This window comes from Undibacterium hunanense, from assembly GCF_014284335.1.
In the GTDB taxonomy this organism is placed as follows: Bacteria; Pseudomonadota; Gammaproteobacteria; order Burkholderiales; family Burkholderiaceae_D; genus Undibacterium; species Undibacterium hunanense.
This window is the reverse complement of record NZ_JACOGF010000014.1, coordinates 1-115,343: the sequence shown is the minus strand read 5'-3', so window position 1 is coordinate 115,343 and position 115,343 is coordinate 1. Positions and strand designations below refer to the sequence as shown.

The 115,343-nt window shown below is 52.6% G+C and carries 114 protein-coding genes, 2 tRNA genes and 1 riboswitch; of the genes, 25 read left to right on the top strand and 91 right to left on the bottom strand.

The features are described from left to right. Positions 1-5: 5 nt before the first annotated feature. Positions 6-1,058 carry a hypothetical protein gene (locus H8L32_RS22555; protein ID WP_186949620.1) on the bottom strand — a complete coding sequence of 351 codons (1,053 nt, stop codon included), beginning with the start codon at positions 1,056-1,058 and terminating at the stop codon, positions 6-8. 7 nt (positions 1,059-1,065) lie between these two features. Next, positions 1,066-2,469 carry an MBOAT family O-acyltransferase gene (locus H8L32_RS22550; RefSeq protein ID WP_186949618.1) on the bottom strand — a complete coding sequence of 468 codons (1,404 nt, stop codon included), beginning with the start codon at positions 2,467-2,469 and terminating at the stop codon, positions 1,066-1,068. A 293-nt stretch (positions 2,470-2,762) separates the two neighbouring features. Here H8L32_RS22550 and H8L32_RS22545 point away from each other — a divergent pair, with 293 nt between their 5' ends. The 3 genes from H8L32_RS22545 (at position 2,763) to H8L32_RS22535 (ending at position 5,987) form a co-directional block, all read left to right on the top strand. Further along, a complete protein-coding gene (locus H8L32_RS22545) occupies positions 2,763-3,221 on the top strand; it encodes a (2Fe-2S)-binding protein (protein ID WP_186949616.1) in 459 nt (152 codons plus the stop codon). 14 nt (positions 3,222-3,235) lie between these two features. Next, a complete protein-coding gene (locus H8L32_RS22540) occupies positions 3,236-5,488 on the top strand; it encodes a xanthine dehydrogenase family protein molybdopterin-binding subunit (protein WP_186949614.1) in 2,253 nt (750 codons plus the stop codon). Positions 5,489-5,552: 64 nt separating this feature from the next. Continuing rightward, positions 5,553-5,987, top strand: a complete 435-nt coding sequence (locus tag H8L32_RS22535) for a DUF3052 family protein (RefSeq protein ID WP_230412367.1) — start codon at positions 5,553-5,555, stop codon at positions 5,985-5,987. Positions 5,988-6,062: 75 nt separating this feature from the next. Here the strand turns inward: H8L32_RS22535 and H8L32_RS22530 are convergent, their stop codons facing one another. From H8L32_RS22530 to H8L32_RS22520, 3 genes are all read right to left on the bottom strand, one after another. Then, positions 6,063-7,181 (bottom strand): carbonic anhydrase, encoded by a 1,119-nt coding sequence (locus H8L32_RS22530; protein ID WP_186949613.1) that lies wholly within the window; start codon positions 7,179-7,181, stop codon positions 6,063-6,065. 111 nt (positions 7,182-7,292) lie between these two features. Then, a complete protein-coding gene (locus H8L32_RS22525; protein ID WP_186949611.1) occupies positions 7,293-7,595 on the bottom strand; it encodes a DUF1330 domain-containing protein in 303 nt (100 codons plus the stop codon). A 31-nt stretch (positions 7,596-7,626) separates the two neighbouring features. Next, complete coding sequence (locus H8L32_RS22520) at positions 7,627-8,637, bottom strand: NAD(P)H-dependent flavin oxidoreductase (RefSeq protein WP_186949609.1); 1,011 nt, start codon at positions 8,635-8,637, stop codon at positions 7,627-7,629. Between the two features lie 94 nt (positions 8,638-8,731). Between H8L32_RS22520 and H8L32_RS22515 the strand changes: the two genes are divergently transcribed. After that, positions 8,732-9,586: an enoyl-CoA hydratase-related protein gene (locus H8L32_RS22515; protein ID WP_186949607.1), complete on the top strand. Its 855-nt coding sequence runs from the start codon at positions 8,732-8,734 to the stop codon at positions 9,584-9,586. 948 nt (positions 9,587-10,534) lie between these two features. Here H8L32_RS22515 and H8L32_RS22510 read toward each other — a convergent pair. The 7 genes from H8L32_RS22510 to H8L32_RS22480 form a co-directional block, all read right to left on the bottom strand. Continuing rightward, on the bottom strand, positions 10,535-10,912 hold the full coding sequence (locus H8L32_RS22510; RefSeq protein ID WP_186949605.1) for a VOC family protein: 378 nt from the start codon (positions 10,910-10,912) through the stop codon (positions 10,535-10,537). A gap of 60 nt (positions 10,913-10,972) precedes the next feature. Then, complete coding sequence (locus H8L32_RS22505; RefSeq protein WP_186949603.1) at positions 10,973-11,881, bottom strand: MBL fold metallo-hydrolase; 909 nt, start codon at positions 11,879-11,881, stop codon at positions 10,973-10,975. After that, entirely contained in the window at positions 11,878-12,516 is a 639-nt protein-coding gene (locus H8L32_RS22500) for a 2-hydroxychromene-2-carboxylate isomerase (protein ID WP_186949601.1), read from the bottom strand. Before H8L32_RS22500 ends, H8L32_RS22505 begins: the two co-directional genes overlap by 4 nt. A 48-nt stretch (positions 12,517-12,564) precedes the next feature. Next, the gene (locus H8L32_RS22495; RefSeq protein ID WP_230412366.1) at positions 12,565-12,780 is read right to left on the bottom strand and encodes a DUF1289 domain-containing protein; all 216 of its coding nucleotides are present in this window, start codon (positions 12,778-12,780) and stop codon (positions 12,565-12,567) included. Further along, positions 12,777-13,268 (bottom strand): YbaK/EbsC family protein, encoded by a 492-nt coding sequence (locus H8L32_RS22490; protein ID WP_186949600.1) that lies wholly within the window; start codon positions 13,266-13,268, stop codon positions 12,777-12,779. Before H8L32_RS22490 ends, H8L32_RS22495 begins: the two co-directional genes overlap by 4 nt. Positions 13,269-13,419: 151 nt before the next feature. Next, positions 13,420-13,746, bottom strand: a complete 327-nt coding sequence (locus H8L32_RS22485) for a hypothetical protein (RefSeq protein ID WP_186949598.1) — start codon at positions 13,744-13,746, stop codon at positions 13,420-13,422. Positions 13,747-13,889: 143 nt separating this feature from the next. Then, entirely contained in the window at positions 13,890-15,146 is a 1,257-nt protein-coding gene (locus tag H8L32_RS22480; RefSeq protein ID WP_186949596.1) for a TIGR03862 family flavoprotein, read from the bottom strand. A 151-nt stretch (positions 15,147-15,297) separates the two neighbouring features. On the opposite strand from H8L32_RS22480, the gene H8L32_RS22475 reads away from it, so the two are divergent. Then, positions 15,298-16,470 carry a GGDEF domain-containing protein gene (locus H8L32_RS22475; RefSeq protein WP_222619461.1) on the top strand — a complete coding sequence of 391 codons (1,173 nt, stop codon included), beginning with the start codon at positions 15,298-15,300 and terminating at the stop codon, positions 16,468-16,470. Between the two features lie 128 nt (positions 16,471-16,598). On the opposite strand, the gene H8L32_RS22470 is transcribed toward H8L32_RS22475, so the two are convergent. From H8L32_RS22470 to H8L32_RS22445, 6 genes are all read right to left on the bottom strand, one after another. Further along, a complete protein-coding gene (locus H8L32_RS22470) occupies positions 16,599-17,624 on the bottom strand; it encodes a substrate-binding domain-containing protein (protein WP_186949592.1) in 1,026 nt (341 codons plus the stop codon). Positions 17,625-17,990: 366 nt separating this feature from the next. Beyond that, entirely contained in the window at positions 17,991-18,800 is an 810-nt protein-coding gene (locus H8L32_RS22465; protein ID WP_186949591.1) for a head GIN domain-containing protein, read from the bottom strand. Positions 18,801-18,870: 70 nt separating this feature from the next. Beyond that, complete coding sequence (locus tag H8L32_RS22460) at positions 18,871-19,689, bottom strand: DUF1700 domain-containing protein (RefSeq protein ID WP_186949589.1); 819 nt, start codon at positions 19,687-19,689, stop codon at positions 18,871-18,873. A 227-nt stretch (positions 19,690-19,916) separates the two neighbouring features. Then, positions 19,917-21,488 (bottom strand): glycerol-3-phosphate dehydrogenase, encoded by a 1,572-nt coding sequence (gene glpD, locus H8L32_RS22455; RefSeq protein WP_230412365.1) that lies wholly within the window; start codon positions 21,486-21,488, stop codon positions 19,917-19,919. Between the two features lie 14 nt (positions 21,489-21,502). After that, positions 21,503-22,633 (bottom strand): SMP-30/gluconolactonase/LRE family protein, encoded by a 1,131-nt coding sequence (locus H8L32_RS22450; RefSeq protein ID WP_186949588.1) that lies wholly within the window; start codon positions 22,631-22,633, stop codon positions 21,503-21,505. Positions 22,634-22,864: 231 nt separating this feature from the next. Then, the gene (locus H8L32_RS22445; protein WP_186949586.1) at positions 22,865-23,368 is read right to left on the bottom strand and encodes a hypothetical protein; all 504 of its coding nucleotides are present in this window, start codon (positions 23,366-23,368) and stop codon (positions 22,865-22,867) included. A 347-nt stretch (positions 23,369-23,715) separates the two neighbouring features. Between H8L32_RS22445 and H8L32_RS22440 the strand changes: the two genes are divergently transcribed. After that, a complete protein-coding gene (locus H8L32_RS22440; RefSeq protein ID WP_186949584.1) occupies positions 23,716-24,372 on the top strand; it encodes a thiol:disulfide interchange protein DsbA/DsbL in 657 nt (218 codons plus the stop codon). A 122-nt stretch (positions 24,373-24,494) separates the two neighbouring features. Here H8L32_RS22440 and H8L32_RS22435 read toward each other — a convergent pair whose 3' ends face one another. The 7 genes from H8L32_RS22435 to H8L32_RS22405 form a co-directional block, all read right to left on the bottom strand. Beyond that, on the bottom strand, positions 24,495-24,890 hold the full coding sequence (locus H8L32_RS22435) for a YccF domain-containing protein (protein WP_186949582.1): 396 nt from the start codon (positions 24,888-24,890) through the stop codon (positions 24,495-24,497). Positions 24,891-24,925: 35 nt separating this feature from the next. Next, positions 24,926-26,149, bottom strand: a complete 1,224-nt coding sequence (locus tag H8L32_RS22430) for an ABC transporter permease (protein WP_230412364.1) — start codon at positions 26,147-26,149, stop codon at positions 24,926-24,928. After that, positions 26,146-26,901 (bottom strand): ABC transporter ATP-binding protein, encoded by a 756-nt coding sequence (locus tag H8L32_RS22425; protein WP_186949580.1) that lies wholly within the window; start codon positions 26,899-26,901, stop codon positions 26,146-26,148. Before H8L32_RS22425 ends, H8L32_RS22430 begins: the two co-directional genes overlap by 4 nt. After that, the gene (locus H8L32_RS22420; protein WP_186949578.1) at positions 26,901-28,160 is read right to left on the bottom strand and encodes an efflux RND transporter periplasmic adaptor subunit; all 1,260 of its coding nucleotides are present in this window, start codon (positions 28,158-28,160) and stop codon (positions 26,901-26,903) included. Before H8L32_RS22420 ends, H8L32_RS22425 begins: the two co-directional genes overlap by 1 nt. A gap of 44 nt (positions 28,161-28,204) precedes the next feature. Further along, positions 28,205-29,758, bottom strand: coding sequence for a hypothetical protein (locus tag H8L32_RS22415; RefSeq protein WP_186949577.1), 1,554 nt, complete (start codon positions 29,756-29,758; stop codon positions 28,205-28,207). Next, positions 29,758-30,492, bottom strand: a complete 735-nt coding sequence (locus tag H8L32_RS22410; RefSeq protein ID WP_186949575.1) for an ABC transporter ATP-binding protein — start codon at positions 30,490-30,492, stop codon at positions 29,758-29,760. The genes H8L32_RS22415 and H8L32_RS22410 overlap by 1 nt, the downstream gene beginning before the upstream one ends. A gap of 142 nt (positions 30,493-30,634) precedes the next feature. After that, positions 30,635-31,147, bottom strand: a complete 513-nt coding sequence (locus H8L32_RS22405; protein WP_230412363.1) for a DUF1269 domain-containing protein — start codon at positions 31,145-31,147, stop codon at positions 30,635-30,637. Between the two features lie 360 nt (positions 31,148-31,507). Between H8L32_RS22405 and H8L32_RS22400 the strand changes: the two genes are divergently transcribed. Further along, positions 31,508-32,260 (top strand): substrate-binding periplasmic protein, encoded by a 753-nt coding sequence (locus H8L32_RS22400; protein ID WP_186949573.1) that lies wholly within the window; start codon positions 31,508-31,510, stop codon positions 32,258-32,260. Between the two features lie 51 nt (positions 32,261-32,311). Here the strand turns inward: H8L32_RS22400 and H8L32_RS22395 are convergent, their stop codons facing one another. Both H8L32_RS22395 and H8L32_RS22390 read right to left on the bottom strand, forming a co-directional pair. Next, complete coding sequence (locus H8L32_RS22395) at positions 32,312-32,704, bottom strand: VOC family protein (protein WP_186949571.1); 393 nt, start codon at positions 32,702-32,704, stop codon at positions 32,312-32,314. Between the two features lie 60 nt (positions 32,705-32,764). Then, positions 32,765-34,921, bottom strand: a complete 2,157-nt coding sequence (locus tag H8L32_RS22390) for a S9 family peptidase (RefSeq protein WP_329605221.1) — start codon at positions 34,919-34,921, stop codon at positions 32,765-32,767. Positions 34,922-35,177: 256 nt separating this feature from the next. On the opposite strand from H8L32_RS22390, the gene gshA reads away from it, so the two are divergent. From gshA to H8L32_RS22370, 4 genes are all read left to right on the top strand, one after another. Next, the gene (gshA, locus tag H8L32_RS22385; protein ID WP_186949569.1) at positions 35,178-36,824 is read left to right on the top strand and encodes a glutamate--cysteine ligase; all 1,647 of its coding nucleotides are present in this window, start codon (positions 35,178-35,180) and stop codon (positions 36,822-36,824) included. A 470-nt stretch (positions 36,825-37,294) separates the two neighbouring features. Further along, positions 37,295-37,474, top strand: coding sequence for a hypothetical protein (locus H8L32_RS22380; protein ID WP_186949568.1), 180 nt, complete (start codon positions 37,295-37,297; stop codon positions 37,472-37,474). A gap of 54 nt (positions 37,475-37,528) precedes the next feature. Continuing rightward, positions 37,529-37,732, top strand: coding sequence for a hypothetical protein (locus H8L32_RS22375; RefSeq protein ID WP_186949566.1), 204 nt, complete (start codon positions 37,529-37,531; stop codon positions 37,730-37,732). A 418-nt stretch (positions 37,733-38,150) separates the two neighbouring features. Then, positions 38,151-38,783: a response regulator gene (locus H8L32_RS22370; RefSeq protein ID WP_186949564.1), complete on the top strand. Its 633-nt coding sequence runs from the start codon at positions 38,151-38,153 to the stop codon at positions 38,781-38,783. 55 nt (positions 38,784-38,838) lie between these two features. Here H8L32_RS22370 and H8L32_RS22365 read toward each other — a convergent pair whose 3' ends face one another. Next, complete coding sequence (locus H8L32_RS22365; RefSeq protein WP_186949562.1) at positions 38,839-39,219, bottom strand: response regulator; 381 nt, start codon at positions 39,217-39,219, stop codon at positions 38,839-38,841. Positions 39,220-39,571: 352 nt separating this feature from the next. Here H8L32_RS22365 and H8L32_RS22360 point away from each other — a divergent pair, with 352 nt between their 5' ends. After that, on the top strand, positions 39,572-40,939 hold the full coding sequence (locus H8L32_RS22360) for a sensor histidine kinase (protein ID WP_186949560.1): 1,368 nt from the start codon (positions 39,572-39,574) through the stop codon (positions 40,937-40,939). Positions 40,940-41,015: 76 nt separating this feature from the next. On the opposite strand, the gene H8L32_RS22355 is transcribed toward H8L32_RS22360, so the two are convergent. Further along, on the bottom strand, positions 41,016-41,843 hold the full coding sequence (locus tag H8L32_RS22355) for a Crp/Fnr family transcriptional regulator (protein WP_230412362.1): 828 nt from the start codon (positions 41,841-41,843) through the stop codon (positions 41,016-41,018). 308 nt (positions 41,844-42,151) lie between these two features. Here H8L32_RS22355 and H8L32_RS22350 point away from each other — a divergent pair, with 308 nt between their 5' ends. Next, positions 42,152-42,613: a glycine zipper 2TM domain-containing protein gene (locus H8L32_RS22350; protein ID WP_186949558.1), complete on the top strand. Its 462-nt coding sequence runs from the start codon at positions 42,152-42,154 to the stop codon at positions 42,611-42,613. A gap of 106 nt (positions 42,614-42,719) precedes the next feature. Here H8L32_RS22350 and H8L32_RS22345 read toward each other — a convergent pair whose 3' ends face one another. Beyond that, complete coding sequence (locus tag H8L32_RS22345; protein ID WP_186949556.1) at positions 42,720-43,922, bottom strand: AI-2E family transporter; 1,203 nt, start codon at positions 43,920-43,922, stop codon at positions 42,720-42,722. Positions 43,923-44,091: 169 nt separating this feature from the next. Beyond that, positions 44,092-44,274 (bottom strand): CsbD family protein, encoded by a 183-nt coding sequence (locus tag H8L32_RS22340; protein WP_186949554.1) that lies wholly within the window; start codon positions 44,272-44,274, stop codon positions 44,092-44,094. A gap of 1 nt (position 44,275) precedes the next feature. Here H8L32_RS22340 and H8L32_RS22335 point away from each other — a divergent pair, with 1 nt between their 5' ends. Further along, positions 44,276-44,419, top strand: a complete 144-nt coding sequence (locus H8L32_RS22335) for a hypothetical protein (protein WP_186949552.1) — start codon at positions 44,276-44,278, stop codon at positions 44,417-44,419. Positions 44,420-44,955: 536 nt separating this feature from the next. Here the strand turns inward: H8L32_RS22335 and H8L32_RS22330 are convergent. The 6 genes from H8L32_RS22330 to H8L32_RS22305 all read right to left on the bottom strand — a co-directional run bounded on the left by H8L32_RS22330 (position 44,956) and on the right by H8L32_RS22305 (position 49,997). Beyond that, positions 44,956-45,747, bottom strand: a complete 792-nt coding sequence (locus H8L32_RS22330; protein ID WP_186949550.1) for a TIGR00266 family protein — start codon at positions 45,745-45,747, stop codon at positions 44,956-44,958. Positions 45,748-46,260: 513 nt separating this feature from the next. Next, the gene (locus H8L32_RS22325; RefSeq protein ID WP_186949548.1) at positions 46,261-46,809 is read right to left on the bottom strand and encodes a cysteine hydrolase family protein; all 549 of its coding nucleotides are present in this window, start codon (positions 46,807-46,809) and stop codon (positions 46,261-46,263) included. A 43-nt stretch (positions 46,810-46,852) separates the two neighbouring features. Then, positions 46,853-47,590: a metallophosphoesterase family protein gene (locus tag H8L32_RS22320; RefSeq protein ID WP_186949546.1), complete on the bottom strand. Its 738-nt coding sequence runs from the start codon at positions 47,588-47,590 to the stop codon at positions 46,853-46,855. 31 nt (positions 47,591-47,621) lie between these two features. Further along, positions 47,622-48,149 (bottom strand): GNAT family N-acetyltransferase, encoded by a 528-nt coding sequence (locus tag H8L32_RS22315; protein WP_186949544.1) that lies wholly within the window; start codon positions 48,147-48,149, stop codon positions 47,622-47,624. Between the two features lie 35 nt (positions 48,150-48,184). After that, complete coding sequence (locus tag H8L32_RS22310) at positions 48,185-48,742, bottom strand: helix-turn-helix domain-containing protein (protein ID WP_186949542.1); 558 nt, start codon at positions 48,740-48,742, stop codon at positions 48,185-48,187. A gap of 79 nt (positions 48,743-48,821) precedes the next feature. Continuing rightward, positions 48,822-49,997: an aminotransferase class V-fold PLP-dependent enzyme gene (locus H8L32_RS22305; RefSeq protein WP_186949540.1), complete on the bottom strand. Its 1,176-nt coding sequence runs from the start codon at positions 49,995-49,997 to the stop codon at positions 48,822-48,824. A 233-nt stretch (positions 49,998-50,230) separates the two neighbouring features. Between H8L32_RS22305 and H8L32_RS22300 the strand changes: the two genes are divergently transcribed. After that, complete coding sequence (locus tag H8L32_RS22300) at positions 50,231-51,241, top strand: M14 family zinc carboxypeptidase (RefSeq protein ID WP_186949538.1); 1,011 nt, start codon at positions 50,231-50,233, stop codon at positions 51,239-51,241. After that, positions 51,238-51,984, top strand: a complete 747-nt coding sequence (locus H8L32_RS22295; RefSeq protein WP_186949536.1) for an alpha/beta fold hydrolase — start codon at positions 51,238-51,240, stop codon at positions 51,982-51,984. The genes H8L32_RS22300 and H8L32_RS22295 overlap by 4 nt, the downstream gene beginning before the upstream one ends. A 2-nt stretch (positions 51,985-51,986) precedes the next feature. Here H8L32_RS22295 and H8L32_RS22290 read toward each other — a convergent pair whose 3' ends face one another. Then, a complete protein-coding gene (locus tag H8L32_RS22290; protein ID WP_186949534.1) occupies positions 51,987-52,901 on the bottom strand; it encodes a LysR family transcriptional regulator in 915 nt (304 codons plus the stop codon). A 126-nt stretch (positions 52,902-53,027) separates the two neighbouring features. Here H8L32_RS22290 and gstA point away from each other — a divergent pair, with 126 nt between their 5' ends. Next, complete coding sequence (gene gstA / locus H8L32_RS22285) at positions 53,028-53,633, top strand: glutathione transferase GstA (RefSeq protein ID WP_186949532.1); 606 nt, start codon at positions 53,028-53,030, stop codon at positions 53,631-53,633. Between the two features lie 117 nt (positions 53,634-53,750). Beyond that, positions 53,751-54,128, top strand: coding sequence for a nuclear transport factor 2 family protein (locus tag H8L32_RS22280; RefSeq protein WP_186949530.1), 378 nt, complete (start codon positions 53,751-53,753; stop codon positions 54,126-54,128). Positions 54,129-54,201: 73 nt separating this feature from the next. Here H8L32_RS22280 and H8L32_RS22275 read toward each other — a convergent pair whose 3' ends face one another. The 3 genes from H8L32_RS22275 to H8L32_RS22265 form a co-directional block, all read right to left on the bottom strand. Then, positions 54,202-54,600 carry a glutaredoxin family protein gene (locus H8L32_RS22275; protein WP_186949528.1) on the bottom strand — a complete coding sequence of 133 codons (399 nt, stop codon included), beginning with the start codon at positions 54,598-54,600 and terminating at the stop codon, positions 54,202-54,204. 9 nt (positions 54,601-54,609) lie between these two features. Continuing rightward, positions 54,610-56,799, bottom strand: a complete 2,190-nt coding sequence (locus tag H8L32_RS22270) for a TonB-dependent receptor plug domain-containing protein (RefSeq protein ID WP_186949526.1) — start codon at positions 56,797-56,799, stop codon at positions 54,610-54,612. Between the two features lie 80 nt (positions 56,800-56,879). Beyond that, positions 56,880-57,179, bottom strand: coding sequence for a hypothetical protein (locus tag H8L32_RS22265; protein WP_186949524.1), 300 nt, complete (start codon positions 57,177-57,179; stop codon positions 56,880-56,882). Positions 57,180-58,106: 927 nt separating this feature from the next. Between H8L32_RS22265 and egtD the strand changes: the two genes are divergently transcribed. From egtD to H8L32_RS22250, 3 genes are read left to right on the top strand one after another with little or no spacing between them, the layout of a single operon-like run. Beyond that, the gene (gene egtD, locus H8L32_RS22260; protein WP_186949522.1) at positions 58,107-59,075 is read left to right on the top strand and encodes an L-histidine N(alpha)-methyltransferase; all 969 of its coding nucleotides are present in this window, start codon (positions 58,107-58,109) and stop codon (positions 59,073-59,075) included. A 22-nt stretch (positions 59,076-59,097) separates the two neighbouring features. After that, positions 59,098-60,327 carry an ergothioneine biosynthesis protein EgtB gene (gene egtB, locus H8L32_RS22255; protein WP_186949520.1) on the top strand — a complete coding sequence of 410 codons (1,230 nt, stop codon included), beginning with the start codon at positions 59,098-59,100 and terminating at the stop codon, positions 60,325-60,327. A 5-nt stretch (positions 60,328-60,332) separates the two neighbouring features. Beyond that, positions 60,333-60,623: a DUF427 domain-containing protein gene (locus tag H8L32_RS22250; RefSeq protein WP_186949518.1), complete on the top strand. Its 291-nt coding sequence runs from the start codon at positions 60,333-60,335 to the stop codon at positions 60,621-60,623. 75 nt (positions 60,624-60,698) lie between these two features. Here the strand turns inward: H8L32_RS22250 and H8L32_RS22245 are convergent, their stop codons facing one another. The 31 genes from H8L32_RS22245 to H8L32_RS22095 form a co-directional block, all read right to left on the bottom strand. Next, positions 60,699-61,613 carry a hydroxymethylglutaryl-CoA lyase gene (locus H8L32_RS22245; RefSeq protein WP_186949516.1) on the bottom strand — a complete coding sequence of 305 codons (915 nt, stop codon included), beginning with the start codon at positions 61,611-61,613 and terminating at the stop codon, positions 60,699-60,701. Positions 61,614-61,818: 205 nt separating this feature from the next. Then, positions 61,819-62,301 carry a chemotaxis protein CheW gene (locus tag H8L32_RS22240; protein WP_186949514.1) on the bottom strand — a complete coding sequence of 161 codons (483 nt, stop codon included), beginning with the start codon at positions 62,299-62,301 and terminating at the stop codon, positions 61,819-61,821. Between the two features lie 2 nt (positions 62,302-62,303). Continuing rightward, a complete protein-coding gene (locus tag H8L32_RS22235) occupies positions 62,304-62,765 on the bottom strand; it encodes a hypothetical protein (RefSeq protein ID WP_222619458.1) in 462 nt (153 codons plus the stop codon). 23 nt (positions 62,766-62,788) lie between these two features. Next, entirely contained in the window at positions 62,789-66,832 is a 4,044-nt protein-coding gene (locus H8L32_RS22230; protein WP_186949511.1) for a hybrid sensor histidine kinase/response regulator, read from the bottom strand. A gap of 140 nt (positions 66,833-66,972) precedes the next feature. Then, a complete protein-coding gene (locus H8L32_RS22225) occupies positions 66,973-68,778 on the bottom strand; it encodes a methyl-accepting chemotaxis protein (protein ID WP_186949508.1) in 1,806 nt (601 codons plus the stop codon). Between the two features lie 100 nt (positions 68,779-68,878). After that, a complete protein-coding gene (locus H8L32_RS22220; protein ID WP_186949506.1) occupies positions 68,879-69,424 on the bottom strand; it encodes a chemotaxis protein CheW in 546 nt (181 codons plus the stop codon). Positions 69,425-69,444: 20 nt separating this feature from the next. Beyond that, complete coding sequence (locus H8L32_RS22215) at positions 69,445-69,804, bottom strand: response regulator (protein WP_186949504.1); 360 nt, start codon at positions 69,802-69,804, stop codon at positions 69,445-69,447. An 86-nt stretch (positions 69,805-69,890) separates the two neighbouring features. Further along, positions 69,891-70,787, bottom strand: a complete 897-nt coding sequence (locus H8L32_RS22210) for a response regulator (RefSeq protein WP_186949502.1) — start codon at positions 70,785-70,787, stop codon at positions 69,891-69,893. Between the two features lie 39 nt (positions 70,788-70,826). Further along, positions 70,827-70,911: riboswitch (cyclic di-GMP riboswitch) on the bottom strand. 187 nt (positions 70,912-71,098) lie between these two features. After that, the gene (locus H8L32_RS22205; protein ID WP_186949500.1) at positions 71,099-71,827 is read right to left on the bottom strand and encodes a pyridoxine 5'-phosphate synthase; all 729 of its coding nucleotides are present in this window, start codon (positions 71,825-71,827) and stop codon (positions 71,099-71,101) included. A gap of 389 nt (positions 71,828-72,216) precedes the next feature. Beyond that, complete coding sequence (locus H8L32_RS22200) at positions 72,217-74,220, bottom strand: acetyl/propionyl/methylcrotonyl-CoA carboxylase subunit alpha (protein ID WP_186949498.1); 2,004 nt, start codon at positions 74,218-74,220, stop codon at positions 72,217-72,219. Positions 74,221-74,363: 143 nt separating this feature from the next. Continuing rightward, positions 74,364-75,392: a biotin synthase BioB gene (bioB, locus tag H8L32_RS22195; protein WP_186949497.1), complete on the bottom strand. Its 1,029-nt coding sequence runs from the start codon at positions 75,390-75,392 to the stop codon at positions 74,364-74,366. A gap of 12 nt (positions 75,393-75,404) precedes the next feature. Then, on the bottom strand, positions 75,405-76,118 hold the full coding sequence (bioD, locus tag H8L32_RS22190) for a dethiobiotin synthase (protein WP_186949495.1): 714 nt from the start codon (positions 76,116-76,118) through the stop codon (positions 75,405-75,407). Beyond that, positions 76,118-77,404: an 8-amino-7-oxononanoate synthase gene (gene bioF / locus H8L32_RS22185; protein WP_186949493.1), complete on the bottom strand. Its 1,287-nt coding sequence runs from the start codon at positions 77,402-77,404 to the stop codon at positions 76,118-76,120. Before bioF ends, bioD begins: the two co-directional genes overlap by 1 nt. Further along, complete coding sequence (gene bioA / locus H8L32_RS22180) at positions 77,401-78,747, bottom strand: adenosylmethionine--8-amino-7-oxononanoate transaminase (protein ID WP_186949491.1); 1,347 nt, start codon at positions 78,745-78,747, stop codon at positions 77,401-77,403. The genes bioF and bioA overlap by 4 nt, the downstream gene beginning before the upstream one ends. An 11-nt stretch (positions 78,748-78,758) precedes the next feature. Then, positions 78,759-79,307, bottom strand: a complete 549-nt coding sequence (locus tag H8L32_RS22175) for a DUF1569 domain-containing protein (RefSeq protein WP_186949489.1) — start codon at positions 79,305-79,307, stop codon at positions 78,759-78,761. A 39-nt stretch (positions 79,308-79,346) separates the two neighbouring features. Next, complete coding sequence (locus H8L32_RS22170; protein ID WP_186949487.1) at positions 79,347-80,126, bottom strand: enoyl-CoA hydratase/isomerase family protein; 780 nt, start codon at positions 80,124-80,126, stop codon at positions 79,347-79,349. Between the two features lie 200 nt (positions 80,127-80,326). Beyond that, complete coding sequence (locus H8L32_RS22165) at positions 80,327-81,262, bottom strand: alpha/beta hydrolase family protein (RefSeq protein WP_230412361.1); 936 nt, start codon at positions 81,260-81,262, stop codon at positions 80,327-80,329. Between the two features lie 28 nt (positions 81,263-81,290). Further along, complete coding sequence (locus tag H8L32_RS22160; protein WP_186949485.1) at positions 81,291-81,764, bottom strand: hypothetical protein; 474 nt, start codon at positions 81,762-81,764, stop codon at positions 81,291-81,293. Positions 81,765-81,786: 22 nt separating this feature from the next. Next, positions 81,787-83,409: a carboxyl transferase domain-containing protein gene (locus tag H8L32_RS22155; RefSeq protein ID WP_186949483.1), complete on the bottom strand. Its 1,623-nt coding sequence runs from the start codon at positions 83,407-83,409 to the stop codon at positions 81,787-81,789. Between the two features lie 8 nt (positions 83,410-83,417). Continuing rightward, positions 83,418-83,798 carry a YchJ family protein gene (locus H8L32_RS22150; RefSeq protein WP_186949482.1) on the bottom strand — a complete coding sequence of 127 codons (381 nt, stop codon included), beginning with the start codon at positions 83,796-83,798 and terminating at the stop codon, positions 83,418-83,420. Between the two features lie 31 nt (positions 83,799-83,829). Next, positions 83,830-84,483, bottom strand: a complete 654-nt coding sequence (locus H8L32_RS22145) for an HAD family hydrolase (protein ID WP_230412360.1) — start codon at positions 84,481-84,483, stop codon at positions 83,830-83,832. Next, a complete protein-coding gene (locus H8L32_RS22140; protein ID WP_186949479.1) occupies positions 84,480-84,875 on the bottom strand; it encodes a rhodanese-like domain-containing protein in 396 nt (131 codons plus the stop codon). The genes H8L32_RS22145 and H8L32_RS22140 overlap by 4 nt, the downstream gene beginning before the upstream one ends. A 165-nt stretch (positions 84,876-85,040) precedes the next feature. Further along, positions 85,041-86,174, bottom strand: a complete 1,134-nt coding sequence (locus H8L32_RS22135) for an acyl-CoA dehydrogenase family protein (protein ID WP_186949477.1) — start codon at positions 86,172-86,174, stop codon at positions 85,041-85,043. Between the two features lie 55 nt (positions 86,175-86,229). Then, positions 86,230-86,898 (bottom strand): SDR family oxidoreductase, encoded by a 669-nt coding sequence (locus H8L32_RS22130; protein WP_186949475.1) that lies wholly within the window; start codon positions 86,896-86,898, stop codon positions 86,230-86,232. A gap of 157 nt (positions 86,899-87,055) precedes the next feature. Next, positions 87,056-88,237, bottom strand: a complete 1,182-nt coding sequence (locus H8L32_RS22125) for an acetyl-CoA C-acetyltransferase (protein ID WP_186949473.1) — start codon at positions 88,235-88,237, stop codon at positions 87,056-87,058. 91 nt (positions 88,238-88,328) lie between these two features. Further along, entirely contained in the window at positions 88,329-90,110 is a 1,782-nt protein-coding gene (gene aceK, locus H8L32_RS22120; protein WP_186949471.1) for a bifunctional isocitrate dehydrogenase kinase/phosphatase, read from the bottom strand. Between the two features lie 14 nt (positions 90,111-90,124). Beyond that, complete coding sequence (locus tag H8L32_RS22115; RefSeq protein WP_186949469.1) at positions 90,125-91,060, bottom strand: pyridoxal-phosphate dependent enzyme; 936 nt, start codon at positions 91,058-91,060, stop codon at positions 90,125-90,127. 26 nt (positions 91,061-91,086) lie between these two features. Next, a complete protein-coding gene (locus tag H8L32_RS22110) occupies positions 91,087-92,271 on the bottom strand; it encodes an isovaleryl-CoA dehydrogenase (RefSeq protein ID WP_186949467.1) in 1,185 nt (394 codons plus the stop codon). A 79-nt stretch (positions 92,272-92,350) separates the two neighbouring features. Continuing rightward, positions 92,351-92,821 carry a PaaI family thioesterase gene (locus tag H8L32_RS22105; protein ID WP_186949465.1) on the bottom strand — a complete coding sequence of 157 codons (471 nt, stop codon included), beginning with the start codon at positions 92,819-92,821 and terminating at the stop codon, positions 92,351-92,353. A 120-nt stretch (positions 92,822-92,941) separates the two neighbouring features. Further along, on the bottom strand, positions 92,942-93,268 hold the full coding sequence (locus H8L32_RS22100; protein WP_186949463.1) for a hypothetical protein: 327 nt from the start codon (positions 93,266-93,268) through the stop codon (positions 92,942-92,944). A gap of 57 nt (positions 93,269-93,325) precedes the next feature. Next, positions 93,326-93,721 (bottom strand): MerR family transcriptional regulator, encoded by a 396-nt coding sequence (locus H8L32_RS22095; RefSeq protein WP_186949461.1) that lies wholly within the window; start codon positions 93,719-93,721, stop codon positions 93,326-93,328. Positions 93,722-93,916: 195 nt separating this feature from the next. Between H8L32_RS22095 and H8L32_RS22090 the strand changes: the two genes are divergently transcribed. Next, positions 93,917-94,990: an MBL fold metallo-hydrolase gene (locus H8L32_RS22090; protein ID WP_186949459.1), complete on the top strand. Its 1,074-nt coding sequence runs from the start codon at positions 93,917-93,919 to the stop codon at positions 94,988-94,990. A gap of 40 nt (positions 94,991-95,030) precedes the next feature. Here the strand turns inward: H8L32_RS22090 and H8L32_RS22085 are convergent, their stop codons facing one another. The 9 genes from H8L32_RS22085 to H8L32_RS22045 all read right to left on the bottom strand — a co-directional run bounded on the left by H8L32_RS22085 (position 95,031) and on the right by H8L32_RS22045 (position 101,129). After that, a complete protein-coding gene (locus tag H8L32_RS22085) occupies positions 95,031-95,513 on the bottom strand; it encodes a nuclear transport factor 2 family protein (RefSeq protein ID WP_222619457.1) in 483 nt (160 codons plus the stop codon). Between the two features lie 4 nt (positions 95,514-95,517). Beyond that, on the bottom strand, positions 95,518-95,862 hold the full coding sequence (locus H8L32_RS22080; protein WP_186949455.1) for a GFA family protein: 345 nt from the start codon (positions 95,860-95,862) through the stop codon (positions 95,518-95,520). Positions 95,863-95,922: 60 nt separating this feature from the next. Then, the gene (locus tag H8L32_RS22075) at positions 95,923-96,354 is read right to left on the bottom strand and encodes a VOC family protein (protein WP_186949453.1); all 432 of its coding nucleotides are present in this window, start codon (positions 96,352-96,354) and stop codon (positions 95,923-95,925) included. A gap of 91 nt (positions 96,355-96,445) precedes the next feature. Further along, the gene (locus H8L32_RS22070) at positions 96,446-96,955 is read right to left on the bottom strand and encodes a hypothetical protein (RefSeq protein WP_186949451.1); all 510 of its coding nucleotides are present in this window, start codon (positions 96,953-96,955) and stop codon (positions 96,446-96,448) included. 15 nt (positions 96,956-96,970) lie between these two features. Further along, a complete protein-coding gene (locus H8L32_RS22065) occupies positions 96,971-97,804 on the bottom strand; it encodes a glutaminyl-peptide cyclotransferase (RefSeq protein WP_230412359.1) in 834 nt (277 codons plus the stop codon). Between the two features lie 142 nt (positions 97,805-97,946). Further along, the gene (locus H8L32_RS22060; protein WP_186949449.1) at positions 97,947-98,777 is read right to left on the bottom strand and encodes an anti-sigma factor family protein; all 831 of its coding nucleotides are present in this window, start codon (positions 98,775-98,777) and stop codon (positions 97,947-97,949) included. Positions 98,778-98,790: 13 nt separating this feature from the next. Continuing rightward, entirely contained in the window at positions 98,791-99,306 is a 516-nt protein-coding gene (locus H8L32_RS22055; protein ID WP_186949446.1) for an RNA polymerase sigma factor, read from the bottom strand. A 46-nt stretch (positions 99,307-99,352) separates the two neighbouring features. Beyond that, a complete protein-coding gene (locus tag H8L32_RS22050; RefSeq protein ID WP_186949445.1) occupies positions 99,353-99,733 on the bottom strand; it encodes a COG4315 family predicted lipoprotein in 381 nt (126 codons plus the stop codon). A 469-nt stretch (positions 99,734-100,202) separates the two neighbouring features. Continuing rightward, positions 100,203-101,129, bottom strand: coding sequence for a hypothetical protein (locus H8L32_RS22045; protein ID WP_186949443.1), 927 nt, complete (start codon positions 101,127-101,129; stop codon positions 100,203-100,205). Positions 101,130-101,436: 307 nt separating this feature from the next. Between H8L32_RS22045 and H8L32_RS22040 the strand changes: the two genes are divergently transcribed. Together H8L32_RS22040 and H8L32_RS22035 are read left to right on the top strand one after the other, a co-directional pair. Continuing rightward, positions 101,437-103,317, top strand: a complete 1,881-nt coding sequence (locus tag H8L32_RS22040) for a glycoside hydrolase family 13 protein (protein ID WP_230412358.1) — start codon at positions 101,437-101,439, stop codon at positions 103,315-103,317. 66 nt (positions 103,318-103,383) lie between these two features. Then, positions 103,384-104,277: a DMT family transporter gene (locus H8L32_RS22035; RefSeq protein WP_329605220.1), complete on the top strand. Its 894-nt coding sequence runs from the start codon at positions 103,384-103,386 to the stop codon at positions 104,275-104,277. Between the two features lies 1 nt (position 104,278). On the opposite strand, the gene H8L32_RS22030 is transcribed toward H8L32_RS22035, so the two are convergent. From H8L32_RS22030 to H8L32_RS21995, 8 genes are all read right to left on the bottom strand, one after another. After that, positions 104,279-104,818 (bottom strand): carboxymuconolactone decarboxylase family protein, encoded by a 540-nt coding sequence (locus H8L32_RS22030; RefSeq protein WP_186949441.1) that lies wholly within the window; start codon positions 104,816-104,818, stop codon positions 104,279-104,281. Positions 104,819-105,086: 268 nt separating this feature from the next. Next, positions 105,087-107,522, bottom strand: a complete 2,436-nt coding sequence (locus H8L32_RS22025) for a TonB-dependent receptor plug domain-containing protein (protein ID WP_186949439.1) — start codon at positions 107,520-107,522, stop codon at positions 105,087-105,089. A 180-nt stretch (positions 107,523-107,702) separates the two neighbouring features. Further along, positions 107,703-108,530: a helical backbone metal receptor gene (locus tag H8L32_RS22020; protein ID WP_408058961.1), complete on the bottom strand. Its 828-nt coding sequence runs from the start codon at positions 108,528-108,530 to the stop codon at positions 107,703-107,705. After that, the gene (locus H8L32_RS22015; protein WP_186949436.1) at positions 108,514-109,293 is read right to left on the bottom strand and encodes an SDR family oxidoreductase; all 780 of its coding nucleotides are present in this window, start codon (positions 109,291-109,293) and stop codon (positions 108,514-108,516) included. The genes H8L32_RS22020 and H8L32_RS22015 overlap by 17 nt, the downstream gene beginning before the upstream one ends. Positions 109,294-109,336: 43 nt before the next feature. Further along, positions 109,337-110,098, bottom strand: coding sequence for a thiol:disulfide interchange protein DsbA/DsbL (locus H8L32_RS22010; protein WP_186949434.1), 762 nt, complete (start codon positions 110,096-110,098; stop codon positions 109,337-109,339). Positions 110,099-110,116: 18 nt separating this feature from the next. Next, positions 110,117-110,743, bottom strand: coding sequence for an SPOR domain-containing protein (locus H8L32_RS22005; RefSeq protein WP_186949432.1), 627 nt, complete (start codon positions 110,741-110,743; stop codon positions 110,117-110,119). Between the two features lie 40 nt (positions 110,744-110,783). Next, positions 110,784-112,496, bottom strand: a complete 1,713-nt coding sequence (gene argS / locus H8L32_RS22000) for an arginine--tRNA ligase (protein ID WP_186949430.1) — start codon at positions 112,494-112,496, stop codon at positions 110,784-110,786. 153 nt (positions 112,497-112,649) lie between these two features. After that, positions 112,650-113,462: a DUF6622 family protein gene (locus H8L32_RS21995; protein WP_329605219.1), complete on the bottom strand. Its 813-nt coding sequence runs from the start codon at positions 113,460-113,462 to the stop codon at positions 112,650-112,652. Between H8L32_RS21995 and H8L32_RS21990 the strand changes: the two genes are divergently transcribed. Beyond that, positions 113,377-114,285, top strand: a complete 909-nt coding sequence (locus H8L32_RS21990) for a recombination-associated protein RdgC (RefSeq protein ID WP_186949426.1) — start codon at positions 113,377-113,379, stop codon at positions 114,283-114,285. The two genes, H8L32_RS21995 and H8L32_RS21990, sit on opposite strands and share 86 nt — an antisense overlap. Before the next feature lie 595 nt (positions 114,286-114,880). Here the strand turns inward: H8L32_RS21990 and H8L32_RS21985 are convergent. Together H8L32_RS21985 and H8L32_RS21980 are read right to left on the bottom strand one after the other, a co-directional pair. Then, positions 114,881-114,957: transfer RNA gene (locus H8L32_RS21985), tRNA-Asp, on the bottom strand. Positions 114,958-114,989: 32 nt separating this feature from the next. Further along, a tRNA-Val gene (locus H8L32_RS21980) sits at positions 114,990-115,065 on the bottom strand. Between the last annotated feature and the right edge of the window lie 278 nt (positions 115,066-115,343).

Sequence of the window (115,343 nt, the reverse complement as noted above, 5' to 3'; positions counted from 1 at the left end):
AGGGATCAACCCTTGCCAGCCACAAATCTGGCAACGATGGCGCTGAAACTGGCCCTGTCCTTCTGATCAAGATGGGAACCATCGGGGCATTTGAAATCCTTGATGGCAGGATAGTTCTTGTCATACAGGATGGGCAGGTGGCTGTTGGCAAAGAAGACGTCCAGGAAACGGTCTTCAGGATATAACTGCTCATCCGCCTCTTTCACCAGGCCGGTGGTCGGCATTTTGACAAACAAGACCTTGCCACCGCGTTTTTGTATGGCGTCGATATAGCCACGTATCAACTGGCCGCCGTACTGAAAGTCTTCCTGGCTGGCAACCGGCATGGTTTTGATTTTGTCAAGGAAGCGCATCTCTACCCTGCCCTTTCCCGCACGCGGATTCCATTCCATACCCAGTTGTTTGGCAACGCGCGAATAATACACGTCAGGCCAGGGCAGGCGGCTGTAATCTGCCAGCCGCGAACGGTCAGGCCGGGTGGTTATGTATTGAGAAGAACGCTTCCACGGCAAGATACGGTAACGCAGGGCAAACCAGGGGTTACTACCATCTGAAAAAATACTCAGGTTTTCATGGATGGCAGTCGTCAGTTTTTTTTCCAGCGTATCTGCCGAAAAATTCTGAAAGTGCAACTGCTGCTTTTCATATTCATCGACAAACACGCTGGCCGAACCAAAATTGCCCTGCCGTGCATTGGCCAGCGCACCGGAGGTGTAATCGATGAGTATGGTGCCGGTGACACGCGGGTCATCGGCCAGGTTCTTCAATACCGGCACAAAAGAGCTGCCATCAATGGCCAGTTGTATAGCTTCCAGCCCAGTTCCCTGGCGCAAGGTATCCAGGTCCATGCCCAGTTGAAAACGGGATGTTCCTATCAGAGTCAGCGCCTGTGGCCCCAGTTGACTGGCACGTCCACGTTCATGACTCCAGCGTTCTTTGGAATCCAGTGCGGTGGGCAGGTAACCAAGGCTGCGCAGGCTGAGTTCCATGGCGATGATAGCCGCCAGTGTCAGCAGCAGGATGAAGGCAAAAATACGCTTCCAGGGATAGGCAGGCATGAGATCGCTAGAATTGAAAATAGAGAAAGGCATTTTTCCCTGTCCCGGAAAACACAAACAGGGACAGCAGGCACAGAAACAGTAGTGCAATCTGCAAGGACATCCCCAATCGGGCAAATAGTTTATCCAGACTCATATCCCGCAGATAAGTGACGCCAACCACCACCAACCCCATCATGGCCAGCGCCAGGGCATGTGACCAGTCGAGATATTCACCGGCATGATGCTGGCCCAGCAAACCTGCACCTATGGCTTGTGCTTGCTCCAGCGAACCTGCCCGGAAAGGTATCCATGCCAGCGTCACCAGCAAAAAAACCAGGCCCCTGCGCACGGACGGGGTCAGGTAAGCCGCAATGGTACGGCCTGTACAGGCACGTTCGATGATGAGAAAACTGCCATGCAGAGCACCCCACAGCACAAACATCCAGGAAGCCCCATGCCACAGGCCACCGATCAGCATGGTGGCGAACAGGGCCAGATAAGTCCGGCCCCAGCCATGGCGGTTGCCGCCGAGTGGGATATACAGATAATCCCGCAACCAGCTGGACAGGGAAATATGCCAGCGCCGCCAGAAATCAGAAAAACTGGTGGCGGTATAGGGATAATTGAAATTTTCGGGAAAGTAAAAGCCCATGCTTTTCGCCAGGCCGATCGCGCAAAGCGAATAGCCGCAGAAATCGAAATAAATCTGCCCCGAAAAACTGAAAATTGCACACCAGGTTTCCAGCAAGCCATATTGTTCAGGATGCGCATACACTTCATTCACCAGTGGCGCAAACAGCGTATCCGCCAACACCATCTTGCACAACAAGCCCAGCAAGAACAGGCAAAAACCCCAGCCTACCTGGTGCTGGTCTGGCATTACCGGCTTTTCCAGTTGTGGCATGAGGATGTTTGCCTTGACGATGGGGCCGGCGACCAGATGCGGAAAAAAACTGACGAACAGGGCATAGTCCTTCAGGCTATAACGCGAAGTCAGCACCCCGCGATACACATCGACCGTATACGACAATGAAGCAAAGGTATAAAACGATATCCCTATGGGCAGGATGATGGAATGGTCGGCATGCACAAATTGCCAGCCCAGGGCGGCACACAGATCGGCATAGGTATCCAGCAAAAAATTGCCGTACTTGAAATAACTGAGCATACCCAGGTTGCAGACCAGACTGATCAGCAAGAATAGCCGGCGCCGCAGCTGCGAGGACGACGCCGCAATGCGATTCGCCAGCAGCCAGTCCATCAACGTGGACAACATCAGCAGGATGACATATGGCGGGTTCCACGCGGCATAAAAGATATAGCTTGCCACCAGCAGCATGCTCTTCCTGGCTGCCCATCCGGGCAATAGCCAGAACAGGCCATACACCGGGATAAAAAACAACAGGAAAGTAAATGAGTTGAATAGCATCAGCAGCCAGAGCGATCATGATTTATCCAGAAGCTGGACAGTATAAATTACTGCTGCGCAAGTACTGGCGAATGCTTTAAGCACGGTCGCAAGTCAACAGCTAAAACTGCACAAAAAACACGCAACAGACAGCCGTCTGCACGCTATATGCAAATTTATTCTATAGTACTTAGGTAAACAAATTGAACAAGCTTCAACAATCCCAGGCGACTGTTAGCAGTTTGACTTCAAACTGACCTCAAACTGTCTTCCCGGCAGCAGCCTGCCACCCCTTAAAGATGGAGATCCGCACTATGACTTCGTTGAACATCAACAGCAAAGATCATCAGCTTGATGCTGACCCTTCCACCCCTGTTTTATGGACCCTGCGTGATTCCCTCGGCCTGACCGGCACCAAGTTTGGCTGCGGCGCAGCCCTGTGTGGTGCCTGTACCGTGCATTTGAACGGTCAGGCCATACGTTCCTGCGTTACCCCCATATCTGCTGTTTCTGGTCAGAAAATCACCACCATAGAAGCCATGAGCCAGGACAAGGTCGGCAAAGCCGTGCAGGCGGCCTGGGTCAAACATGACGTGGCGCAATGCGGTTACTGTCAAAGTGGCCAGATCATGAGCGCGACCGCCTTGCTGAAAACCAACAAGAAACCCAGCGACAGCGACATAGACAACGCCATGGCAGGCAATATCTGTCGCTGCGGTACCTATGTGCGGATACGCGCTGCGATTCATGATGCTGCATCCACTTTGGCTTAAATCAGGAGAACACCATGCATTTTGATCCCCGTTTGGCCGAGATGCCAAAGCATTTGCAGTCCCTGATGCAACAGTCGTCTGTGGAAGGCAAGCCGGATACCAACAGCTTCAGTCGCCGCAGTTTCCTCAAAATGGCAACCGCCAGCGGCTTTGCCCTCGGTTGCTACCCTATGCTGGCCATAGGCCAGGATGGTGCAGCCAAGGCCCCCGCTGGTTTGAAACCGACAGAACAGCCAGGCGCTTTCGTACAGATTGCCAAAGATGGCACAGTCACCGTCACCATTAATCGCCTGGAATTTGGTCAGGGTGTGCAGACTTCGCTGCCCTTGATACTGGCAGAAGAACTGGATGCCGACTGGTCGAAAGTCAAATACGCCAATGGCAATAATCACCCTGCCTATGTTGATCCGGCATTTGGCATGCATTTGACCGGTGGCTCGAATTCCATCGCCCATTCCTACACCCAGTACCGTGAGCTGGGCGCACGCACCCGTGCCATGCTGGTACAGGCGGCAGCCACGCAGTGGAATGTCGATGCGGCATCTCTGCGTACAGAAAACGGCTTCGTCATTGGGCCTGATGGTAAAAAACTGGGCTATGGTGACCTGGCTGAAGCAGCCATGAAATTGCCGGTACCAGAAAAAGTCGTCCTGAAAGACCCAAAAAGCTTTCGCCTGATAGGCAAACCCACAGGTCGCCTGGATGCCAAAGCCAAGTCTACCGGCACCCAGGATTTCGGTATTGATACCCACCTGCCAGGCATGCTGACTGCCGTGGTTGCCCGCCCACCGGTATTTGGTGCCAAACTCAAGTCTGTGGATGACACGGCAGCCAAAGCCATCAAGGGCGTCAAGGCTGTAATACGCGTGCCGGTTGATCGCGGTGGTGAAGGTGTTGCCATTATCGCCACCGGCTATTGGCCAGCCAAGCAAGGGCGTGATGCCCTGAAGCTGGAATGGGATCTGGGCAGTGTGGAAAAAGTCGATAGCGTGAAACAGCTGGCCAGTTATAAAGAAATGGCCAAACAGCAAGGTGCATTGAAGTACAACGACGACGTATCAAAAATCGCCACGGCGCCACACAAACTGAATGCAGAATTCAGCTTCCCTTACCTGGCGCATACGCCGATGGAACCCTTGAACTGCACGGTAGCAATAAAAGGGGACAAGGCAGAATTGTGGATGGGCACGCAAATGCCTGGCCTCGACGGTTTCGCCGCATCAGCCGCCCTTGGTCTGAAGCCTGAAAATATCGCCGTCCATACCCAGATGGCGGGTGGCGGCTTTGGTCGTCGCGCCATTCCTACCAGCGATTATGTGGTGGAAGCCTGCGTGGTTGCCAAAGCAGCGGTGGCTGCGGGTCTGGACGCGCCGGTACGCACACTGTGGAGCCGTGAAGACGACGTCAAGGGTGGGTACTACCGCCCCATGCATGTACACAGGGCAGAAATAGGTTTTGATGCCCAGGGCAATATCCTCGGCTGGGATCATGTCATCGTTGGCCAGTCCATCGTCAGCGGCACACCATTCGAAGGCATGATGGTCAAGAATGGCGTCGACGCAACCGCCGTGGAAGGCATGAAAGAGCCGTATGAAATGCCGATGCGCCTGTCTGTTCACCATCCCAAGGTCAATGTCCCGGTCTTGTGGTGGCGCAGCGTGGGGTCCACCCATACCGCCTTTGTGATGGAAACCCTGCTCGATGAAATTGCCGCAACCACCAAGCAAGACCCGGTGGCCTATCGCCTGAAGCTGATGGGTGACAAGCATCCTCGACACAAAGCAGCCTTGCAGCTGGCGGTGGAAAAATCCGGCTATGGCAAGAAAAAACTGCCCGCAGGTCGCGCCTATGGGGTCGCCGTGCACGAATCCTTCTCTTCCATCGTCGCCTATGTGGTTGAAGCATCCATGAAAAATGGTCAGCCCAAACTGCACAAGGTGACGGCTGGCGTGCATTGCAACCTGGCAGTCAATCCCAAAACCGTGGAAGCACAGGTGCAGGGCGCCGCCCTGATGGGCTTGTCGATGTGTCTGCCGGGCGCGGCCATCACGTTCAAGGACGGCGTGGTCGAGCAAAGCAACTTCAGCGATTTTGTGGTGCCACGTATTACCGACATGCCACAGGTCGCCGTGCATATCGTGCCTAGCGCGGATGCACCTACCGGCATGGGCGAACCGGGCTTGCCGGCATTGGCACCGGCATTTGCCAATGCCATAGCACGGGCAGGTGGCAAGCGCTGGCGCGAATTGCCATTCAAGGCGGTTTAAGCCCTCAATGAAAAGTGGTACCTGATTTTTACAGGTACCGCTTTTTTTATTTCTCCATTCTGCGATGACTTCAATAACCAGCGGTTATTCCGGCACACCATTGGCAAAGAAACTGGGTATCCAGAAGGGTAGCCAGGTCTACGTCAAACACGCGCCTGACAATTATCTGGACTTGCTGGCAGACTTGCCAGCCGATGTCGTCTTTGAGAAAAAACTGAGCGCAACAACTGATATCGTTCACCTGTTTACTGACCAGAAAGCAGTGTTGAGCAAAGAGTTGAATGCCTATAAATCAAAGTTGCGCAGTGATGCCGCCATCTGGGTATCCTGGCCGAAAAAATCATCCAAAGTCCCCACTAATATCACCGAAGACACGATCCGGGAAGTGGCCCTGCCACTGGGTTTTGTCGATATCAAGGTCTGTGCCGTCAGCGAGATATGGTCGGGATTGAAGATCGTGGTACGTAAAGAACTGCGGGCCGCATGGCCAAACGCATAAGGCCTGCAAATTTGCAGGCCTTATGCGTTTCTCATCGTATTCCATCACATTCCATCAAATGTCCATCACGTCAGCTTAATTCGATTCCTTGATCAGGCGTCCGGAATTTTTCTGTATGGGCCGTGCATTCATGGGATACAGACGGCTGAATATCATCAACTGGTCAGGTGAGATTTCCACCGGCTCTTTCATGACCAGCCACAATACACCTTCGCTGCAAGGCGGTGTCGTCAATGAACCCATGTAGGTAAAGTAATCACGCTTGACAGGCAGGATGTCATTCAGGTCCATGGTGGTCAAAGCCTGCACCGGATCATTCTTTTCCAGCGGCAGGTTATTCCACACCTGTTGTACCAGGCTATGCGCCTTGCCACGTTCTATCAATACGGCGACGACTGCCAGTTTGCCATCGGCATCCTTATGTACCAGATGGGCGACCATCTCAAAGCTCTTGCCATTCACGCGCTCTTCTGACGGTTTGTGGAAATGGAATTGCACCAGCTCATAATTGTGGCCCAGCACGTTGATGTAGTTACCTGCCCCCATATTCACCTGTATGGTATGGCCATTATCCAGGACAGAAAACCGGCTGGGCTTGTAATCAAAAGCGATAGGGTCCAGATTCACCCTGATACCGTCGCGGATATCAATCGGCGACTGTCTTTCACCGGCATCGCATTTGGCGTTGGCAGGATTCAGCTTGCCCCAGTTAAGTGGACCACCTTCGCCCTGGTAACTCCAGTGTATATCGGCATGGCTGGCAGCCATGCTACCGGCGGCAGCCGCAGAACTGGTGCCACTGCCACCATTCACACCATGTTCATTTTTGGCTTTGGCAATCTCTGGTCTGCGTATGGGCGGTGCATAAGCCGGGCGTGCGGCAGCCCTTGGGGCGGTACGGGATGCAGCATCGTCCTTTTCCTTGCGGATGACGCTCAGGCGGTCTGCGATGCGGGCCGCCAGCTCATCCGCTGCCAGTGCATCCTTGGCACGGGCCGCGGCTTCTTTGGCTGCTTCCTTACCTTCTTTGGAATTCGGCTTGCGTTCTTCCTTGGCAGATGCCGAAGCAGAAGCTGAACTGGACGCCTCTTCTTTCGCCGATGCTGGTTTGATAGGCTTGGATGGCGGCGGGTCGTTCGCGTGAACGGCCGCAGCCATCAGCATGGTAACAAGCAAAGCAAGATAGCGGCGCATAATTGGAATAAGTAACTGGCAGATACCTTAGTTACGGCAAGTCTCTTTGCAAACTTGAATTCCTGCTGGCAATTTGTGGTTTTTACGCCCTCAGACTGCCGCTATCTCCACTTACACGCCTTCCATGATAAACAGGCGACCAATGGAATTGGCCTGCCGGATTGCCCTGGCCTTGTCATACTCAACCGAGTCATACCAGATCTGGGCCTGGGCCAGCGATGGAAATTCGACAATCACAGTACGCCAGCCTTCATGATGCTGATCATCCCCGCCTTCTTTTTGCAGGCGTGTCCCGCCACGTACCAGAAACTTGCCGCCGTACTCGTCTACACTGGCGGTAGACAGTACACGATACTCTGCATAAGGTTCCGGGTTAGTCACCTGAATCTCGGCGACGACATAAGCTTTACTCATATTAATCCTGATAAATGTGGTTAAAAATTTATTAGAGCGTCTGGATGCGGGCTTTTGCAGCCAGATATTCAGATTTCAGGCGTGCCACAACTTCTGCCACGGTCAGGACATCATCCATCAGGCCCACACCCTGGCCAGCACCCCAGATATCGCGCCAGGCTTTGGCCTTGCTGCCACCACCGGAACCAAAATTCATCTGACTCTTGTCGGCTACCGGTAAATTATCCGGGTCGAGTCCGGCAGCAATGATGGATTTCTTGAGGTAATTGCCGTGCACGCCGGTAAACAAATTGGTATAAACAATGTCTGCCGCTGCTGAATCAAGGATGGCCTGACGATAGGCTTCATCCACATTCGATTCAACCGTGGCCAGCCAGCGTGAGCCTATATAGGCAAAATCGGCCCCCATGGCTTGTGCCGCCAGCACCGCATCACCCGTTGCGATCGAACCGGACAGGGCGATGGGGCCATCGAAAAAGCGCCGCACTTCGCCGACCAGGGCAAAGGGTGACAGGCCACCGGCATGACCGCCGGCACCGGCAGCCACCAGGATCAGGCCATCGACCCCGGCTTCCAGCGCTTTTTGCGCATGACGTATCGAAATAACATCATGCAGGACGATGCCGCCATAACTGTGTATCGCATCCAGCATTTCAGGCGGCGGCGCACGCAGCGAAGAAATGATGATGGGGATTTGATGTTTGACGCAGACTTCAACATCATGCGCCAGCCGGTCATTTGATTGATGGACAATCTGATTCACGGCGATAGGCCCAATCAGCGCATCCGGATGAGCTTCCTGATGGGCCGCCAGATCGGCCTGCAATTCTGTCAGCCATACATCCAGCATTTCTGCCGGTCTGGCGTTCAGGGCCGGAAAAGAACCGACTATGCCCGCCTTGCATTGCGCCGCCACCAGTTTGAGGCCACTGGCAATGAACAGGGGTGAACCGATGACGGGCAGGGTCAGGTGTTGCAAGGCAGATGGCAGGCGTGAGGCAGATTGTGATACAGAATGCAGTACAGGTGAATCTTGAGTCATAGTTGATATCCTCTAAGCTGAAGCACAGACAACAGATTTCTTGCATATATCCAGTATGATTTTACCGTGCTAATAAAAATCCTGTGGAGACACCATGACTTATCAATGTTTTGACTTCAGTATCAACAATAAAATCGCGCACCTGCGCCTGAACCGGCCAGCCACACTGAATACCATGCACCCGGTATTTTTTCGTGAACTGACAGAAATCTTGCAGAACCTGCACAACCAGGCAACTGCCCGCGTGCTCATCATTTCTTCCACCGGCAAGCATTTCACTGCCGGCATGGCACTGGATGTATTCGCCGGTGGCGGCATCACACTGGATGACGCCAGTGCCGTTGGCCGTGCCAATATCGTCCTGGCGCTGAAGGACATGCATCACGTCTTCAACCTGATCGAATCGCTACGCATGCCAGTCATCACCGCCATCCACGGTGGCTGCATAGGCGGCGGGGTCGACATGATCTGCGCCAGCGACATCCGCCTGGCCAGTAGCGATGCCTTTTTCTGCATACAGGAAATCAACATAGGCATGACTGCCGACCTCGGCACACTGCAACGCCTGCCCAAGCTGATCCCCGAAGGCATAGTCCACGAAATGGCCTACACCGGCCGCCGCCTGCCCGCCCAGCGCGCCCTTGCCGTTGGCCTGCTCAACGAAGTATTTGATACCCAGGACACCATGCTGGAAGCCGCCCTGCAAATGGCCACAGAAATCGCCGAAAAACCCCCGGTCGCCATCTGGGGCAGCAAACAAGCCATCCACTACGCCCGCGACCACAGCACCCACGACGCCCTGCAACAAATGGGCTGGCTACAATCCGGCATCTGGCAAAGCAGCAACCTGATGGAAGCCTTTATGGCGAAACAGCAGGGCAGACCGACTGAATATGCGGACCTGGCACCAGTGAGTTCGTTTTCTGAGGCTGTTTATAACTTGAAGTAGATGCGGTTTGATCAAATACTAAGCCGGCAATGTGACTATAGGTCGTATTGAAGTTGCGGTTGCTTTTGAAGTTGCGGTTGCAGTTGCTTTTGACTTTTGCAGTTCCCATGTGTCGACGCCGTTTGTGCGATACAGAAAATGGAAAGAGAAGGACCGGTGTCTGAGCGAAGCGAGTTTCGGGCCTTCCCATTTTTTGTATTGCACAAACGGGAACCCCGTAGGGGCAAGACGCCTGGGTCGCCTTTTTGGCATACCTTTTTGGCGAAGCAAAAAGGTATGTAGCCGCCGGTCTACCACCGGCCTGCAATCGTCAACCGACGTATGTTGGTGTCGAAAATTGAATTATTCAAAACACCAACAATCTGAAATTAACTCACACAATAATTTGCCAAAAACGCCACTAGATTCCAGCCAAAAGCATGCTGGAATGACGTCAAGAAAATTATTCGTGTATCAAAGTATCGTAAGCTCGATTAAGCTCGTAAACGAAATCCACAAGCCCAATCATTCTCACCGTCCCCAAAACCACCGGCCTGCAATCGTCAATCGACGTATGTTGGTATTGAAATTAGCAATGAGTAAATCACTTGACGACATGCGACGGACGCCACTAGATTCCAGCCAAAAGCATGCTGGAGCGCCAGTCTGGTGGAATGACGTCAAGAAAATTATTCATGTATCAAAGTATCGTAAGCTCGAATAAGCTCGTAAACGAATTTCATAAGCCAATCATTCTCACCGTCCCCAAAAAATGATTACAACCGCTTGCACAACACCCGATTTTCATGCGCTTCTCCCTCCGTGAAAAAACTGGTACTACCAACATCCACATACCCCAACCTGGCATAAAACTGCAAGGCCCTGGCATTATGCACCCAAGGCGTCAACCACATCATATCCGCACCATGTTGCACAGCTGTGGCTTCAGCAACCCGCATCTGTATTCATTCATGCAGCAGTCTTGGTTACCACTTCGATGTGATGACCATCAGGGTCAATTAAAAACGCGGCGTAATAATTATTGCCATAATCAGGCCGCAAACCCGGGGCGCCGTTATCACTGCCACCTATAGCCAGCGCAGCAGCATGAAACTGATCGACAGCAGCGCGTGATCTCGCGGTAAAAGCCAGGTGGAAACCAGAACCGGGTGGACTGGCATCCGACCTGAGTTTCAGACACAAAATATCCTCATCGTCGTTGACACCATAGCCTATGGCCGTGTCGTCTTCAAACACGCGGCGGTAGGCCAGCGCGCCAAGGGCGGCATCGTAAAATGCGGCAGCCAACGCGAGGTCGCGTACGCCAAGAGAAATATGATGCAACATGCTGAAAACCCTGATTGATGAGTGAAAATACGAAAAAAAGCTGCTTGCGGCTTGTTGCTATCAGCGGGTACTGATCAGCATATCCCCATCCATCCTTGCTGCACCGGCACTCACCAGTTCACTGGCTAATTGCGGTATCAGGCTGCTTGGTTCCTGCCCCAACAGCCTGGCAGAAGAAGTGATCAGCCGTGTATTGCCCAATTGCGCTAATGCACCGGCGATGCTGAGTTGACGGGCTTCCAGCAAGATGAAAGCCAGCATGACTTTGGCTGCGTTGCGGGCATTGCGCCGGGGATCTGCACGTAGATAATCCAGCCTTGATTCTGCCCTTTGCAGCGCGGCATCCACATCACCAAAGGCGGCACCGTGACCGGGAATGACGATACGCGGATGCAATTCACGTATGACTTGCAGTATGGCGGCCTGTTCGGCAAAACCTGATTCACCCTCCAGTTCAGGGAAGATCACGCCAAAGCCGTTTTCCCACAAGGCGTCGGCAGAAATCAGTATGCCTTCCTGTGGGCAATACAGGATCATGGAATGCGGATCATGCCCGGGCGCGGCCAGTACCTGCCAGTCCATGCCGCCCAGTTGCAGACGGTCGCCATGCTGTATGGCGGCATCGAACCCGAAGCGCTCGCATTGCTGGCCGGTGGCGGCATAGCTGAGGGCGTCCTCATCCCATGTGGCGACTGCGGCTGTCTCGGCGACGGGTATCAGGGTGCGGCAGCCATAATGGCGCTGTAACAGGGCATTGCCGCCACAATGATCGGAATGCAGATGGGTATTCACCAACAAATCCAGCTTGCGTTCACCCATGGCTTGCTGCACCAGCGCCAGTGTCTGCGGCGCGTGGATCAGATAGCCACTGTCCACCAGTGCGTTTTTTTGTTCATCCATGAACAGGATGTTGTTCGAGGATAACCAGCCACGTTCAAAGACTTGCATGCCGGTGGGCAGAGCTATCATGTTTTCTCCGTTATCTTGCGCTGCAGGCCATACGGCATCTTGCGGGCTGCCACCATCTCGGGTGAATTAAAGAAGTCATCGCCATTCAGGTAGGTCTGCAACATGTCGGTGCTATCCAGGCCCCAGAAACAGCGTCCATCCACGACTGTCGTTGGCACGCCAAATACATCAGCAGCAATGGCTTTTTCACCGTTGAGCCTGAGCATCTGTTTGATGTCGGGCGTGTCCAGCATCGCTGGCGTCACCTGCAATTCATCCAGCAGGGCTTGCCAGTGCCCGGTCTGGGTAGGCAGATGGCCCTCTTGCCAGACGAAGCTGAACAGGCGACGTACCACCGGCGCAGTAGACCCGAGCACCAGACAAAGGCGCAATACAGGCAGGGGATTGAATGGATGCTCGGGCAACATGCGCAGGCTGATGCCATGCTTGCGGGCCAGCCAGACACAATGTTCAAAAGTCCATTGTCGTTTGGGCGGGATTTCTGCCGGGCCCTTGTTATCCCAGTGATTGAGCAGGCTGGCAAACAGGACGGGGTGGTAATGCAGCCTGTCTGTCATCTGTGCGCGCATCAGCAGTTCATGCTGCAGGTAGGCGAAGGGAGAAATAAAATCAAAATACCAGTCCAGCTGTTTCATGATGTCTCCTTTGCCTGCTGATTCAGCCCACGATACTGAAAGCGCTGATCAGGGCAACATTCTTTGCTGTATCAAATCCCAGATTTCCAGCTTCTTATGATTATCCGCCTTGCTCCAGCAAATGATTTCATCAATGCTGCGATAACAGCCGCTGCATAGCGCAGTTTTTTCATCCATGCGGCAGATATTCACACAAGGTGAAGGTACGGTCGCGCCAGGTGCCATGACAAACTGGGCCGGGTCAAATTCATGCAAAATAGTCATGCGCGCAAGGCCACGTCAACAACAGGGGCGCCTGTCATGTTTTTCAATTGTTCGGGCGTGAGCCTGAACACAGCATGCGGATGTCCAGCCGCCGCCCAGACATGGGCATATTGCAGCAGGTCCTGGTCGATCAGCATCACGGTTTTTTCCAGGTGGCCGATCGGGCAGACACCACCAATGGCATAACCGATTTTTTCTTTGACAAAACGGGCATCGGCTTTGCCCAGCGGCCCCACCAGGGCTGCAACCTTGTTTTCATCCACACGGTTGATGCCGCTGGCAACAACCATGACGGCTGCATTATCCTGCAGGCGGCGGAAGACAATGGATTTGGCGATTTCGGCAACTTCGCAACCCAGACCGGCGGCAGCTTCAGCCGAGGTCTTGCCGGTTTCCGGCAACATGACGATGGCCTGGTCATGGCCCAGGCTTTCCAGCAAACGGGCGACACGCAGGGCGGTTTCAGGCAATTCAGGATGCTTAGACATGATGCACAAAAAAGAAGCTAAAGGCTGTTTATATCACAAGCCTTGAACCCATGCTGTCAGTCTGGTGACAAAGCCTGGGTCAGGCTTGGAGGATGTCTGGAAAATGTTTAGAGCGGGCCAGGATCAGGCCCAGGCCAGGTTGACTACAGGTTCAGACATACCATGCCGACAGCAGGTCTATGTATTCGAGCGGCACGTCAAAATATTTCATGCCGGCGCGGTATTCGCTACCGCTGAGTATGGAGTAGATACAGGTTGCCTTGCAGACCACCTGGGTACGCTGGGAAGCATCACGCGGACTGGGGACTTCCATCATCATCTGATACGTTTGCTTTTCCTTCAACAGTGCGCTGCACTGCATCTGTATGCCGCTGACGGAAAAATTGACGATTTTGGCCGGTACGATTTTACCGGGGACCACCTGGATGGCACCGCGCCAGGTCACATTGGAGCGCGGATTGGTACGGGATTCACTCATACAAAAACGAAAAAGAAGTGCAAAGACATGTAGTCCAAAAATTGATATCAAGAAACGCCCATTGTACCGACTTCTGCCGGGCTCTGCCGACTTACAACAAGACAATACAAAACTGGAACTCATTTCATTAATAGGGATGAGTTCTATTTATTGCTTGCCAGCCAGTCAATGACGCCCTGCGCCGCCTGCTTGCCGCTGGCCATGCATGCTGTTAGCAAATAACCACCGGTTGGTGCTTCCCAATCCAGCATTTCGCCAGCAAAAAACAGGCCAGGATGTTGTTGTGCCATCAGGCTGGCGGACAGTCCTTCAAAACAGACACCGCCAGCGCTGCTGATGGCTTCATCAATGGGGCGCACGGCGGTCAGTTTAAGCGGCAGGCACTTGATCGCCTGTGCCAATAGCTGCGGCTGTTCAAAATCGCACTTTTGCAGGCATTCATGCAACAGGCTCATTTTTAATGCATCCAGCCTGAGCCTGCTTTTTAAATGGCTGGATAAAGATCGTGAACCGCGCGGGTGCTGTATGTCGCTGATGACTTTTTGCAAAGGTGTATCCGGCAACAAATCCAGTTCCAGCACCGCCTGCCCGTTGGCATGCAGTTGATCACGCAACGCGGCAGACAGGGCATACACCAGGCTGCCCTCGACGCCACTGGCAGTCATCACGAACTGGCCTTTGCGCATGGGCAAGCCACTGTCCTTTACCCTGGCGGCAACCGTCAGTAAGGGATGACCGGCAAAGCGCTCCTGGAAGAATGTGGTCCAGCCCACATCGAAACCACAATTCGCCGCCAGCAAATCAGCAACGGCAATACCGCGCTGACGCAGGGTTTCAACCCAGGCACCATCCGAACCGAGACGGGCCCAACTACCACCACCGAGGGCCAGCACGGTGGCACGCGCAGACCGCTGGACTTCGCCTTCTGGCGTGGCGAACACCAGAGTCTGTGCATCGCGCCATCCCAGCCAGCGATGACGCATATGAAACCGCACACCCTGCGTACGCAAGCGATGCAGCCATGCACGCAATAGCGGCGCGGCCTTCATGTCAACAGGGAAGACCCGGCCCGAACTACCAACATAAGTCTCTATGCCCAAACCGGCAGCCCAGTTACGCAGGGCACTAGCGTTAAACTGGCTGATCATGGGCGACAGGACGACTTCGCGCCCGGCATACCGTGTCATGAAAGAGACAGAATCTTCCGAATGGGTCAGGTTCATTCCCCCCTTGCCGGCCATCAAAAACTTACGCCCTACCGATGGCATGGCATCGTACAGACTGACGGCCAGCCCCTGGCTGGCCAGCGTCTCGGCAGCCATCAGGCCAGCAGGCCCGCCACCAATGACAACCACTTCATCCGCGTTGTCATTTTGTGAATTATTTAAGTGCTTTTGCATAAGTTTGGTTCATAATATGATTTCATGTCATTTGTGCCAATTTCTGTTCGTGCTCGAACGGCGTGAATGCGGAATTGCCCCATCTGTCGCCTGTCGCCTGAAGTGCCTGTCTGATATGACTGCCGTGCCACCCATGCACCCATACCTGTCTATGGTTAATCTGGATCGTACTACGCTTGACCTGGTCGTTGTCTGCATCAGTGTGATTTCCATGCTGGTCATGCTGGCTGTCTGGCGCATCAATCGCGGCATACCCGGCACGGGGGTATGGGCACTTGCGGCATCGATCACTGCACCCGCCTTTCTGGTAATGCGGCTCATTGGCGTGACTGATGTTCCCAAAGCGCTGATTATTGCCATCAATAATTCCCTGGCACTCACTACCGTCCTGCTGATGCTGGAAGGCACCTTGCGCTTTCGCGGCTATGCGTCACACCAGCGCTGGCGCCTGGGTCTGGTACTGATTCCGCTCTTCGTCCTGCTGGCATTCGTCAACCGGGACGACATGATACGCCGTTACCTGTTTCATGATGCGATTGCAGCGGCATTAATGCTGGCCAATGCCTTCATACTCATCAGAAAAACCCGCGATCTCGAATTGCTGGCTGCAGGCATAGGGGCATTATCCATGTCGGCCATGGCGGCGGCCTTCATGCTTCGCTGGCACCTGGCCTTCAGCGCTGACGACAATGCACAACTAGCCGGGCATCCATTGCTGAACGTGGTGTATCTGGTGCTGGTCTTGTGCCTGCTGAGCTGGACATATGGTGTCAGCGCCTGCTGCAATTTACGGGCGCAAAACAGCATACTGCAAATGGCACGCGAAGATGTACTCACCGGCCTGCCCAACCGCAGGCACGTGGATGAAATACTCGACCGTGCCATCGCCATGAGCGCCCGCAACCAGCAAGGTTTTGGCTTTATCCTGATCGACCTGAACCACTTCAAGGCAATCAATGACCGCTATGGTCATCAGGCCGGAGACCTGCTGCTGAAGGAAGTCGCAAAGCGGCTCAAGAGTTTCTGTCGCCACGCCGATTTTGTTGGCCGCATCGGTGGTGATGAATTTGTTGCGATCACCTTCGGCGTGAACCAGGAATCCCAGCTCGACCGCACTTTGCTGCGCCTGAAAAAAATGCTGGTCGGCCCCTGCATCATACAAGGCCATACCGTGAATATTGAAGCGGCACTGGGCTCTGCCATGTTCCCGACAGATGGCCGTACAGCCGACCGGTTGATGCAGGCCGCCGATCAGCGCATGTATTTGGACAAATCAGTCCCCGACAATATCCTGGCGGCAGTCACGCAAAGAGCAGCCTTGTAATCCGGCTTGTCACTGAAAGCATAAAAAAACAGGCCGGAATAGTTCCGGCCTGCTCTTCCTGTCTATTCGCAGCAACTTTCAAAGCAGCTTATTTTGGTCGCTTATTTTGGTCACTTACTTATGACCACTTATTTTGACCAATAGCGCAGGTAATGATTGCGGAAATCATTGCCCGGTTCAAAGGTGTTTTTCTGTCCACCGTCATAGGCAATATTCTGTGCCGTCACCAGATGGACGGATGAACTGACAAATCCACTTGGCTCTGCGCCAGAAAACGCCCGATTGAGCTCATCCACCAACTGCCAGGCATGCATGGACAGTGGTTCAGGTACGGTAGCCGTCTGCAGGCTGTTGGCACGGATGCGTTTGTAGGCCGTAGGTGAACCGTCACCGGCAGCTACGCCTACCAGTTTGTTGTTGGCGATCAGAGCTGCCGTGGCTGGTACTTCCAGCAGGTCAAAATAGAAATCGATGGCACCAATCGCATGCGTCCACTTGCTGCCATGGCGTTTGACGAGGTTTTCAACCACGCCTTTCATTTTGATATGGGCATCAATCAACGGCACATCTTCCACACTCAGTAATTTGCAGCCTTCACATTGCTTGATGGTTTCAACAATGGCGGCAGACTTGGCATGCAGGTAGGGATTGCTGGTATCGGTGAACACCACGATACCAGCCTTGTTGTTGGAATCAACCACGGTGTACAGTGCAGCGACCTGTGCCACCTCTTTTGGATTGGTTGCAATATTCGTGAACAGGCCATCTGTCGGCCCATTTTTGGTGGACGCATGCCAGCCGACCACCGGTATTTTGGCCTTGGCTGCAGCTGCCATACCCTTGGCCTGGGTGCCGACATCCACGCCTGCCATGATGATGCCATCGGCCTTCATATCCAGCGCCTGGGCAACGATGGCAGAACCCTGGTTGCAACGCCCACGGCAGTCGATGGGCAAAGTTTCCCAGCCACCACTGGCGCTGGCTTCACGCACGCTGGCAAATACGCCCGCAGTACCCGGATCACTGAGATCGGCAGCAACAAAAATAATTTTCTTTTTCTTTTGTAGTCGGGGCCCGTCTGTCGGACCTTCCCAATGATTCTTCAGGGAAGCAGCGCGTGCCACTTTGGCATTTGCCTTGCTAAGAAATTGCATGGGATTATCCTGGGCAAAAGCACCAGAAATAAAGCTGAACATAACAAACAACGCGGTCAAGCACTTACTTTGAGTAGCAGTCATGATTCTCGGCTGGTCAGGTTAGAAATGGGCCTGTATGTACAAATACAGAACTTATTTTTGGTTTTGAAACAAATTCTTACATATCTGCGATGATTATTGCAGAAAAATGCATCAAGTAAATAGAGTTTCGGTACCAACCTGCCAGCGACGAATTTTTATTAAATTAATTATTTATTTTCAAAATATAATTTTCCAATTAAAAATATTTTCAAAAGAAAATATCATTCCATCAGGCAATGATATTTGCTCTACGCCAATAAACAACACTGATATCCCACTTTTTCAGTCCCAGCGCACCTCGCCGGAGCCTACACGCTCCACATTGCGCTTGCCAGGATTACCAAAAACGTGCACGTCACCACTGCCCGTCAACTTCAGGCGGGCTTCCTGGCTGGCAAATACCTTGGCACTGGATGAACCCACGGCATTGACGAAGACCTGGGCACTTTTCAGTGCAACAGCATTCAAATCGCCTGAACCGTGCAGTCTGGCATTCAGTAATCTGGACTGACCCTTGATGACACTGTCGCCAGAACCATTGATACTGAGTTCTACCGTGTCGCTATTGCCCAGATTCAAATTCAGGTTGCCGCTGCCGTGCAGGCCAGCATTAACTTGCTGAAAATCACCATCAAAGTTGACGTCACCCGACCCATTCACAGAGATTTCCATTTTATTGCCACGAAAACCCTTGATGCTGGCGTCACCGCTCCCGCCAAGCTGGAGTTTTTCCAGATTGGGCAAACTCAGTTCGACCTTGGTTTGTTCGGTTTTGCCTATGGAAATATAAATGCCACGGGTACCGATGTGCAGGGTATTGCCTTCGATGGTCGTCGTAATACGGGATACCAGTTTGGCATCGCCCCTGACCAGCATTTCCGGTGTGCTGGCCTGTTTCAGTATCAGGTCAACGGGACCATGCAGGACGACATTCACTACGCTTGCATTCACGGGGCGCGCTTCACTGGCTGACGATCCACCACTGGCCATGGCGACATTGGCGGCATGGGCTTTGATGAATACGACCGATGCGCCAGTCAATATGACGGACAGGGCCAACATGCCTGCGCCGGTACGAATAATGTTTTTCATCTTGTTCTCCTGATGTTGAAGCGATACTTTTGAAACAATACTGACAATGCTAACAATTCTTGCCTGACACTCAGGCCGGACGGACCAGGTGCAGTTGCAACAGATTCCAGCGCAGATAATTCCGGACACCGATGAAGGTGTATTTGGTCATGAACATGCTCAACATCAATAGCAGGACAGAGCCTATGATCATGCCCATTCCCATCAGCGCCTTGCTGCCGTAAAAATGATTGCCCACATCAATATGCAATTCTTTTTTACCAGCGTCCACCGCCGTAGCAGGCAGGCTGCCAGCGACACTGTTGCCGTCAACCTTGATGACACCAGCTGCTTCGGCAACTTTGGTGTCATTGCTGGCTTTTTCGCCATCGATCAAAATGCCTGATTCAGTAATATCCACGCGCACGTTCTCATGTTGCAGATTGCTCGTGACTTTGTGATGACCGTGCCTGATCGCATGATGGTTGTGGTAAGGCACATCGATACTGAAATGATCAACCCCTGACAGGCTGGCAGCAGTCACGCCTATGCCAGCCACATACAGACTGAGGGCAACGACATAGCTGGAGCACAAAAGTGTGAAATACACGACCGCCGGAATGAACATGAAAAGATTGAACACCATCAGTCCAATCAGAGCCACCAGCCAACTGGCGATATTGCCGACAGTGAAATTATGTTTCAGTGCCTGGTAATGATTACTGGCTTTTTTGCGGGCAGCGACCAGTTCCGGTTTGGGCAGACTGGCAACGGCTTCTTCTTCCGACTTGCCGGATGCAATGGCATCGGCCAGGCTGGCTTCAGTTTCCCAGATCGTTTCTTGTATCACTGTTGCTGGCAAACCATCGAGTGCCTGGCGCAGGGCCTGCAGGTATTCAGTCTTGTTCATGGATTTCTCCCTGTTTTTTTGATTGCGTAGTCTAAGAATAAGCAATGCCAGAGAGCAAAACCATCGCCATGCGACAGTGCGTGCATTCGGGGGGATGAAATGCAAAAGTCAGGGACAGGCCGCAATGACTGTCGTGCACTTTGTGCTGGATACAGGTTAGAAACACCCCGTCAAGGGGTGTTTCTTATATTTTCAACAAGACCTGCCTATATAGTTAATTTATGTCGTTAATCCACGTGCCTGGCAAGATGATGGCTTAGCCATCTTGTCAGTCTTTCGGTATTTTCACCCAGCATATGCAGGCCCAGACGACTGCGACGCCATAATATATCTTCGGTGGTGCGCGCCCATTCATGCCGTATCAGATATTCCACCTCAGCAACATACAGACCGGGAAGCAGCATGTCCCCCATGTCTGACAAGGATTGCCGGTTCTTGAGCAGGACATGGATGCGGGTGCCATAGGCATGTGCAAATCTTTCTGTCAGATGCGGGGGCAGCCACGCATATTGCTGCTGGCAATGCTGAATAAAAACAGGAAACTCAAGCACCGCCTGATTTTGCGGCAAGGCCCCCAGGATGTCACCGCCCGGCAAGCAGGCATGTTCCGTCCAGTCTGCATTGGCATTGTTGAGCAAGGGCGCCAGTTGCTCCAGCGCTTCTTCTGCCAGCTTGCGGTAGGTGGTGATTTTGCCACCGTAGACATTCAACAACGGTGGGCCATCGGCATCCAGTTCCAGCCGGTAATCACGGGTCAGTGCGGCCGCTTTTTCCTTGCCACCGATATGCGGCTCTTCCACCAGAGGTCGCACGCCGGAATACGACCACACCACGTCGGCGGGCGTAATCAGCTGGGTGAAATACTGCCCGGCCAGCTCGCACAGATATGCGATTTCCTGTTCGGTAATGGCAACCTGATCCAGAGAACCGGTGTAATCGAGGTCGGTCGTCCCTATCAGGGTAAAGTTTTGTTCGTAAGGAATCGCAAACACGATGCGGCCATCCGGATGCTGGAAGATATAGGCATACGGATGATGGAACAGGCGTCGCACCACGATGTGGCTGCCCTTGATCAGTCTCAGGGTTTTTGCTGTCCCCTGATGCAGCAATTTATGCAGTACATTCACCGCCCATGGTCCGCTGGCATTCACCAGACTACGGCTTTTGACAGTCAACTGGCTACCATCGGCTTTCTGCAATTGCACCAGCCAATGCTGGTCTTCTCTTTTTGCAGACAGACAAGTGGTACGGGTCATGATGCGCGCACCTTTTTCTGCCGCATCCATGGCATTCAAGACCACCAGCCGTGCATCATTCACCCAGGCATCGGAATAGGCAAACCCGCGCCTGAAGTCTGCCTGCAGGGGCTTGCCGGTAATATGCGTACGCAAATTCAGGCTTTCAGCCCCGGGTAATAATTCTCGCCTGGCCAGGTGATCATATAAAAACAGGCCAGCCCGTATCATCCAGGCCGGTCTTTGTCCACGCGCATGCGGCATGACAAAACGCAGGGGGCTGATGATATGCGGCGCAGAACGCATCAACACTTCGCGTTCCAGCAGGGCCTTGCGCACCAGACCAAATTCATAGTATTCAAGATAGCGCAGGCCACCGTGTATCAGCTTGGTGGAGGCTGACGAGGTGTGGGCGGCCAGGTCATCTTTTTCACACAAGAGTACGCTCAGTTTTCGTCCGGCAGCATCGCGGGCAATGCCGGTGCCATTGATACCGCCGCCTATCACCAGCACATCCACTTCGGCCATCTGCGCTGTCAACTTCTCTGTCGTCTGCACTGTCATCTACGGTATGCCATTCATTTCCTGACCAGGTGATTCGGCAACCAGCCTATGCCATGTGCATGCAGGCTTTGTATGTAGAGCCGGTCTGCGGTTTCGGTGACGCCTGTGGTTTCCGGATACTGGCCAGACGGGTCTTGCAAATCCACCAGGATCTTGCCGCCTTCATTGAAGGCCAGTACATGGCCATAGGCAGGCGGCACCGGCCATAAGGCGCGTGGCAAGCGCAGGGTAATGCTGCGCAGCCAGGGCTTTTCAGCCATGCTGTCTATCGCCGCACCACGCGGCTTGGCCAGGCCCAGCCAGATACGGCCATCACGTCCGCGCATGAGATTATCGGGATAACCGGGCAAATCGCGCAACAGGATGCTTGCCAGTTTTTTATCCGGTTTGCGTTTCAGATTCAACTGGCTGGCCTGGATGGAGATTTTCCAGATGCGGTATTCACCGGTTTCGGCAACGATAAGCTGCTGTTCATCTTCACTCAGCACCAGGCCATTGGCAAAACACATTCCTTCCGCCACGACGCGTGTCTGTTTGCTGGCGGGGTCATATTCCAGCACCCGCCCGGTGGAGGAATGTTCGAGAATATCAAGCACGCTGGCGTGAAAGGTGCCACCCGATTCACGCGCACCAAAACGCTGTGAGGCATCGGTAAAATACATCTTGCCGGATTTGGCGACCACCACGGCATCGGCATACAGGATAGGGCTGTCGCCGACCTTGTCAGCCAGCACCGTGATCTGCCGGTCAGGCGCAATCGACAACAGACCACGGAAGGCATCTGCAGCAATCATGTTACCGGCCGCATCAAACATGAATCCCAACACCCGGCCACCGGTATTCACCCAGACTTCACGCTGGCTGCCATCCGGCTGCATGCGCAAAATCGCACCAGAGGTGACGGCGGCATACAGATGTCCATCAGGCCCCATGGCGATATGTTCAGGCCCGGTTTCATCTCCGATGGCTATGGTTTTCAGGGCGGCCAGTTTTTCATTACGCGCATGTGGTGGCGAATACCCGGTAAATGGCGTAGCCTGCCAGGCAACCGGATTGATCGGCACCGGGGCCAGCAGCAGATAGGCAAGCACCGCAGCCAGCAAGGCCAACAAGATCAGGATGATACGGATTATCCACTTCTTCAACTTTATCTCCTTATAGATGCAGCGCTGCAAGAAACATCAAAACACAGACACGCAGAGACGCAAACACACAGGCAGGCCAGCACGACATGAACACAGCACGTATTTTGCACTGTCTGAATATGCATTTGACATTTATTTTTGCAAATGTCAGCGCAATGGGTGGGAGAATCAGGGAATAGTGAGGTAAAACAAAGGGCTATCGGCCCTATCTACCTTATCTGGCTGCCCAAGTCAGTTCAGGCAGCGGGCGGCGTCGTAGGTACGCAACCAGGTCATTTGCAGGATGCGGGCATCATTGCTGGCGCGGTGGCGGGAAATATTCAAGTCTTCCTGTACCTGATTTTTGGTGGCATGCCACAAGCCTTCCTGCTGGGGGGAGATGATTTCACGCAAATCCGCCAGACGAAAACTGGGTACCCGGTCAGCGGCATCATACAGGCGAGCCATCCATATGTAATCCTGGGCCCAGCCATCGGTATAGACAGTTTGCCCTGTCAGTTGCAGATTCAGTTGTTCTGTCACCTGGCTGGGGGATTTGCCTCTTGCGACCAGCAATTCACGCGGAATGCGGTGTACACATGCCGCATGCACATCCCAGTGGTCCCAGTCTGATTCGGGGCGAATGAGGCTACACCAGCCTTCGCCGTGACGGCGCGAAAAGCCGACCTCGATAGGGTAGCTGCCTTTGCCGAAGCCGGATGCTTCAAAGTCAATCACGATAGGCACGGTTATCATTGCAGGTGCTCCACAGTCTGGGAAAGTTGATGCAGGTTTTTACTTGCAAAACAGGACACATGCAATATCCGGGGGCACAAGCCAGGTGGCTGAACACGCTGGAACAAGTCAGCTTTTTTCAGTTTTTTTCCAGCTTTAGCGCCACCCTGAGTTTATTTTTCTACGAATCAATTCAGGGCGCAAGGCTTTGCTGAGAAATCCGGGGATTTTTAAAGATGTTTGACGAATCAGCAGCTAATTGCGGACAGTCAGGCTAGCCGCCACTGCCCTGTTTGGAAGGCGCATGCCAAATTACGCAAATACTGGTAAGCTCAGCAGCTTGTTTCGCTTCATGTTAAAGGAAATCCATGCGCCTCTTACGCCTTTTGCTTATTACCCTCGGTTTCGTTGCCAGCACGGCCCAGGCAACGCCTGCCGCGCCCAAAAATGGGGCAGAATTTATCACCCTGCCGGCACCACAGCCGGTGCTATCCAGCGGGAAGAAAGTCGAAGTCATCGAATTTTTCATGTACCACTGCCCGGCCTGTAATGCGCTGGAACCCAGCCTGAATGAATGGGTCAAAAAGCAGGGTGACAATATCCTGTTCCGCCGCATGCATTTGCCGCTGACGGGTGAAAAAGATCCTGAAGCACATCTGTTCCTGACGCTGGAAGCGATGAATCTGGAAACGGCACTGCATGCCAAGGTCCTGGCTACCTGGCATGTCGAACGCAGCCGCCTGACCAGTGATGCAGAAAATATTGACTGGGCTGTCAAGAATGGCATCGATAAAGCCAAATTCCTGAGTTTCTATAACTCTTTCGCTGTCATCACCAAATTGACCAACCTGTCGAAGCTGGTCGCTACCTATAAAGTGGACAGTACACCGACCTTTGTCGTGGATGGCCGTTACCTGACCAATCCATCCATGATCGCCGGTGCCAACAGCAATATTCCACGCGAGCAGTTGTACCAGGCCACCATGCAGGTGCTGGAAGCGCTGATAGCAAAATCAAAGAAATAAGTCATTGATTGAGGCAGGTTACCATCACGTGTAGCCTGCCTTATTTCCCCACTTTCCCCCTCCTACATCCCCGCCAGCAAACCGCAATCACATCACGATCAAGGCCGCAGTCTGCTCGCCCGTTATTTGTCCACCACGGTTTTACCTATCGGTGCCAGCGCAATTGCAGCCAGTTTCAAATGCTGGATGCCAAATGGAATACCGATGATAGTGACGAAACAGAACAAAGCTGAAAACAAGTGTGCTATCGCCAGCCAGACACCGGCGAAAATGAACCAGATGATATTACCTATCGTTCCCAGCACACCGGTACCTATATCCTCCTGACCTGTCACCGCCTGCCGGCTGACCACTTCCTTGCCAAATGGCATGAAAGTCAGTTGCCCGATCACGAAGCAGGCGCGGCCCCAAGGTATGCCTATGATGCTGATAAAGGCCAGGGTGCCCACCAACCACCATGCCAGTCCCGTAATAAAACCACCGAATACCAACCACAGGATATTGCCGATCAGACTCATCGCTTGCCTTTCGGTTTATTCATGATTATTCATGATTATTCGTAGCGCAGACAATCCACCGGCAATAAACGCGAGGCACGGCGGGCAGGATAAAAGCCAAAGAAGATACCCACAAAGCTGGCGAAACCACAGGCCACCACCATTGCCTGCAAGCCGATGACGACTTCCAGCTTGCCGGTAGACGTAATCGCCGCAGCGCCAGCCATGGCCAGCATGATGCCTATGATGCCGCCGACCAGGCAGATCACTACAGCCTCGGTCAAAAACTGCAACAGCACGTCGCGTGGCTTGGCACCAATCGCCATGCGTATGCCTATCTCGCGGGTGCGCTCAGTCACCGATACCAGCATGATATTCATGATGCCTATGCCACCCACGATCAGTGAGATGGCACCAATCGCACCCAGCATGGCAGCCAGACCAGCACTGATCTTGGCTCCGGTCTCGACAATCGAGGCCAGGTTATCGATACGAAAATCATCTTCCTGTCCGGCCTTGATATGGTGGCGGTCACGCAACATGTCCTTGATGTCTTCTTCCGCATCCTTCAACTGCTTTTCAGTTTTGCCCTGCACCACGACGTAATGCACATTGCGTGGGAACGGGCTGCGCATCAAGGTGGCGCGTGCCGACGTGATCGGGATCAGGACCATCTCACCCAGGTCACCGCCATCAAACATGCGCCCCTCGCCCTGTAAGACACCGACCACCTGGAAGGGTACATTGTCTATGCGTACAAACTGGCCTATCGGGTTGTCTTTGTAAAAGAACTGGTCCGCCAGTTTCTTGCCTATGATAACCATGCGTGCTGCGCCACGGATGTCGGAATCACTGAATTCATTCCCCTGATCCACTTTCCAGTTACGTACCTTGAACATTTCAGGCGTAACGCCGAGCACGGCATTATTCGAATTGTCATTTCCCACCGTGAGCTGGAAGAAGCCCTGCAAGGCCGGAGCAGCCCCATTCAGGGTAGGCAGTTCATTAAGTGCCACTGCGTCTTCGACAGACAGCGAAGGTGCAGTGCCGGTACGTGCGCGCACACCCTGGGTGCGGTTGGCACCCGGTGAGATAATCATCAGATTACTGCCCAGTACTTCCAGCTCTTTGGCGATAAATTTCTTGGCGCTTTCACCAACGGCCAGCATCATCACTACCGAGGTAATGCCGATGATAATGCCCAGCATGGTCAGTGCCGTGCGCAGGCGGTTGGCATTCATGGAACGGAATGCTTCTATAAAAACCTGAAGGAAATTCATTTTGCATCCCCCTGTGCGTCTGAATATTCAGCATGTGAAGCCGCCAATTGGCGCAAGCCTTCTGCCGCCGGGCCATCGTACAGGACATGTCCATCCTTGAGACGCACCAGGCGCTTGCTATAGGCTGCAATATCCGGTTCATGGGTGACCAGCAGGATGGTGATGCCACGCTCGGCATTCAATTGCTGTAGCGAGCGCATGATGTCTTCACTGGTTTGTGTATCCAGGTTGCCAGTAGGTTCATCCGCCAAGATCAGTGGTGGATCAGCGACCAGGGCACGGGCGATGGCAACGCGCTGCTGCTGTCCGCCTGAGAGTTGATTGGGCAGGCGTTTGGCATAATCTTTCAGCCCCACCCTTTCCAGTTCCACCACTGCCTTCTTGTGCGCCTTGTCACGCCCGACGCCGGCATATATCAGAGGCAGGGCGACGTTTTCAGCCACGCTCATACGTTTGATCAGGTTAAAGCTCTGGAACACAAAACCGATGGTGCGGTTGCGTATGGTTGCCAGTTCGGCACGCGACAGGCTCAGGGTATCGACACCGTTCAGCAGATACGAGCCGCTGGTGGCCTGGTCCAGGCAACCAAGGATATTCATCAGCGTGGATTTGCCAGAGCCGGACTGTCCCATCACGGCCAGGAAATCACCGCGTGGCACCTGTACATCAATGCCATGCAAGACCTTGGTCTCCACGCCACCAGAGAAATAACTCTTGGTGACCTGGCGTATGGCTATCAGGGTATCGCTCATCAGCGTGCTCCGGACTTGTCCAGCGCACGGGTAATGACATTGTCACCAGGTTTCAAATCACCGGAAATGACTTCGGTATACTTGAAGTTGGACAAACCGATTTTGACATCGACTGTCCTGGCCTGGTTCTTTTCATCGAGTTTGTACAGTTTGAAAGTGCGGGTCAGGTCTTTCCTGGTACGGAAAGCCACGTCATCATCAACATCAGGTGCAGGCAGATTGCTGGCGACAGATGCCGAAGCTGAGGCTGATGCTGCGCCCGAGGCTGCTGCACTTCCATTTTTTTCTTTTTCCTTGAGTGCCTTGGCTTCCTTGGCCTGCTCTTCTTCTGTCGGTTTATAGCGCAGGGCGGCGGTCGGGATGCGTATCACATTTTCACGGCTGCCAACCACCAGGCGTACTTGTGCCGTCATGCCGGGTTTCAGCAATTCATCCTTGTTATCCACGTCCAGCACCACGTTATACGTGACCACGTTTTGCTGCACGTTCGCTGCCAGGCGGAACTGGCGCAGCTTGGCTTCGAATTCACGATCCGGATAGGCATCGACGACGAAACGTGCGGGCAAACCATCTTTCAGTGAACCGACATCGGCTTCCGAGACGCTGGTATCAATCTGCATCTTGGTCAGGTCACGTGCAATCTGAAACAGGTTAGGCGTCTGGAAAGACGCAGCCACAGTCTGCCCCATGTCGATGGTGCGCTTGATGATGACGCCATCAATAGGGGAACGAATGACACTGTTGTTCAGGTCGGCCTTGACACGATCCAGCTGCGCCCGCGCCAGTTTGATATTGGCGTCGGCCACTTCGACTTCACGTCTGGCCTGGTCCATGGCGGTGCCGGAGATATAGTTTTGCGTGACCAGCTTCTGGTTACGTTCCAGCGTGGCCTGGGCCAGGCGTTTCGATGCTTCGGCTGATGCCAGGCTGGCTTCGCTCTGCTTGATCTGGGCATTGAAAATGGTCGGATCAAGTTTCAGCAGGACCTGGCCCTGCTTCACCCTGTCATTGAAATCTGCCTTCAGTTCAACCACGGTACCAGATACCTGGGAACCAACATTGATCAGGGCCACCGGATTGAGTGTGCCGCTGGCAGTCACGGTCTGGGTGATATTGCCTTTATCAACGACAACGGTTCTGTATTTGGGTTCTTCTTCCTTCGGTTTGCCTTTTTCCTTTTGGTAATACATGGCGGCAGCACCACCTACGACCAGCAGGGCAATGGCCACAAAAACGCGTTTTTTTGTAAATACAGGCATGGCAGAATCAATCCCAGGTTATCAGGTAAGCAATAGACCAGCTATCAAATATTTCGTTCAATACGGAAAAACCAGGCCAGCACCGGTGCCAGCAATGCAGCACCGGCCGGTATCCACAACCAGTTCGGGAATTGCATGCCCGCATAAATACAGCCAGCCCAGCCAAAAGAGCTCAGGGCTTCGAGCAAACCGGCTATCCACTGGGCATGGCCACGCCGGTTAAACTGCGCCCGTGGTGCAGGCTTGGATTGCCACAGATTGATCAGCGCAGAACCAAGCATGGCCAGCATCGCACACAAGCTCACCGCCAGCCCCAGCAGCACTTGTTGCGCACTGAGCCAGATCAGGGCTGGTGTCATCAATACCATGACGGGTAGCAAAGCTGCAATCAACTTGCTGATGACAATCGTCAACGGTTTAACCGGGGCGGCGCGTAACAGGTCTGGCGCATCTTCGCCAGACACGATTATCCAGATCAGTGAACCCGCCAGCGAAGCGCCCAGGAACACCATGCCGGAGGCCACACCAGGTAAAACCGACTTGCTCCTGAACACCACGAAAAACAGCGGCACCATATACAATAATTGCAGCAATACCTGGGATATAAGTTGCGGATCACGGGCGATCAAACGCCATTCTTTCTGAATGATGGTCATGCGCAGGCTGCGTCCAAACCCGGCCTGCCCTGCTTTACCACCGCTCCCTGCATTCAGCGGCTTGCGCTGGCTGCCAACGGATTGCTGCACGCCACGCACAAAGAATTGATGGGTAAAGCGGGCAGTCAGCCAAAAACAGGCCAGGCTGATCAGGCTGAACACCAGAATGGCGGGCAGCGAACCCAGCATGGCACGCGCCGGTGTCCATACCGGGCTTTGCGCATCCAGCGGGCCACCGGGCTGAAACAGGGGTGTCAGATAATCCTGCACATTCTGGCGCACTTCCTTACCCAGATTGCCGAATAGTTGCGACAGGATAAAAATCGAAGCCCCGGTCAGCGCGCCCAGTATCTGGCCAACGGTACGGGTACGGCGCACGCCTATGGTTTTCACCAGCCCCAGGGTCAGCAACATGGATAGTGAAGCAGCAATCATAGCCATGCCCAGTATGCCGGGATAAATCCCCAGCCAGGTCCATTGACCGGTCACCGCGCCTATATTGGCCACCGGGGCCAGCAGCACAAGAAACCAGACCACCACACCAAACGTGACACCTGCCAGCCTGACACTGAAAATGGTACGCGACGATAAAGGTGAAGACAGCAACAGGTCCAGGTCACCGCGTTCAAACAGGGCCCTGACGCTGCGCGTCAGCCCCATTGACAGCATCATGCTGAAGATCACCATCATCAGCAAGCCGGTCGCAATCAGGATGAGTGGCGGAATATCCTTGCCAAATGGCGGTATTTTGCGCATCAAAAACCAGACGCCGACATGCGCCATCACAGCCAGGAAGGCGATCAGGCAGATGCCAAACACCGACATGCCACGGGCGGCGCTGCGGCCAGGGCGACTTTGACCCATGTCATAAAATGCCAGACGGATTTCATGCCAGAGCAGCCAGGCAGCACTGCCTGGCTGGAAATTCAAGCCGCGAGCCATTATGCTGGCTCCGTCAATTGCAGGAAGACTTCTTCAAGTGTGCCAGCACTATGGCTGGTCCTGGTGCGCAATTCGTCGAGTGTGCCTTCGGCGATCAGTTTGCCGTTCTGGATGATGCCTATGCGTTCGGCCAGCCGTTCAGCCACATCCAGGATATGCGTGGTCAGTATCACGGTGCCACCCTGCTTCACGTGTGCCAGCAGGACATCCTTGACCTGGCGCGCTGCGGCCGCATCCAGACCGGTCAGCGGTTCGTCGAGGATGATCAGTTCCGGCTGGTGGATGAGGGCACCCGCCAGTGCCAGTTTTTGTTTCATGCCGCGCGAAAAGCCTTCGGTCAGCTCATCGGTATGCTGTAACAGATCCAGCCATTCCAGCAATTCACGCGCCCGGGTTTCGGCGACATCGGCAGACACGCCCCACAAGCCTGCCACAAACGCCAGATATTCAAAGGGCTTGAGCTTGTTGTATAACATGGGGTCATCCGGCAGGTAAGCCAGCTTGCTCTTGGCCAGCGCCGCATTGCTTGCCAGATCATTACCCAGGATATGGATGCTGCCACTGTCCGGCAGTATCAGGCCAGCCACCATACGCAGAGTGGTGGTCTTGCCGGCACCGTTAGGGCCCAGCAAGGCATACAGTTCACCGCGACGTACCTGCAGATTCAGATTTTCTACGGCAGGACGACCAAAGTTCTTGCTCAGGTCACGCAACTCCAAGGCTATATCTGTCATTTTGGGAAATGTTGTCTAAAAATTTAGCCATTGTATTCCTAAATCAACAAAAATAAGCATCGTGCATACAAACAACATGCAGGCATGTTATTGCCTGCATGTTGTGCATAAAAAGACATATATCCAAGGTCAGTTGATGAAATCAACTGAAAACCGGCACATGCGGATCGACACCACCAAAACGGATTTCAGGATGCCGCTTGCTGACCAGTTCCTTGATTTCTGCCACCCGCTTGAAAGGTACATCCACCATCAGCAAAACACGGCCATTTTCTATCTCGGCCTGAAAAGGTTTCAGGCGCGAGCTGGGGATGGCCGTTGCTGCCCTGCCAGATACCCATGACCCGAACATGGCACCACCCAGTGCCGAAATCACCACGGCAAGAATACGCATTTCCATGCCTTCAGGTGGAAAGATCAGCCACAAGCCGCCTGCCAGCAAACCCGCTATACCACCTATCAGCATGCCGACTTCTGCACCATGTATCAAATCCGTCTTCTGGAAGGAATTCGCCTCTGGCATATCAGCAGGCAACATGCCTTCTCTGGCATGAAAATGCATATGTCGCTCATCCACACGGGCCAGCAACAATTCATCCAGCATCGCCCTGGCACTGCCTGCGTCGGGTAACATGAAGTACAGTCTGCGTCTCATAAGAACCTCCTGAAGTAAATATCCAAAGAGGCAGTTGCGGTGGCTACACGGTGACCAGAATTGGCCAGGGGATAAGACAGCAAGCATCGTCATTCCGTAGCGGGAAAAACGACAGGATGCGCAACTGCCTTATCTATCTTTATAGTCAATTCCAGACAAAATTCAAATGGCAAATCATGCAGGATGGATAAACATTTTTGCTCATTCCAGTTCTGGTCAGATTAACAAAAAAATTCACTTGACCTGTCTGTCGTCCGGCTCAATACTGTGTTTCGCTATACAGGCATGGGCTACAGGCATGCTGGCTTTGGTAGATACATATAGACCTTTGAGCATGATCTTCTCTTTTATGAGACTGCAATGAAAAAAATAATATGCCTGTTCGCGATGTGCCTTGCCCTGTTCAGTCCTACTGGCCAGGCTCAAACAGTCGTCGTTGAACCGATCAGATGGGTCACGGCTGAATTCCCACCCTTCATCTGGTTGCAAAAAGATGTACCACAGGGTTATGCCTATGAACTGATCGCCGCCATGTCCAGCCAGATGGGCAGGCAGCCAGATCTGACGTTCTACCCCTGGTCACGGGTAATCAAAATGGGTAGAGAGGGCAAATCCTACGGCCTGTTTCCGCTGGCCAGAACTCCGGAACGCGAAACCAGTTTCAAATGGCTGGTACCACTGAGCAAGGTCAATTACACCTTTTTTGGCCACCGCACGGGGAAAATCAATATAGAAAAGGCCAACGTTGACCAGTTGCGCAGCATGCGCATCGGCATCATGCGCGGTTCACTACTGGAAAAAAATCTGCAGGCAAAAAATTTTCGGCATATCGTGTACGAAAAAAATTACCAGGATTTGCTGAAAATGCTGTCGCTGGGTGGCATTGATGCCATTTACGCCGGTTACCCCATGCTGACCTCGGCGATAGAAGAATATGGATTTCGCCTGGACGACTTCCATACCGGCGCCAGCCTTGGCTCTGCCGATCTGTATCTGGCCAGTTCCCTGGGGGTGCATGAGAAAGAAGAAAAAGCCTGGAAAGCTGCCTATGAAATCCTGCAAAAGGATGGCACGGTCATGAAGCTGAAAAACAAGTATTTTGCATGGGATTAAATGCGGGCCTGTCGTTCGTGTCTGTCCATAGCCGAAAACAGGCCCCGCGCATTATCCCCCCATAGGCGTACACAGCTCGACCAGGCTGCCGTCCGGGCAACGAAGGTAAGACACTACCTGTCCCCAGGGTTTTTGCGCAGGTGCAGCAAGTTCCGTGGCTCCGGCAGCGATTGCCTGCGCATGGGCCTGCGCCACATCAGCCGTAGTAAAGGCGACTTCCATCCCCAGCGGCTGGGCAGAACTGTGGGCTTCCACATGGCCGCTGGAATAATTCATTTCGCCCATGGCATGGGCGGCAAAAGCCAGCGTCGTGGCACCCGTATCCAATTCGCCATACATGCCTGACTCATGCAAAAAACGGGTGGCAAAGCCAAAGGCTTTTTCAAAGAAGGCCAGTGATGCTGCCACATCGGGCACATAGATAATGGTGTAAGCAAAGTTCATATAATCGATTCCTGATTTTCAAAAATCTCCCAGGCACATAGCCTGGGAGTATCCGTATTTTTACTCTTTAATACCCCATTGCGACAACATCCAGGCTGAATTGAAAGCACCTTCACGTATCGCATCATACCGGCCAGAAGCACCGCCATGGCCTGCTGCCATATTGATTTTCAGCAGCAGGGGATTTTTATCGGTCTTGTAGTCACGCAGCTTGGCGACGTACTTGGCCGGTTCCCAGTACATGACCTGGCTGTCGTTCAGACTGGTGGTAACCAGCATGGCCGGGTAAGCCTTGCGGGCGATATTGTCATACGGTGAATAGCTGCGCATATAGTCGTAGGCCGGCTTTTCATTCGGATTACCCCATTCCAGATATTCACCCGTGGTCAAAGGCAGGCTGGCATCCATCATGGTGTTCATCACATCGACAAAGGGCACGGCCGCATGTACGGCGTGGAACAGGTCAGGACGCATGTTCACCACTGCCCCCATCAGCAAGCCACCGGCACTGCCACCCTGGATGATGAGCCTGTCCGGACTGGTCCATTTTTGTTTGACGAGGTAATCAGCGCTGTCGATAAAATCATAAAAGGTATTTTTCTTTTTCATCAGCATGCCATCTTCATGCCAGTGCTCGCCCATGTCACGGCCGCCACGGATATGCGCCTGCACATAGATGACGCCACGGTCCAGCAGGCTCAGGCGGCTGATGGCAAAGGTCGCTTCGGTAGAATAGCCATAACTGCCATACGAATACAACAGCAAAGGCGCACTGCCATCCAGTTTCACACCTTTTTTATATACAGCCCACAGCGGTACCCTGACACCATCCCTGGCTGTCATCCACAGGCGGCGGCTTTCATATTTGCCAGCATCGTAACCACCGACAATTTCCTGCTGCTTCAATACATAACGCTGCCCCGTCGCCATATCCACATCCAGCACGGTCGGTGGCGTCACCGGTGACTGGTACGACATGCGGAAGCGGGTGGAAGAAAATTCCGGCGTCCCTGCACCTGTTGCCAGATATACGGGATCATCAAACTTCACGGTTTTCCATTGCTTGCTGTTGAAATCATAGATGCGGGCACGATTCAGGGCCTGGGTCTTTTCAGTAACGACCATGAAATCCTTAAAAAGATCAGCGGCAAACACCAGTACATCGGGATCATGCTTCACCACTTCCTGCCAGTGCGTGCTGTCCGGCGTTGCCAGCGGTGCGCGTACTACGCGGAAATTCTTGGCGTTCTTGTTGGTGGTGATGTACAGCTCGCCATTGCGGTGTTCCACGCTGTAGCGATGGCCTTTTTCACGCCCCAGCACAGAACGGAACGTGCCACCCGGTGTGCCGGCTGGCAGCAGACTGACTTCGGCACTATCGGTTGCCTGGCTGGTCAGCACAATGAATTGCCGGTCACGTGTAGTCCCCACCATCAGGGAAAACTGCTCCACCGCTTCATGCATGATTTCTACCGGTGCCTTGCCCAGTTCCATGCGGAACAGGCGGTCAGACCGTTTGGTGACCGGGTCTTCCTGCACGAAAAACAGGGTCTTGTTGTCGGCAGCCCAGGCCAGCGAGGTCACACGCTCTACCGTATCAGGCAACAACTGGCCGGTTTTCAGATCCTTGATACGTAACTGGTATTGGCGATAGCCAACGGTATCTGTCACGTAGGCCATCAATTGTTCGTCGGGGCTGACCAGGCTGCCGCCGACGGAAAAGAACTTCAATCCCTTGGCCATCTCGTTCTGATCCAGCAGGATTTCTTCAGCGGCCTTGTCATCATAGGCCATGGCAGCATCGGCATGACGGCGGCAGGACAGTGGATATTGCTTGCCTGCCTCGGTACGCGAATAGTAATAATAATTGCCGCGACGGACAGGTACGGACAGGTCGGCCTCCTTCATGCGTCCCTTGATTTCGCCATACAGCTTTTCTGCAAGTGGCTTGACATCCGCACTCATGGCCTCGGTGTAGGCATTCTCGGCATTCAGGTAAGAAATCACATCAGGATTTTCTTTTTTCTGCAGCCAGCGGTAGTCATCCGTAACCACTTCGCCATGGCGGGTTTCCTGCCATGGCACTTTTTTGGCAATGGGTGGAACGGGTGGAACCAGCAGCGCACTGGAAACCGCATCGGCAGCCAGCACCAGCCCGGAAGTCGCCAGACCGAGTACGCTGGCAGACATGAGTACAGAGATTTTTTTGAAGGGCACATCAACTCCTGTAGGGATGACTGAATAAGACATTCTAAATGCGATGCAAACAAAACAAGAAATCTTTTTGCATATTGCTGCAACGCGGGATTTCCCGTGTATGAAATCATGCCTTCATATGACTGTTTTACTATTCAGAAAGTTTCCATCTGAAATTTGAGTGGCCTCGTATGTCATTTTCATTTTTCGGATATGCTTGCTCGATATTTTTTGCAAATGTGATTGCAAAGACAACTGAATCTTGAAGGAACACACCGTGAGCACTCTGCTAAACCAACGTCTGGCACTACTTGACAGTGAAGCAAATCGTCCTCTGCTTGCCCGGGGCTTGCGCGGTATAGAGCGGGAAACCCTGCGTGTGCATGCCGATGGCAAGCTGGCCTTGACACCACATCCACCGGCACTGGGCTCGGCGCTGACCAATCCGCAAATTACAACCGATTATTCGGAATCCCTGCTGGAATTCATTACCCCGGCAGAACCTGACATCGCCACGGCGCTGGAAGAGCTGGACAATATCCACCGCTTTGCCTACACCGTCATGGGCAATGAGATGCTGTGGCACCAGTCCATGCCCTGCGCCCTGCCGGAAGAAAAAGATATCCCGATTGCCTGGTATGGCAATTCACACATAGGCATGATCAAGCATGTATACCGGCGCGGGCTGGCCTTACGCTATGGCAAAAGCATGCAATGCATCGCCGGTATCCACTACAACTATTCGCTGTCGGAAGATTTGTGGAAGGTTTTGCAGCAGGCAGAACAGACGCCCGGCACGCCCACCTACGTGCAGTCGGAAAACTATATCGCGCTGATACGCAATTTCCATCGCTATAGCTGGCTGCTGATGTATCTGTTTGGTGCATCACCAGCACTGTCCACGCCTTTCCTGCGTGGCCGCCCACACCAGTTGGATACCCTGTCAGACGATACACTGTACTTGCCCTATGCCACCAGTCTGCGCATGAGCGACCTGGGCTACCAGAACAACGCCCAGGCTGGCCTGGTGCCGCCCTATAACACCTTGCTGGAATACATGCGCAGCCTGTCGCTGGCGGTACGCCAGCCTTACCCTGAATATGAAAAAATAGGGACGCAACAGGATGGGGAATGGGTACAGATCAATACCAATGTGCTGCAAATTGAAAACGAGTTTTACGCCACCATACGCCCCAAACGCGTCATCAAAACCGGCGAACGCCCGATTGAAGCCCTGTGTGCACGTGGCGTGCAGTACATAGAAGTGCGCTGCATGGACGTGAATCCCTTCGACCCACTGGGCATCAGTCTGGAAACTTCCCGTTTCCTCGATGCCTTCCTGCTGTTCTGTGCCCTGGATGACAGTCCACTGACAAATCAGACCGAAGGCGATGAAAATGTCGACAATTTTGCACTCACCGTGAAACAGGGGCGTCGTCCTGGCCTGATGTTGTCACGTCGGGGTCAGGCTATCTCGCTGCAAGACTGGAGCAGGGAATTGCTGGAGAAAATTACACCGGTAGCCGCCCTGCTGGATGCCCAGCGTGGTGATGACAGCCACGCCCAAACCCTGCAGGTCCAGCGTGAAAAATTGATCGATCCTGAACTGACACCATCTGCCAAAGTACTGGCAGCAATACGCGCATCGAATAATTCCTTCACTCAGTTTGCATTGCAACAAAGCAAGGTGCTGGCCGATGGATTCCGCGCCCATCCTCCTGCTGCCGATCAACTGGCCCTGTACACCAAAATGGCTGAACAATCACTGGCAGAACAGGCTGCCATGGAGAGTTCACAAACCGGCAGTTTTGATCAGTTCATCCATGATTATCGCTCACGTACATCAAGCGAAATTTGCTGCGATACCTTTAATGCCGCAGCGCTGACACAAAGTGTAAAGGTGCAGGTCGCTTCAGCAAATTAAGCCTGTGCCCGCAAGCGGGCGGTACTGCAATGAAAAACATACATTGAGGACATAAATGAAGAACGTAATAGCCACCAGATTTGGTGGCTATTACATATTCATCCCCTGAGTACCGAAAAGTCTTCACGCTGTTTTCCATAGCGTCCGTAAGTCGCCTCGCTCAAGCGAATGTAATTCCCCTGCCACCTTCCAGCCAACATCGCAGACCGGTCATCCTGTCGTCATGACATGCCCATGCCGGGCGCTGCATTACTTCATCTAATCCTACAAATGCAGACGCTCGTGTCCTATATGGGAGCGCCCGGGGCCGATGCTAGTATGGATTCCAAGTCGAAAACAGATACAGCTGCACGCTGGCAGATAAAGACTTACTGGCAACCTACGGCGGGTTTACCGCATATATCAGGATTCACCGATCTTCTGGAGAAATCGCAATGAATACATGTCTATTTAAAAGTGGAATATTTTTTATGCATGGCGCATTGCGCCTGGGTGTGGGCAACCTGCTTGGTAAGCAACAACTTCGCGCCAGCGGCTATCAGATGCTGACGAATGCCAGATGCCAGCTCGTCATCAGTGATGCGCAAAAGGTGATCAGGCAGTGCATCAAACGCCAGCAAAATAACCTTACTTCGGTCTCAGGGTCCTGATCCTGGATCATTTTGAACGTACTTCTTAACGAACTACTCTTTTTGGAGAAAAACATGATCGCTACCAAACACCTCTTCCTTGCGGCCGGTCTTGCCAGTCTGGCGCTGCTGACTGCGGTCAGCAAGACACTGCACCGCGAAAAACATGTCGCCAAGAAATTACACAAAACCGAGTTAAGCACCTGGGAAGGCGAAGGTGGCAATCTGCCGCCAAAAACCAGCACCAAGGCTGAGAATAAAGATACAGGTGCTGTATAGCCTTGCGCGACGCTTGCGAGCTTAATCTGCTCAATCACCCTGCCCCCGTCTCCAGCTCGCCGCTGTATCCTCAGGAAGCAACAGAGGCTACAGCGCATGGAGGCCACGGACGCCACGCACCCCACACACCCATATCCCAGGACTACACCTATCCTGCCAGTTTCCATGAGCAACATAGCCTTGATATGCTCACTTCCCCCCATATATTTTGTTCAGGTGCTATGCTGTCAACATAAACGCATGACGTGCAGCACAGTTCTGATGCCTTATTGAAACTAATGAGATATTACAGTTGAAAACAGCGTGCCTTACACTTAGCTTGCCCTGACAGGCGGGAAACCGTCTTTCGCTTCTGTTTTAGCCCTTACAGCCGACAGGCGGGCATAATTTTGTGCGCTCTTACCTTTCTAGGAAAAAAATGATACGTATCGCAGTCTGTGACGACCATCAAATTGTGCGGGCCGGTTTCAAGCAGATATTTTCAGGAGTCAGTGATTTCGAGGTGGTTGCAGAAGCCTCGACCGGGCGTGAAGCCCTTGAAATCGCCAGAAAAGAAGCCTGTGACGTCATGCTGCTGGATATCAGCATGCCTGACCAAAGCGGTATTGATACCTTGCGGACCATCAAGCAGGGGCAGCCAGAGTTGCCTATCCTGATAATGAGTGGCTATCCTGCGCAGCAGTATGCCGTGAACCTCTTGCGTATGGGAGCGAATGGTTATCTGAACAAGGAATGTGATGCAGATGAGCTCATCAAGGCTGTACGTACGGTTTCAACCGGCCGTCGTTATGTCAGTGCAGACGTAGGAGAGATCCTGGCGCAGGGCTTTGATCGCAATGCCGATACTGCCATGCATACGGAACTGTCTGACCGTGAATTCCAGGTATTTTTAAGACTGGCCAAGGGTGAATGCGTATCTGACATTGCCGTGACTCTGTCGCTCAGCGTAAAAACCATCAGCACCTATCGGACCCGCGTGATGGAAAAAATGAACCTGCAATCAAACAGTGATCTGACGTACTATGCGATGAAGAATAATTTGCTCGAATAAACACATCAAGGTGATATCGCCGCTTAAATAAAACTGCGGGCTGGAACAGCCGGTTTTAGTGAGCCAGGGCCTGGATATGGTCAACCAGGTGATCCATTTCGCGGGATTTGTCAAAAAAGCCTTCGGCTCCGAGTGACATGGTGCGGGTTTTCAGTGCGTTGCTGGGGTTGCTGGTAAACACCAGGCGTGATCCATAAGGACGTCCATCATTTTTCAGGCCGGACAAGACAGCCAGGCCGCTGCCTTCACGCAAGCTGATATCCACTATGGCGACATCCCATTCGATAGAACGCAACTTGCTCAAAGCCTCTTCTTCGCTTTCTGCAAAACCGATGACTTCCACATTTTCAGTCTGCTGCAACACCTCAATCAGCACTGAACGAATTCTTTGTGCATCTTCGATTAAAAATACTTTCAATTTTTTCTTGTCGTCCATTTTGTTCCAAACTATTGGGAACTGAAGCTTAACAGTGATAAGACCATCCACATTGCTCATGCGGCGTCAATGGAATTCATTTTAAGGAGACTACAGTTGATTAGCAATAAGCGTTCGCGGAATAATTTGTAGGAGAAGACCTACGTCACGGATTTTCCGGGGCGAAATAAAATCTCACAAAATTTACGACACATAATTTATCAATTGAGGTATTGTTTTCATCGCTGGTGAACAAGTCAGATCAAGCCAGATTTTCCGGCTTAAAAGAAAAAACGGATGCAGATCTGCATTACCATGTCTATCTTCAGCAGCAATGGAATGCGCATTTCAGCCACTTCTTGAGGAAATTTTCTTGAAAAAAACCACATCCACGTCGATACCTCTGTACATCACGTTTTTATTCATGATCTGCCTTTTCATTTTGATTGGCAACGCCTATTCCTCGTACCAGAATCTGGAAAAGCTCAAGGCCAACAATGACTGGATGGAACATAACTGGAGTGTAAAAGACAAGCTCAAGGACATCAACCTGCTGATCATGGATTCTGAAAGCAGTCTGCGCGGCTATTTCATGTCCGGCAATGAAGTCTATATGCGCCCCTGGGAAATAGCCAGGGGCAAGCTGGAAAGTGACTTCAGGGAACTTGACAAGCTGTTGCAGGACAATCCTTCACAAATCAAAAACCTGGCAGAACTGCGCAAGCTCTACGACAGCAAGGCCAGGGTATTTGAGCATGGTCTTGCAACATATAAAGAATTTGGCCTGACCGGCATCATAGAACTGGCGAAAGTGGGTGAGGGCCGCGATGTCATGGATGAAATCCGGCTACTCGATATCATCATGGAAAAGGAAGAAAATGAAGCCCTGGCAGCCAGACGCCAGCTGTCGTACACCGAATACCAGGATGCGCTCTTTTTTGGTACGGCAACCAATGCTATTGCACTACTGGTACTGATTTTGTTTTATCGCCTGATCTACCGGAGCTTCTATAAGCAGCGCGGCATAGAAAATGCGCTGAAGACCGCCAACGACAATCTTGAATCCACAGTATTAAAACGCACCGAACAATTGTCTGTCTTGTCGCATCACCTGTTAAATGTTTCCGAAAAAGAGAAAGCCAAACTGGCACGTGAACTGCATGATGAAATGGGCTCGAATCTGACAGCGATCAGCATGGATATTTCGGTCGTCACTGAAAAACTCAAGGACAAGGAACCCGAGCTGGCAAAACAGTTACAAAGAACCAAACGTGCCCTGCTGGACACGGTTGATCTGAAGCGCCGCATCATAGAAGACCTGCGCCCCAGTATGCTGGATAATCTGGGCCTGTCTGCCTCGATACAACACTATTGTGAAGAAGTGACGGCGATTGCCGGCATCGCTTACGCGGCAGACATTACAGAAGATTTTGATACCATCGATCCAGCCTGGTCGATTGCCCTGTTCCGCATTACCCAGGAATCGCTGAACAATGTTGTCAAGTACGCCAAGGCCACTGAAGTCAAGATCAGCCTGAAACGCACAGAACAAGGCTTGTGGCTGCAGGTTCTTGACAATGGCATAGGCATACAGACTGATGCCATCAGCAAACCAAAAACCCATGGCATATTGGGAATGCGTGAACGTGCCCTGCTGCTGGGGGGCAGTTTTTCTGTCAAATCCGGCCCGAACAACCGGGGCACGGTCACGGAAACCTTCATCCCTTTTAAAGAACAGTAAAACATAAAAAACCCCGCTGTTGCCAGCGGGGTTTTGCATTACATTGTCCTGAGTGCCTGTCGGCCAGCGGGCATATTTAGCGCAACATGCCGGTAGACAGTATCTGGTCAAATTCCTGTTTGGACACACGATAGCACTCGCCCGCATGCATTTCCAGTCCTTCACGATCCAGCACGGTGATATTGCCACGCTTGTACTGGATCAGGCCTTCAAGCTGTAATTTACCTGCGGCTTCAGTAACGCTTTCACGACGTACGCCCAGCATGTTGGCTATCATTTCCTGGGTCACTTTCAATTCATTGCTGTACAGACGATCCAGCCTGTCAAGCAACCAGCGCGACAATTGCTGATCAATCGAATAGTGACGTCCGCACACGGAGTTTTGTGCCATCTGGGCAAACAGGGCCTGGGTATAACGCATCAATATCTGCTGCAGTTTCCCGCCCCTTGCATAGGCTTCCTTCAATACCGAGGCTTTCAGTTTGTAGGCGCTGCCGGCGCATTGCACCATCGCTGTACCCAGAGCACGTTCGCCCATCACCACCGAGATACCAAGCAAACCTTCATGTCCTGTCACGCCGATTTCAGTGACATCCCCATCTGCCAGTACGTACAGCAAGGCAACCACGGCTGTAACCGGAAAATACACGTGGGACAATTTGGCACCGTATTCATAGAGCTCTTTATCAAAAGGTAACTGCACCAATTCCAGATGTGGCAAGAGGAATGCAAGTTCATCTTCAGGCAAAGCCGCCAGGATATCATTTTGTATGCCGTCATCCAGCAGGCCAAGGTCTGTCCTCGCTGCCGGAGTATAGTCTACTGAATATCTGCGATGCAGCGTAGCACCAGAAGTCAGTGCTGGATGTGCGACCATTGAAACCCGTGTTTGCGTGGTATTCATTATTGCTCCTCTTTTCAAAGACATCTACACAGCATTATTTTCCTGGTATCGACATCGGCTCATTTCTCGATGTGCGTCAGGTTAAGTACACTATAGTTTTTTATCTTTGAAACAGGCATCAGACAGTCCGGCAAGCGTTTGTACGCTGACAGCGCCGTACTATGTGGGAGTAGTCCTACAGCAGACCTCAGCTCCCTGTAGTCCTCTCAGCAGAATAATCATTCATGCAGGCGAACGTTCGTTATCGCACCGATAAACATGCTGGCGAAAGCTATATTTTTTCACGTTAACAACAGTGGAGAATGATCATGAATATCTGCAGGCAAACTACCATCGCTGTGAGCATTGCTGCGTCTGTACTGCTGGGCGCATGCAGCAGCTCCCCATCAACAACAACGGTCTACCCGACCTCACAGGGAGACTACAGCAACTACGGCATGATTGAATCGATACAGATCGTGCAGATGTCGAGCGAGAACAAGGGACCAGGTGCAGGAGCCATAGTAGGCGGTATTGTTGGTGGTATTCTGGGTAATCAGGTTGGTGGTGGTACCGGCAATACGCTGGCTACTGCCGCTGGCGTTGTTGGTGGTGCCGTCGTCGGCAATAACATAGAAAAGAACAACCGTAACCAGCAAGTGCGTGAAGCCTATCAAATCAGCGTGCGTCTGGACAATGGCGTCTATCAGACAGTGGTACAAGACAATATTGCCGACCTGCGTGTCGGCAATCGTGTGTATGTGAAAAACAACTACGTGTACCGGAACTAAGCTCTGCAACTAAGCTCTACAACTAAGCTGCGGCGTCATTCATATCCTGAAAACCAGATAGTCATTCCCTGAGGGGAATGACTATTTTTTTGCTCACTGCACCCACCTATTCACTCAATAGCTCGGCAACGGTTTGCATGCCATCAATATGCTCAGAGACGACTTTCACGATAACGATAATCGGCACCCCCAGCAACAGACCCCAGGCACCCCACAACCAGCCCCAGAACAAAAGTGAGATAAAGACGGCGGCAGTATTCATACGGGTGATGCGTCCTGTCATCCAGGTAGTGACCACCGTGCCCACCAGTGCCGCAATTGCGATCGAGATACCTGCTACCAGCAAGGCCATGGAGATGGTACCAAACTGTACATAGGCAACCAGACAGACTGCCAGGGCCATCAACAGCGAGCCGAAGTAAGGAATGATATGCAGCAGACCACTGGTCACCGCCCAGGCACCGGCGTTTTCCAGCCCCATGAGATGAAACGCGATCCAGCTCAACAAAGCCAGTAAACCGTTGGTGATCAATAACATGAACATATATTGCTGCACCGAGGTATTGATCTTGCTCAGGATTTGTACAGTGATGCGCTTCTGTGTCAGCGAGGGGCCGGTAATCTTGACCAGCTTGCGCTTGAACTTGTCACCGGACAACAGCAGGAAAAAAATCAGAAACAGGGTCATGATGGCCTGTCCCAGCAAATTCATAATGCCGAGTGAGCCAGCCAGCAACAGTTCACGCAATTTCAGTACAGGTGTTTCGCTGACCACCGCTTTCTTAACGTTGGGCTGAATGCCTGTTGTCGCCTGGCTGGTTGCCTTTTCTATTTCAGTGGCTGCCTTCTGCATTTTTTGCATCAAACCAGTTTGGCCGATTTGCAACTTGCTCATTTCACCGGAAAATTTTCGCGTCGCGACGGGTAACTGGTCAAGAATGGCATCAAATTCAGTGTGCAATGAGCTAATCTGCGTGACAAGGATGGTCAACATGCTGATCATGACCACCGTGGTGCCGATCACTCGCGGTACACGCAAGCGTTGCAAGGCATCAACCAGCGGAGACAGGGTGTAGGCCACCAGGATACCAAAAACCAGGGGAATGAAAAAACGTTGCGCGGCACTCAGCGCAAAAAAGAAGGCGACGGTTGCCAGTATGGTCAAGGCAACGCCACGGGCATTCACATGAATACCAGGAAATAATTGCGGTTGCGCTTCAGCAGGTGCCACTGCTTTTATCTCGGCAACCACAGAACGGCCAGTCTGCCGGTTGTCGCTGTCGTCCGTTTCAGAGGGAATATCTGGCATAGGCATGTCCATCGCTCTGGCCCACCTTTTTTGAGTTATTGTGAATATGCTGAATAAGCGACTTGACTAATACGGCCAGAAAACTGCAGGGCTTTTGCATCATCTCTGTTGCACAAGCCCGGTAAGCGCAAGGTTTTGCAGGTTAGGAATGGCTCCTTAAGAATGGCTCTTAATGTTTCCGATCATTCTTGAATACTTCCTTGATGTTGCCCAGCGCCTCTTGCATGCTGCCCTCTACCTGTTTGGCTGCGCCCTTGACTTGCTGTTCCTTGCTGCCAACAAGTTTGCCGCCTTCCTGCTGGACTTTACCGACCACTTTTTTTGCTGCGCCTTTGATCTGATCTGAATTCATCATGAAACTCCTGTTTAATTGTTTCTATCGAAAAGATTTCTGCACTTCTTTCAATGTGGATATCGGTGCTATTGCAAACGATATAGGTCAATTGATTAAAGTAAGAGTAATTTATACAGGGGATGAAATTTCTTCTGTACGCTGACTAACATAGGAATCTGCAGGCAAGCCCATCCTCAGAATGAACTGGAATCCCGCTCCGCCGCAGCGTATTGATCAGAGAAGGCAGCGCATGTAGATCCCTTGTCAGGACAATTTTGCGTCAGTCCTGATACGGGTTTTCGAAAAAACAGATGGGAATCGCACTATCTGGCGATTCAACATTGACAGGGGAAAACCGCATCCCCAGATATGATGGAATATTGGCGAAGAAATATAGAAAAGTGCCGGCTGAAGTGTTGGCAAAGCGGCGCTGCCAACACTTCCCGTAACTCGATAGCGAAACTGGAAGGCAGTTACGCCAGTAAGCACGCCAATTTATCTATAGGATTTACGCAAAATTGTCCCAGCAAGACTATCGCTTTTAGGAAACCTCCCTTGCAAGGGAGGTTCGTTTCGTCGGCAGACAACATGTTGTCTGAAACCCCGACTGCACCGTAGCGACGAAGACAGTACGAATAGTACGCGGCTCCTAGGAGAGGAGCGGCAACGCAGCTGGGGCGGTTTTGCGTAAGTCCTAATTTATTTATCTTCAAAAAGATTACCCAAGCCACCAAGTACCGAACCTTGTTCGCCACCTTTGCCTCCGCCGATTTGCGATGCGCCCACTATGCGGTTTGCCAGGCGCGCCAAAGGCAGAGATTGCAGCCAGACCTTGCCGGGGCCACGCAAATGGGCAAAGAATATGCCTTCACCACCGAACAGGGCAGTTTTAACGCCGCCAACAAATTTGATGTCAAAATCCACTTCCTGGGTAAAAGCCACTACACAGCCGGTATCCACGCGCAAGGTCTGACCGGGATGCAAGGTCTTTTCTATGATGGCACCGCCAGCATGGATAAAGGCCAGGCCGTCACCTTCGAGTTTTTGCAGGATGAAGCCTTCACCGCCAAAGAAACCTGCGCCCAGCCGCTTTTGAAAGGCTATTCCCAGGGATACGCCCTTGGCAGCGCACAGGAAAGCGTCTTTCTGGCACAACAGGGTGCCGCCCAGTTGATCCAGGTGCATGGGAATGATTTTGCCCGGATAAGCAGCGCCGAAGGCGACTTTTCTTTTACCCGCGCCCGCATTCATAAACACCGTAGTGAACAGGGATTCACCGGTCACCAGGCGCTTGCCTGCACCCAGCAATTTGCCGAAGATGCCGGTCTGTCCTGCGGAACCATCGCCAAAGATGGTTTCCATCTGTATGTCATCTTCCATGTAAAACATGGTACCGGCTTCACCTATGGCTGCTTCACCAGGGTCAAGTTCGACTTCGACGAATTGCATATCGTCGCCAAAAATTTCGTAGTCTATGACATCCATGGCCATGATGATTTCCCATACAGTAAAAGTAATCCGCAAACCCATGCGGCAATGCTGGGCATTTTATGAAATTTTTGCCTACAGGGGTAGATGCTGGCAGCGGTAATCTTTAATGGAAATTACCGCTGCAAATACTAGAACTCATTTCATAAATAGGGATGAGTGCGAGCAAGGCGATTCGGGATGCAGTGCAAGGCGTAAGGTGTGTAACCTGCGTAGCCAAGGCTGGTGCCTTGGCAAGCGCAGTGTAACAACCTTGCACAGCAATGCGCCCGCGAAGTATAAATGCGGCCAGCTCCCGTAGGGCTTGCCTCATAACGCGTGCTGGACTGCAAGGTGTTGACAATTCGTCTCGTTGTCAATAGACCCGCTATTGACTGCCTCGTCCATAGTTTTACCATTGCCAGCCCACGTTATGAGGCAAACGCATCTCACCCCTATTGATGAAATGAGTTCTAAAGATAGCAAGATTATTTCTTGCTCTTTCAAGCTTGTTGCGCTGTACGGTTTGTTGCGTTTTCAGTGCAGCAACGCAGCAGTATCCAGCACGGTGGCATATTCACCTTGCAGATTGGTGAGTGCATTAATGTGCACTTCTTCTGCTGTCTGTGGCTTGCCATGCAAATCCAGCCTGTCAAAACTGAAACAGGCATCGGCCACGACCGAGGTGTTAAAACCCAGGTTACCAGCACTGCGGGCTGTTGCCTCGACTGAATTATTGGTGCTGACGCCGACGATCACCAGGTCTTTGATTGCACGTACATGCAGCCAGCGTTCCAGACCGGTATTGACGAAGGCATCCGTCACATTTTTTTCGACCACATGTTCACTGGTCAGTGGCAGCAAACTTTCTTGAAATTCATTGCCTGGCTGGCCTGGCCAGAACAAGGAAGCTGGCGAGCGCGACATGTGCCTGACAAATACCACTGGCCTGCCTGCCGCACGCCAGGCTAGCAGCAACTGGCATATATTTTCTTCAGCGCCGGGGTTATTTCTACGGCCAGCTTCAGGTGTAGCCATGCCACGCTGCATGTCGATAATGATGAGTGCCGTGTTTTGATTTTTCATAAGTATTTTAGTGTCTAACTTAGTGACTGACTTAGTGACTGACTTAGTGACTGACTTGATTCACATAACCACTTTGCAAGGCACTGACCCAGTCTTCACGCCCATGCAAGGCCGCAAGTTCTGCCATGCGTTGCCAGGCATACGGGACATTGATCAGACTGGCTGTCCAGCCATGCTCCGTCTTTTCCAGAATGGCATAACGCGCATCGGGTGAACCTGACTCTATCTTGTGCGGGTAAGGGTAATCATATTCATAGGCCGGGTGACCAACGCTGCCAGGATTGACGATGAGTTGCCCTGCTGCTGTACGCACACTACGGGCTACGTGACTGTGACCACAGGCGATGACGACGGCAGTTTGTTGTCCAAGCCTGTCTTTGATTTCCTGTGCGGTGGCATTCCGGTCCGCCACTTGCAGCAAGGTCGTGGAGTCACTGGCTGGCGTGCCATGACAGAGCAAGACCTCGGCATTCAGTTGCAGCACTGGTTTCAAACCCGCCATCCATGCTTTTTGCTCTGTCGTGGTTTGCTGATGTGCATACGTATCGCCATAGCCTGAGCGCTCATTCAGCTCCAGTATCTGGCGTTCATGATTGCCTGCCAGATGTATCCAGCCAGCTTGCGCCATCAAGAAATCTGCCGTCTCTTTTGGCAGCAAGGGGCCAGACAGGCTGTCGCCCAGATTGACAACCTGATCAACAGCACGCAAGCGCAGATCGGCAGTTACTGCTTCCAGTGCAGCCAGATTACCGTGTATATCTGAAATCACCGCGATACGCATTTGGTTTACTCCGCTCTATCTGCCGAATTTTCTATATCTGCTTATGAAAGAAAGTCGTCCCGCAAAATTCGCCATCCGGCATCAGGGCATAATTGGGTACCACGCCCACTTTTTTCCAGCCTGCACGTTCATACAGTCGCTCAGCATCACCACCGGTGACGGTATCCAGTACCAGCACGGTCTTGCCTTCGGTTTTGGCAGCTTGTTCAACCGCAGCCATGAGGGCTTGTGCAATGCCTTTGCGGCGTGCCTTTCTGTGTACCAACATCTTGGCGACATCGGCGCGGTGCGGCTGGTTGTCTGGCATGGCCGTGATCAATTGTACCGTGCCTGTGATATCGCCGCTGTCATCCCTGGCAACCAGCAAGATGCGCTCCTTGCGCGCTACGCCATCAACCACGCCCTGCCAGAATTGCAGCGCACGCTCGCGCGGCAAAGGCCACATGAAGCTGACGGATGCGCCACCGGCAACGCAGTCCGTCAATACCTCCGCCAGTGCAGCTACACTGGCTTGCGCTGCTGCGGCGTCAAGAATCTGGATGTGGACTTGCTCAGACATGATTTACTCCGTGAGTTGAAAACTGAAAGAGGCCGCTACTTGCACAGCGCCACCAGATAGCGTGCCGCGATTTTTCCAGGATTATGGAAAGTAATCGGCTTATCCAGCGCCATGGAAAGACAATCGCCAGTCTGCAAATCCCAGGTTTGCTCCCCAACGGAGAGGTGCATCTGGCCCGCTATTATCCAGACTTGCTGCTGTATATCGACATCGCGATGGAAACTGTCATAGCGCACGGTTTGTCCAGCCGGAAATTCAACCTCAACAAGTTGCAGGGGCGAAGGCAAGCCGGGGGAAAGATTGCGGCGCATATAGCCGGAGGCAGGATCAGTCCAGCATACCTGTTCGGCCAGACGCGAGACTGGTGCAGCCGCGGCAGCAGGCGCGCTGTCTTCAAACAGGGAAGCCAGCGTCACCCCCAGGCCCACGGCCAACTTGTCGAGCGCAGCAGCAGTGGGGCTACTCTCGCCTCTTTCTATCAGTGAAATATTCGAACGGCTGACGCCACTTCGCTTGGCCAGCGCATTGAGCGACAGCTTTTGTTGATCGCGCAAGTCGCGCACCCTGCGGGCAATAATCGTGTTGATATCCATAATTTCCATTATATAGGATATTTAAATCCTGTAAACTGGAAATTATTTCCTTTACCCCTATGCTTGCATCCCGCCGGGATCAGGCTTGCGTCAGTTGTCTGATCGCAGCCACCAGCTTGTCGAGATCTTCCAGACTGGTGTACAGGTGTGGCGTCACTCTGACGATGTCATGCCCATCAAGGTCACGCGTGACGGTGAATATCTTGTGTTCACGCATGAGGTAATCGACGATGGCATGACCGGAATTACCGGCAATACCAAAACCGGCAATGGCACATGAACGCTGCGGATCAGTCGGCGTCATGATGCGCACATCGGGCAGGCCACGCACCTGATTCACCCAGTATTGCGTCAGGTAACGCAGGCGCGCTTCTTTGTTGGCCGATCCTATGGAGTCATGAAACTTCAAGGCATCCAGCACTGTCAACACATTCGCTGGCGGCACTGTCCCCACCTGTGTGAATTTAAAAATCTCATTGTCAGCAAATTTGGCATTGCCGAACAACGGCGCAATGTCCGCCACCCTGTGCTTGCGTATATACAGCATGCCGACTCCCAGTGGCACACCCAGCCATTTATGCAGATTTACCGCGACAAAGTCAGCACCCAGTTCTGTCATGCGGTAATTCAGATGCGCAAAAGAATGCGCTGCGTCGACCATGACATCCACCCCATGCCGTCTGGCCATGGCAGTAATCCTGGCCACCGGCATGATCTGCCCTGTCCTGTGTACCATATGGGTAAGCAGGATGAGTTTGGTCCTGGGCGTAATGGCCTGTTCATAATGGGCCACAATGTCTTCATCACTGGCAGGGTCGAACGGCAACTGCAAATGCCGCAGTTGTATCTGTTTGCGTTTCTCCAGCATCAGCAGGGTATCGATGACAAGATCATAATCATGCGTGGCGAGTATGACTTCATCACCCGCCTGCAGAGGATAGCCTTGCAGCAGGATATTCATGCCCTCGATCAGATTGCGTGTCAATACCAGCTCGCCCTCATCCACCCCACAAAAATCCTTCAACGCCTGCATGACCTGCACGAACAGGGGCGCATAACGCACCCGCAAGAAATACGAAGTTTCGGCATTCACCTGTGCCTGATGGTCCTGGAAAGCTTCAAACACAGGCCGTGCCTGCACACCAAAATAGCCGTTTTCCAGATTGATGAAATCAGAGGATACGGTGTACTGCGACCGGATGTCTGACCAATAGGCCTCGTCATCGGCAGCGATGTTCTTCAATTGACTGGACAAAAGCAACTCCTTAATCTGTGTACGTCATTTGTATTAGCTTTCAGTAGCGGTAAAAGCCTGACTTCAACAGCCATTCTATATGCAGAGGGCCAGGCGCACGAAAAGTTCCCTATGCACCCAAGTACCGTAATGTGTTGGTCATAATTGCCCAGTTTAACGTCTGGGCCGCTTCCTTCTTGCATTCTGCGTATAGCTCCTCTAGCATGGCGTGGTTAACTTTTAAGCACTTGCTCATGTCTGCCCTGCCTGAACTGAATGAACTGGAACGCATTATCGCCCTTGGCCGCGGACAACTGGAGGTAGAGGTCTTGTGTGAGGTGGCAGTCAGGCACAAGCAATTTCCTGTGTATAAACTGGCGCTTGGCAATCCCGACACCAGCGCTCCAGCCATCGGCTTTTTTGGTGGCATCCATGGGCTGGAACGCATAGGCACGCAAGTCTTGCTGTCTTTTTTGCGCGGTCTGCTGACACGCCTGTCATGGGATAAAAGCCTGCAACATATGTTGCAGGATGTGCGTCTGGTATTCATGCCGCTGATCAATCCCGGTGGCATGTGGCAATCTACCCGCTGCAACCCCAGTGGCGTTGACCTGATGCGCAATGCGCCGGTGGAAGCTCAGGACAAGGTGCCCTTCCTGCTGGGCGGACATCGTTTCAGCCCGCGCCTGCCCTGGTATCGCGGCGCGGCGGGTGCGGATATGGAAGCAGAAAACCTGGCACTGTGTCGCACCGTGCAGCAAGAATTACTTTCGCGGCCTTTCAGCATGGCGATTGATTGCCATTCCGGCTTTGGCCTGCGTGACCGCGTCTGGTTCCCTCATGCGCATAGCGTGCACCCCATAGATCATCTGGCAGATATACTGGCACTGGAAGAATTATTTGAGCAAACCCACCCCAATCATTCCTACCTGTTCGAACCACAAAGCCTGCAATACCGCACCCATGGTGATATCTGGGATTATCTGTACCTGCAGGCGCAACAGGACAATAGCAAAACTTTCCTGCCGCTGACGCTGGAAATGGGGTCGTGGCTATGGGTCAAGAAAAACCCGCGCCAGTTATTTTCGCGGCATGGCATGTTCAATCCAGTCGCACAACACAGGCTGAGCCGTGTCTTGCGTCGGCATAATTCCTGGCTGGATTTCCTGATGCGGGCCACTTGCGGGCATGCACAATGGCTGGCCAGGGGGCCAACCCGTCTGCGCCTGCAAGAGCGCGCTGTAGCCCGCTGGTACCGGCCATGACGACCTGGGTGTTGTTGCGTGGCCTGATGCGCGAGAGCAGGCACTGGGGCGATTTTCCTGCACGCTTCCAGCAGGCAGCAGGCGCCGGACGCGTGTTATGCCTGGACTTTCCTGGAAATGGTCAATTGCATGCAGGGCATAGCCTCAGCAGCGTAGAAGCGATGGCTGACTATGCTCACCAGCAATTACAAACCCAAGGGGTATCAGAACCGGTGCAAATACTGGCAGTGTCTTTGGGTGCCATGGTGGCACTGGCCTGGGCAGACAAATATCCGGCAGACTTGCAGCGCATGGTGCTGATCAATACCAGCGTGGCGCCGCATAATCCGTTTTACCACAGACTAAGGCCGGTAAATTACGCGGCCCTAGTCGCCACCATGTTGTTCGGTTCGCGCAGTCAGCGTGAGCAACTGATTTTGCGTATCACCAGCAATCTGCATACTGAAGAACAGGGTAGAGACATCGTGGCACGCTGGACTGCGTACGCACAGGAAAAGCCCATCAGCATTGGCAATATCCTGCGGCAGTTGCTGGCCGCCATGCGCTTTCGTGCGCCGCCCTGCTCAGACAAAGTTCCTCTGCTTTTGCTGGCGGGTGAGCGGGATAAGCTGGTCAATGCTGCCTGTTCACGCAAACTGGCGGAACTATGGCATTGCCCCCTGCATCTGCACCCCACTGCCGGCCATGATTTACCGCTGGACGATGCAGCCTGGTTGATAGAGCAAGTACTGGCATGGCAGTGACGCTAATCCTGTGCCAGTTCTGCAATCAGAAAATCAATGAATACCCTGACCCGCAAAGGCAGGTGACGGTCACGCGGGTACAGCAGAGAAAATGGCCTGGTACGCCCGCTAAACTCTTGTAACACCTCCACCAGCCGCCCGACGCGTAAATCTTCTTCCACCATGAAGCGCGATGCCTGTAGCAGGCCTGCGCCATGTCTTGCCAGGGTAATGATGCCCAGCAAGTCTTCCGAGCAGGTAAGACCACCCTTGGTAGGCCAGTCTACATCTTCACCATCGCGCCGGAAAATCCAGACGACGTTTTGTCCGGCACTGGGCAAGACAAATTGCAGGCATTCATGCTGATCCAGGTCTTCGAGCTTTACAGGCACGCCAACACGCTGCAGGTATTCTGGCGTGGCACAGACCACGACCTCAGGGTCTTCCAGGCGTCGCGCAATCATGCCCGAATCTGGCGGAATACGGCCACGTATCACCAGATCAAAACCATCCGCAGTAAAGTCAACATTGCGGTTACTCAGTTGTAAATCCAGTTTGACCAAAGGATAGATCTGGCGGAACTTTGCCAGCAAAGGCAATACCCGATAATGACCATACGGCGTAGGCATGCTGATACGCACCAGACCAGCAGGCTGCATTTGCTGACCAGAGACTTCACGCTCGGCTTCCACCAGTTGGTTCAGGGCCTGGCGACATTGCACAAAATAGGCGCGCCCGGCTTCAGTCAGCCGCAATTGCCGTGTGGTGCGTACAAACAGGCGCACGCCTATGCGTTCTTCCAGCCTGGCTATGGAACGACTGACCGCTGCCGGCGTCAGCCCTGCCGCATTGGCTGCATCCTTGAAGCTTTCCAGCTCTGCCGCCAGGCAAAACAATTCTATGCTGCCCAGCAATACATCCGCAAAATGTCGATTCACATTACACCATGTAATTTATAAAGTAACTTTTACCTAGTTTATCAACTATTTCGTTTGGCATAGTATGCCGCCATGCCCTGTCACCATGACAGCGCAGTCTTTACCCCTTACCGAAAGACCAAAACCATGAAACTCTATTTCTCTCCCGGTGCCTGCTCCCTGTCTCCACACATCATCCTGCGTGAAGCCGGCATCGATTTCAGCCTGCAAAAAGTCGATACCTCTATCCATAAAACTGCGGATGGCGTGGATTTTTACGGCATCAATCCCAAAGGCCAGGTACCAACCATGGAACTGGACGACGGCCAGATACTGACAGAAGGTTCCATCATTGCCCAATACGTCGTCGAACGGGCAGAAAACCGTGATTTGTTGCCAGCTTCTGGCATGGCACGGTACCGTGTACTTGAATGGCAGAATTACATCACATCAGAATTGCACAAATCCTTCGCTCCACTGTTTGACCCGGCCATGAACGCCGAAGGCAAAACCCTGATCGCAGGATTACTGCGCAAGAAATTCGCCTGGGTCAACAGTCGCCTGGAAGGCAGTCGCTACCTGACCGGCGATACCTTTACCGTAGCCGACGCCTACTTGTTCACGGTAAGCGGCTGGGCCAGGCACGTGAACCTGGATATCAGCGACTTCGCGCATTTGCAAGGCTTCATCGCCAATGTCAAAGCCAGACCCCATGTGCAGGCAGCATTAAAGGCTGAGGGCTTGCCGGTCTGATGCTGGTCTGATGCTGGTACATCACCCGCAATAAAAAAACCGGCGACCAGCAGCCGGTTTTGTTGTCACACAAAGAATTAAAAGCAGAATTAAAAACGGAAAAAAAAAGGAATAAAAATGAATACCGCCTACCCCGACATCATCGCCATGCTGCAGCAGTATTTTGACGGTCTGTATCAAAGTGACACCCGCATCCTCGCCCGCGTATTTCACCCCGAAGCCCACTATTATTGCGCCACGGAAGGGCATTTACTGCATCTGGACATGCAGCAATACTTCCCTGTCGTCGACCAACGGCCATCCCCCGCCAGCCGCAACGAAACGCGTCGCGACCGCATTATTTCCATAGAGCTGGCAGGTCCGGTAACAGCTTTCGCACGTGTGGAATGTGCAATAGCAAACAAATTTTTCACTGATTTTCTGACACTCACCAGACTCGATGGCCGGTGGCAAATTGTCAGCAAAGTATTTCATTTTGAGCTGATGGATGCCTGAAAAAACTGAACTACTGCTAGAGTCAGAGCCTGACCAATTACAGTCAAAGTCCTGTCAAAGCTCTCTCAAAGTCCTATTTTATGCTGGCAAGCTTCAACATTTCCTCATATCGCCCCGGACTAAATCCTACGAGCATTTTCTTCTCGCTGACCAATATCGGTACAGCTTTTTCACCGAGTTGCTGATACAACTTCGCCGCATCGCCTGATTTATCAATCATGACATCATTGAATTCGATACCCGCCTGTTTGAGATACATACGCGCACTTTGGCAATGCGGGCAAGTTGAGGTACCGTAAAGTGTCACTTTATAAGGTAAGGATTTTATATGTGCCGAGTAATCGCCATTTTTGAATGGGCCATTCAACAGCTTGTACCAGCGTGGAATATTAGTCCCTAAAACAATCGCCAAAGCGGCAACTGCCATGAGTATAAGACCGTCTTTGAGATATTTTCGATAGCGCGCTTGCATTGATCGTCCTTAAAGTTTTAGTTCCAGTCGCAGACCGACACGTGTAAATGAAGAGTTCTGCGAACGCGTCTGTACGCTGGCACCAGGCAGTATGTATTCGCGTATCGTTTCCGACTGCGGTGCAAACATATTGTCAAGATTCATAATCACCCGCAGATCAGGGTTCACTGTCCAGACTGCGTTCGCTGTCAGCGTTCTTTGTCGTGACTCATAAGTTCTCTGCGTCAGATTATTCCGTACCCAGTCAGCGGGAAGCCAGTTGGCATCCACATCAACTTTGACTGGCAGGTTTTCAAGTTTGTACGACATGCCTATTTTGGCGCGCCACGGCAACTGGCCATCCAGATGATTATCTGGTCCTGGTACATCGCTCAACACTGAATGTGCAAATCCAAAGCTGCCGCGCAAATCCACTTTGGGAGCTGTTTTCGATATATCGGTCAAAGCAACGCGCCAGTCGACACTTACACCGTAAATGGATGCACTCCCAAGATTCGCCGGTCTTTGCACATAACGTGGCACCGTTGCCCAAGGCACCGTGGTCAACAATATTTCGTTGCCAATTTTCTTTTCAATCTGGCGTGAGTAGGCCTCGAAGCTGATTTGGCTATCACTACTCAGGCCATGTTCATAACTCAGGTTGAAAGCCAGTGCCCTTTCTGGTTGCAGATGCGGATTACCCATGCTATCGGCAGTATCAATCGTGTTGCTGCCACAACCCGCCGGAGTAACACAAGGTGCAAAAGGATCTATTACCGGCTGCAACAACAATTGGTCGTAGCCAGGTGCCTTGAAGCTGCGTGCTAAAGAGAGGCGGAACTGACGCTTCTGATCACCTTCCAATTTTTTTGCCAAATGAAACGAAGGTGACCAGACCCGGAAATTCGACTGGCTCCGGATGCCCCCTTCATTAAATTTCAATACCTGATCTTCGACTGAAACCCCACCATTGAGTGCAAGTGTTTTATTCAAACGCCAGTCATCCTGGACAAAGAGGCGCAATTTATCTTCCTTGGCCAGGCTTTGCTTGCTTAATGCGGAAAGACTGGTATCTGGCTGGTCATTAAGCCAATAAGCGCGATTGATATCATGGCTACCATGCGTCCATTGCAAACCCGATTTGACAGTATGCCCGCCACTAAAGCTGTTACGGTAATTCAACAACAGGATATAACTGGCCTGATCGTCAATTTGTTGCTGCCGGCGAATCGCATAACCAATTGCCGTGCCCTGGTCAATACGCAGAGTATCGCCGCTGAGTTGCATCTGGTTGTAACGCAAACTGGCATCCAGTTGACCCGCATCTCCTGCATCGTAATTCCAGCTAAACGGCAATGCGTATCCGCTCAGGCTGCTGGTTCCGCGTTGATTGGTCTGTTGCAATCGTCCATCGTTCCAGTTTCTTTGTTCTGTTCTGGTTTGGTCCTGTTTTATCTGACCATAATCCGGTTTAACGCTGAAATTATTCCCGGTGCCGAATTTATACGCGAGTTCACTTGTCAGCGTTAAAAATTCATCCGTTCTTATCGAGTTGCGCTGGGCATTAAATTGCGGCTGAAAACCTGCCTGGCTGATCAGTATTTGTTGATCATTACCTGAACGCGGGCTGCGACCATTCCTGGCGCTGACATTCAGATTCAGACTCCAGGGGCTATCCGGGCTGAACTGATTGAACATCCACGATCCGTTGCCGCCATATTCTCCTGCTACCCCGGTAACCCCCAGACGAACTTGCTGGAGGGTTTTGCGTTCAATCTTGCGGCTGATCACATTAATCGTCCCAGCGATACCGAAAGGGCCGGTTTCCGCAGTCGCCGATTTGATAATCTCGATTTTATCTACCTGGGTAAGATCCAGCTCCAACGGTGCCTTACCCATGGGTTGTTGGCCATCAAGCAAAATCTGGGTATAACCGGGCAAGCCCAGCAAACTGAGACGACCATCTTTACCTATCGTAATGGCAGGTTCCCGCTTGAGGATTTCTGACACATTTTGCAAGCCACTCTGTTCGATCTGCTTGCGGCCAATAATCAGCTTGCCTGCAACAAAATCCCGTGCAGCTTCAATGTCGGTTTGAGCGCCGTTAACGATAACCTGTTGTGGTTGTTGAGCTGGAGGTGCAGACTGCTTGCCATCCTGCGCCCATACTGATCCGCAGGCCAGTAAAAGACTACAAGCTGCATTAATTTTTTTATTCATAAAAATACAGTCTTCTCTTGCACAGAGCCTGACCAATTTGTCTCCACAAGATGTAGTTAAGTTTATAAAACGGAATACTGTTAATCCGGATTATGTTGACAAATCTCTTCGCAGGCATCAGCTACCTTTTCTGTTGCACGTTCAAGTTCTTCTTTTTCTTTTTGACGCAGTTCTTTGAGTTTCTCCGGATCTGTTTCTTTTGCAATAGCGTCTCGGATTTTAGTCAGTTCGCCACCAAATTTTTGAGTCTTTAATAAAGTGGAATTACATTTTCTTGTACATTCACTTCGCGTAGATGGAACCATTTTTTGCGCCCAGCTAGTTGTAGTAGCTAGCAAAACTGTAGTCAGAATCAGTAATTGGATTTTTTTAATTTGCACGATTAAATTTTTTCTTAATAATTCGTTATTAGTTTACCCAAAAAAATAATCTCATCACAGGAAACTTCCCCATGATGAGATAACAAGACACTTACATTGCATTACATCAACAAATACTCATCTTATGGGGAAATTAGTCTGTACAAATCATAATGCAATTAGTAGCGTCTTCCCATCCCAAGAGGGCGACGCAAGCAGCGATACATTGCATTTCCGGGGATACAGGTGGGGTATCAGTAGCAAACGCAGCAGAAGCACATGCCAAAAAGACAAATGTGAAAATTGATTTACGGAACATAGTTATCCTCTGAGTAAGTTTTAAGGACTTTGAGGCTAACATAAAATGTCTTTATATATTATAACTATACATATGCTAAGTTTCATTAAAACAACACTTTGTGGCAATATTTAATTGCAACTTTTTTGCCATTCATTATTGCAATAACAGCCATATTTTCGCTTCAATAACTAGAATGCGGTGTCCTGGCTTTCAAAAAGGAAGCAATCGTCAGATGTGATGGCAAGCTGACGAGTACCGTCGATTTTGTGACTGCAATGCAGTCTTATTTCGGCACATGGAGCGTACGATAACGAACAGATGCGCCACCAGGCTTCTGACAAGATCAAATTCATCGACAGGTAATAGATTGTCAGTAAAACAGTGTCTTTTAAATTGATTGCTACATCTGATTTGCGTGCTGCCCTGACATGCAGCCCCAAAGATTTCAGCCAAAAACATGCTGGGTATTCAGTCCAATAACCCCTCAGGATTTTTTATCCGATAAGTTGTACACTAAGCCCCACCTTGAGTCTGCAACCCTGCTCTATGGCAAGCCCCGCATAAACGGCGCTGAATTGGAAAGGCATTACCAAGTATCAAGAACAGGCCCAACCGGCCTGCCGATTGAATTTTTTGCCCCGACGACCATGCCCGAATCAAACCGTCTGAACAGCACTGCAAGCGCAGAACGCACGACACCTGCACACATCATCCACGAACTGGAAAACGGCCTGCTGGCAGATGCAGCACACACGTCGCCCAAGTATTTTTATGATGCGGTCGGTTCGGTATTGTTTGAAGCCATTTGCGTACTGCCAGAATATTATCCAACCCGTACCGAAGCAGAAATCTTTACGACCCATATGGCTGACATGACCAATGTCATTGGTTCCGGTGGCAGCCTGATTGACCTGGGTGCCGGTAACTGCGCCAAGGCGGCGCGCCTGTTCCCGGTCCTGCATCCAGACCAGTATGTGCCCATCGATATTTCTGTTCACCATTTGCAGGATGCCGTGCGGCGCCTGCAACAGCGCTTCCCGCACATAGAAATGACGGCCCTGGGGCTGGATTTGTCGCAAGACTGGCAACTGCCGGTAGAAGTACGCAATGACAAGCGTCTGTTTTTTTTCCCTGGATCATCCATAGGCAATTTTGAGCCGCACCAGGCGCTGACTTTCCTGCGGCATTTGCGCGCATCCTGCGACAGCAGTGGCGGCATTCTGATCGGGGTAGACCTGATCAAGGACAAGACCTTGCTGGATGATGCCTATGCCGATACCCTGGGTGTTACGGCAGCATTCAACCTGAATTTGCTGCGCCATATCAATCATTTGCTGCATAGCGATTTTGATGTGCGTCAGTGGCAGCACGAAGCGTATTTCAACACCGAGAAGTCGCGCATAGAAATGCATTTACGGGCCAGGGAAAACATCCGCGTCAGCTGGCCAGGCGGCTACCGGAATTTCATCAAGGATGAACACATCCATACCGAAAACAGTTATAAATACAGCATAGACAGTTTTGTAAACTTGCTGACGGAAGCAGGCTTTTCACATGTCAGCCACTGGACCGATGCCAATGCGTGGTTTGCCGTGATGTATGCCAAAGCTGCCTGAGCCAGACCAGGAGAATCATCGCATGCAATATGCGGACATCATTAATCGCTGGCAACAGGTACGTCAACGCTCGGTAGCGATTGCAGCCCCTCTGTCGGCAGAAGATTGCATGGCCCAGTCCATGCCCGATGCCAGCCCCATCAAATGGCATCTGGCACATACCACCTGGTTTTTTGAAACCTTTATCCTGGAACAGTTCGAAGAACATTTCCAGCCTTTTCACCAGGATTTTCGTGTCCTGTTCAATTCTTATTACAACGGCGTAGGCGACAAACATCCACGCCCGCAGCGCGGCTTGCTGACCCGGCCAGCACTGGATACCGTATTGGCTTACCGGCAGCAGGTCGATGCACGCATACGGCGATGTTGCGACAGCGTCAAAGATCCGTATTTTTTTCAATTGCTGGAACTGGGCCTGCAACATGAACAGCAACACCAGGAATTGATGCTGACAGATATCAAGCACCTGCTGTCCTGTAATCCACTTTATCCAGCCCTATATGTCAGTCCTGCCAACCCTGCCAGCCCCGCCGATCTGCATCCTTTGGCGACAACATGTGCGGCGCTCGCCTGGCAACAGTATGATGCCAGCCTGTGTGAGATAGGCCACCTGGGTAAAGACTTTTGTTTTGACAATGAAAGCCCGCGCCACCGCCAGTTCCTGGAGCCCTTTCAACTCGCCACACGCCTCATCAGCAATGCCGAATACCTGGCCTTTATAGATGATGGCGGTTACCGCAAGCCGACACTATGGCTGGCCGAGGGCTGGGACTGGGTGCGTCAGCATGACTTGCAGCATCCACTGTATTGGCGTCCAGATCCACAGGGCTGGCAGGAATTTACCCTGCATGGCCTGCAAGCCCTGAAATTACAACAGCCTGTCAGCCATCTGTCTTATTTTGAAGCCAGTGCCTATGCAGTCTGGGCCGATGCGCGCTTGCCGACCGAAGCCGAATGGGAATACGCAGCCAGCCAGCATGAAACAGAAGGTCAGTTGAGCCAGCTATTTGATTCTTGCTGGCAATGGACCAGCAGCAGTTACAGCCCCTACCCCGGCTTTGTGCCAGCGACCGGTGCCGTCGGCGAATACAATGGCAAATTCATGGTCAATCAATATGTCTTGCGCGGTGCATCTGCCTTCACCCCTGCCGGGCATAGCCGCAACACTTATCGCAATTTTTTCCCGGCAACGGCGCGCTGGCAACTGGCTGGCTTGCGCCTGGCCCGGTCACAGCAAGATCCTGAGGAGTAATTCTTATGCCCACAGCAAAATGGAAAGACACGATCATCGCCCAGGCCACTGATGCCGAGGTCGTCAAGGTTGAAGGCAATACTTATTTTCCGATGACCAGCGTGCATCAGGAATATTTGCGCGAAAGCGAAAAACACACAGTCTGCGGCTGGAAAGGTACCGCCAGTTACTACGACATCGTCGTCAACGGGCAGGCCAATACTGATGCCGCCTGGACTTATCCCACGCCCAAGGATGCGGCCAAAGAAATAGTCGGTTTCATCGCCTTCTGGCGCGGGGTAGAAGTGTCACCCTGAACAAGCGCGGCTTGCCGCCATGGTCATGCCATGTATGTAGAACTCATTTCATAAATAGGGATGAGTTCTAGCAGGTCAACCCAGGCGTTTCGCCGCCAGAGCATTACCGGCCCGGCTGACTGCCTTGCGCCCCAGGTGTGCAGAAATGAATTGCCCGGCGTCAACCACGGCATTCAAATCGATGCCCGTATGTATCCCCAGCCCCTGCATGAGGAACAGGACATCTTCGGTAGACACATTGCCGGTCGCCCCTTTGGCATACGGACAGCCACCCAGGCCGGCAACAGATGAATGGAAAATCGAGATACCGACTTCCAGGCTGGCATAGATATTTGCCAGTGCCTGGCCATAGGTATCATGGAAATGACCGGACAAGGCTGCGACAGGAAAATCTTGGGCCACGCGCTGCATGACAGTCTGCACCTGCCAGGCCGTGCCCACACCGATGGTGTCGGCAATATCGATTTCATCGCACCCCAGATCGCGCATGCGTTTGACCACATCAGACACGCTGTCTACGGCAACTTCCCCCTGATATGGGCAACCGAAAGAACAACTGATGCTGCCACGCAGGCGCAGCTTGTGCTGTTTTGCTGCCTGCGCCACATCACGGAAACGTTCTATCGATTCGGCAATCGAGCAATTGATATTTTTTTGCGCAAAGGCTTCAGAAGCCGAACTGAAAATCACCACTTCATCGGCACCGGCTGCCAGCGCCGCTTCAAAGCCCTTCATATTCGGTGTCAGCACAGAATAGACAACCCCGGGCTTGCGCGTAATACCAGCCATGACTTCTGCTGAAGTCGCCATTTGCGGCACCCATTTTGGCGATACAAAAGAGGCTGCTTCTATATTCACAAAACCGGCTGCGGTAAGGCGATTAACCAGTTCGATCTTGACGTCGGCAGGTATGCTTTCTTTTTCATTTTGCAAACCATCACGTGGTCCGACTTCAACAATTTTGACTTGCTGCGGCAATGAGGTGTTCATGTGAGCTGTCCAAAGTAAGGACTGTTAACTGTATGAACCGCTATGGGTTCAAAGTACCAGTTCAGTCTGGATATGTATAAGCCACATTTTACCTGCACTTGCATGAAGACGGGTGACTGGACATTGCGGTCCAGGGGAAGGTACGCCGCGACCAATATGGATGAAGTCCATGTCGAGGTACACTGACCGGGCATTACCGAACAGTTCAGGCACGCATATTTACGCCAGGGTCAACGACATTTGCCACGGTCTGGTCCTCACCAGCAAAGATACGGCTCAGGTGTAATACCGGTATGCGGCTGCCCTGCTGATCAAAGCAGGAAATCGCCATTTCCTGCCAGGCCGGATGTTCGTCTTCGATATCGCTGGCCTGACTGTCATCAACCAGTACACGCACCGGCGGTGCCGACAGGTGGATAGCTCCCAGGCCGGCGGTATTGCTGAGCTGATCATGAAAAGCAACCAGGGCCAGGATATTGCCTGTGCAAGCCCGCCCACCCAGGCGCAACGGCAGTTGCATGACCGGCACCACCCGTTTTTGCCAGAAGATCACCTCGCGCATATGACTGGGCGCTAGCGGTACTTCAAAACTGTCAGGGGCATCAATAATCTGTATCAGTTCACGCTGACCGATGGCGACGCGTTTGCCATCTCCCACATCCAGCAGCCAGGCAGTAGCGATTGACATGACTACCCCTCCTGCTTCTGTTGAGCAAGTGCCAAAGCCAGCGCACCGAACTGCAATAAACGTCCGGCATCGGTAATACAGGCCAGGCCCGACTCAAATGGCATCAGTGCCTGTACCGGTGTGTCATTGCAGCGCATCGCCATGGGCAGGGAATAATCCGCGATATCAAGCTGATTCAAAACCCGTACGTCATCGCACAGCAACCCAAGAAAACCACTGCCGGTGGCCAGCATGACACAGGCACGACGTGCCAGCGGCAAGTTATCCAGCACGCGGAATTCGCCATCAATACAGACTACCGGCCAGCGTTGCCCAAGGTAGGCAATGCGACCCAGTGCATGGGCTGGCGGGTCCTGCATATCCATGTCAACCACGGATTCCACTGCGCAGATATCACCTTGCGGCAACATCAGTTTCAAACCTTCAATACGCAGCAGGATACGGTTTCTGGTTTCCTGTCTCATGCCCGGCATCATCGCGCCCATGTTCATACCCCTGTCGAATGATCAGTCAGACGATTGGTCAGACGATTAATATGCTGGAGCAGTGCATCTTCGCTGAATGGTTTGACCAGATAGGCATCGACACCGGCGGCATCGCCCTGCTGGCGGTGTTTTTGGGTGGAACGTGAAGTGATCATGATAATGGGAATGTGTTTTTTCAATTTACGGGCACGCACATGGCTGGTCAATTCCAGCCCATTCATGCGCGGCATTTCCATGTCCACCAGTATCACGTCAGGCAAGGCTTCATCGATCAGGGCAACGGCTTCCAGTCCATCAATCGCGGTACGCACTTCATAACCGGCATCACGCATGATCTGTGCGCTGGCACGACGGGCGGAAAGGGAATCATCGACCACCAGTGCGGTCCTCACATGCATGGTCTGCGTTTCGTTGTGTACCGGCAAACCTGCCTGCTCATCGTCTGCACGCATGTCTTGCTGCATGCTGGCACGCAGCAATTCAGGCAGATCAATCACTGGTGCAACACTGCCGTCACCCAGGATAACGGCACCGATAGTGCCCTGGATTTTAGGTACATAGCGACCAAATTTCTTGACCACGACTTCACGGCCATCAACCAGTTCCTGTACCTGTATGGCGCAGGTGGCACCAGTATCGGTACTGATCAGCAAGACCGGATAGCCATGTGCCTGCACATCACGGCTCAGACCTTGCATGCCCAGCAGCTTGTCGAGCTTCAGCAATTGATGCACGGTGTCACCAACCCGATACACGGGTTGATCTGCAATCATGTCGATTTGCGCGTCAGTGATGTAATGGATGTCAAGGATGCGGCGGCTGGAAATTGCCATCATGTTGCCACCCACTCTGGCCATCAGGGTATGTTCCGACAACAGACTGGCTGGCAGACGCAATTCCACCACCAGACCCTGGCCAGCAACCGAACGCAGGTTCAGCGAGCCTTTCATTTCCAGTATGCGGGAATGCACCATGTCCATGCCTATGCCGCGACCAGACGTTTGCGTGCTGGCATCCCTGGTAGAAAAACCGGGCATCAGGATCAGCCTTGCCAGTTCTTCATCCGACAGGACGCGGTCGGCACTGATGAGTTTTCTCTTCAGGGCAGTACGACGTATGGCGGCATAATCCAGGCCGGCACCATCGTCACGACAGCGCACGACGATGGAATTACCTTCACGGGCAAAGCTCAGTTCTATCAGTCCGGCGACGGCTTTCTTTTGCTCCAGCCTGACAGAAATTGCTTCCATGCCGTGATCCACCGCATTGCGCAAGATGTGCATGAGCGGATCAGTCAGGTCATTCAGCATATTGCTGTCGATATTGGTATTCGCGCCGAGTATCGTCAGGTTGACCTGTTTGTCCAGCAGACGGCAGGTCTGACGCACGCTGCGTTGCAGGCGTGACACCACGGTCGTCACCGGTACCAGGCGCGTACGTATCACGGCATGCTGGTTTTCCATTTGCAGGCGACGTTGCACTTCCAGCAATTCGGCCAGTGAATGCAATTGTTCATCGATGTGATTCGACATTTCGAAGGCATCGGTGCGCGCCTCTACCAGCTGGGCAGTGATGGTGTGCAGTTCGCTATAGCGTTCGAACTCCAGCGGGTCAAAGTCACCATCTGTCATGCTGGTGTTAGAGTTGGTGCTGGCGATTTTCTGCGGGCTGCTCATGCCGCGCACGTCGACCAGGTTTTCCAGATCGGCGATCAGTTTCTGGAACAGGATGTCCTGTTTCTGTATGGCTTTGGATTGTTTTTGTGTCTGTTTCAGTTGTTCCTGGATTTGCGCATTCGAAATGACGTTTTCACCAGCCAGGCGCAATAATTCATCGACGACTTTGGCTGGTACGCGCAACATCGGTTCGGCAGCATGCGAGCCAGGCTCGACCAGATCTAGCACCACGCCTTCGGATTGCGCAACCGATATAACAGCAGATATGTCCTGGCTTTCTTCCGGCATGGTATGTTCTGCAACACGCTGGACAACATGATCATCACTCTGCATCATGCGCACACAATCACAGACTTGCTGCAAGACTTCCTGTGCCTGGGCCGGTGCCGGGCCTGCATCCATAACTGCTTCGCCCATGGCTTCCAGGCAATCGCCCGCTTCGGTCAATACTTCGGACAAGGCCCTGTCAGGCAAGCTTTGCTGATTGCTCAGTACGATCAGCAAATCTTCCAGATGATGGGTCAGATTGGCGATACCGGCAATGCCTACCGTATTGGCCGCGCCTTTCAGTGTGTGGGCAGCCCGCTTGGCCTGTTCCACGTCCTGCATTTTGCCTGTGCCACTGGCCAGTTTTTCTATGGCGGAGGTGAAACTGGCAACCTGGACAGGCAGTTCCTGCAACAGGCCGTCGAATAGTTCCGTGTTCAGGTCATTCGGCAATTGTATGGATACATCAGCCGCACTGATGATGCTTGGCGCGCTGTCTTCCTGCTGACTCGCTTCCAGCACCCTGACGTCGATGAGGCGGGCAAACAGGCTGTCATCCCATTGCACGGCATCCGCTGGCCAGGAAGGATCCATGACCAGTTCCATCAATTCCAGTGCCGGCACTTCTGCTAGCGGATTTTCGAGGTAAGCGAGCAGCCTTGCTGGCAAAGTCGTCAGCAGCGCATGCTGGTGTTCATCGGGTTTTGCATTCAGTGCAGACAATTGCTGTGCCAGGATGTTCAATACCTGCTGTAACGCGGTCAGGCCCACGGATTCTGCAGTGGCACCTATACGCGACAGGGCATCGCCGTAATTTTGCAGGGCTTGCGTTGTTTCTGCGCTGGAGGCATCCAATGCCTGCACGGCATTCAGGTCTTCCGTCAGCATGTCGGCCATGAGGCTGAATTCTTTGGCAAACAATGTCAGCATGTCGCTGCTGATTTCCTGTTCCGCAGTAGAAACAAGTACAGAAACAGGCGCGGGTGCGTCCGAAGACATTGTTACGTCTGCCTGCACCTGTATTTCCGCTGCTACCCGGGATGCATCAGTGTCAGACCCTGCGACTGATTCATGCTCGCCCATCCATGCCGCATCATAGATAACATCCAGCATGTTAGCGGTCAGATCCGGATTAGCCGGGTCGGTAATGCCATCCATCAGCAATAGCGGGAAGCGGTTCAGCAATCGCAGTTCGGATTCATTCACAGGACGTGCTACTGCTGATCTTTGCGTCACTACACCGGCAAATGCATGGCAGGCATCGGCAATCGCTTCCATCGCCGGAGCGGATGCGCAACTGGAAAATACCAGCAACTGTGCTGCATAGGCTTGCAGGGTAAGGGCATCATGCTCACCGCCTTGGGCAAAGTGTTCATCGGCTGTCAGGCTCATGATGAGGGCATCCAGCGCGTCATGCAGGCCAGGCATGGAAAGTTCGGGCGGATCAGCTAATGGCTCGCCCTGCAGTGATTGCAGTACGGCTTCCGCCAGACTGAAATCCTGTTCATTGTGGGGCACAGGCAGCGACAAAGACAGTGGCGCAGGCAGCAGCATGCTATAGCTGGCGCTCGTGTAAGAGGCACCATCGAGAGTGGAATCCATCAGCAGGTCGCCTGTAGCAACCAGAAACAGAGGTGGAGGTTCATCAATTTCCTCATCAGAGGTGAGCGGGTCGGTGCACAATAGCTGACGCAATTCGCAGGAATCAACCTGGTTCAATGGCAGGGGCCAGCTGGCAGTGGACAGATGGGCGATCAGGGTTTCTATGTTGCGGTCGCCATGATTCAATGCATGGCTGGCCAGCAGGTCTGGCCATTCACTCAGTAAAAAATATTCTTCATCACTGAGCAGGCGGTTCTGGTTATGCAGATTGATCAGATTACGTTCTATCAGCGCGCACACCCAATGCAGGCCCGGCATATCGGCAGCACTGGCTGCGGCACGTATGCGCCGTAACTGTTCGATATAGCAAGACAGTACATTGCTTACATCGGCCACGTTAACCGAATGGGTAGCATCGGTCTCCATAAGCTTGAATACCTCGTCCAGCGCACCGAGGACGACATGACTGAAATCTGCCGAATGGGTTTCTAGCTGTTCCATGATGCCTCAGACGAGTAATGGTGGAAATGACGAAAATAGAAGAAGAGGAAGGGAAGAAAAAATCCGGCAGCAAACCATGCCGCCGGCAAGCCGACCCTCTTTGTACCCTTTTTACCCTTTGTACCCTTGGCAACCCTATATCAGGCGGCCAGTTTGAACACGCGCACCGTGGACAACAGCATCCTTGCGTATTCCACCAGATTGGTGGTTTGGGCTGACTGTTCATCCAGTTGCAGACTGGTTTCCTGATTGGTTTTCTTGATCTGTATCGCACGATCAAGCAAATCCTGGCTGGCCTTGGCCTGGCCATGAGATTTGACGGCAATCTGCTGTACCGACTGCACCAGTTCGGTAGTGGCGTTTTGGGTTGCCTGCATTTGCAGACCAGCCTGTTCTGCCAGACGGCTACCTTCCACCACCTGGGCAATGGCAGAGTTCATGGTGTTGACCGTATCGGATGTTTCCAGCTGAATATTGTTGACCAGACCAGAAATCTGCAGCGTTGCCTGACGCGCATTTTCTGCCAGCCTTTGCACCTCATCCGCAACCACCGCAAAACCGCGACCTGCTTCACCGGCAGATGCCGCATGCATACTCGCGTTCAGGGCCAGGATGTGGGTACGTTCTGCAATCGCATTGATCAGGCCGACCACGCCGGAAATTTCTTGTGAACGTTCACCCAGGCGTTTAATCCGTTTTTCTGTTTCACGTATGATTTCACGGGTGCTGTTAATACCACCCACGGTGCTGGTTACCGTATCCATCGCCAGTTGGGTGGAACGTATCGCATTGTCCGCTGCGCGGTTGCAGGTCTGTGCCAGATCAGCAATATTGCGCATTTCTTCGGAAGCGGTCGACAGGGACAGGGTGGTGTGTTCCACTTCCAGCCGTTCTTCTGCCGCTGCCGCCATCACGTTATCGGACTGGGCCTTCACTTTCATCGTCGCTTCCGTCACGTCGGCAGAAATATTACTCACGTCGCGCAGCACTTTCGCGGTTTCACTGGTCAGCATGTTCAGCGCATCAGATACCGCACCAGTCACATCGGCAGATACCGGCACCTTTACAGTCAGATCTTTACTGGCGAGTTGCGCCACTGCCTGCAACAGCACCAGAACGGATTCATTAAGTTTTTCATTTTCTTCTTCAATTGTCTTGCGACTGGCTTCACGTTCATCCACCATCTTGTCGAACTGGCGTGAAAGCTTGCCGATTTCGTCCGGATGATTGCTGCGCGCCCTGACGTTTGCATCACCCTGTGTCAGTTTCTGCATAACCGCTACCAGATGCGATACCGGACGAGTAATGCTGCGCGTCATCCAGTACGCCACACCGGCAGCCAGCAAGATGGACAAGACCGCAACCAGGAACAACACGTTCTTGGCGTTCAGGTAGGTTGTATCCGCCGCCGCACCATCACTGTTCACCAGCCTGGTTTGGTAATCGATAAGGCTATCCATGGAAGAAAACCATTTTTCCTGATCGGCCTGCAGATTACCCAGCAGCCAGGTGGTGGCTTCGGCCTTCTTGCCTTCAGTCGTCAGGCGCAAGAATTCTTTTTGTGAAGCGCCGTATTTGTTACGTGCATCCGTCGCGGTCTGGAAGATACCTTTTTCTTCTTCGCTGACGATCAGTTTTTCAAAGCCAGCGATATTTGCTTCTTGATTCTGCCTGCGTGACAAAATCAATTGCTGTTCTTTCTCAACCGCTGCCTGGTCATTCAACAGCAGCATGTTACGCATGGAACGCGCATTGGCATTGACATTGCCCAGCATCTTGTACGCCAGCACCACTTTAGGGTAGCTGCCGTCCACAATACGGTGGGTACCGTCATTGATGGTTTTCAGATTAGATGTCGCCAGCCAGGCGGTGACTGCCAGCAATAACAACACGGCAGTAAAACCCAGACCAAGCCGGATACCGATATTCGGAGTACGTAATTTCATTTTGCTCTCCACGAAAAATACATCAACAAAGAACAGGCGGGCTTGCCTGTATTGCTGTTCTGATCTGTGCTTACTTGTTCTTACTTGTTCTTACTTGTTCTTACTTGCTGCGGCTGAGTTTGTCGAAAAAACTTTCGTGATTAAAATCCAGCCAGACCCGTTCATCCAGCATGTAGGCTGCAGGCACATGTGCCTCCAGCGTGGCTGGCAGTTGCGGCAACTGAGCGATGCTGCGCAAGCCCACCAAAGGCTGCGGATAGCTATCGATCACCATACCGACGGCGTTGTCACCTTTATCCAGTATGAGGAACAATTTATTCGGCGTAATGTCTGACCTGCGGCCGCCCAATACCAGACCCAGATCAAAGACAGGCACCAGATTGCCACGCAGATTGATCAGACCCAGCAAATAGGTCGCGGCACCAGGCAAGGGGGCCAGGGCCTGCGCCCGTATCACTTCACTGCCGACCTCTGCCCGGACCAGCAGGTTCAGAGACGCCAGGCGATAGCCATAGCGCTTTCTTTCCACCACTGGTGCAGCATCGTTCCACAGCAAGTCACCTGGTGGGGCAAAACGCTGCAAGGCCATACTGGGTGGCAGCCATTCTTTGACTGGTCCGTTGCTGCTGGTGGAAAGTGCGCTCATGATGCGTCTCTTCAAAAAGTTCAGGCAGCGATCTTGAGCTGATCGATGATCTGGTCAGCGGTATAGGGTTTGGCAACATAGCCTTTTGCGCCTTGCAACTGGCCCCAGATGCGGTCAGCTTTTTGCGATTTGCTGCTGACAAAAACAATCGGTATGTCTTTGGTGGACGGGTCCTGGCTCAGGTTGCGACAGGCTTCGTAGCCATCCATTTCCGGCATGACGATGTCGAGGAAAATGATGGATGGTTTTTCTGCCTTGGCTTTTTCCAGCGTTTCCTTGCCGCTGGACGCAGTCACGACCAGATAACCGGCATCGGACAGTATGGTTTTGATATTGGCCAGTTCAGCCATGGAATCGTCGACGACTAGGGCTTTTTTCATGATTTGCTCCTGAGATAGGTGGTCACATTGCCAGTACCGTTCGGATGAACGGTACTTTGAAACAAAATTTTTGAACAGGAATTGCTTCAGGTACCCATGGCCAGGCCAGAGGCTTTTTCCATCGCAAAAGGAAGGTCACCGGCAGTTAAACTCTTCTCCACCACAGCGCGAAACTTCAGGTGTTCCACCGGTTTGGTCAGGTAGCTGCTGCAACCTGACAATGAACCGCGTATGCGGTCAAAAGGAGAAGATTTACTGGTCAGCATGACGACCGGCGTACGTTTGGTTTGAGGATGACGACGGATGATTTTGCAGATTTCATAGCCATCTGCACCTGGCATGACGATATCCAGGAAAATGATGTCGTAAGCCTTTTTCTCCAGCATCTGCAAAGCCTGTTCACCCGTCTCTGCGCAGTCAGAAGCGATCTTCATGGCACGCAGTTCGAGGTCAATTTTGATTCTGGCTGTCGGGCTGTCATCGATGATCAGGGCCCGGTGGCCGGTCTGTAATACTGAAGCCGGTGCAGTTCTTTGCATCAGCGGCTGTACCACAGAAGAGGAAGTGCTAGCTGCATCGGTCGCTACTGCCGCTGCGCCTGGCATGACGCGGTCCAGCTCATCAGCGACCTGATCCAGCAGTGCCAGCATTTTGGTCGGAACCAGTGGATGCAGCAAATGGTGTTTGCCAGGCGTGGTCTGCCCGGCATTAGAGATAAATACGGTAGCAGGTTCAGGGATGTTGCGAGACTCGATCAAGGTCTGCAAAGCAGCTCTTGCCTGCATATTGTCAGGGTCAAGAATGACGATATCCGGATCAGCAGTATGCGTCGCATCAAACAGGGCATATGAATGCCTGCGGCCACTTGCCATGGTTAAACTGAGTACACTACGAACCAGACGCAGTTCGTAATCTGACAATCCAAAAACACCAATAAGGACTTTTTTGGAAGCGCCGGAAAGCGCCATAGAATGACTGTTCATGAGCGACCTGCCTCTTAACGAAAAACCGCATGTGCGGATTACGGCATCTGGCTGCCCTGCGGTATTTTGCGAGGGCCCTCTAGTTTTGCGTCCCATTCTTTCGAATGGTTTGCCTTTGTACAAACATTGCTGTTTGTACGGTTTTTACTGCAAGATAGTCTATGTTGCCAACAACAAAAGCATCGGGGGACACATCACCAACAGCCACGTTGTGGCCGCTGCGACTTCAATGTAGATCAATTATTTGCAGCATTCAAGGAAAAATTTCACATTTTTTTGCTTTTCATTTTTTCTTGCAGAATGCATAACAATTAGTACGAACGACAGATTGCTGCATAACGACTCAATACCTCTTGCATACCTGACTCTATGCATTCGACGATGACCGCATGGCCTATGGATACTTCCAGTATGCCTGGTATGGACAGGAATCTGGCCAGGTTATCAAGGTTCAGGTCATGCCCGGCATTCACGCCCAGGCCCGCATCCTGCGCACGTTTGGCGGCAGCCACAAAGCCCTGGAAAATTGCTTCGCCATGAGCCGTACCAAAATGTTCTGCATACGGTTCGGTATATAACTCGACACGATCCGCACCCAGTTCTTTGGCCAGGTACAGGTCCATGTTGTCATAATCAACAAACAGGCTGCTGCGTATGCCCAAGGCCTTGAGTTCGGCCAGCACCGGGCGCAAAAAATCAGCATCCTTGCGCAAATCCCAGCCATGGTCTGAGGTCAGCTGATCTGGCGCATCCGGCACCAGCGTGCATTGCGCAGGACGGTAGCGTTTGACGACCTCCAGAAATTCCGGGGCAGGATATCCTTCGACATTCAATTCCACACCTCGCGCCTGACACAGCGCACCCAGAGTTTCCACATCCGAATAGCGCGCATGTCTCTGATCCTGGCGCGGGTGCAGGGTAATGCCCTGCGCCCCCAGATCCAGGCAGCGGGCAGCAAAAGCCTGTACGTCCGGATAATTACGACCACGCGAATTGCGCAGCAGGGCGATTTTGTTGATGTTGATGGAGAGTGCGGTCATGTTGAGGTCAACTGGTTAGTCAAAATTTGAGGAAGATCCTGAGGACAGATTTTACTCCCTTGCGCTAATTCATTTACATATCCATCCTGGACCAGACATTATGTCTAGCCAATCGCTTTGCGCAAGTAACACAGCCCGCCCATTTCTTGCTATATCTGTTTCATTCGCAAAAAATATCGTTTTTTTTACTCCCTCCCCTTCAAGGGGAGGGTTGGGGTGGGGATGGGTTTCCGGCAATCAAACACTTATTTAATTAGAACTCATCCCCAATTCCCATCGCCGCCCTCCCCTTGCAGGGTAAGGCAAAAACCGGATATTTAAAGAATAAAGCCAGCACAACAGTGCTGGCTTTACGGTTCAAGCTTCAGGCAAGCTTACTGCTGGAAAATTTACTGCTGAAACGCCAGCAACTGCGCCCCTTCGGTTACCTGATCACCGATCGCGTACAAGACTTCATCAATCACACCATCATGCGGTGCAGAAATCGTGTGTTCCATTTTCATGGCTTCCATGATCAGCAGGGCATCGCCCTTCTTCACTTCCTGCGACTTGTTGACGAGTACAGCAACGATCTTGCCTGGCATGGGAGCCGTCAAGCGGCCAGTTTCAGCCTCGGCTTCGCCTGCATGTGCCAGTGCATCAATGTAATGCAGGTCTGTATGCCTGCCCTGGCTAAAGACATGGAAGTGTTCGCCGTCACGCACCACGGTGGCAGCCACAGTCTGGTCTGCAATCTTGATGACAATATCATTCTCATCGGCCAGCGCCAGGCTGACATGTGCGACGGCATCACCAAGCTGCACTTGCCAGCCATCAGCCAGATAAGTCACCTGCACTTCATGCGACTGTTCTTCTTCGGTGAATTGCAGGCTACGTTGCAGCAGGCTATTCATGCGCCAGCCATGGCTGGATTGCCACGGGTCATTGCTGTTGTTACTTGAGGATTTTTCTGAATTCAGCAGGGACACGGCCGCCAGCGCCAGTGTCGTCAGACTCGCTGCTACCGGTGCAGGAAACAGTTCTGCCTGATTGCGTTCTATCAAACCCGTATCAAGGTCAGCGCCAGAAAAAGCCGTGCTGGTGACCAGACGCGAAAGAAAAGCGATATTACTGTTCAGGCCGACGATCTGGTATTGCGCCAGCGCCTGCGCCATGCGCGCCAGTGCTTCTTTCCTGTCCTTGCCCCAGACGATCATCTTGGCGATCATGGGGTCATAGAAAGGCGAAATCGTATCGCCTTCACGCACACCACTATCGATACGGAAAGCAGCCGGATCAGTCGCACCACCGAGTTCAAAATTCACCGCAACAGGGGTGCGTGCATGACGCAATGTTCCTATCGATGGCAGGAAACCTTTTTCCGGATTTTCTGCATACACGCGCGCTTCTATGGCGTGACCATGGATCTTTAATTCGCTCTGTTGCAAAGGCAGTTTTTCGCCGGCAGCAACACGCAATTGCCATTCCACCAGATCAGTACCGGTGATCATTTCTGTCACCGGATGTTCAACTTGCAGGCGGGTATTCATTTCCATAAAATAGAAAGACCCATCCTGGTTGGCGATAAATTCCACCGTACCGGCACCGACATAACCCACCGCTTTTGCGGCAGCCACGGCAGCATCGCCCATGGCAGCGCGGCGTTCTGCCGTCATGCCGGGTGCTGGTGCTTCTTCCAGCACTTTTTGATGGCGGCGCTGTACCGAACAATCGCGTTCAAACAGATACACGCAATTGCCATGGGTATCCGCAAACACCTGGATTTCTATATGGCGCGGTCTTTGCAGATATTTTTCTGCCAGCACTTTATCGTCACCGAAAGAATTGATGGCTTCGCGCTTGCAGGATGCCAGAGCGTCCTTGAAATCAGCTGATTTCTCAATCACGCGCATACCCTTGCCACCGCCGCCGGCACTGGCTTTCAGCAACACCGGATAACCGATACGATCAGCTTCGGTATGCAGAAAATCAGCATCCTGATTATCACCATGGTAGCCAGGCACCAGTGGCACATTGGCTTTTTCCATCAATGATTTGGCTGCCGATTTGCTGCCCATGGCTTCGATAGCCGATGCGGGCGGACCGATAAAGGCGATGCCATTTTTGGCGCAGGCTTCGGCAAATTCGCTGTTTTCTGACAGGAAGCCATAGCCAGGATGTATAGCCTGTGCACCAGTCGCCAAGGCGACTGCGATGATCTTGTCAGCACGCAGATAACTTTCCTTGGCAGCAGCCGGGCCGATCAGCACGGCTTCATCGCAGACAGCCACATGCTTGGCATTGGCGTCAGCCTCGGAATACACAGCGACAGTTTTAATGCCCATGCGGCGTGCGGTAGCAGCAACACGGCAAGCAATTTCACCACGGTTGGCGATAAGAATTTTAGTAAACATGTCTCTAACCTTTTGGGCGGATTGTTTGATTACAATATGCAGCTATCAAAGAAATGGCAAATAACAACTCAAACAAATACTTGCCTTCCTCTGTGTCTCAGTTTTTTCTCTGTGACCTCTGTGCTAAAGGTTTACGGTTTTAATCAACCACAACTACCAGTCTTCGCCTCGACCTTGCCGCGCGTTTTCAAGCCCAGTTTATCGAGCAGAACACGGTCATCCTGCGCTTCCGGGTTGGCCGTAGTCAGCAATTTATCACCGTAGAAAATCGAATTCGCACCCGCCAGGAAGCACATGGCCTGCACGGCTTCACCCATCTGACGACGACCGGCAGACAAACGTACCCGTGCCTTTGGCATGGTGATGCGGGCGACGGCGATGGTGCGCACAAATTCCAGCGGGTCAAGTGGATCAAGTCCATGCAAAGGCGTGCCTTCCACCTGGACCAGATGATTGACCGGTACCGATTCAGGATAGGGATTCAGGTTCGCCAGTTGCGCGATCAGGCCAGCGCGCTGGCGACGTGATTCACCCATGCCAACGATGCCGCCACAACAGACTTTCAAACCGGCGCTGCGTACATGGCCCAGGGTATCGAGCCTGTCCTGGTAATCGCGGGTAGAAATGACGTTGCTGTAAAACTCGGGGGCCGTGTCAAGATTGTGGTTGTAATAATCGAGACCGGCATCTTTCAAACGCTGTGCCTGCTCTTCTTTCAGCATGCCCAGCGTCGCGCAGGTTTCCAGGCCCATGGCCTTGACTTCACGCACCATGGTTTCCACTTTTTCCATGTCGCGGTCTTTGGGTGAACGCCAGGCGGCCCCCATACAGAAACGGGTTGCGCCGTTTTCGCGGGCGGCTTTGGCAGCATCCAGCACTTCACGCACATCCAGCATCTTCTTGGCTTCGACACCGGTGTCATAGCGTGCCGCCTGCGGGCAATAACTGCAATCTTCTTCGCAGCCACCAGTCTTGATGGACAAAAGTGTCGCCAGTTCCACATCGCCATCCGGGAAGTTGGCGCGGTGCGCTGTCTGCGCCTTGAACATCAGGTCATTGAAGGGCAAATCAAACAGGGCCAGCACTTCATCCACGGGCCAGGTTTCAGCCTCGATTTTCTTGACCGGAGGCTGGAATTGCACGGCTTGCAAAGTCGTATCAGTAGCTTGCATCTTTGTTTCCTTTTACTTCAATACACTCAAATCCAGATATGAGGCGGCGCTTTGCGCTTTCTCATGGTCCGGAACGTTCAAACGGGGAATCTGCCCAAGCAAAGGCGCAGCAAGACGCGTACGCAGGGCATCAATATTTTCATCGAGGTACAGCATGGATGGATCAACGGTATTGGCAACCCAGCCGCATAGCGTCAGGCCACGTGCCCTGATGGCCTCTGCGGTAAGCAGGGCATGGTTGATACAGCCCAGGCGCATGCCCACGACCAGAATGACGGGCAGGTCCAGCGCCTGTGCCAGGTCGGCGGTCGTTACGTCATCATTCAGCGGCACACAAAAACCACCTACTCCTTCGACCACAACAGCATCTGCCTGCGCACACAATTGCTGATAGCAATGCAGTATGTGCGGCAGGGTAATATCCACTTTTTCCAACTCTGCCACGATATGCGGCGCAGCAGGTGCCTGCATCAGGTAAGGACAAACCAGTTCCTGCGGCGCAAGGACATTGCTTGCCGCCATCAGGCTATCCACATCTTCGTTATGCCAGACACCATCCTGCAGGCTGGCACCGGCAGCAACCGGTTTCATGCCCACGGCGCGCAATCCCTGAGCCTGCATCGCATGTAACAGGGCGGCGCTGACCAGGGTCTTGCCGATCTCTGTATCGGTGCCGGTCACGAACAGACGACGATGCTGCTGCTGATGATGCTTTTGGTCAGACATCAGGCGACCTCTGCAAAGCATTGGGCGACATAACTCATCTGGTCTAGACGATTGATCGCTTGCACCAGTTGCAATACCTGTACTTCGGTATGCGCGGCCGACAAGGTCGCACGCAAACGCGCTGTTCCTACCGGTACGGTAGGCGGACGTATTGCGCCTACCCACAGGCCCTGGTCCATCAGATTGCCGGCTACTCTTAACATGTCGGCATTGTTACCAATGACGACCGGCTGTATCGCGGTATCAGAAGGCATGCCCTGCCAGACTTGCAGGTGCAGGCCATTGCGGAACAGGGCTATCAGTTTTTGCAAATGGGCACGTCTTTGCTGGCCTTCTTCACCCGAGATGATGTCGATACTGGTCAGCAGCGCATGCGCCAGAGCCGGTGCCGCCGCCGTGGTATAGATATAGGCACGGGCCCGCTGCACCAGCCATTCAATGACGGTGGAGTGGGCGGCAACAAAAGCACCACCCACACCAGCAGCCTTGCCCAGCGTACCCATGTACACCAGATTGGGCGAGCTGATCTGCAAATGTTCGAGCACACCACGGCCATGTTCACCCAGCACGCCAAAGCCATGTGCATCATCAACGATGAGCCAGGCATCATACTGTTCGCAGATTGCCAGCAGCGGCGCCAGTTCAGCGATATTGCCGTCCATGCTGAACACACTGTCGGTAACCACCACTCTGTGCTTGGTCTTGCATTGTTGCAGCATGCGTTCCAGCGCAGTGTAATCACGATGCGGGAACACCTGCACCGCAGCACGTGATAAACGCGCACCATCGATCAGGGATGCATGATTCAATGCTTCAGAAAATACCGTCGTATCCTTGTTGATGGCCAGCGCCGTAATGACAGCCAGGTTGGCCATATAGCCAGTGCAGAAATAAAGGGCGCGTGCGTTCTCAATATACGGTGACACAAATTCTGCCAGGCGTTCTTCCAGCACGGCATGGGCACGGCTATGGCCGCTGATCAGGTGCGAAGCACCACTACCCACGCCATACAGGGATGCACCTTCCTGCAAGGCCTCTGCCAGCTTGGGATGTGCAGCCAGGCCCAGGTAATCATTGCTGCAAAACGCCAGCAAATCACGGCCATCAGCACGCAGGCTGGGGGCGGACGGTGTTTCTACCGTACGACGCTGACGCAATAAATGCTTTTGATCCAGTATGTCGAGTTCTTGCTGCAGGCCCTGCACCAGCGACCGGCGCTGACTGGCGATACGTATATTGTTGGAAGTATTACCAACTATAGTTCCATTCTTGATGACATCAGTCATGCCATTACCTCTTCAAATACTTGTCTTGTCTTACGTGCCAGCAAACTCATTTCATCCTGTTCAAGGATGTAGGGCGGCATCATATAGACCGTGCGACCTATGGGTCGCATTAATAATTCATGTTTCAATGCCGTCGTGAAAAACCGGCGTGAAAACGTCGCTGCGCGTTCTGCATCATCCACCACCGCATCAAAGGCAATGATCATGCCTTGCTGGCGGAAATGGCGTACACGTGCATCATTTTTTATATCAGCAAAAGCCGCATTCAGGAATTCAGCCTTGACACGGTTCTTTTGCAAAACCTTGTCATCTTCAAAAATCGCCAGGGTCGCCAGCGCCGCACGACATGCCAGCGGATTGCCGGTGTAAGAGTGCGAATGCAAAAAGCCGCGCCGCACATCGGCATCATAAAAAGCCTGGTACACAGTATCCGTCGTCATTACCAGCGACAAGGGCAGATAACCACCACTGATGCCTTTGGACAGGCACAAAAAGTCTGGCCAGATCTGTGCCGATTCACAGGCGAAGAAGGTACCGGTACGGCCACAGCCTACTGCTATTTCATCCGCGATCAGATGTACCTGATACTGGTCACACAGCTCGCGCAAACGCTTCAGGTACACCGGGTCATGCATGGCCATGCCGGTCGCACATTGCACCAGCGGCTCGATGATGACGGCAGCAATCCTGCCTGCTCTTTCCTGCAATTTTTCTTCCAGTACGGCGGCAGCGCGCAAGGCGACATCAGCCGCGGTTTCACCCGCTTCGGCCAGGCGCGCATCGGGCGATGCCACCACATGGGCACGCTGCAACATGGGGCCATAGGCTTCGCGGAACAGGCTGACATCGGTCACCGCCAGCGCGCCCACGGTTTCACCATGGTAGCTACCCTGTATGCAAATGAATTCCTGCTTGTCTGTCTGGCCGCCATTGCGCCATGCATGGAAACTCATCTTCAGCGCAATCTCGACTGCTGATGCACCGTCAGACGCATAAAAACAATGGCCCAGCGCATGATTGCTCAGTGCGGCCAGCTTTTCTGATAGTTCAATGACAGGCGCATGGGTGAACCCGGCCAGCATTGCATGTTCGAGCTTGTCGAGCTGGTCTTTCAATTCGGCATTGATACGTGGATTGGCATGACCAAACAGATTCACCCACCAAGAGCTGATGGCATCCAGGTAACGCTTGCCTTCCATATCAAACAGCCATGCACCGCGGCCATGGCTGACAGGTATCAGCGGCACGGTTTCATGATGCTGCATCTGGGTGCACGGATGCCAGACATGCTGCAGGCTACGTGCTACCCAGTCATTTTTTTGATTCAAATTATTTCCAGACATTCAACAAATTATTATTCCACCACCTTCAAATCACAAGGCCCACACGACATCGCCTTCAAATGATTTTCTATATGCATGACATGCGCTTTGGCAAACTCCGCCTTGCTCAAACTGCCATAAGCAAAATGCGGCTTGATCTCGCCTGCATACTGTTCAAATTTCTGTAACGCCGCGATCACCATATCAATGGCAGCATTGGTATCGCCGCTCTCGGCGATGGCGGGTGCACCTGGTATGGGTTCACTCAAATTATGCGTCATCGCACCAGCGACTGAAAAAGCATAAAACGCCGCCGCACCGGCTGTGTTCTGGAAAGTTGGCGACTTCATTTCCGGATAACCGGTCATCGAATAATCTATGCTTTGGGCCAGATGCACAAACACCTTATGTGGCGACCAGCCGCTGACGCTGACCAGCGTGCCCGATTTCAAGGCAGTCAAACGCGCCTGCATCTCAGCCACAGTGGTAATCACCACAGTCGATTTGCGATAACTGGTCACACCGGCAACAGCAAGCAGGGACGTGGCAAGACCGGTCAACAAGACTCTTCTTTTTTTCATGTTTGCTTAGTCTCCACTTTCCTGCCCATGTTTCAAAAACTATATCAGCCAGTCCGGCTTACGCTTCTCCAGGAAGGAGCGTACACCTTCACGGCCTTCATCTGAAGCCCGTATCTGCGCGATACCTTCTACCGTTGCCGCAATCAGTGTCGGTGTCAATTCCCGGCTGGCAACATCCTGCACCAGGCGTTTGGCCTGTCTGACCGCATTCGGGCTATTGCTGACCAGGGCCTTGACGATCTCGGCCACTTTGGCATCCAGCAACTCTGCCGTCGCCAGCTCATGTACAAAGCCCGTGCGATGCGCCTCTGCCGCCGTAAACCGCTCGGCAGTAATGAAATACCGGCGCGCCGCACTTTCACCCATGGCCTTGATCACATACGGCGAAATCGTCGCCGGTATCAGGCCCAACTTGACTTCACTGAGGCAAAAATGGGCCGTATCCACACTGACAGCCACATCGCAGGCAGCCACCAGACCCATGCCACCGGCATAACAATCACCTTGCACTTTGGCAACAACCGGTTTGCTACAGCGATAGATGGTGTGCAACATGTCTGCCAGTTGACCGGCATCCGCGAGGTTTTCCTCATGGGTGTAATCGGCCATCTTTTTCATCCAGTTCAGGTCTGCCCCCGCACAAAAAGCAGGACCATTCGCGGCCAGCACAATAGCACGAATGCTGCCGTCCTTATCCAAATCGCGAAAAACCCTGGTGATTTCTGCAATGGTAGTTTCATTAAAAGCATTGCGTACGTCGGGGCGGTTCAGTGTCACCGTTGCCACGTGATTTGCAATTTCGATATCTAAAGTTTCCATTTTTCCCAGCTTTTTCCTTGCTAAATGTAGCCTGCTCAGGCTGTATGCTTATTCTGTCTACTTATCCAGTTGGCCTGTTCATCAGTTATCACTATCGCATTCACACAAACTTGACGCATGTGCAACTTTAGGAAACTGGCATCGCGAAAACAATTGAAAATCTGGCTTATTGCTTATTTTTCAGTTGAACGACTATCCCACTATTTACCAGCAGCGGGAAACCCGTTTTCATCCAGAAAACGGCTGACCACAGGTTCCCATATCTTCATCCCGGATGCAAACAGGGTATGGCCATCCTTGGCAAAGGCTGGCAGCAAGGCATACTCAGCCTTGCCCCCGGCCTTCACAAAGGCGGCATGCCAGGCCTTGCTATATCTGGGGCCGAAATATTGATCATTTTCGGTGTAAATCCACAGCATGGGTGCCTTGGTGCTGGCACCAAAAGTTTCATACATTTTTTCCAGCTTGTTCGGCTGGCAGGGTTCGCCCGGGCGCTCCGTCGGATTACCGCCCGAACCACCAGCAAAATTGATGGCCGCAACCAGCCCTGCCGGATTTTTTGCCGCTGTCGCCACCGTACTATAGCCACCGACCGACTGGCCGACGATCAACACCCTGCTGGCATCAACATGACTTTGCTTTTTTGCATATTCAAGCACGGCCAGTATTTCGGTACTGGCGGCTTCTGCCATGGGGGCATAGCTTTTGTTATTGCAGGTGCCACTATCTTCCGGATCAGGTGTGGTTCCCTTTTCGCCATAACCTATGCGGGTAGGCTCAAACACAGCAAAACCACGCCGGACGAAATATCTGGCCTGCTGGGTATACCTGAAACGTGGCGGCTCAGCACGGTTTGTGGCGCTACGACCATGGTTCAGGATCACTACAGGAAAAGGGCCAGGCCCCGCCGGTTTGAATGCCGTAATCACCACTTCGCCGGAAATATCACGTCCATACATATCCTTCACCGCAACCGTTAAAGTACCGACCGTTTCATTGATATCCGTTGCCCATTTGATCGCAGCTTTCGCTGGTTCTGCCTCTTCTTGTGGCATGGCAAACGCCATCGTATTTACACTCGCCAGGCAAAGCAGGCAAGCGGCATAAAAAACGGATTTTTTAAAGATAATGGACATGGCTTGGCTCACATGTAAATTCGTGCATTTAGCCCTTGAAGTTAGGGCATGCGTTCTCCCCGTTATCACGGCTAATAATAGGAGTAGGGACCAGCGTTTTCATATCCGTTGCATCCCATAATTTGAGGCTGCATTTACCTGTCGTAGTGACTGTATTAAGAAGATATACATGCTTGGCTTTTCCGTAAAAACTAATGTTCATAGTACAGCTGCTACGCTCCTGCATTTCCGTATACTTTAGTGTGGTCAGTTTTTCAGTAGCAAATTTAAACTTGGATATACTGATCCTGTTTGCGTCGCTGACGACGGTCTTCTCACCTGAACATGATTCAGCATTGTCGTAGGTATTCAGGTAAAACAGGGTTCCACGTGCAGGCTGGATTCTCACTACCATTTCAGCAGTGTTTCCACTTTGCGGTTCAACATAAGGCGGCGTGGTACAAGCACCCAGGATCAGGGTGACGGCCAAAACAGGCAGAGACGTAAGAATATTTTTATTCATAAATGCTATCGCCATTAACATGCTACATGCGGAACACGCCAAACTTCACATCCGGTATCGGCGCGTTCAAAGCTGCCGACAGGCCCAGGCCCAGCACCATGCGCGTATCCGCCGGATCGATGACACCATCATCCCACAGTCGCGCTGACGCATAATAAGGATGGCCCTGATGTTCGTACTGGTCTTTGATAGGTTGCTTGAAGGCTGCTTCTTCTTCGGCTGACCATGTACCGCCCTTGCCTTCTATGCCATCGCGCTTGACTGTGGCCAGCACACTGGCAGCCTGTTCACCACCCATGACACTGATACGGGCATTTGGCCACATCCACATGAAGCGTGGCGAATAGGCGCGACCACACATGCCATAATTGCCTGCACCAAAGCTGCCACCGATGATGACGGTGAACTTGGGTACATTCGCCGTCGCTACTGCGGTCACCATCTTGGCGCCGTTGCGGGCGATGCCTTCGTTTTCATATTTGCGGCCCACCATGAAACCAGTGATGTTTTGCAGGAAGACCAGAGGTATCTTGCGCTGGCAGCACAGCTCAATGAAATGCGCACCCTTCAGGGCAGATTCAGAAAACAGGATGCCGTTGTTGGCAATGATGCCCACCGGCATGCCGTGGATATGCGCAAAACCACAGACCAGGGTCGTACCATAGCGCGCCTTGAATTCATCGAAATGGCTGCCATCGACGATGCGGGCAATCACTTCACGTACATCAAAGGGCTTGCGGGTATCGACCGGTATCACGCCATACAGTTCAGATGCAGGGAACTTCGGTTCTTCAACTTCTTTCATAACCACGGTTTGTGGTTTCTGGCGGTTCAGGTGCGAAACTATGGTACGTGCGAGTGACAGCGCATGTGTATCATTTTGCGCCAGATGATCCACCACGCCAGACAAGCGCGTATGCACGTCACCACCACCGAGGTCTTCGGCACTGACGACTTCACCGGTAGCGGCTTTCACCAGTGGTGGGCCGCCAAGGAAAATCGTGCCCTGGTTCTTGACGATGATGGATTCATCACTCATCGCTGGCACATAGGCACCACCGGCAGTACACGACCCCATGACGACTGCAATTTGCGGTATGCCCTTGGCGGACATATTGGCCTGATTGAAGAAAATGCGGCCAAAATGATCGCGGTCAGGGAAGACATCATCCTGATTCGGCAGATTCGCGCCACCGCTATCGACCAGGTAAATACAGGGCAGGTTATTCTGTTCAGCAATCTCTTGCGCACGCAGATGCTTCTTGACCGTCAGGGGGTAATAGGTACCGCCTTTAACGGTGGCGTCGTTACAGACGATGATGCATTCCTGCCCGGCCACGCGACCGATGCCGGTGATCACACCGGCAGATGGAGCGGCATCGACATCGTTCTTTTCTTTATACATGTCGAAGGCGGCAAGCTGTGAAAACTCCAGGAAAGGCGTACCGGCATCAAGCAGCATCTGTACGCGGTCACGCGGCAGCAGTTTGCCACGCGCCAGATGCTTCTTGCGTGCCTCGTCGCCACCACCCAGAGCGATTTTGGCGATTTTTTCTTTCAGGTCATCCACCACGGCCTGCATGGCTGCTGCATTGGCCTTGAATTCTTCAGAGCGGGGATTGAGTTTGGAATCTAAAGTTGTCATTATCTTTTTCACTTTTCTGGAAAACTGCCATCCACGTAAAACCATTTGCCGTCATACCGCACAAAGCGACTGACTTCATGCAGCCTGTGCGCCTTGCCGCCTATCTTGTAACGGGCAACAAATTCAACTGTCGCCGCATCACCATCAGGCTTGAATTTCTTTACTTCCAGGCCCAGCCATCTGGTCGGGTCGTCATGCGTGATTCGTTCTTTGGGACAGGTTCTTTCATCCCAGGTGCTACGCAAATAGGCCTCGTCATTCAGGGTATAGGCGCTATAACGCGAACGCATCAGCGCTTCTGCCGTTGGTGCCACCGCTGCACCACTGATGTAAGGGCCGCAACATTGTTCGTATTTTTTATTTGAACCGCAAGGGCACAATTCTTTCATTCATTTACTCACTTGCCAGACATGGCAAACATCACAAAATCAATTCAGGCAAATCACGCATGTCGTCAAACACCTGTTTCGCACCGGCGGCCAGCAAGGCATCAGCCTTGCTGCTGCGAGTAAAACCCAGCACATGCATGCCCGCTGCCACGCCTGCGGTCACCCCGGCAACCGTATCTTCTATCACGACGCATCGCCCAGGCAGCTTCGCCATGCTTTTTGCCGCCAGCAGATACACATCCGGTGCAGGCTTGGTCCTGGCGACATCGCTACCGCTAAACATCCTGCCTTCAAAATAAGGCAGCAAGCCGGTATGTCCCAGCGTAATCTGCATCTTGCCGCTGTCTGCACCAGAGGCCACGCAAAATGGCATGGCTGAAGACTGCAATTTTTTCAGTACCTGTTCAATTTCCGGGATCACCCGTATCTGCTGGCGCAAAGCTTCATCCCTGCGTCGCTGGAATTCTGGTAAAAAAGTCTCAGGCAATGCCTTCCCCAGTTTTTCTTCCATGTAGGGCATTTGTTCTTTTATTGAACGGCCTATGAAGGTGTCACAGGTCTCGTTCAATGAAATACGCCAGCCCAGTTCATTCAGGTAATCTTTCAACACCAGATTGGTAATCGGTTCGCTGTCAACCAGCACGCCATCACAATCAAATGCGACCATATCAAAACGGCTATTCAATTTTTCTTTGCCTTTTCTTCAGTTGGTGCGCCTGCTGTCTTCCACGCTGTAAAACCACCATCGATATGGGCCACATTTTCCAGCCCCATGTCTTGCACCGTCCTGGTAGTCAATGCGCTGCGCCAGCCAGCCGCACAAAACAAAATGAATTCTTTTTTCTCACCGAATACGGGCTTGAAATACGGCGAATCCGGATCAACCCAAAACTCTATCATGCCACGTGGCGCATGATAGGCACCGGGGATGACGCCCTCACGTTCCAGCTCGCGGATATCACGTACATCAACGAACTGCACATTGGCGTCTGCCAGTTTGGCCAGGGCTTCGGCCACGCTATAGGTTTTGATTTCGGCATTGGCTTCATCGATCAACTGCCTGTAACCTTTTTTCATGCTGTCTCCGTTATAAATTCAAGACCGCTCACCACAGAGGCACAGAGGAAGGAAAGGATTCTTGCATGAAGCCTTCGTTCCGCAAGCGAATGGCATGCCATTCGAAACCCTTGCTACACCTCAGCGAAACCCAGGAGAAAACCTGCTTTCTCTGTGTCTCTTGGGTCAACCCGCCAGTGCACGTCCAATAAGAATTTTTTGTATATCGGACGTACCTTCATAAATCTGGCAAACCCGTACATCACGATAAATCCGCTCTACCGGGAAATCGCTGACGTAGCCATAACCGCCGTGGATTTGTATCGCATCCGAGCAAACTTTTTCTGCCATTTCTGAAGCAAACAGTTTTGCCATTGCCGCTTCTTTCAAACACGGCTTGCCTGCATCTTTCATGCTGGCAGCATGCCATATCAACTGACGTGCGGCTTCCAGCTGTGTCGCCATGTCGGCCAGTTTGAATTGCACGGACTGGTGCTCAAAAATCGGTTTGCCAAAACTGGTCCTGTCCTTGGCATAGGCGAGTGCTGCTTCAAAGGCTGCGCGGGCCATACCTACCGACTGTGAGGCAATGCCTATGCGCCCGCCTTCCAGGCCAGACAGGGCAATCTTGTAGCCCATACCTTCTTCACCGATCAGGTTTTCAGCAGGAATGCGGCAATTCTCGAACAGGATTTGTGCCGTGTCGGATGAATGCTGGCCCATTTTCTGTTCCAGGCTGGCGACGATATAGCCTGGCGTACTGGTCGGCACCCAGAAGGCGCTGATGCCTTTCTTGCCTGCTTCTTTATCCGTGACAGCCATGACGATGGCGACATCGGCATACTTGCCACTGGTGATGAATTGCTTGACGCCATTGATGACATACTGGTCGCCATCGCGTTTTGCAGTCGTGCGCAATTCCGATGCATCACTGCCTGCGTGTGGTTCAGTCAGACAAAAAGCACCCAGCATCTCGCCCTGTGCCAATGGCGTCAGCCATTGTTTTTTTTGCGCGTCATTGGCATACATCATGGCGATGCTACAGACCGGACAATTATTGACGGATACCACGGTAGAAGTACCGCCGTCACCGGCAGCGATTTCTTCCAGCACCAGGGCCAGAGACAGATAATCCATACCTGCGCCACCAAATTCTTCCGGCACGGCCACACCATAGGCCCCCATTTGTGCCAGTTCTTTCAATTCTTCTGCGGGGAAGTGATGTTCCCTGTCCCAGCGCGCCGCATTGGGCACCAGACGTTCCTGGGCAAAGCTGCGCACGGCGTCGCGTATCATTTCGTGTTCTGGTGTGAGTAGCATAGTGGTTCTGTCTTCTATTCTATTGATGCGGTGCTATTGATCCGGCGGAACTGCTTTACCAACCGTGTTCAGCACCCGTATATTGCAAATATTTGCCATTGTCGGCTGGTTTGAGTGCGGCCAGAGTCTGGCGTATGCCAGCCACGCTGACATCCACAGTAATTTCTGCGCCGCTGCCGCCCATATCGGTTTGTACCCAGCCCGGGTCCATGGCGACACAAATCGCTTTGTCTGTACTCAGCGATACATCCTTGAGCACAGAATTCAACGCCGTCTTGCTGGCGCGGTATAACCAGCCAGCGGGATTGCTGCGTTCACCTATCGATGCCATGCCGGAAGAAAGCACAGCCAGCCTGCCCCGGGCGTGTTCTACCAGTGGCAGTACTATCGGCAATATACGCATCGCAGCCAATACATTCGTATGCATGACGGCATCAAACTGCTGCTGATCCGGCGTAGTCAAACCCGATGTTCTCGGGCCAAACATGCCGGCATTCAGGATTGCCACATCCAGTTTTTCATCGTCCAGACGCCAGCCCAGACCGGCACAATCATTCAGGTTCGTCACATCCAGCGGCAAGGCTTCGCACCCCGCCGACTGCAAAGCAGCCAGATCTTCTTCCTTGCGCGCAGTAGCGATAACACGCCAGCCTGCAGCCTTGTATTGCATGGCCAGTTCCTGGCCGATACCGCGTGATGCACCGATGATTAAAGCGACTGGCATATTTTCCCAATGTTTGAAATTATTCAAGTTCCCTCCCCTTCAAGGGGAGGGTTAGGGCGGGGATGGGGTTCGGTTAATTAGCGGCAAATGAAATTACGTCAGAAACCCATCCCCATCCCACCCTTCCCCTTGAAGGGGAAGGAGCTTAAAACAAGGCTTAAACCATCTCAATAGCGAGCGCTGTACCTTCACCACCACCAATACAAAGCGCAGCCACACCACGCTTCTTGCCCTGCTTCTTCAGGGCGCCCATCAGCGTGATGATGATGCGCGCACCAGAAGCACCAATAGGATGACCAAGGGCACATGCACCACCGTGCACATTGATCTTGTCATGCGGAATATCCAGTTCTTTCATGGCAGCCATAGGTACGGCTGCAAAAGCTTCATTGATCTCAAACAGGTCAACATCCGCTGTCGTCCAGCCCAGTTTTTTATACAGCTTCTGGATAGCACCAACCGGCGCGGTAGTGAACCAGCCTGGTTCCTGCGCATTGCTGGCATGACCCAGAATTTTTGCCAGTGGCGTCAGGCCCAGTTCTTTGGCCTTGGACTCACGCATCAAGACCAGGGCAGCAGCGCCGTCATTGATGGATGAAGAAGAAGCAGCGGTAATCGTGCCATCTTTCTTGAAGGCTGGTTTCAGCGCAGGGATTTTATCCAGCTTGGCCTTCAAGGGACCTTCATCCTTGTCAATGACGACATCGCCGCTGCGGCCAGATACGGTCACGGCCGCGATTTCCCATGCAAAAGAACCATCGGCAGTTGCCGCCTGCGCACGTTTGACAGACGCAATCGCAAATGCATCCTGGTCTTCACGGCTGAAGTTATATTTGGCTGAACAGTCTTCAGCAAAAGTACCCATGGAGCGGCCCTTGTCATACGCATCTTCCAGACCATCAAGCATCATATGGTCATACATCATGCCATGGCCGATACGGTAGCCGCCACGTGCTTTGGGAATGAGGTAAGGGGCATTGGTCATGGATTCCATACCGCCGGAAACGATGACTTCATTGCTGCCTGCATTGATGGAATCAAAGGCCATCATGGTCGCCTTCATGGCCGAACCGCACATCTTTGACAGGGTAACGGCACCAGTGGAAACCGGCAAACCCGCAGCCAGCAAAGCCTGGCGTGCAGGAGCCTGGCCCTGGCCTGCCATCAGGCAGTTACCGAACAAGACTTCTTCTACCAGTTCTGGCTTGACACCGGCGCGTTCAACCGCAGCCCTGATGGCGACAGCGCCCAACTGACTGGCTGTCAGTGAAGAAAAATCACCCTGAAAAGCACCCATGGGGGTACGCGCTGCACCAACGATTACGATAGGATCATTCATCTTGTTCTCCAAAAATAAAAGCAGATTGACTGCCTGACTGATGAGGGGTAGCTCGCCACAAAACGGGCAGGCACTTATTTTTTATTTGTACTTAAGTTGTACTACTGATCTGATTGCAAAAGCGGATTTCCTGCGGATACGGAAACACGTCATCCACCTTGCCATCGACAATACGCTTCTTGCGTGCCTGCCAGTATTCGGCGGTCAGCAAATCAGCGTGATGCTTCATAAAATATTGTTTGACGTTCTTGTTCCCTAACAGGAAAGTACCAAACTGCTCAGGGAAAACATCATTTCTGGCAATTGGATACCAGGGCTCCGCAGACATTTCATCTTCTTCATTGCGCGGCAAAGGTATCGTGCGGAAATTGCAGTCAGTGATGTATTCGATTTCATCATAGTCATAAAACACGACACGGCCATGACGGGTGACACCAAAGTTTTTATACAACATGTCACCGGGGAAGATATTCGCTGCCACCAGATCCTTGATGGCACTGCCATATTCTTTCAGACCATGTTCCATGGCTGCCATGTCACCACTTTGTTCGGCTTCAGTCAGCCAGATATTCAAAGGCGTCATGCGGCGTTCTATGTACAGATGCTTGATGACGACTTCATCATCATTCACTTCCAGCAGCGATGGTGCGTATTGCCTGATTTCAGCCAGCAGCTCTTCCGAAAAGCGCGCACGTGGAAAAGCCACATCCGAATATTCCAGCGTATCCGCCATGCGGCCTACGCGGTCGTGGTTCTTCACCAGCAGGTATTTTTCCTTGATCAAGGCCTTGGTGGTTTCCTTGGGTGGCGGGAAACTGTCCTTGATCAGTTTGAATACATACGGAAAAGATGGCAGTGCAAACACCAGCATCACCAGACCACGTATGCCGGGTGCAGCTTCTATGCGGTCAGATGAATATTTGAGGTGATGCAGAAAATCACGGTAAAACAGATTCTTGCCATGCTTTTGCAGGCCTATCATGGTGTAGATTTCACTACGCGGCTTCTTCGGCAGGATGCTGCGTATGAATTGTACATAGGCCGATGGCACTTCCATGTCCACCATGAAATACGCACGCGTGAAAGAAAACAGGACGGTAATCAGCATGGTGTCAAAGATCACCGTATCGAGCACCAGTTCGCCCTTGCGTTTGTGCATGACGGGCACCACAAACGGGTATTCACGATTGCCGTTAATGCCTTTGCCTATGATGTAGGCAGATTTGTTGCGGTAGAACAGACTGGCCAATACCTGTATCTGATGATTTGGTTCCAGCTTGGCGGGGCCAAAGTTTTCACGCAGGCGTGCTTCCACCAGCGCCACATCGCGGTCCAAATCTTCAAACCTGGCGTTCAACTGGAAATTGGTGACGATGCGCTTGATGGTGAAGTTCAAGCCATCCGTCGCCGGGTAATACACGCGATAACTCGGTGGTGTATCTTCACTTTCCAGATATTCGGTCGAGGTAGCCGGGCGCACAAAGATGAAATCATTGTGATAATAGTTTCTGTGCAGCAGTTTGGTACAGACCGTATTAAAAAAAGTCTCTGCCAGTTCAGGGCGCAGATGATCGATCAGCATGCCCATGTAATGCAGTTTGACTTCGCGCCAGACTTCGTCGCTGAGGTCTTCTTCTGCATATTCATCTTCCAGTGCCTGCACACATTCACGCACGCGGGTATCGTAATAGCCTATACGTTCGCGGGCAGCGATTTGCGCCGCTTTCCAGTCCCCTGTTTCAAATTGCTGTTTTGCTCTCTGACTGCTGGCCCTGAACAAGTGGTAATGCTTGTCAAAGCCATCAAGTATCGTCCTGGCGATATCAAAGGCAATTTGTGAAGACAACAACTTGGGAAAATGGGTATTGGGCATGGTCGGCGCTCACATCAGTCAACTGTCGGCTGGAACTGGTTTTTCCAAGCCTGTAGTTTACCCAAATCCACGGCAATGCCACCACAAACCACAATCAGTGGTTTTTTAAACTCAGCCAGTACTGGCAGGTTCTGGTAAGCAACTGCCAGTGCCGCGCCACAGGCCGGCTCCACCAGCGCCAGCATATCGTCAGCAAAGTCCAGGCAAGCCTGCACAGCCTGGGCATCGCTGACGGTAACGGTATGAATAGCGCGCTTGCGCGTCCAGTCAAATGCCTGCTGTGCCACCTTGCGTGCACCCAGCGTGCTGGCAATAGAGGTTATTGCGGGTAAGGTCACCAGTTCCCCCGCCTGCACGGCTGCATGCAGGGATGCTGCACCTTCCGTTTCCGAGGCAATAATGGGGATGTGACCAAGGCCATTGCGTTCCAGCCCCAAGGCAATACCACTCAGCAAGCCACCACCACCGACCGAACAGATGACGACATCGAAATCGAGCTTGCCGGCCACTTCATCGATCAGGGTCGCATTGCCGTCCCAGATATCTGCATGATCAAATGGCGGAATATAAACTGCACCAGGCTGTTCACACAGACGCAGGGCAGCCTGATTGGTTTCATCCCAGACGCCACCTTCAACGATGACAGTGGCACCGATGGCCCGTATCGCTGCACGCACGCTTTCATGCGTGGTTTGTGGCACCAGAATAGTGGTTTGTACGCCCAGCGCCACACCTGCCACGGCAGCCGCAAAACCGGCATTGCCGCCAGAGGGACAAACAAAATGTTTCGCCCCGTTGGCAGCAGCACGCTGACACATTACGCCTATGCCACGTAACTTGAACGAGCCTGAAGGCTGGGTGTTTTCCATCTTCAGCCAGACTGACCTGGCCAGGCTGGCGGAAAGACGCCTATGCTCCAGCAAAGGCGTAGCGATATGTAATTGCGTCATAAATTGACCAGTGTAGCGCAAATGGCTTATTTGGTTTCTGCAAACAATTCACGGCCTATCAACATGCGGCGTATCTCGCTGGTACCAGCGCCGATTTCATACAGCTTGGCATCGCGCCACAGACGGCCAACCGGGTATTCATTGATATAGCCGTTGCCACCCAGGGTCTGGATGGCTTCGCCCGCCATCCAGGTGGCTTTTTCTGCGGAATACAAAATCGCCCCGGCCGCATCCTTACGCAGGGCGCGTACTGCTTCTGGCGTTTTGGCGCGGTCACAGGCCTGGCCAACCGCATACACATATGCCTTGCACGCCATCATGGTGGAATACATGTCTGCCAGCTTGCCCTGCATCAACTGGAATTCACCGATAGGCTGGCCAAATTGCTTGCGGTCATGCACATAGGGAACCACTGCGTCCATACAGGCCTGCATGATGCCCAGCGGGCCGCCGGACAGGACAGTGCGTTCAAAATCCAGGCCAGACATCAAAACATTGACGCCTTTGCCCAGGCCGCCGAGTACGTTTTCTGCCGGGACTTCGCAATCTTCGAACACCAGCTCACCTGTGTGGGAGCCACGCATACCGAGTTTGTCGAGCTTTTGCGCGATGCTGAAACCTTTAAAGCCTTTTTCTATGAGGAAGGCCGTCATGCCGCGCGGGCCGGCTTCCAGATCATTCTTGGCATACACCACTAGGGTATCGGCATCCGGGCCATTGGTGATCCACATCTTGGTGCCGTTCAAGACCCAGCGGTCACCCTTCCAGTCGGCACGTAACTTCATGCTGACCACATCGGAACCGGCATTTGGCTCGGACATGGCGAGCGCGCCTATGTGTTCGCCGCTGATCAGCTTAGGCAGATATTTGGCTTTTTGTTCTTCTGTGCCATTACGCTTGATCTGGTTCACGCACAGGTTGGAGTGGGCGCCATATGACAGGCCGACAGAGGCAGAGGCGCGGGAAATTTCTTCCATGGCGATAATATGTGCCAAATAGCCCATATTGGCGCCACCGTATTCTTCACTGACGGTCACACCCAGAATGCCCAGGTCACCCATCTTGCGCCACAGATCCATGGGGAACTGGTCGCTGCGGTCTATCTCGGCAGCACGCGGGGCAATTTCTGCCTGGGCAAATTGCTGCACGGCTTCGCGCAGGGCGGCAATGTCTTCGCCGTGATCAAAAGTCAAACCTGGTAAATGGAGCATGTCGTCCTCACACTTTTATAAAATTGAAATTCGCTGGCTTATGTTAACTTATGATCAAGCATGCCAGCCATAGTACTACCTACATCTTCGATTCTGTCTTGGGTATCACGAACAAAGTCTGCTGCATGATGGCGCAGAGTTTTTCCTTGCCTTCATGCACTACGAACACTTCGGCGCTGGATACCACCAGGGTTTTGCCTGCCTTCAATACCTTGCCACGCGCAATCAGGGTATCGCCCTTGCCTGGTGCGACGATATTGATCTTGTATTCGGCAGTTAAGCACTCACTCACCGGCATCAATCGCGTATTAGCGGCATAGCCACCCGCTGCATCGGCGATCGTGCCTATCACGCCGCCATGGAAATAACCATGCTGCTGGCTGACTACATCACTGAAAGGGAGGCTGATTTCGCAGGCACCGGGGGTGATGCTGGTCAGGCGGGCATTCCAGGCCATCAATGCGCCCTGTGCGTTGAAGCTTTCCAGCAAGCTCAGGGCCAGTTTATGATCCAGTGCAGCGGCTGTCTGATGTGTTGCCTGATTACTCATGAAACCTCCATAACGACGGAAAAACCAGTTCAGGCAAAAATAATACGACCAATTGACGTTTACGTAAACGTCAATTCAACAATTTGACGCTTTTCAGTTTGACTATCCCTGCCCCGCCAATTATTTGGCCTTGACCTGAGGATGGAAAAAATAGCGGGATACATTCCATACGCCACATAAAAACGCCAGGTAAAGCGCACTGACGCCGTAAATAACGCCCATTTGATGGTCATTGCCGCTGTTGATCTCGAACAAAGTGGCTGCAATGGTCTTGTGTGACATAAAAACACCGAAACACAGGGCCAGCAATAGCAGGCATACGCCCGTCAATATCAGCCGCATGGCATTTTTAACGGTGATTTTTTCCGGATAACGTGCTGCGTAAAAGACAAAGCCGACCGAGAAAAATTGCAGATTGAGCAATAACTTAGGTAATAAACTAAGCATCTTAGTCTCCTTTTTAAAAGCTGAACGCCGATTTCCAACCTGATTATTCCGGCCTGCTTATTCCGGCTTAGTACTTGCCTGTGCCAACAGGCTGCGGCTTTTTTCTTCATGCGCGCTGATTTCGGCCAGCATGATTTCTATGTCTTCGCGCTGCTGTTCCAGCGCTGCCCTGTGCCTGGCCAGCACCACCAGAAAACTCTGCAACTGTACCTCGGTATCTTTAGGGGACCGGTACATGTCGACCAGACTCTTGATATCCGACAGGCTCAGGCCCAAACGTTTGCCACGCAGGGTCAGCTTTAAATGCGTACGCTCGCGTGCCGTGTAGATACGGTTACGTCCGCCCGGTCCTTCGCGGCTGGGGCTAAGCAAACCCTGGTCTTCATAAAATCGTATCGCACGCGGCGTAATGTCAAATTCACGGGCAAGGTCGGTAATGGTGTAAGTGGCCATGGTCAAAGTCTGTTGAAAAAACACAGAAACGATTTTCTGATTACAATTTGCGTTAATTACAGTTTACGTTAACGTCAAATAGTTTTAAATCGCATTGTAGGCTATTCCAGCGCTTCTGGAATCAACCATAATGCGAAAAAGAGCAGGCACAGAGATGCCTGCGCCATCACAATAACAACAGAGACAGGTCAGGCCATGAACTTACTGGAACAACAACTGCACTACCCTTTTGGCGAAACCCTGCCGGACACCGCCAAAACCATGGAAATTGCGCCGGGTGTGCTGTGGATACGCATGGGACTGCCATTCGCACTGAACCATATCAATCTGTGGCTGCTGGAAGATGACATCGAAACCGAACAGGGACAGGTACATGGCTGGACCGCTATCGATTGTGGCATTGCCAGCGATGCCACGCGCGACGCCTGGGAAATTCTGTTTGGGGACCTCAACAATCATCTGCGCGGCCTGCCCATCATCCGCGTCATTGCCACCCACTGCCATCCTGACCACATAGGCCTGGCCGACTGGCTGTGCAGCCGCTGGAATTGTCAACTCTGGATGACAGCAGGCGAATATGCGTTTGCCCGCATGATGTCGGCCAGCCTGCCCGGTGCGGATGGCACGGCCATGTTCCCGCATTTCCGCAAACATGGCCTGGTAGATACCGCCATGCAAGACCAGATACAGGAAAGAAAGAACCATTACACCCGCCTGGTGCCAACCGTGCCGACCGCTTATCGTCGCCTGCAAGAAGGCATAGATGTCGTCATCAATCAGCGCCACTGGCAAGTCATCTGCGGCTTTGGTCATTCACCCGAGCATGCGTCGCTGTATTGTGCCGGACTGAATATCCTGATCTCGGGCGACATGCTGCTGCCGCGCATTTCGACCAATGTCTCGGTATTTGCGATAGAGCCTGAAGCCAATCCAGTACAGCAATATCTGGATTCGCTGCAAAAATACCTGCCACTGCCAGAAGACGTGCTGATCCTGCCGTCACATGGCAAACCCTTCAAGGGCCTGCATACCCGCGTCCAGCAATTGCAGGATCACCATGCAGAGCGCCTGGCAGAAGTCAAAGAAGCCTGCAGCACACCGCAGTCAGCGGCAGACATCGTCCCCATCATGTTCCGCCGCCCGCTGGATGCACATCAACTGACATTTGCCATCGGTGAAGCCCTGGCACATTTGCACAAGCTCTGGTTTGACAACATTCTGCGCAGGGAACTGGGCGGTGACGGCATCATGCGTTTTGTGGTGAAATAATTTTTGATGCATACAGTCCCTGTCACAGGGCCCAGTATGCTTATTGCTGAGGTATTTTGCTGATCTGCACGCTGACTATTTTCCATCTGCCATTGCGCTTGATATAGATGTCGATATAGCGGTAATGTGATTTGAAAGGCTTGCCATCGTAGCGCCCTGTCATCTGTGTACGGCCACTGAGCAGGGCGACATTGTCATACAGGCGCACTTCAAAATCTTCCACTGTATAGGGATCAAGCACCAGTTTATCTGACACTAATCCATCGACGAAACTGGCCTTGGTTTCGATATCACCGCTGCCATCTATCTGACGGAAATCTTCTGTCATATTGGATTCAATTGCGGCCCTGTCCTTGCGTATTATTGCCTGGTCCCAGGCATCGGACAGGCGCTTCAGTTCGGCTACCGCTGCTGTGCGCTTTTGATCTGGAAAATCAGCCGCATGCACAGACAGTGAACACAGACTTACCAAAGTCAGCAATATCCAAAACTTACCCAGGCACTTGTTCAGCATATCAGCCATACTTCTACAGCGCACGGCCATCATAGTGATGCACAGGTATGGCTGCCAGATCTATATCTTCCAGGCAGCGTATATTGACTGCTGCTACACGATTGCCTTTCGGGTCTACGCCCTCAGCATAAGGATGGATGCCGCAAGCAGGGCAGAATTTATGATGTATCACATGCTTATTGAAGTCATAAGTACTGGCTGCATCTTCAGGTGTCGTCAAGTGAAAGTGATCACGCGGCACAAACCACAGCAGTGATCCCTTGCGCTGACAGATGGAACAATTACAGGCGAGTGCAGTTCCTATCTCACCTTCTACTTCAAATGCGATTTTGCCACAATGACAGCTGCCTTTATGCATGGTATTCAATCTCCTGAAAATGAAAAAAAGTGATGTAAACCTGACCGACAGTGCGCCGGTTTAAGTCGCGGCATCCTGCCAGTATTCACCAGGACGATAATTGCCGAAATACCAGAGATGGCCTTCGGGGTCGAGCACCATATAACCGCGTGCGCCGTACTCTTCCGTTTGCAAGGGACGTACCAGTTTGGCGCCGGCAGCGATGGCCACCGCATGATGCGCATCCGGGTCAGCCACGTAGACACTCAGCGCCTGTGAAATCCCGGTCAAAGATCTGGGACTGACATGGTGGGTTTCTGCCTTGGGCGAACTGACCATGACCACACCTGTACCCAGGCTCAGTTCAGAATGCTCTATGCGATTGCCTTCCCCGGGTACGACAAAACGGCAGGTAAAGCCAAAGGCACGCACCAGCCAGTCTACTGCTGCGGGTGCATCATCGTAGGTCAGACTGGGATGGATATCGGACGGGGTGCGATAAGACTGGGACATGGTGCGCTCCTGAAGAAGAAGACTTGCCTGGACGCTGATAAGTACAAGGACTTACTTTATATACAACAAAGCAGGCTTATGCAAGTCTAACTTACTTCTGCGCATCCCTTTCCCGGCAACTGAGTGAGGCGTAATCGACTTTGGGTAACTTATTTTTGATACCGTAAGTCTTCAAGGTGTCAAATACATCTGCATGCGGTTTAAAAGTGCAGGCATTTTTTTCCGCAAAATTCTGCATGTTTTTTGTACTGTCACTCACCTGCACCACCAGACCCATGCCTGGGCTGACACAACAGCCGACATAGGTATCCATGTATTCTTCTTCCAGCAACACCAGTTTATGCCCCATGAAACTGGCTGGCTTGCGCAAAAGATAGAAATCAACATAATCAGCGCGCGCGTCCGTCTGCCGGGCCAAGATGCCAGCCTGCTTGTAGGCGGTGATCACGGGGCGTGATTGCGCCTGTCTATCCGTGCCATTATTTTTGATGGAAAGTGCTTGAATAAGGCGATTTTCCAGATCAGATTCAGCCGCCTGACTGGGAAACGAAAGCGCGCCCAGCAATATGCCAAACGCGTTCAGATAAAAGAATTTTTTCATCGTAAGCAATCTGTATTAGCGCTTGAGCAGGCGGATTTCATAAATCCGTGGCCACAGCTTGCCAGTCACGAACAAACGGTCATGCGCGGCGTCATAGGCGATGCCATTGAGCACATCAGGATTGCTCATCATGCGTTCACGTATCGGCAGCAAGCCGCTGAGATCTATCCAGGCCGTCACATTGCCGGATTTGGGATCAATGCGGGCAATTTTGTCGGTTTGCCAGATATTGGCGAACACTTCGCCCTTGACCCATTCCAGCTCATTCAACTGATCGACCGGTTTGCCACGTGCGGTTACTTTGATCCGGCGCACTTCGGCCAGTGTTTCTGGGTTCAGGAAACGTAATTCTGCGGTGCCGTCGCTCATGATGATTTCACTGTCGTTGCGCGCCAGGCCCCAGCCTTCGCCCTTGTAGGCAAATTCTTTCTGGAAGGCAAAGCTGTTCAGATCCAGCACATACCCTGCCTGCGATGTCCAGGTAATGCCTATCAGGCGGTTATCCCAGTAAGTAATGCCTTCACCAAAAATTTGCCTGGGCAAGTCGATCTTTTGTATCACCTCACCGGTTTCCAGTTTTACCTTGCGTACCGATGAATGTCCCTGCAAACCAGTGCTTTCATACAAAAAGCCATCCTTGTAAAACAGACCCTGGGTGAAAGCATTTGCATCATGCGGATAGCTGTTCACCACCTGATAACCATAGGTGGGCAAGGCGGATGTGGTGGTCGACACCGCTGTGGCTGCACTGGCTGGCTGGCTGGCTGCCAGGCAGCACACCATCAACCCGGCCAGCAGGCTGCTAAATGTGCGGCGGGGCAAACTGGCGATTTCCTTCCTGTGTGTCATGCGTCTATCCTGGATGTAAGGCCGGGAATCATATTGTCCGGCATCAGACGGGAAAGAATAGATATTTTCCGGGCAGCTGTCACTCAGTTTTACTTAACGTGACAAATATGTCGCTGCAAAATCTCCTGTGACCTGGTGCGGGCTAAGACGGTTTATCAAGTTGCTCGTAGACGGCACTGGCGATGCGAGCCAACTCAGTTTTGCTGATATTGCCAGACAGGGCATAGCCAAATTTGCCGTCTATCCAGTAAAAGACATTGACCTTGTCTTCCTGCATGAATTTGAAGCCCGTGTCCTTGTTATGTACCTGGTCTGTACTTACATACAGGGTCAGGCGCTGGCCGCTGGCGTCCTGATACATGAACTGGGCCACCGGACCACTGCCGCCTGGCAATAATCGGCCGCCCACCAGTTCATACGACAGTTTGCCCAGCTTGGGCGCATGCATGGGACTGCCTATGCGCTTTGACAGCCACGCGACCAGTTGGGTTTCCTGTTCGGCACCGATTTCTACCGGACGCCGGGCATCCGGGCTGTACACCAGATGCGCAACGGCAGCCTGGTGGGCAAAGGCTGCTGCATTTTGCACGCCCACCCTTGGTACCTGACCCGGCCCTAAAGCCAGCAAACCCGCTTCACCCGATTTGCCATGCAAGTCATTTGCAAACCAGCCCATGCCCGCACTGACAAAAGCAATGGCCACCCCGGCAGCCAGATGCTGCCAGCCCCACCCTGTCCGGCGCACCGGCAAACGGTCCACTGGTACCTGCACCAGCCTGTCGGGCAAGGCCTCTTCTATGACAGGGTCAAACAGCAGATGCAGGCTGGCATTTTGCTGGCGCCAGGCATCTACCTTCCGGGCGTCATCCGGATATGCCTGCAAATGGGCTTCCACCTCTGCCTGGCGCGCAGGCGACAACTGCGCATCGACATAGGCATGCAGATCTGCTTCGCTGATGGGGGCCTGTTTCATGCTGGTACTTTCTTCATTTGACGACCTTCAGCACAGTTGGCTGTGACCGGCCTTCCATGATGGCACGCAACTTCTCACGCCCGCGTGACAGACGCGACATTACCGTCCCCACGGGTATATTCAGGGCCTGCGCCACGGCTTCATAGGGCATTTCTTCCAGCGCCACCAGCAGCAAGACTTCGCGCTGCTCCAGGGGCAATTGCATCAGTGCCGCCTGTAGATCACGCAATTCCAGACCCTGGCTCTGCTCTGCCGGTACCGGCGGCAACCGCGCTTCGTCTTCGAAGGCTTCGGTAGGCAGCACCGGTCTGCGCAAGTGGTCAATCCGTAAATTGTGCATGATGCTGAACAGCCAGGCGCGCATATCGCTGCCGGGTAAAAATCCGGCCAAGCGGCTCCAGCCGCGCTCCATGGTGTCCTGCACCAGGTCGTCGGCACCCGCCCTGTCCCCGACCAGCGCCCGCGCATAGCGACGCAGGCGAGGGATACAGGCCAGCAATTGCGTATGGCTGGACTGTTTATCGAGCATAGGCAGGGGCGCTGCGGTTCATGACCGTCATCAACATGGGCATCAATTATGGTTTGACGATGTGCCAGACATTTTTGAAATTATCGCCATTGCGCTCACCAGCCTGCTTGTCAGCCGCATACAGATACAAAGGCTTGCCGTCATACGCCAGTTGGCTGCTGCCATCGTCACGCGTCACTACAGAATACTTGCCGGCTGGCAGCTGGGCTGGTGCCGGAACCGGCGGCCAGTTGGTTGCGCAAGGGCCATTGCAGGCACTTTTGCCGCTGCCTGCAACATCTTTGTCAAAACTATACAGTGTCATGCCACTGGCGCTGACCAGCACACCATCGGCGGCTTTGGGCATGGATTGGGCCTGGGCCACGGAATAACCACCCAGCAGCATGGCGGCACAAGACAGACTAAGGCAAATTTGGCGAATTTTCATCAAGGAACTCCTGGTTGTATAGATAAAGTCGATGCAAGACCTTGCACAAGCCATACAGACTAATGCGGCTTAAAACCTGTTCACGATCTTACAAAGGGATAAACGTCAGGCAGCGCCGTTTTATTCCATACCGCTGAAAATAAATGAAATGATTTCAAATCCTCATAGCGGGCACTAGCGCAATAGTGTACGGCAAACCAGATAGCAAACTCTTTGCGTCATAGCCTGGACGGATACTCGGAATTTTATCCACGGCCAGCAAGACATGAATCGCTGGAATCGTTAGAAGGAGGGAAAACGAGGAAGTATGGAAACAGGAAATATGCGCAGACACGCTTATTGCGGCAGGCAAAAAACCTGGTGTCTGACAGGCAGGTGAAGCTGTCCGGCTGAATCACGCCGGACCATGCTTGATGCCTGCGCCGACATCAGCGCAGGCAAACCCGATACCATGAAATCAGATAGCAGATCAGATGGCAGCTCTGCTGGCAGCAGACGCCAGAGTGTATGGATCAGCCGCAGCAGCGGCGTTCTGTCCCTGATAGCCGGCGAAGGCTGCGTAAGGCGAAGCCAGCAAAGTTTGCTTGCGCAATTCCATATTTTTCTGGTTCCAGGCAGCATTGTCGGCACCCAGTTTTTCATAGGTAGCCTTATAGGTCTGGATCTGATCTTTCCATTCTGCCGAACCATAGGCTGCGGTAGGCAAGGCGACCGACAAGGGTGAATCAGGTCGCGGGTCGGGATTGAATACCAGGTCAGATGCCAGCAGGTTGGGGCCGCCACCTGGGTTGGTCGGTTCCACAAAAGCGGAAGGATTAGTCGGATCGTAGACACGGTATGGCGTATGCGTGGTATTGACGGCGGCGATGGCTGGTGCCGGCGCGGGCGGCGTTGCTGCCGTTGCAGTGGCAGACTCAGATGCCGCACTGGTCGCAGCAGCTACCGCAGTTGCCGCCGTAGTAGCGTTTGCAGCGTTGGTCGTGTTTGTAGTGCTTGTAGTGGTCGCAGCAGCGGCGGTAGTGGCGGTGGCAGCCGTGGCAGTGCTTGCAGCCACACTGCTGACCGCATCACTGGTCGCCGAAGCGGCTGGCGTTGGTGCCGGGGTGATCTTGTTTTGCAATTGCTGCTGCAAGGCCGCCAGTGTTGCCTGTATCTGGCCTGCCAGATCAGAAGCAGCGCTGCTGGTGCCGTTGTTGCTGTTATTACTACTGTCGCCAGACACTGCATCTTTCAGTGCCGCTACGATCGTGTCTTTGGTCCCCGGTTTGGCAGCAGCCTGAAAAGCCGCCTTGAATTTGTCGGCAGTGCTTTCTACATCGGTCATCCTGGTTTTCAGCTTGCTTTGCAGTTCCTGCACATCACCGAAAAACGCTTTTAAACTCGTAATATCATTCATATACCCCCCTTGGGATTCCAGTCTGAGCGCAGCGGTTTCGCTGCTTTTCTCTTCCAATTGCCACGAGTCTAAAAATAACAAAGAAAACTGCCGCAGGATGCGTATAAAAGAGGCAGATCTTCCCCTCATTTCCAGCTTTAAAACACGGTTGGAATCAAGGCTAACGTCGCGACTGGCATAAACAACACCCTCGATCATGTATCTTTGATACACATAAAATATAAAAAATACCCTTAGATAATGATTTAAATCCTATAATTAATTACAAATGTAGTTTAATTACAAAAAATAAAAAGAAGGCGACCCTATGCAATTCCCTGACCTGCCTATCCGGTTGATGGCGAAAATGGTGCTGATACCAATGCTGGCCGGACTGATCACGACACCCGCATTAGCACAACCCAATAGCCTGGACCACGTGGAACCCGGCTTCTGGTGGGCAGGTATGAAAAACCCGCAGTTGCAACTGATGCTGCATGGCCCGCAGATTGCGGGCTATACGCCATCCATCAATTATCCAGGTGTCAAACTTGATGGCACCAGCAAAGTCAGCAATCCGAATTACCTGTTTCTCAATCTGCAGATTTCACCCGTTGCCAGGGCAGGCAAATTCAACATCATCCTGCGTCAGGGTAATAAAGAAATTGTCATCCCCTATGAATTGAAAGCGCGTGAAAAAAATTCGGCGCAAAGACCTGGCTTTGGTCCGGCAGATGTCATCCTCAATATCATGCCAGACCGTTTTGCCAATGGCGATACCGGCAATGACAGCCTGCCCGGCTTTACCGACAAGCTCGACCGTGCGGATGCCAGTGCCAGTCGGCATGGGGGCGATCTGAAAGGCATACGTGACCATCTGGACTACATTGCCAGCATGGGCTACACCATGTTATGGCCGACGCCGGTCGTGGAAAACAATCAACAAAGCTATTCTTACCATGGCTATGCGACCAGCGACTATTACAAGGTCGATGCGCGCCTGGGCAATAACGAAGAATACCGGCAACTGGTAGCCGAGGCCAAAAAGCAGGGCATAGGCGTGATACAGGATATCGTGCTCAACCATATCGGCGATGGCCACTGGTGGATGAAAGACTTGCCCAGCAAAGACTGGCTCAGCCATGACAGTGAATTTGTACCCACCTACCATGCACGCACCACGGTCAGTGACCCGTATGCCTCCGCCATCGATAAAAAGAATTACACCCAGGGCTGGTTTGAAGTACATATGCCGGACATGAACCAGAACAATCCCCTGGTAGCCAACTACCAGATACAAAATACTATCTGGTGGATAGAGTATGCCGGGCTGGCAGGGATACGCGCTGACACTTACGGCTATTCCGACCCCGCATTTCTGACACAGTGGTCGCGCCGCATCATGCAGGAATATCCGCATCTGACGCTGGTCGGTGAAGAATGGTCAGACAATCCGAATCTGGTCGCCCACTGGCTGCGCGGGCACAAGAATGCGAATGGCTATGTATCCCACATGCCAAGCATGATGGATTACCCTTTGCACGATACCCTGCGCAAAGCACTGGTTGCGCCAGAAAACCTGCATTCCGGCTTTGCCACTCTGTATGAAAGCCTGGTCAATGATCAGTTGTATCCACAACCATCGGCAATGGTGCTGTTTGAAGGCAATCATGATGTCAGCCGCCTGTACAGCGCCCTGGATGAAGACCTGGATTTGTTCAGGATGGCCGTCACCTACGTCGCCACCATGCCGCGCACCCCGCAGTTTTACTATGGCACGGAAATCCTGATGACCAGTACCAAACACCGGGATGATGGCGCTTTCAGGAAAGACTTTCCCGGTGGCTGGGCGGGCGATACGGTGAATGCCTTCACCGGTGCAGGGCTTAACCCCAGACAACTGGAAGCACAGGCCTTTATCAAAAAACTGCTGAACTGGCGCAAGACCCAGACTGCCATCCACAGCGGTAAGCTCATGCATTTTGCACCGCAGAATGGTATCTATGTGTATTTCCGCTACGACCAGCAACACAAGTTCATGGTGGTGATGAACAAGAATACTGTTGCTACAGAACTTAAAACGCAGCGCTTTGACGAAATCCTGCCCACCAGGGCCACCGGAAAAGACGTGTTCACAGGGCAGGATTTTGCACTTGCGCCCACATTGAACGTACCTGCGCGTAGTGTTTTGCTATTGGAGATTCACTAGCGTTACGAAAGACTTGATTCATGGTTTTGGTGTAGGCTAACAAGCTTTTGCATAGCCTACACCACCGTGAACAAAACTCCTGTTATCACTTACCTGAAACTTGTCTGTGTCGCTCTGTTCTGGGGCGGCACTTTCATTGCCGGGCGTCTGGTCGCCAAGGAAATCCCGCATATGATTGCGGCGTTTATCCGCTTTTCCGTGGCCAGCATTCTTTTATTGCTGCTGGCATGGCGACTCGAAGGTGGCTTGCCTAAACTGACGCGGCAACAGATGCACGCGACATTTTCTCTTGGGGCAACCGGCATCTTTTTGTATAACCTGTGTTTTTTTGCCGCACTGGAGCGCATGCCCGCTGGCCGTACGGCGCTGTTTGTGGCGCTGAATCCTATCGTCACCGCGCTGGCGCTGGCCATGTTGTTTGGAGAACGACTGAGCAAGATACGCTGGCTGGGCATTCTGATTGCCTTTGCCGGTGCGGCGGTCGTCATCACCCGTGGTGATTTGCTGGGGGCCGTGCATGATTTATCGCAATCGGTCGGCAAGGGCGAGCTGTTCATGCTGGCTGCGATTTGCGGCTGGGCGGCCTACACCATCATAGGCAGGCATGCGCTGAAAGGATTGTCACCGATTGCTGCCACGACCTATGCGTCACTCTGGGGCCTGCTGTTGCTGGGCATAGGTGCAGCACTGGAAATACCTCGTTTTGAGCCCGCTCACATGAGCCTGCAGATCATCGCCGCGTTGGTCTATCTGGGAGCCTTTGGTACAGTCATCGGCTTTGTCTGGTATTACGAAGGCGTCAAAAGCATAGGGCCGGCCCGTACTGCGGTCTTCAATAATCTGGTGCCGGTATTTGGCATCAGCCTGGGCGCACTGATCCTGGGTGAGCCCATACTGACATCCATGATCATAGGCGGCTTGCTGGTCATCGCCGGGGTGACGCTGACCAACAAGACCTGAATTAACGCGGATTCACTTTCGGGAAATCCACGTCCGTATGGGCCACGTTATTGACGTAGTTGGTCAACACATTCACGGCCACATTCAAGACGATTTCTATAACTGCGGCGTCATCAAACCCGGCAGCACGCAAATAGCCCAGCTCTGCGTCACTGACACGGCCACGCTGTTGTGCGACTTGAAGCGCAAATTGCAGGGCTGCATGGGTTTTAGCATCTGTTGCATGCGCATCGCGTGCCGCGTCAATCTCTGCATCACTGAGTTTTGCCAGATTTTTACCCAGATAAGCGTGGGCTGCCAGGCAATAATCGCAGCCATTGTATTCAGCAATAGTCAGGGCGATACGTTCACGCAGTTGTGCGCTCAGGCTGCCTTTGGCCAGTGCACCACTGAGTGACAGATAGCCTTCAAGGGCAGCCGGGCTATTGCCCACCAGCTTCATCAGGTTAGGCACCATGCCCAGTTGCTGGTTGACGGCAGCGAGTAAAGGCTGGGAAGTGGCAGGGGATTGTTCTACGGCAGGGATGGCAAGACGGGACATGTGAGATTCCATTCAAATCGGGTTTAAGGGATTCGCGTTTCTTATATGCGCCTGTCAGCATCAGTCAGTATCTGTCAGCACCGCGAATGACGTAACTTTGCCTTATTCCACAAAATAAAAGAATATCCGTATTTGTAAATTTATTATTCCATTTTTAGGAATTATTAATAGAAAAAATCGGCCTGATGCACATCCAGGCCGATTCTCAGAATGCAGGAGCCAGGGCTCTTGCGGTACAGATTAAGTTTTAAAGATTAAGTTTTACAGATTAAAACTTCTTCCACAGTTTGATGAAGTATGACGCACCACCCAGGCCAAACTGCACGCTGTCATAGTAAAAACCATTATCGGTTTCGTTCGGGTCCTGACGTGTAGGTTTGACGTTGAACACATTATTGCCACCGACAGTCAGCTTGGTGGTGTCATTGAAGGCATAGGTCAAAGCCACATCTGCTGAGGTTTTGGGTTCGTAATAGGCATTTGGTACACCCGCAGCCGTGCCCGAGAAGGTGCCCAGGGTTTGTGAACCGTAATGGATGATTTTGAACTCGCTTGCCCATGAACCCTGGTCATAATTGAAGGTCAGTGTGGCTTTCATCCTAGGGCCGCCCTGTTCGATGAACAGACGTTCACGTTCGGACAGCAGAACATCTTCATAGCCACGCAGGGATGGCGGCGCCTGTACCTTGGTGACTTCTGTCTTGCTGTAATTAAAGCCCAGATAGGTAGACAGTTTACCGCTGCCCAGACTGGTTTTATGCGATGCCGTCAGATCCAGGCCCTGCGTCTTGGTATTGACCGAATTCACGAAGAACTGTGCCTGACCCACACCCAGAGCGGACAACGCTGCCCCCAGTGCCGGATAGTTATCGGCATCAAAACGGCCTGACAACACGATACGGTCGGCGATATCGATACGATACAGATCCGCTGTCATCGAGAAGGCATTGGTCGGCTTGTAGGTCAGACCAAAGGTGTAGTTCTTGGAGGTTTCATCCTTCAGTTTAGGTATGCCGGCAGCATTGGCGATTGCACCACCGTTTGGTGCCAGTACTACGTCCATGGGCTTGCCGCTAATGAAGTCGGTGAAGGTGGATGAGAAATACACTTGCTGCAAGGACGGCGCACGGAAACCGGTACTTACGGAACCGCGCACCAGCATTTCGTCAGATACCTTGTAACTGGCCGCCAGTTTACCGGTCAGGGTGGAACCGAAATCGCTATAACGCTCACCACGCATGGCGGTCTGCACTTTAAAGCGCTTGGTCACATCGGTTTCCACATCGACATAGGCAGCAACGCTGTTCCTGTTCTTGTCGGTACGGTCACCAGGCTGGAAGCCGGGGAAGCCCTGGCTACCGGCATTGCCGCCAAACCCTACGCCATCAACGTCATTGTATGAGCCTGGTTCACCTGCAAAAATCTTGTAATTTTCACGACGGTATTCGGCACCAAAAGCGACGTTGACGCCGTTCATGAAACCATCAAAGAAACGGCTGAAATCGAGGTTGGTGGTCGCTTGTGAAAACGAGAAACCACCGGCATCAAAACGATTCGGGCTGATACCCTTGCCGCCAGCCAGCAGATCCTTGTTGGCAATGGAAGCATTCAGGGTATTGCTGGTGGTGTACTTGAGTTCATTGAAACCATAGGTCTGCGACAGGTCAGCCCGCCATTCGCCGATATCCCATTTATAACCTATGGTGCCGTAGATATCATTGATGTCGCCATTGATGTAAGGCACAAAACCATTTGGATACATGGCGGCAGAATTGCGCGAAGGAATATCGTCAGAACCTATGCCACCGCGAGCAAAGGCGGCAGAAGACGCCTTGCGCTGTTGCGTACCCAAGGTGAAATACAGTTTGTCACTGCCGCCGTTAGGCACTTCACCGTTCAGGTAGACGGTAGGACCGGTCATCTTGGTGTCACCAATGGTACGCGGATTACCCGGATCGGCCCGGTTGGAACGGCCACGGTCGGTATATTCAACCGTAATGCCCAACACACCTTTTTCACCCAGGGCGATGCCGCAATACGCGGATGGCAGATAGTTTTTACCGTCACCGGCAGAATACTGGCTGTAACCAAAACTGGCTTCGCAACCCAGGCTTTTCTTGAGGGTGATATCCATGACACCGGCAATCGCATCGGAACCATATTGGGCAGCAGCACCGTCACGCAAGACCTGGACATTGCTGATCGCCATCACCGGGATGGCATTCAGGTCGGTGCCGGTATTGCCGCGATTGCGGGCACCAAACAGATTCACCAGCGCGACCGTATGACGGCGCTTGCCATTCACCAGCACCAGCGTCTGGTCAGAGCCCAGGCCACGCAAGGCGGCAGAATCAACCAGGTCGGCGCCATCGGCACCGGTCTGGCGCGTGGAATTGAATGAAGGGGAAATATTTGCCAGTGTCTGCGCCAGGTCAAATTGCCCGCCCTGCTCGGCCGATTTGGAAATGGAAATAAAATCGATAGGCAAAGGTGTTTCGGTCGCACTGGAATTGACACGACGCGAACCGATGATGGTTGCCGTCTGCATGCCAGGCTCAGTTACTGGTGTTACTGATGTTGCGGGCGTCGCTGCGGGAGCAGTCGTGGTTTGTGCTGTTGCCATGCCCGGTATAAAAACCGCTGCGGCACTTGCACCATACAGGGCAAGCAACACTGCCTTATGCATCTTAAGCATCTTACTCATAACGAACTTCTCCAAGAATTGTCAAAAAACCTTAACTGGTATGTCCAGAAGTATGGTTGTCACGACAATGGAGTGTCAATCAAAGCGCTGATCAGTGTGGCATTTTTGCTTAAATGATATGTATCTATTGCGGAAAAGGTGCTAATGCGCTGAATTGCATTACCTTGTTGTACCAGCGCCTCAGGCCAGTTGCTTCAGATAATGCAGGCCAGCTATTGCACGGCTGCCGTACCAGGACAGCATTTCGCCATCCACCAGTTGCACCGGCAGGCCCAGCTGTTTTTCCAGCGCATCTACATGGGTTTCGGTAAAACGATAGGGTTCACTGGACAAGAGTACGCCGTCAATCTCGCGCAGCATCTCGTCATTCCAGCGAAAAGCCGGGTAACGCGCTGTACTGTCTGGTGGCGACCAGGTTTGCCAGCCTATCAGTGCCAGCATGGCTGAGATATAGGTAGCAGAACTGACTGTCATCCACGGGTCTTGCCAGATGCAATACACCAGCTTGCGTCTGACAGTCTGATCGGACAGCTCAGGTAATGCAGGCAGCGACGCATAAGCCTCTTCAAAACGCTGGCATAGCTGCAAGGCCTTTGCCTGCGCGCCAAAAATATTGCCCAGCAACTGATATAACGCCAGATTGTCACGTGGAACCAGCGGATGGGTAACGACGATGTGCGGGATGAAATCCGCCAGGGCATCCACGACCGGCTTTTCGTTTTCATCGATATTGACGATCAGGTGCGTGGGTGCCAGTTTGCGTATCTTGTCGATATTCACATCCTTGGTACCGCCGATCTTGGGTATGGAGGCAACCACTTCTTTAGGATGAATACAAAAACCGGTGCGTCCAACCAGGCTGGATGACAAGCCAAGGTCACACAGCAATTCGGTAATCGACGGCACCAGGCTGACGATACGTGGTGGCGTCGTACAAGGGGTATGGATGGCGCCTACAGCATCCACCAGCAAGGCAGGCTGTTGCACGCTGTCAGTCGCTGGCTGCACGCGGCTTGCGGCGTGCCCTGGCAAAAACGGTGTCATACAGCCAGTTGGGCAGGATGCGCATCAGCTTGGCAACCACTCCCATCTGCCAGGGGATGATACGGTAAGAATCGCCGCCGTCGATTGCCGCCACCGCAGCATTCGAAAATGCCTGCACCGGCATCAGGAAAGGCATGGGGTAGGGGTTGTCGCGTGTCATAGGCGTATCAATATAACCCGGCGCAATGGTGACCACACGTATGCCACTGTCACGCAATTCCACCCGCAAGGATTCGCAGTAACTTATAACGGCGGCCTTGGAAGCGCAGTAAGCACCCGCTCCGGGCAAACCGCGTATGCCGGCAACACTGCCTATACCGACCAGGCGACAGTCAGTCTGCCTGGCATAGCTTTTCATGGCACCGATGAAGGGAGAGAAAGTCGCCACCGTCGCCATCAGATTGGTTTGCAAGACGCGGTCGAATACCTGTGTGTCTTCTGCAAATTCACTGAGGGTACCTACCGATATGCCTGCATTGGCAATCACCACATTCACCTGCCCGACTGCCTGCATGAAGCTGTTTGCAGCTTGTGCCAGTGCCGCATGGTCAGTCACATCAACCGCATAAATATGGTGCCGGCCCGGGTCAGGCAGACTCTGGCGCAATTCTTCCAGCACATCACTGCGCCTGGCGACCAGGGCCAGGGTTGCCCCTTGTTGCGCATACGCTTGCGCCAGGGCAGCACCTATGCCGGATGAAGCACCAGTAATAAAGACAGTTTTCATGGCGTCCAATGAAAAAATCCGCCAGCACGGCGGATTCTATTATTTATTTTTTCTTGACCGGGGCTTTTGCCGGTGCGGCTGCGGCTGCTGATGCCGGGGCAGTTGATGATGCAGCAGCCGGGGCTGCCGGCGCATTTCTTTCTTTCTGAATTTTAGTAATCAGAAAATCCAATACCTGCAAAACAGAACGATTTTGCTCCTCTTCCGTCACCCGCGCTATCGTGGTCACCGACATCACTGGCGACGTGGTAAAGCGACCATCAACCGCAATGAAGGGTACGCCATCGACCTGATAAGCGTCCGACAGTTGCGCTGCACGGTTCAGCTTGCTCTGGATGGAAAAAGAGTTATAGATATCGGAAAATTTTTGCTTGTCGAGGCCGGATTTGTTCACAAACTCCATGACTTCGGCATCGCTTTGCAGGCGGTTACGGTCTATATGAAAAGCGTTGAAAGCCTTCATATGGTATTCGTCCGCCTTACCCATGGCTTCCATGGTGAAATACAATTTTTGTTGTGGCACCAGGCCGTGGAAATTCACATGCACACGCTTGAAGACGATATTGTCACCCTGTTTTTTCACCCATTCAGCAATCAGGGGTTCCAGCGCATTGCAGTGCGGGCAAAAATAACCGAAAAATTCAATCACTTCGATTTTCTTGCCGCCATCAGCAGGCTGTGGACGTTTAAGTACCTGATATTCCACCCCAGCCTGCGGCATGGTAGGCGAAGCACCCGCAGTTGCCATCAGGCTCATGCTGGCAAGCAGCAACACACAACGAAAAATTCGGTTCAACAATGACATCTCAGTTCCTTTACAGGTTTATTTGACCGTACGCACCACGGCAACATCCACACTATTCTCAGACAGGCGGGCGCGCATACGGTTCATTGTTTCTTGCTGAGAAAATGGTCCTATGCGTACGTGATACATGGTGCCGCTATCCGATGTCTTTTCTACTATGCGTGCTTCAAAGCCGATCAAAGCCAGTTTGGCACGGCTGTTTTCAGCAGCCGCCTGTTCCTTAAACGCACCAACCTGCAAAAAGTAAATATATTTTTCATCGGCAACATCAGCGGCCTTGTCTGCCGCTTTTTCAGCCGCAGTCTTTACTTCTGGCTTGGGTTCAGCCGGCTTGACTGGTGGTGGCACCGGTGTTTCGGCAGGCTTGGCCGGTGCGTTCGGGTCTTTGACGACATCCTTGGCAGCTTCTTTCACGGCATCCTTGTTGCCATACAAAGGCTTGTTCGGATCCTGCAACTGTGCCAGAGGCAGGTCCGCCTTGTCGGATTTGCCACCTTTGTTGGTAAACGGCGTGGATGACTTGGTAATCACCATGGCCACACCAACGGCAATAGCCAGGCCGATGACCAATCCTACGATGATGCCAGTCAAGGTATTACCGCGCTGGCCATGCTTCAGAACTGAGGCGTTACGATATGCTTTCATGCGTCTCCGACGTGTTTGTTAGCTTGGATTAGCTGGAAAATTACATCTTGTTAGGTGCTGAAACGCCAATCAGGGCCAGGCCGTTGCGCAATACCTGGCGTGTTGCCAGCATCAACGCCAACCTGGCCAGCTTGGTCGCTTCGTCATCCACCAGAACCCGCTCAGCATTGTAATAGCTATGCAACTCACCTGCCAGATCACGCAGATAAAACGCGACCTGGTGCGGGCCAAGTTCATCCAGCGCCTTTTCCAGCGCTTCCGGATATTCTGCCAGCTTGGCCAGCAGGCTGGCTTCGCGCGGTGCAGTCAATGGTGACAGGTCGACATTGGCCAGCGGTGCGAAAGCGGCTTCGTCTGTCGCATATTGCGCCAGTACAGAGCAGATACGGGCGTGCGCATACTGTACGTAATACACCGGGTTTTCATCCGAACGGGCCAGGGCGACGTCGACATCAAACACGAATTCGGTATCGGCCTTGCGCGAGATCAGGAAGAAACGCACGGCATCACGGCCACGCTGCTCATCACCGCCACCCGACCATTCAATCAGGTCACGCACGGTGACATAAGAACCAGCCCGTTTGGAAATCTTGACCTCGGCACCATCCTTCATGACGGTCACCATCTTGTGCAGGATGTAATCAGGATAGCCTTGCGGTATGCCGACATTCAAAGTCTGCAAGCCGCCACGCACGCGGGCAGTAGTGCCGTGATGGTCACTGCCCATGATATTGATGGCCTTGCGGTAACCTCTTTCCCATTTGGTGACATGGTAAGCCACGTCCGGTACGAAATAGGTATAAGTCCCATCCGACTTTTTCATGACGCGGTCTTTGTCGTCACCATATTCCGTCGTACGCAACCACAGTGCCCCATCCTGCTCATAGGTCTTGCCAGCCGCCGTCAGGGCAGCCACTGTCGACTCGACCTTGTTTTCCTTGTAGAGCGAAGTTTCAAGATAGTAATTATCGAACTTGACGCCAAAGGCCAGCAAATCTGCATCCTGCTCACGACGCAGGTAAGTGACGCTGAACTGACGTATGGACTCAATATCATCCACATCACCACTGGCCGTGACCGGCGCGCAGTCACCGGCAGAAACGGTGTTCTTTGCCAGGAAGTCTTTTGCGATATCGGCAATATAATCGCCGTTATAGGCAGACTCTGGCCAACCAGCGTCACCAGGCGCAAAGCCTTTGGCGCGCGCTTGCACCGACAGAGCCAGATTAGCTATCTGTACACCTGCATCGTTATAGTAAAACTCGCGGCTGACGGCATACCCCTGGGCATCCAGCAAGGCAGACAAAGCATCGCCCAGCGCACCCTGACGGCCATGACCTACATGCAATGGACCCGTAGGATTGGCAGATACAAATTCCACGATGACTTTTTCACCGGCACCGCGCTGGCTTTTGCCAAAATCGGCAGCCTGTTGCAAGATCGTTTTAACGACTGTCTGTTTTGCCGACGCAGCAAGGCGGATATTGATAAAGCCAGGACCGGCGATTTCCACGCTGGCAACCAGCGGGCTATTTTGTGCTTCTACTGCTGCAACAATCGCCTGTGCCAGTTCGCGTGGATTCTTGCGCAGCGGCTTCGCAATTTGCATGGCGATATTGCAGGCTGCATCACCATGGGAAGGATCGCGCGGACGCTCCAGCGCTATCGTCGGCTTGAGCTCGGTCCCCACCAACAGGGGTTCAACCGCATTCTGGAATAATTTCAGTAATTCTTGTTTTTGTTCGGCTAGCATGGCGCAGAGGTTTTATTGTATTTTGACAATAAATAAAATAAGGACAGGGGACATTATACTGTCTCCCCCTGTCCCCTGTCTGAGATGCGGCAAGCGAATCTTGCATCTTCTTGTTACGAATTACTACTACTCCACAAGCTGCCAGATTGCTTTTTATACCGTAGCAGAGCTTGCAAATATGGAATTGGTGGACATTGCTTGTTTGTACATGATCAGGACACGCAGCATTTTGCCGAGGAACAGACCGTTGAACAGGCCAAACAAAGCAGTGCTGATGACAGCAAACAGCATATTCGTGTGCAAGGCAGGATTCACATGCAAAGCCACGTTGACTATGTATTTCATGACAAAAATGGCCATCATCATGATCAGCGGCGCCCAGCTACCACGATAAAACACCGTACCCTTGTCTGCCAGGATGCGTACATTCTTGTCACTGACCAGACTCCAGGAAATTGCCGCACCGACAGACATCGTAGCCAGCCACGCTGCCAGTACCACAGGATCAGCACCAAAACCGGACAATATGCCTTGCACAGACAAAGCCAGCATGACGATAGGGATGATGACGATGGTTCTGACTTTCAATTCCCTGTCCACGCTGGACTTGATGCCGCGATAAGCCAGAAAGCCCAGAATTGCCCATACATAGATTGGTGTGTTGCTGATGATTTGGTTCAACATGATGATCTCCTTGAGTGCGGTCAGTATCGTTTCGGGTGTTTGTTTTGCTGCGATGGAAGAAGTATTGCAAAGCTGATCCAGCCTGTATGCCAGAAAGCGACGAAGCGCTGGTTCTTGCCGCAAAAGGGGTGTTTTTGGTCGTGAGCGTGTGGTCTCAGGCGTGTAGAATGCTAGGTTTTCTTCGTCTGGATACGCTATGTGGTTCAAGAATTTGCAAGTTTTTCGTCTTACTGCTCCCTGGAAGATCACTGCCGAGGAGTTACATACCCAATTGTCACGCATTGCCTTTTCGCAATGTGCATCGAACGAGATGCAGAGCCAGGGCTGGGCGTCGCCACGCAATAATGATCAGCTGGTGCACTGCGTCAATCAGCAATTCCTGATTTCGCTTGCAACTGAAAAGAAATTGCTGCCTTCCAGCGTTATCAATCAGGTTACCAAGGCACGTGCGCTGGAAATCGAAGAAGAACAAGGTTTCGCGCCTGGCCGCAAAGCCATGAAAGACCTGAAAGAGCGCATTACTGAAGAATTATTGCCACGCGCCTTTGGCGTCAAGCGCAATACCAATGTATGGATAGATCCGGTGAACCGCTGGCTGGTGATTGATGCCTCCAGCCCATCCAAGGCCGATGAAGTCATCAAACTCTTGCTGAAATGCTGTGACAAGCTGCCTTTGGAAGGCTTGCGCACCAAAGCCTCGCCGCAAGCAGCCATGACAGGCTGGCTGGCCGGCAATGAAGCGCCCAAAGGTTTCACCATAGACCAGGATACCGAACTGAAGTCATCCACCGAAGACAAGGCCACCGTACGCTACGTGCGCTACACGCTGGAACCGGACGATATCCAGAAACACATCAGCGCCGGCAAGCAATGCACCAAACTGGCATTGACCTGGGATGACAAGATCAGCTTCGTCCTGACCGATACATTGACAATCAAGCGCATCAAACCGCTGGATGTACTGGATGAAAGCAAAGACAAGGGCAGCAATGAAGAAGAACGCTTTGATGCCGACTTTGTGCTGATGACTGCAGAACTGGCCCGCTTGCTGGATGACGTGGTGTTTGCGCTGGATGGCGAGATGGACAGCGCACAGGCTGCGTGATGAACTGAAGTGTTTTATCCGACCCCCGCTCAAGTAACTGGGCGGGGGTTTTGTTTTATGCGCAGCCCTAATAACGCACTTTAAAACCTCTCAGCACAGAGGGACGGAGGAAGGCCAAGTTGCTTGCAAGCAGACTTCGTCACACAGGTGAACGGAAATAGAGCGATATGCGCTCTCTGTTCTTGCTCTGTTGCCTGGGTTTCTTATCTTATTTCCAGGTCGCAGCGCCTCCTCGCATAGTAGGGTGCGCTGCGCGCACCGCTGTCTTATCGCCCAATCGTTCTCTTGATCACACCGCACAACGCATCAACCACGACTTCAGGCTCCAGCCTGCGCTGGAGCGACGGGGTTTTGATAAGCTCGACGGCTGGCCACTGGCATTCTCAGTGCTGGCGATGAAGTGTTGGAGTAGTTCAAGACCTTGTATTGATATGCCGGCATTCAACGTGAAAACCAATATCGGCGCGCCTGTGCAGGCAGGAGGCTACCGGGCTGGCGTTCCAGTGGCGTTCGTGGATCAACGTAGATGCTTGCCTGGGCAGGAAAATGCGGACGAAAAAAAAGACAAGCATCGCTTGTCTTTTTTCTTTATAACTGGCGGAGCGGACGGGGCTCGAACCCGCGACCCCCGGCGTGACAGGCCGGTATTCTAACCAACTGAACTACCACTCCGAAACTACTTAACCGTTGCTGCTGTTTATCTGTGGTGGGTGCTGAGAGGCTCGAACTCCCGACCTACGCCTTGTAAGGGCGCCGCTCTACCAACTGAGCTAAGCACCCATATTCTTGCTTAGTCAGACAAACATTGATGTGTGTCACCACATCAACAGAAGCAAAATTATACTGCACAATCTGGCTTCTTGTCTAGTCTTTTTCCTGGCTATTTCACTAAAATCTGCGAAACCACCTATAAAATCGACTATTCTCACTTAAAAGCAAAACCCCCACTCAAGTATATGAGCGGGGGTTTGCGGAATAAAAGCCTGACGATAACCTACTTTCACACTGGTTGCAGCACTATCATTGGCGCGTAATCGTTTCACGGTCCTGTTCGGGAT

What these genes read in the sequence shown, in the direction of transcription:
- H8L32_RS22555 (WP_186949620.1), bottom strand. Translation starts at nt 1,058, where the DNA reads ATGCCTGCCTATCCCTGGAAGCGTATTTTTGCCTTCATCCTGCTGCTG.
- H8L32_RS22550 (WP_186949618.1), bottom strand. Translation starts at nt 2,469, where the DNA reads ATGCTATTCAACTCATTTACTTTCCTGTTGTTTTTTATCCCGGTGTAT.
- H8L32_RS22545 (WP_186949616.1), top strand. Translation starts at nt 2,763, where the DNA reads ATGACTTCGTTGAACATCAACAGCAAAGATCATCAGCTTGATGCTGAC.
- H8L32_RS22540 (WP_186949614.1), top strand. Translation starts at nt 3,236, where the DNA reads ATGCATTTTGATCCCCGTTTGGCCGAGATGCCAAAGCATTTGCAGTCC.
- H8L32_RS22535 (WP_230412367.1), top strand. Translation starts at nt 5,553, where the DNA reads ATGACTTCAATAACCAGCGGTTATTCCGGCACACCATTGGCAAAGAAA.
- H8L32_RS22530 (WP_186949613.1), bottom strand. Translation starts at nt 7,181, where the DNA reads ATGCGCCGCTATCTTGCTTTGCTTGTTACCATGCTGATGGCTGCGGCC.
- H8L32_RS22525 (WP_186949611.1), bottom strand. Translation starts at nt 7,595, where the DNA reads ATGAGTAAAGCTTATGTCGTCGCCGAGATTCAGGTGACTAACCCGGAA.
- H8L32_RS22520 (WP_186949609.1), bottom strand. Translation starts at nt 8,637, where the DNA reads ATGACTCAAGATTCACCTGTACTGCATTCTGTATCACAATCTGCCTCA.
- H8L32_RS22515 (WP_186949607.1), top strand. Translation starts at nt 8,732, where the DNA reads ATGACTTATCAATGTTTTGACTTCAGTATCAACAATAAAATCGCGCAC.
- H8L32_RS22510 (WP_186949605.1), bottom strand. Translation starts at nt 10,912, where the DNA reads ATGTTGCATCATATTTCTCTTGGCGTACGCGACCTCGCGTTGGCTGCC.
- H8L32_RS22505 (WP_186949603.1), bottom strand. Translation starts at nt 11,881, where the DNA reads ATGATAGCTCTGCCCACCGGCATGCAAGTCTTTGAACGTGGCTGGTTA.
- H8L32_RS22500 (WP_186949601.1), bottom strand. Translation starts at nt 12,516, where the DNA reads ATGAAACAGCTGGACTGGTATTTTGATTTTATTTCTCCCTTCGCCTAC.
- H8L32_RS22495 (WP_230412366.1), bottom strand. Translation starts at nt 12,780, where the DNA reads ATGACTATTTTGCATGAATTTGACCCGGCCCAGTTTGTCATGGCACCT.
- H8L32_RS22490 (WP_186949600.1), bottom strand. Translation starts at nt 13,268, where the DNA reads ATGTCTAAGCATCCTGAATTGCCTGAAACCGCCCTGCGTGTCGCCCGT.
- H8L32_RS22485 (WP_186949598.1), bottom strand. Translation starts at nt 13,746, where the DNA reads ATGAGTGAATCCCGTACCAATCCGCGCTCCAATGTGACCTGGCGCGGT.
- H8L32_RS22480 (WP_186949596.1), bottom strand. Translation starts at nt 15,146, where the DNA reads ATGCAAAAGCACTTAAATAATTCACAAAATGACAACGCGGATGAAGTG.
- H8L32_RS22475 (WP_222619461.1), top strand. Translation starts at nt 15,298, where the DNA reads ATGGTTAATCTGGATCGTACTACGCTTGACCTGGTCGTTGTCTGCATC.
- H8L32_RS22470 (WP_186949592.1), bottom strand. Translation starts at nt 17,624, where the DNA reads ATGCAATTTCTTAGCAAGGCAAATGCCAAAGTGGCACGCGCTGCTTCC.
- H8L32_RS22465 (WP_186949591.1), bottom strand. Translation starts at nt 18,800, where the DNA reads ATGAAAAACATTATTCGTACCGGCGCAGGCATGTTGGCCCTGTCCGTC.
- H8L32_RS22460 (WP_186949589.1), bottom strand. Translation starts at nt 19,689, where the DNA reads ATGAACAAGACTGAATACCTGCAGGCCCTGCGCCAGGCACTCGATGGT.
- glpD (WP_230412365.1), bottom strand. Translation starts at nt 21,488, where the DNA reads ATGACAGTGCAGACGACAGAGAAGTTGACAGCGCAGATGGCCGAAGTG.
- H8L32_RS22445 (WP_186949586.1), bottom strand. Translation starts at nt 23,368, where the DNA reads ATGATAACCGTGCCTATCGTGATTGACTTTGAAGCATCCGGCTTCGGC.
- H8L32_RS22440 (WP_186949584.1), top strand. Translation starts at nt 23,716, where the DNA reads ATGCGCCTCTTACGCCTTTTGCTTATTACCCTCGGTTTCGTTGCCAGC.
- H8L32_RS22435 (WP_186949582.1), bottom strand. Translation starts at nt 24,890, where the DNA reads ATGAGTCTGATCGGCAATATCCTGTGGTTGGTATTCGGTGGTTTTATT.
- H8L32_RS22430 (WP_230412364.1), bottom strand. Translation starts at nt 26,149, where the DNA reads ATGAATTTCCTTCAGGTTTTTATAGAAGCATTCCGTTCCATGAATGCC.
- H8L32_RS22425 (WP_186949580.1), bottom strand. Translation starts at nt 26,901, where the DNA reads ATGAGCGATACCCTGATAGCCATACGCCAGGTCACCAAGAGTTATTTC.
- H8L32_RS22420 (WP_186949578.1), bottom strand. Translation starts at nt 28,160, where the DNA reads ATGCCTGTATTTACAAAAAAACGCGTTTTTGTGGCCATTGCCCTGCTG.
- H8L32_RS22415 (WP_186949577.1), bottom strand. Translation starts at nt 29,758, where the DNA reads ATGGCTCGCGGCTTGAATTTCCAGCCAGGCAGTGCTGCCTGGCTGCTC.
- H8L32_RS22410 (WP_186949575.1), bottom strand. Translation starts at nt 30,492, where the DNA reads ATGACAGATATAGCCTTGGAGTTGCGTGACCTGAGCAAGAACTTTGGT.
- H8L32_RS22405 (WP_230412363.1), bottom strand. Translation starts at nt 31,147, where the DNA reads ATGAGACGCAGACTGTACTTCATGTTACCCGACGCAGGCAGTGCCAGG.
- H8L32_RS22400 (WP_186949573.1), top strand. Translation starts at nt 31,508, where the DNA reads ATGAAAAAAATAATATGCCTGTTCGCGATGTGCCTTGCCCTGTTCAGT.
- H8L32_RS22395 (WP_186949571.1), bottom strand. Translation starts at nt 32,704, where the DNA reads ATGAACTTTGCTTACACCATTATCTATGTGCCCGATGTGGCAGCATCA.
- H8L32_RS22380 (WP_186949568.1), top strand. Translation starts at nt 37,295, where the DNA reads ATGCATGGCGCATTGCGCCTGGGTGTGGGCAACCTGCTTGGTAAGCAA.
- H8L32_RS22375 (WP_186949566.1), top strand. Translation starts at nt 37,529, where the DNA reads ATGATCGCTACCAAACACCTCTTCCTTGCGGCCGGTCTTGCCAGTCTG.
- H8L32_RS22370 (WP_186949564.1), top strand. Translation starts at nt 38,151, where the DNA reads ATGATACGTATCGCAGTCTGTGACGACCATCAAATTGTGCGGGCCGGT.
- H8L32_RS22365 (WP_186949562.1), bottom strand. Translation starts at nt 39,219, where the DNA reads ATGGACGACAAGAAAAAATTGAAAGTATTTTTAATCGAAGATGCACAA.
- H8L32_RS22355 (WP_230412362.1), bottom strand. Translation starts at nt 41,843, where the DNA reads ATGAATACCACGCAAACACGGGTTTCAATGGTCGCACATCCAGCACTG.
- H8L32_RS22350 (WP_186949558.1), top strand. Translation starts at nt 42,152, where the DNA reads ATGAATATCTGCAGGCAAACTACCATCGCTGTGAGCATTGCTGCGTCT.
- H8L32_RS22345 (WP_186949556.1), bottom strand. Translation starts at nt 43,922, where the DNA reads ATGCCAGATATTCCCTCTGAAACGGACGACAGCGACAACCGGCAGACT.
- H8L32_RS22340 (WP_186949554.1), bottom strand. Translation starts at nt 44,274, where the DNA reads ATGAATTCAGATCAGATCAAAGGCGCAGCAAAAAAAGTGGTCGGTAAA.
- H8L32_RS22335 (WP_186949552.1), top strand. Translation starts at nt 44,276, where the DNA reads ATGAAACTCCTGTTTAATTGTTTCTATCGAAAAGATTTCTGCACTTCT.
- H8L32_RS22330 (WP_186949550.1), bottom strand. Translation starts at nt 45,747, where the DNA reads ATGGCCATGGATGTCATAGACTACGAAATTTTTGGCGACGATATGCAA.
- H8L32_RS22325 (WP_186949548.1), bottom strand. Translation starts at nt 46,809, where the DNA reads ATGAAAAATCAAAACACGGCACTCATCATTATCGACATGCAGCGTGGC.
- H8L32_RS22320 (WP_186949546.1), bottom strand. Translation starts at nt 47,590, where the DNA reads ATGCGTATCGCGGTGATTTCAGATATACACGGTAATCTGGCTGCACTG.
- H8L32_RS22315 (WP_186949544.1), bottom strand. Translation starts at nt 48,149, where the DNA reads ATGTCTGAGCAAGTCCACATCCAGATTCTTGACGCCGCAGCAGCGCAA.
- H8L32_RS22310 (WP_186949542.1), bottom strand. Translation starts at nt 48,742, where the DNA reads ATGGATATCAACACGATTATTGCCCGCAGGGTGCGCGACTTGCGCGAT.
- H8L32_RS22300 (WP_186949538.1), top strand. Translation starts at nt 50,231, where the DNA reads ATGTCTGCCCTGCCTGAACTGAATGAACTGGAACGCATTATCGCCCTT.
- H8L32_RS22295 (WP_186949536.1), top strand. Translation starts at nt 51,238, where the DNA reads ATGACGACCTGGGTGTTGTTGCGTGGCCTGATGCGCGAGAGCAGGCAC.
- gstA (WP_186949532.1), top strand. Translation starts at nt 53,028, where the DNA reads ATGAAACTCTATTTCTCTCCCGGTGCCTGCTCCCTGTCTCCACACATC.
- H8L32_RS22280 (WP_186949530.1), top strand. Translation starts at nt 53,751, where the DNA reads ATGAATACCGCCTACCCCGACATCATCGCCATGCTGCAGCAGTATTTT.
- H8L32_RS22275 (WP_186949528.1), bottom strand. Translation starts at nt 54,600, where the DNA reads ATGCAAGCGCGCTATCGAAAATATCTCAAAGACGGTCTTATACTCATG.
- H8L32_RS22270 (WP_186949526.1), bottom strand. Translation starts at nt 56,799, where the DNA reads ATGAATAAAAAAATTAATGCAGCTTGTAGTCTTTTACTGGCCTGCGGA.
- egtD (WP_186949522.1), top strand. Translation starts at nt 58,107, where the DNA reads ATGCCCGAATCAAACCGTCTGAACAGCACTGCAAGCGCAGAACGCACG.
- egtB (WP_186949520.1), top strand. Translation starts at nt 59,098, where the DNA reads ATGCAATATGCGGACATCATTAATCGCTGGCAACAGGTACGTCAACGC.
- H8L32_RS22250 (WP_186949518.1), top strand. Translation starts at nt 60,333, where the DNA reads ATGCCCACAGCAAAATGGAAAGACACGATCATCGCCCAGGCCACTGAT.
- H8L32_RS22245 (WP_186949516.1), bottom strand. Translation starts at nt 61,613, where the DNA reads ATGAACACCTCATTGCCGCAGCAAGTCAAAATTGTTGAAGTCGGACCA.
- H8L32_RS22240 (WP_186949514.1), bottom strand. Translation starts at nt 62,301, where the DNA reads ATGTCAATCGCTACTGCCTGGCTGCTGGATGTGGGAGATGGCAAACGC.
- H8L32_RS22235 (WP_222619458.1), bottom strand. Translation starts at nt 62,765, where the DNA reads ATGAGACAGGAAACCAGAAACCGTATCCTGCTGCGTATTGAAGGTTTG.
- H8L32_RS22230 (WP_186949511.1), bottom strand. Translation starts at nt 66,832, where the DNA reads ATGGAACAGCTAGAAACCCATTCGGCAGATTTCAGTCATGTCGTCCTC.
- H8L32_RS22225 (WP_186949508.1), bottom strand. Translation starts at nt 68,778, where the DNA reads ATGAAATTACGTACTCCGAATATCGGTATCCGGCTTGGTCTGGGTTTT.
- H8L32_RS22220 (WP_186949506.1), bottom strand. Translation starts at nt 69,424, where the DNA reads ATGAGCGCACTTTCCACCAGCAGCAACGGACCAGTCAAAGAATGGCTG.
- H8L32_RS22215 (WP_186949504.1), bottom strand. Translation starts at nt 69,804, where the DNA reads ATGAAAAAAGCCCTAGTCGTCGACGATTCCATGGCTGAACTGGCCAAT.
- H8L32_RS22210 (WP_186949502.1), bottom strand. Translation starts at nt 70,787, where the DNA reads ATGAACAGTCATTCTATGGCGCTTTCCGGCGCTTCCAAAAAAGTCCTT.
- H8L32_RS22205 (WP_186949500.1), bottom strand. Translation starts at nt 71,827, where the DNA reads ATGACCGCACTCTCCATCAACATCAACAAAATCGCCCTGCTGCGCAAT.
- H8L32_RS22200 (WP_186949498.1), bottom strand. Translation starts at nt 74,220, where the DNA reads ATGTTTACTAAAATTCTTATCGCCAACCGTGGTGAAATTGCTTGCCGT.
- bioB (WP_186949497.1), bottom strand. Translation starts at nt 75,392, where the DNA reads ATGCAAGCTACTGATACGACTTTGCAAGCCGTGCAATTCCAGCCTCCG.
- bioD (WP_186949495.1), bottom strand. Translation starts at nt 76,118, where the DNA reads ATGTCTGACCAAAAGCATCATCAGCAGCAGCATCGTCGTCTGTTCGTG.
- bioF (WP_186949493.1), bottom strand. Translation starts at nt 77,404, where the DNA reads ATGACTGATGTCATCAAGAATGGAACTATAGTTGGTAATACTTCCAAC.
- bioA (WP_186949491.1), bottom strand. Translation starts at nt 78,747, where the DNA reads ATGTCTGGAAATAATTTGAATCAAAAAAATGACTGGGTAGCACGTAGC.
- H8L32_RS22175 (WP_186949489.1), bottom strand. Translation starts at nt 79,307, where the DNA reads ATGAAAAAAAGAAGAGTCTTGTTGACCGGTCTTGCCACGTCCCTGCTT.
- H8L32_RS22170 (WP_186949487.1), bottom strand. Translation starts at nt 80,126, where the DNA reads ATGGAAACTTTAGATATCGAAATTGCAAATCACGTGGCAACGGTGACA.
- H8L32_RS22165 (WP_230412361.1), bottom strand. Translation starts at nt 81,262, where the DNA reads ATGTCCATTATCTTTAAAAAATCCGTTTTTTATGCCGCTTGCCTGCTT.
- H8L32_RS22160 (WP_186949485.1), bottom strand. Translation starts at nt 81,764, where the DNA reads ATGAATAAAAATATTCTTACGTCTCTGCCTGTTTTGGCCGTCACCCTG.
- H8L32_RS22155 (WP_186949483.1), bottom strand. Translation starts at nt 83,409, where the DNA reads ATGACAACTTTAGATTCCAAACTCAATCCCCGCTCTGAAGAATTCAAG.
- H8L32_RS22150 (WP_186949482.1), bottom strand. Translation starts at nt 83,798, where the DNA reads ATGAAAGAATTGTGCCCTTGCGGTTCAAATAAAAAATACGAACAATGT.
- H8L32_RS22140 (WP_186949479.1), bottom strand. Translation starts at nt 84,875, where the DNA reads ATGAAAAAAGGTTACAGGCAGTTGATCGATGAAGCCAATGCCGAAATC.
- H8L32_RS22135 (WP_186949477.1), bottom strand. Translation starts at nt 86,174, where the DNA reads ATGCTACTCACACCAGAACACGAAATGATACGCGACGCCGTGCGCAGC.
- H8L32_RS22130 (WP_186949475.1), bottom strand. Translation starts at nt 86,898, where the DNA reads ATGCCAGTCGCTTTAATCATCGGTGCATCACGCGGTATCGGCCAGGAA.
- H8L32_RS22125 (WP_186949473.1), bottom strand. Translation starts at nt 88,237, where the DNA reads ATGAATGATCCTATCGTAATCGTTGGTGCAGCGCGTACCCCCATGGGT.
- aceK (WP_186949471.1), bottom strand. Translation starts at nt 90,110, where the DNA reads ATGCCCAATACCCATTTTCCCAAGTTGTTGTCTTCACAAATTGCCTTT.
- H8L32_RS22115 (WP_186949469.1), bottom strand. Translation starts at nt 91,060, where the DNA reads ATGACGCAATTACATATCGCTACGCCTTTGCTGGAGCATAGGCGTCTT.
- H8L32_RS22110 (WP_186949467.1), bottom strand. Translation starts at nt 92,271, where the DNA reads ATGCTCCATTTACCAGGTTTGACTTTTGATCACGGCGAAGACATTGCC.
- H8L32_RS22105 (WP_186949465.1), bottom strand. Translation starts at nt 92,821, where the DNA reads ATGAGTAATCAGGCAACACATCAGACAGCCGCTGCACTGGATCATAAA.
- H8L32_RS22100 (WP_186949463.1), bottom strand. Translation starts at nt 93,268, where the DNA reads ATGCTTAGTTTATTACCTAAGTTATTGCTCAATCTGCAATTTTTCTCG.
- H8L32_RS22095 (WP_186949461.1), bottom strand. Translation starts at nt 93,721, where the DNA reads ATGGCCACTTACACCATTACCGACCTTGCCCGTGAATTTGACATTACG.
- H8L32_RS22090 (WP_186949459.1), top strand. Translation starts at nt 93,917, where the DNA reads ATGAACTTACTGGAACAACAACTGCACTACCCTTTTGGCGAAACCCTG.
- H8L32_RS22085 (WP_222619457.1), bottom strand. Translation starts at nt 95,513, where the DNA reads ATGGCTGATATGCTGAACAAGTGCCTGGGTAAGTTTTGGATATTGCTG.
- H8L32_RS22080 (WP_186949455.1), bottom strand. Translation starts at nt 95,862, where the DNA reads ATGCATAAAGGCAGCTGTCATTGTGGCAAAATCGCATTTGAAGTAGAA.
- H8L32_RS22075 (WP_186949453.1), bottom strand. Translation starts at nt 96,354, where the DNA reads ATGTCCCAGTCTTATCGCACCCCGTCCGATATCCATCCCAGTCTGACC.
- H8L32_RS22070 (WP_186949451.1), bottom strand. Translation starts at nt 96,955, where the DNA reads ATGAAAAAATTCTTTTATCTGAACGCGTTTGGCATATTGCTGGGCGCG.
- H8L32_RS22065 (WP_230412359.1), bottom strand. Translation starts at nt 97,804, where the DNA reads ATGACACACAGGAAGGAAATCGCCAGTTTGCCCCGCCGCACATTTAGC.
- H8L32_RS22060 (WP_186949449.1), bottom strand. Translation starts at nt 98,777, where the DNA reads ATGAAACAGGCCCCCATCAGCGAAGCAGATCTGCATGCCTATGTCGAT.
- H8L32_RS22055 (WP_186949446.1), bottom strand. Translation starts at nt 99,306, where the DNA reads ATGCTCGATAAACAGTCCAGCCATACGCAATTGCTGGCCTGTATCCCT.
- H8L32_RS22050 (WP_186949445.1), bottom strand. Translation starts at nt 99,733, where the DNA reads ATGAAAATTCGCCAAATTTGCCTTAGTCTGTCTTGTGCCGCCATGCTG.
- H8L32_RS22045 (WP_186949443.1), bottom strand. Translation starts at nt 101,129, where the DNA reads ATGAATGATATTACGAGTTTAAAAGCGTTTTTCGGTGATGTGCAGGAA.
- H8L32_RS22040 (WP_230412358.1), top strand. Translation starts at nt 101,437, where the DNA reads ATGCAATTCCCTGACCTGCCTATCCGGTTGATGGCGAAAATGGTGCTG.
- H8L32_RS22030 (WP_186949441.1), bottom strand. Translation starts at nt 104,818, where the DNA reads ATGTCCCGTCTTGCCATCCCTGCCGTAGAACAATCCCCTGCCACTTCC.
- H8L32_RS22025 (WP_186949439.1), bottom strand. Translation starts at nt 107,522, where the DNA reads ATGAGTAAGATGCTTAAGATGCATAAGGCAGTGTTGCTTGCCCTGTAT.
- H8L32_RS22015 (WP_186949436.1), bottom strand. Translation starts at nt 109,293, where the DNA reads ATGAAAACTGTCTTTATTACTGGTGCTTCATCCGGCATAGGTGCTGCC.
- H8L32_RS22010 (WP_186949434.1), bottom strand. Translation starts at nt 110,098, where the DNA reads ATGTCATTGTTGAACCGAATTTTTCGTTGTGTGTTGCTGCTTGCCAGC.
- H8L32_RS22005 (WP_186949432.1), bottom strand. Translation starts at nt 110,743, where the DNA reads ATGAAAGCATATCGTAACGCCTCAGTTCTGAAGCATGGCCAGCGCGGT.
- argS (WP_186949430.1), bottom strand. Translation starts at nt 112,496, where the DNA reads ATGCTAGCCGAACAAAAACAAGAATTACTGAAATTATTCCAGAATGCG.
- H8L32_RS21990 (WP_186949426.1), top strand. Translation starts at nt 113,377, where the DNA reads ATGTGGTTCAAGAATTTGCAAGTTTTTCGTCTTACTGCTCCCTGGAAG.
- H8L32_RS21995 (WP_329605219.1), bottom strand. Translation starts at nt 113,462, where the DNA reads ATGCGTGACAATTGGGTATGTAACTCCTCGGCAGTGATCTTCCAGGGA.